General features: G+C 61.0%; 109 protein-coding genes and 5 pseudogenes (2 of these 114 running past the window's edge). 64 read left to right on the top strand and 50 right to left on the bottom strand.

Features of this window, described 5'->3' with window-relative positions:
* Positions 1 to 232 carry the 3' portion of a 3-carboxy-cis,cis-muconate cycloisomerase gene (locus AC1Z24_RS19300; RefSeq protein WP_483742231.1) on the top strand. The gene continues 1,139 nt to the left of window position 1, outside the view, so only the last 232 of its 1,371 coding nucleotides appear in the window; its start codon lies beyond the left edge, outside the window; the stop codon is at positions 230 to 232.
* A complete protein-coding gene (pcaC, locus tag AC1Z24_RS19295) occupies positions 229 to 624 on the top strand; it encodes a 4-carboxymuconolactone decarboxylase (RefSeq protein ID WP_259108775.1) in 396 nt (131 codons plus the stop codon). Before AC1Z24_RS19300 ends, pcaC begins: the two co-directional genes overlap by 4 nt.
* 137 nt (positions 625 to 761) lie before the next feature.
* Here pcaC and AC1Z24_RS19290 read toward each other — a convergent pair whose 3' ends face one another.
* From AC1Z24_RS19290 to AC1Z24_RS19275, 4 genes are all read right to left on the bottom strand, one after another.
* Positions 762 to 1,466, bottom strand: coding sequence for a hypothetical protein (locus AC1Z24_RS19290; protein WP_483742230.1), 705 nt, complete (start codon positions 1,464 to 1,466; stop codon positions 762 to 764).
* A 142-nt stretch (positions 1,467 to 1,608) separates the two neighbouring features.
* Complete coding sequence (locus AC1Z24_RS19285; RefSeq protein ID WP_483742229.1) at positions 1,609 to 2,502, bottom strand: XAC2610-related protein; 894 nt, start codon at positions 2,500 to 2,502, stop codon at positions 1,609 to 1,611.
* Positions 2,499 to 3,233 carry a PA3715 family protein gene (locus AC1Z24_RS19280; RefSeq protein WP_483742228.1) on the bottom strand — a complete coding sequence of 245 codons (735 nt, stop codon included), beginning with the start codon at positions 3,231 to 3,233 and terminating at the stop codon, positions 2,499 to 2,501. The genes AC1Z24_RS19285 and AC1Z24_RS19280 overlap by 4 nt, the downstream gene beginning before the upstream one ends.
* A 175-nt stretch (positions 3,234 to 3,408) precedes the next feature.
* Entirely contained in the window at positions 3,409 to 4,296 is an 888-nt protein-coding gene (locus AC1Z24_RS19275) for a substrate binding domain-containing protein (RefSeq protein WP_483742227.1), read from the bottom strand.
* 158 nt (positions 4,297 to 4,454) lie between these two features.
* Between AC1Z24_RS19275 and AC1Z24_RS19270 the strand changes: the two genes are divergently transcribed.
* The gene (locus AC1Z24_RS19270) at positions 4,455 to 5,096 is read left to right on the top strand and encodes a hydrolase (protein WP_259108766.1); all 642 of its coding nucleotides are present in this window, start codon (positions 4,455 to 4,457) and stop codon (positions 5,094 to 5,096) included.
* Between the two features lie 74 nt (positions 5,097 to 5,170).
* On the opposite strand, the gene AC1Z24_RS19265 is transcribed toward AC1Z24_RS19270, so the two are convergent.
* Entirely contained in the window at positions 5,171 to 5,392 is a 222-nt protein-coding gene (locus tag AC1Z24_RS19265; RefSeq protein ID WP_259108764.1) for a hypothetical protein, read from the bottom strand.
* Between the two features lie 186 nt (positions 5,393 to 5,578).
* On the opposite strand from AC1Z24_RS19265, the pseudogene AC1Z24_RS19260 reads away from it, so the two are divergent.
* Together AC1Z24_RS19260 and AC1Z24_RS19255 are read left to right on the top strand one after the other, a co-directional pair.
* A pseudogene (locus AC1Z24_RS19260) lies at positions 5,579 to 6,307 on the top strand (PAS domain-containing protein); the annotation flags it as partial.
* Positions 6,308 to 6,436: 129 nt separating this feature from the next.
* Positions 6,437 to 6,892 (top strand): methyl-accepting chemotaxis protein, encoded by a 456-nt coding sequence (locus AC1Z24_RS19255; RefSeq protein WP_409034000.1) that lies wholly within the window; start codon positions 6,437 to 6,439, stop codon positions 6,890 to 6,892.
* Between the two features lie 103 nt (positions 6,893 to 6,995).
* On the opposite strand, the gene AC1Z24_RS19250 is transcribed toward AC1Z24_RS19255, so the two are convergent.
* From AC1Z24_RS19250 to AC1Z24_RS19240, 3 genes and pseudogenes are all read right to left on the bottom strand, one after another.
* Entirely contained in the window at positions 6,996 to 7,478 is a 483-nt protein-coding gene (locus AC1Z24_RS19250; protein ID WP_483742226.1) for a DUF3828 domain-containing protein, read from the bottom strand.
* Between the two features lie 68 nt (positions 7,479 to 7,546).
* Positions 7,547 to 8,143: a hypothetical protein gene (locus AC1Z24_RS19245; RefSeq protein ID WP_483742225.1), complete on the bottom strand. Its 597-nt coding sequence runs from the start codon at positions 8,141 to 8,143 to the stop codon at positions 7,547 to 7,549.
* Positions 8,140 to 8,616: pseudogene (locus AC1Z24_RS19240) on the bottom strand (methyl-accepting chemotaxis protein); the annotation flags it as partial. The gene AC1Z24_RS19245 and the pseudogene AC1Z24_RS19240, both read right to left, overlap by 4 nt.
* A 1,029-nt stretch (positions 8,617 to 9,645) precedes the next feature.
* Here AC1Z24_RS19240 and AC1Z24_RS19235 point away from each other — a divergent pair.
* Positions 9,646 to 10,233, top strand: coding sequence for a LysE family translocator (locus AC1Z24_RS19235; protein ID WP_483742224.1), 588 nt, complete (start codon positions 9,646 to 9,648; stop codon positions 10,231 to 10,233).
* 15 nt (positions 10,234 to 10,248) lie between these two features.
* Here AC1Z24_RS19235 and AC1Z24_RS19230 read toward each other — a convergent pair whose 3' ends face one another.
* The 3 genes from AC1Z24_RS19230 to AC1Z24_RS19220 are packed head-to-tail and all read right to left on the bottom strand — an operon-like array spanning position 10,249 to position 13,487.
* Positions 10,249 to 11,082 (bottom strand): helix-turn-helix transcriptional regulator, encoded by an 834-nt coding sequence (locus AC1Z24_RS19230; RefSeq protein WP_483742223.1) that lies wholly within the window; start codon positions 11,080 to 11,082, stop codon positions 10,249 to 10,251.
* Between the two features lie 39 nt (positions 11,083 to 11,121).
* Entirely contained in the window at positions 11,122 to 12,555 is a 1,434-nt protein-coding gene (pdxR, locus tag AC1Z24_RS19225; RefSeq protein ID WP_483742222.1) for a MocR-like pyridoxine biosynthesis transcription factor PdxR, read from the bottom strand.
* Positions 12,556 to 12,581: 26 nt separating this feature from the next.
* A complete protein-coding gene (locus AC1Z24_RS19220; protein ID WP_483742221.1) occupies positions 12,582 to 13,487 on the bottom strand; it encodes a LysR family transcriptional regulator in 906 nt (301 codons plus the stop codon).
* Positions 13,488 to 13,601: 114 nt separating this feature from the next.
* Between AC1Z24_RS19220 and AC1Z24_RS19215 the strand changes: the two genes are divergently transcribed.
* Positions 13,602 to 14,360, top strand: coding sequence for an SDR family NAD(P)-dependent oxidoreductase (locus AC1Z24_RS19215; RefSeq protein WP_483742220.1), 759 nt, complete (start codon positions 13,602 to 13,604; stop codon positions 14,358 to 14,360).
* A gap of 113 nt (positions 14,361 to 14,473) precedes the next feature.
* Here AC1Z24_RS19215 and AC1Z24_RS19210 read toward each other — a convergent pair whose 3' ends face one another.
* Positions 14,474 to 14,785, bottom strand: coding sequence for an RcnB family protein (locus AC1Z24_RS19210; protein WP_483742219.1), 312 nt, complete (start codon positions 14,783 to 14,785; stop codon positions 14,474 to 14,476).
* A gap of 201 nt (positions 14,786 to 14,986) precedes the next feature.
* Positions 14,987 to 15,889, bottom strand: a complete 903-nt coding sequence (locus tag AC1Z24_RS19205; protein WP_483742218.1) for a LysR substrate-binding domain-containing protein — start codon at positions 15,887 to 15,889, stop codon at positions 14,987 to 14,989.
* Between the two features lie 219 nt (positions 15,890 to 16,108).
* On the opposite strand from AC1Z24_RS19205, the gene AC1Z24_RS19200 reads away from it, so the two are divergent.
* Genes AC1Z24_RS19200 through AC1Z24_RS19180 form a run of 5 tightly spaced genes read left to right on the top strand, consistent with a single transcriptional unit; the run spans position 16,109 to position 20,565 of the window.
* Positions 16,109 to 16,954 (top strand): transporter substrate-binding domain-containing protein, encoded by an 846-nt coding sequence (locus tag AC1Z24_RS19200; RefSeq protein ID WP_483742217.1) that lies wholly within the window; start codon positions 16,109 to 16,111, stop codon positions 16,952 to 16,954.
* 13 nt (positions 16,955 to 16,967) lie between these two features.
* On the top strand, positions 16,968 to 17,630 hold the full coding sequence (locus tag AC1Z24_RS19195) for an amino acid ABC transporter permease (protein WP_483742216.1): 663 nt from the start codon (positions 16,968 to 16,970) through the stop codon (positions 17,628 to 17,630).
* A 7-nt stretch (positions 17,631 to 17,637) separates the two neighbouring features.
* Positions 17,638 to 18,315: an amino acid ABC transporter permease gene (locus AC1Z24_RS19190; protein WP_483742215.1), complete on the top strand. Its 678-nt coding sequence runs from the start codon at positions 17,638 to 17,640 to the stop codon at positions 18,313 to 18,315.
* A gap of 10 nt (positions 18,316 to 18,325) precedes the next feature.
* The gene (gene argH, locus AC1Z24_RS19185; RefSeq protein WP_483742214.1) at positions 18,326 to 19,828 is read left to right on the top strand and encodes an argininosuccinate lyase; all 1,503 of its coding nucleotides are present in this window, start codon (positions 18,326 to 18,328) and stop codon (positions 19,826 to 19,828) included.
* Positions 19,825 to 20,565, top strand: a complete 741-nt coding sequence (locus tag AC1Z24_RS19180; RefSeq protein ID WP_483742213.1) for an amino acid ABC transporter ATP-binding protein — start codon at positions 19,825 to 19,827, stop codon at positions 20,563 to 20,565. Before argH ends, AC1Z24_RS19180 begins: the two co-directional genes overlap by 4 nt.
* Positions 20,566 to 20,728: 163 nt before the next feature.
* Here the strand turns inward: AC1Z24_RS19180 and AC1Z24_RS19175 are convergent, their stop codons facing one another.
* Positions 20,729 to 21,586: an SDR family oxidoreductase gene (locus AC1Z24_RS19175; RefSeq protein WP_483742212.1), complete on the bottom strand. Its 858-nt coding sequence runs from the start codon at positions 21,584 to 21,586 to the stop codon at positions 20,729 to 20,731.
* 89 nt (positions 21,587 to 21,675) lie between these two features.
* Between AC1Z24_RS19175 and AC1Z24_RS19170 the strand changes: the two genes are divergently transcribed.
* Positions 21,676 to 22,113 (top strand): winged helix-turn-helix transcriptional regulator, encoded by a 438-nt coding sequence (locus AC1Z24_RS19170; protein ID WP_483742211.1) that lies wholly within the window; start codon positions 21,676 to 21,678, stop codon positions 22,111 to 22,113.
* Between the two features lie 3 nt (positions 22,114 to 22,116).
* On the opposite strand, the gene AC1Z24_RS19165 is transcribed toward AC1Z24_RS19170, so the two are convergent.
* The 7 genes from AC1Z24_RS19165 to AC1Z24_RS19135 all read right to left on the bottom strand — a co-directional run bounded on the left by AC1Z24_RS19165 (position 22,117) and on the right by AC1Z24_RS19135 (position 30,296).
* Complete coding sequence (locus AC1Z24_RS19165) at positions 22,117 to 23,262, bottom strand: FAD binding domain-containing protein (RefSeq protein ID WP_483742210.1); 1,146 nt, start codon at positions 23,260 to 23,262, stop codon at positions 22,117 to 22,119.
* 10 nt (positions 23,263 to 23,272) lie between these two features.
* Positions 23,273 to 24,385, bottom strand: coding sequence for an alkene reductase (locus tag AC1Z24_RS19160; RefSeq protein WP_483742209.1), 1,113 nt, complete (start codon positions 24,383 to 24,385; stop codon positions 23,273 to 23,275).
* Positions 24,386 to 24,509: 124 nt separating this feature from the next.
* A complete protein-coding gene (locus tag AC1Z24_RS19155) occupies positions 24,510 to 25,139 on the bottom strand; it encodes a DsbA family oxidoreductase (protein WP_483742208.1) in 630 nt (209 codons plus the stop codon).
* 108 nt (positions 25,140 to 25,247) lie between these two features.
* Positions 25,248 to 26,156: a LysR family transcriptional regulator gene (locus AC1Z24_RS19150; RefSeq protein WP_483742207.1), complete on the bottom strand. Its 909-nt coding sequence runs from the start codon at positions 26,154 to 26,156 to the stop codon at positions 25,248 to 25,250.
* Between the two features lie 397 nt (positions 26,157 to 26,553).
* Positions 26,554 to 27,780 carry a c-type cytochrome gene (locus AC1Z24_RS19145; protein ID WP_483742206.1) on the bottom strand — a complete coding sequence of 409 codons (1,227 nt, stop codon included), beginning with the start codon at positions 27,778 to 27,780 and terminating at the stop codon, positions 26,554 to 26,556.
* Positions 27,777 to 29,540: a GMC family oxidoreductase gene (locus AC1Z24_RS19140; protein WP_483742205.1), complete on the bottom strand. Its 1,764-nt coding sequence runs from the start codon at positions 29,538 to 29,540 to the stop codon at positions 27,777 to 27,779. The genes AC1Z24_RS19145 and AC1Z24_RS19140 overlap by 4 nt, the downstream gene beginning before the upstream one ends.
* A gap of 6 nt (positions 29,541 to 29,546) precedes the next feature.
* The gene (locus tag AC1Z24_RS19135; protein ID WP_483742204.1) at positions 29,547 to 30,296 is read right to left on the bottom strand and encodes a gluconate 2-dehydrogenase subunit 3 family protein; all 750 of its coding nucleotides are present in this window, start codon (positions 30,294 to 30,296) and stop codon (positions 29,547 to 29,549) included.
* A gap of 437 nt (positions 30,297 to 30,733) precedes the next feature.
* Between AC1Z24_RS19135 and mrdA the strand changes: the two genes are divergently transcribed.
* Complete coding sequence (gene mrdA / locus AC1Z24_RS19130) at positions 30,734 to 32,626, top strand: penicillin-binding protein 2 (RefSeq protein ID WP_483742203.1); 1,893 nt, start codon at positions 30,734 to 30,736, stop codon at positions 32,624 to 32,626.
* A 178-nt stretch (positions 32,627 to 32,804) separates the two neighbouring features.
* Here mrdA and AC1Z24_RS19125 read toward each other — a convergent pair whose 3' ends face one another.
* The 3 genes and pseudogenes from AC1Z24_RS19125 to AC1Z24_RS19115 all read right to left on the bottom strand — a co-directional run.
* Positions 32,805 to 33,575, bottom strand: coding sequence for an N-acetylmuramoyl-L-alanine amidase (locus AC1Z24_RS19125; protein WP_483742202.1), 771 nt, complete (start codon positions 33,573 to 33,575; stop codon positions 32,805 to 32,807).
* Between the two features lie 157 nt (positions 33,576 to 33,732).
* Positions 33,733 to 34,281: pseudogene (locus AC1Z24_RS19120) on the bottom strand (methyl-accepting chemotaxis protein); the annotation flags it as partial.
* Between the two features lie 360 nt (positions 34,282 to 34,641).
* A pseudogene (locus tag AC1Z24_RS19115) lies at positions 34,642 to 35,724 on the bottom strand (cache domain-containing protein); the annotation flags it as partial.
* A gap of 217 nt (positions 35,725 to 35,941) precedes the next feature.
* Between AC1Z24_RS19115 and poxB the strand changes: the two are divergent.
* The 10 genes from poxB (at position 35,942) to AC1Z24_RS19065 (ending at position 49,345) form a co-directional block, all read left to right on the top strand.
* Positions 35,942 to 37,660 carry a ubiquinone-dependent pyruvate dehydrogenase gene (gene poxB / locus AC1Z24_RS19110; RefSeq protein WP_483742201.1) on the top strand — a complete coding sequence of 573 codons (1,719 nt, stop codon included), beginning with the start codon at positions 35,942 to 35,944 and terminating at the stop codon, positions 37,658 to 37,660.
* A gap of 299 nt (positions 37,661 to 37,959) precedes the next feature.
* The gene (locus AC1Z24_RS19105; RefSeq protein WP_483742200.1) at positions 37,960 to 38,820 is read left to right on the top strand and encodes a MurR/RpiR family transcriptional regulator; all 861 of its coding nucleotides are present in this window, start codon (positions 37,960 to 37,962) and stop codon (positions 38,818 to 38,820) included.
* A gap of 66 nt (positions 38,821 to 38,886) precedes the next feature.
* Positions 38,887 to 39,447, top strand: coding sequence for a D-alanyl-D-alanine dipeptidase (ddpX, locus tag AC1Z24_RS19100; protein WP_483742199.1), 561 nt, complete (start codon positions 38,887 to 38,889; stop codon positions 39,445 to 39,447).
* Positions 39,448 to 39,621: 174 nt separating this feature from the next.
* Entirely contained in the window at positions 39,622 to 41,166 is a 1,545-nt protein-coding gene (locus tag AC1Z24_RS19095; protein ID WP_483742198.1) for an ABC transporter substrate-binding protein, read from the top strand.
* Positions 41,167 to 41,247: 81 nt separating this feature from the next.
* Entirely contained in the window at positions 41,248 to 42,264 is a 1,017-nt protein-coding gene (locus tag AC1Z24_RS19090) for an ABC transporter permease (protein ID WP_483742197.1), read from the top strand.
* 1 nt (position 42,265) lies between these two features.
* Positions 42,266 to 43,156 (top strand): D,D-dipeptide ABC transporter permease, encoded by an 891-nt coding sequence (ddpC, locus tag AC1Z24_RS19085; protein WP_483742196.1) that lies wholly within the window; start codon positions 42,266 to 42,268, stop codon positions 43,154 to 43,156.
* Between the two features lie 2 nt (positions 43,157 to 43,158).
* The gene (locus AC1Z24_RS19080; protein ID WP_483742195.1) at positions 43,159 to 44,145 is read left to right on the top strand and encodes an ABC transporter ATP-binding protein; all 987 of its coding nucleotides are present in this window, start codon (positions 43,159 to 43,161) and stop codon (positions 44,143 to 44,145) included.
* Positions 44,142 to 45,110, top strand: coding sequence for an oligopeptide/dipeptide ABC transporter ATP-binding protein (locus AC1Z24_RS19075; protein WP_483742194.1), 969 nt, complete (start codon positions 44,142 to 44,144; stop codon positions 45,108 to 45,110). Before AC1Z24_RS19080 ends, AC1Z24_RS19075 begins: the two co-directional genes overlap by 4 nt.
* 352 nt (positions 45,111 to 45,462) lie before the next feature.
* Entirely contained in the window at positions 45,463 to 47,043 is a 1,581-nt protein-coding gene (locus AC1Z24_RS19070) for a sensor domain-containing diguanylate cyclase (protein ID WP_483742193.1), read from the top strand.
* Positions 47,044 to 47,452: 409 nt separating this feature from the next.
* Positions 47,453 to 49,345, top strand: coding sequence for a methyl-accepting chemotaxis protein (locus tag AC1Z24_RS19065; RefSeq protein WP_483742192.1), 1,893 nt, complete (start codon positions 47,453 to 47,455; stop codon positions 49,343 to 49,345).
* Here AC1Z24_RS19065 and AC1Z24_RS19060 read toward each other — a convergent pair.
* The gene (locus AC1Z24_RS19060; RefSeq protein WP_483742191.1) at positions 49,342 to 50,196 is read right to left on the bottom strand and encodes an alpha/beta hydrolase; all 855 of its coding nucleotides are present in this window, start codon (positions 50,194 to 50,196) and stop codon (positions 49,342 to 49,344) included. The two genes, AC1Z24_RS19065 and AC1Z24_RS19060, sit on opposite strands and share 4 nt — an antisense overlap.
* A gap of 349 nt (positions 50,197 to 50,545) precedes the next feature.
* On the opposite strand from AC1Z24_RS19060, the gene phnC reads away from it, so the two are divergent.
* The 16 genes and pseudogenes from phnC to AC1Z24_RS18980 all read left to right on the top strand — a co-directional run bounded on the left by phnC (position 50,546) and on the right by AC1Z24_RS18980 (position 62,784).
* Positions 50,546 to 51,379: a phosphonate ABC transporter ATP-binding protein gene (gene phnC, locus AC1Z24_RS19055; protein WP_259108689.1), complete on the top strand. Its 834-nt coding sequence runs from the start codon at positions 50,546 to 50,548 to the stop codon at positions 51,377 to 51,379.
* A 44-nt stretch (positions 51,380 to 51,423) separates the two neighbouring features.
* Complete coding sequence (gene phnD, locus AC1Z24_RS19050) at positions 51,424 to 52,428, top strand: phosphonate ABC transporter substrate-binding protein (protein WP_483742190.1); 1,005 nt, start codon at positions 51,424 to 51,426, stop codon at positions 52,426 to 52,428.
* 125 nt (positions 52,429 to 52,553) lie between these two features.
* Positions 52,554 to 53,342, top strand: coding sequence for a phosphonate ABC transporter, permease protein PhnE (gene phnE / locus AC1Z24_RS19045; protein ID WP_259108685.1), 789 nt, complete (start codon positions 52,554 to 52,556; stop codon positions 53,340 to 53,342).
* Between the two features lie 56 nt (positions 53,343 to 53,398).
* The gene (phnF, locus tag AC1Z24_RS19040) at positions 53,399 to 54,103 is read left to right on the top strand and encodes a phosphonate metabolism transcriptional regulator PhnF (protein ID WP_483742189.1); all 705 of its coding nucleotides are present in this window, start codon (positions 53,399 to 53,401) and stop codon (positions 54,101 to 54,103) included.
* A 14-nt stretch (positions 54,104 to 54,117) separates the two neighbouring features.
* Entirely contained in the window at positions 54,118 to 54,573 is a 456-nt protein-coding gene (phnG, locus tag AC1Z24_RS19035; protein ID WP_483742188.1) for a phosphonate C-P lyase system protein PhnG, read from the top strand.
* Positions 54,573 to 55,169, top strand: coding sequence for a phosphonate C-P lyase system protein PhnH (phnH, locus tag AC1Z24_RS19030; RefSeq protein WP_483742187.1), 597 nt, complete (start codon positions 54,573 to 54,575; stop codon positions 55,167 to 55,169). Before phnG ends, phnH begins: the two co-directional genes overlap by 1 nt.
* Entirely contained in the window at positions 55,169 to 56,254 is a 1,086-nt protein-coding gene (locus tag AC1Z24_RS19025) for a carbon-phosphorus lyase complex subunit (protein WP_483742186.1), read from the top strand. The genes phnH and AC1Z24_RS19025 overlap by 1 nt, the downstream gene beginning before the upstream one ends.
* Positions 56,251 to 57,126 carry an alpha-D-ribose 1-methylphosphonate 5-phosphate C-P-lyase PhnJ gene (locus tag AC1Z24_RS19020; RefSeq protein WP_259108668.1) on the top strand — a complete coding sequence of 292 codons (876 nt, stop codon included), beginning with the start codon at positions 56,251 to 56,253 and terminating at the stop codon, positions 57,124 to 57,126. The genes AC1Z24_RS19025 and AC1Z24_RS19020 overlap by 4 nt, the downstream gene beginning before the upstream one ends.
* Positions 57,123 to 57,923, top strand: a complete 801-nt coding sequence (gene phnK / locus AC1Z24_RS19015; RefSeq protein ID WP_483742185.1) for a phosphonate C-P lyase system protein PhnK — start codon at positions 57,123 to 57,125, stop codon at positions 57,921 to 57,923. Before AC1Z24_RS19020 ends, phnK begins: the two co-directional genes overlap by 4 nt.
* A gap of 22 nt (positions 57,924 to 57,945) precedes the next feature.
* Positions 57,946 to 58,653 carry a phosphonate C-P lyase system protein PhnL gene (gene phnL, locus AC1Z24_RS19010; protein ID WP_483742184.1) on the top strand — a complete coding sequence of 236 codons (708 nt, stop codon included), beginning with the start codon at positions 57,946 to 57,948 and terminating at the stop codon, positions 58,651 to 58,653.
* Positions 58,647 to 59,792 carry an alpha-D-ribose 1-methylphosphonate 5-triphosphate diphosphatase gene (locus tag AC1Z24_RS19005; protein WP_483742183.1) on the top strand — a complete coding sequence of 382 codons (1,146 nt, stop codon included), beginning with the start codon at positions 58,647 to 58,649 and terminating at the stop codon, positions 59,790 to 59,792. Before phnL ends, AC1Z24_RS19005 begins: the two co-directional genes overlap by 7 nt.
* The gene (gene phnN / locus AC1Z24_RS19000; protein WP_483742182.1) at positions 59,792 to 60,358 is read left to right on the top strand and encodes a phosphonate metabolism protein/1,5-bisphosphokinase (PRPP-forming) PhnN; all 567 of its coding nucleotides are present in this window, start codon (positions 59,792 to 59,794) and stop codon (positions 60,356 to 60,358) included. Before AC1Z24_RS19005 ends, phnN begins: the two co-directional genes overlap by 1 nt.
* The gene (gene phnP, locus AC1Z24_RS18995) at positions 60,349 to 61,098 is read left to right on the top strand and encodes a phosphonate metabolism protein PhnP (protein ID WP_483742181.1); all 750 of its coding nucleotides are present in this window, start codon (positions 60,349 to 60,351) and stop codon (positions 61,096 to 61,098) included. Before phnN ends, phnP begins: the two co-directional genes overlap by 10 nt.
* Positions 61,099 to 61,295: 197 nt before the next feature.
* Positions 61,296 to 61,520, top strand: coding sequence for a hypothetical protein (locus AC1Z24_RS18990; RefSeq protein ID WP_483742180.1), 225 nt, complete (start codon positions 61,296 to 61,298; stop codon positions 61,518 to 61,520).
* 129 nt (positions 61,521 to 61,649) lie between these two features.
* Positions 61,650 to 61,779: pseudogene (locus AC1Z24_RS18985) on the top strand (OprD family outer membrane porin); the annotation flags it as partial.
* A gap of 729 nt (positions 61,780 to 62,508) precedes the next feature.
* Entirely contained in the window at positions 62,509 to 62,784 is a 276-nt protein-coding gene (locus tag AC1Z24_RS18980) for a hypothetical protein (RefSeq protein WP_483742179.1), read from the top strand.
* 126 nt (positions 62,785 to 62,910) lie between these two features.
* Here AC1Z24_RS18980 and AC1Z24_RS18975 read toward each other — a convergent pair whose 3' ends face one another.
* Genes AC1Z24_RS18975 through AC1Z24_RS18945 form a run of 7 tightly spaced genes read right to left on the bottom strand, consistent with a single transcriptional unit; the run spans position 62,911 to position 69,531 of the window.
* On the bottom strand, positions 62,911 to 63,963 hold the full coding sequence (locus AC1Z24_RS18975; protein WP_259108654.1) for an ABC transporter substrate-binding protein: 1,053 nt from the start codon (positions 63,961 to 63,963) through the stop codon (positions 62,911 to 62,913).
* On the bottom strand, positions 63,960 to 65,144 hold the full coding sequence (locus AC1Z24_RS18970; RefSeq protein ID WP_483742178.1) for an NAD(P)/FAD-dependent oxidoreductase: 1,185 nt from the start codon (positions 65,142 to 65,144) through the stop codon (positions 63,960 to 63,962). Before AC1Z24_RS18970 ends, AC1Z24_RS18975 begins: the two co-directional genes overlap by 4 nt.
* Positions 65,141 to 66,502, bottom strand: coding sequence for an FAD/NAD(P)-dependent oxidoreductase (locus tag AC1Z24_RS18965; RefSeq protein WP_483742177.1), 1,362 nt, complete (start codon positions 66,500 to 66,502; stop codon positions 65,141 to 65,143). Before AC1Z24_RS18965 ends, AC1Z24_RS18970 begins: the two co-directional genes overlap by 4 nt.
* Before the next feature lie 34 nt (positions 66,503 to 66,536).
* A complete protein-coding gene (locus tag AC1Z24_RS18960; RefSeq protein WP_483742176.1) occupies positions 66,537 to 66,827 on the bottom strand; it encodes a (2Fe-2S)-binding protein in 291 nt (96 codons plus the stop codon).
* Positions 66,828 to 66,836: 9 nt separating this feature from the next.
* A complete protein-coding gene (locus AC1Z24_RS18955) occupies positions 66,837 to 67,631 on the bottom strand; it encodes an ABC transporter permease (protein WP_483742175.1) in 795 nt (264 codons plus the stop codon).
* 2 nt (positions 67,632 to 67,633) lie between these two features.
* Positions 67,634 to 68,506, bottom strand: coding sequence for an ABC transporter permease (locus AC1Z24_RS18950; protein ID WP_483742174.1), 873 nt, complete (start codon positions 68,504 to 68,506; stop codon positions 67,634 to 67,636).
* A complete protein-coding gene (locus tag AC1Z24_RS18945) occupies positions 68,503 to 69,531 on the bottom strand; it encodes an ABC transporter ATP-binding protein (protein WP_483742173.1) in 1,029 nt (342 codons plus the stop codon). Before AC1Z24_RS18945 ends, AC1Z24_RS18950 begins: the two co-directional genes overlap by 4 nt.
* 241 nt (positions 69,532 to 69,772) lie before the next feature.
* Between AC1Z24_RS18945 and AC1Z24_RS18940 the strand changes: the two genes are divergently transcribed.
* Positions 69,773 to 70,612, top strand: a complete 840-nt coding sequence (locus tag AC1Z24_RS18940) for an IclR family transcriptional regulator (protein ID WP_483742172.1) — start codon at positions 69,773 to 69,775, stop codon at positions 70,610 to 70,612.
* Positions 70,613 to 70,839: 227 nt separating this feature from the next.
* Positions 70,840 to 71,211, top strand: a complete 372-nt coding sequence (locus AC1Z24_RS18935; protein WP_259108640.1) for a c-type cytochrome — start codon at positions 70,840 to 70,842, stop codon at positions 71,209 to 71,211.
* A 3-nt stretch (positions 71,212 to 71,214) separates the two neighbouring features.
* On the opposite strand, the gene AC1Z24_RS18930 is transcribed toward AC1Z24_RS18935, so the two are convergent.
* From AC1Z24_RS18930 to ehuB, 7 genes are all read right to left on the bottom strand, one after another.
* On the bottom strand, positions 71,215 to 73,647 hold the full coding sequence (locus AC1Z24_RS18930) for a TonB-dependent receptor plug domain-containing protein (RefSeq protein ID WP_483742171.1): 2,433 nt from the start codon (positions 73,645 to 73,647) through the stop codon (positions 71,215 to 71,217).
* Positions 73,648 to 73,755: 108 nt separating this feature from the next.
* On the bottom strand, positions 73,756 to 75,090 hold the full coding sequence (locus AC1Z24_RS18925) for an LLM class flavin-dependent oxidoreductase (protein WP_483742170.1): 1,335 nt from the start codon (positions 75,088 to 75,090) through the stop codon (positions 73,756 to 73,758).
* A gap of 140 nt (positions 75,091 to 75,230) precedes the next feature.
* Complete coding sequence (locus AC1Z24_RS18920; protein WP_483742169.1) at positions 75,231 to 76,331, bottom strand: alkene reductase; 1,101 nt, start codon at positions 76,329 to 76,331, stop codon at positions 75,231 to 75,233.
* Positions 76,332 to 76,527: 196 nt separating this feature from the next.
* Positions 76,528 to 77,319, bottom strand: a complete 792-nt coding sequence (locus AC1Z24_RS18915; RefSeq protein ID WP_483742168.1) for an amino acid ABC transporter ATP-binding protein — start codon at positions 77,317 to 77,319, stop codon at positions 76,528 to 76,530.
* Positions 77,312 to 77,962 carry an ectoine/hydroxyectoine ABC transporter permease subunit EhuD gene (gene ehuD, locus AC1Z24_RS18910; RefSeq protein WP_483742167.1) on the bottom strand — a complete coding sequence of 217 codons (651 nt, stop codon included), beginning with the start codon at positions 77,960 to 77,962 and terminating at the stop codon, positions 77,312 to 77,314. The genes AC1Z24_RS18915 and ehuD overlap by 8 nt, the downstream gene beginning before the upstream one ends.
* The gene (gene ehuC / locus AC1Z24_RS18905) at positions 77,959 to 78,642 is read right to left on the bottom strand and encodes an ectoine/hydroxyectoine ABC transporter permease subunit EhuC (RefSeq protein WP_259108624.1); all 684 of its coding nucleotides are present in this window, start codon (positions 78,640 to 78,642) and stop codon (positions 77,959 to 77,961) included. The genes ehuD and ehuC overlap by 4 nt, the downstream gene beginning before the upstream one ends.
* Positions 78,643 to 78,865: 223 nt before the next feature.
* A complete protein-coding gene (gene ehuB, locus AC1Z24_RS18900; protein WP_483742166.1) occupies positions 78,866 to 79,738 on the bottom strand; it encodes an ectoine/hydroxyectoine ABC transporter substrate-binding protein EhuB in 873 nt (290 codons plus the stop codon).
* Positions 79,739 to 79,960: 222 nt separating this feature from the next.
* Here ehuB and AC1Z24_RS18895 point away from each other — a divergent pair, with 222 nt between their 5' ends.
* The 3 genes from AC1Z24_RS18895 to AC1Z24_RS18885 are packed head-to-tail and all read left to right on the top strand — an operon-like array spanning position 79,961 to position 81,580.
* Positions 79,961 to 80,236, top strand: coding sequence for a metal/formaldehyde-sensitive transcriptional repressor (locus AC1Z24_RS18895; RefSeq protein WP_259108621.1), 276 nt, complete (start codon positions 79,961 to 79,963; stop codon positions 80,234 to 80,236).
* 9 nt (positions 80,237 to 80,245) lie between these two features.
* Positions 80,246 to 81,169 (top strand): CDF family Co(II)/Ni(II) efflux transporter DmeF, encoded by a 924-nt coding sequence (gene dmeF, locus AC1Z24_RS18890; protein ID WP_483742165.1) that lies wholly within the window; start codon positions 80,246 to 80,248, stop codon positions 81,167 to 81,169.
* 24 nt (positions 81,170 to 81,193) lie between these two features.
* A complete protein-coding gene (locus tag AC1Z24_RS18885; protein WP_259108609.1) occupies positions 81,194 to 81,580 on the top strand; it encodes a hypothetical protein in 387 nt (128 codons plus the stop codon).
* A 69-nt stretch (positions 81,581 to 81,649) separates the two neighbouring features.
* Here AC1Z24_RS18885 and ampC read toward each other — a convergent pair whose 3' ends face one another.
* The 3 genes from ampC to AC1Z24_RS18870 form a co-directional block, all read right to left on the bottom strand.
* Positions 81,650 to 82,807, bottom strand: coding sequence for a class C beta-lactamase (gene ampC / locus AC1Z24_RS18880; RefSeq protein ID WP_483742164.1), 1,158 nt, complete (start codon positions 82,805 to 82,807; stop codon positions 81,650 to 81,652).
* Positions 82,808 to 83,032: 225 nt separating this feature from the next.
* Complete coding sequence (locus tag AC1Z24_RS18875) at positions 83,033 to 83,158, bottom strand: hypothetical protein (RefSeq protein ID WP_483742163.1); 126 nt, start codon at positions 83,156 to 83,158, stop codon at positions 83,033 to 83,035.
* Between the two features lie 161 nt (positions 83,159 to 83,319).
* Positions 83,320 to 83,760 (bottom strand): CBS domain-containing protein, encoded by a 441-nt coding sequence (locus AC1Z24_RS18870; RefSeq protein ID WP_483742162.1) that lies wholly within the window; start codon positions 83,758 to 83,760, stop codon positions 83,320 to 83,322.
* A 411-nt stretch (positions 83,761 to 84,171) separates the two neighbouring features.
* Here AC1Z24_RS18870 and AC1Z24_RS18865 point away from each other — a divergent pair, with 411 nt between their 5' ends.
* The 3 genes from AC1Z24_RS18865 (at position 84,172) to AC1Z24_RS18855 (ending at position 86,318) form a co-directional block, all read left to right on the top strand.
* Positions 84,172 to 84,435, top strand: a complete 264-nt coding sequence (locus AC1Z24_RS18865) for a hypothetical protein (RefSeq protein WP_483742161.1) — start codon at positions 84,172 to 84,174, stop codon at positions 84,433 to 84,435.
* 242 nt (positions 84,436 to 84,677) lie between these two features.
* A complete protein-coding gene (locus AC1Z24_RS18860) occupies positions 84,678 to 85,400 on the top strand; it encodes an autoinducer binding domain-containing protein (protein ID WP_483742160.1) in 723 nt (240 codons plus the stop codon).
* 141 nt (positions 85,401 to 85,541) lie between these two features.
* Positions 85,542 to 86,318 carry an alpha/beta hydrolase gene (locus AC1Z24_RS18855; RefSeq protein ID WP_483742159.1) on the top strand — a complete coding sequence of 259 codons (777 nt, stop codon included), beginning with the start codon at positions 85,542 to 85,544 and terminating at the stop codon, positions 86,316 to 86,318.
* 39 nt (positions 86,319 to 86,357) lie between these two features.
* Here the strand turns inward: AC1Z24_RS18855 and AC1Z24_RS18850 are convergent, their stop codons facing one another.
* Positions 86,358 to 86,501: a zinc-binding dehydrogenase gene (locus tag AC1Z24_RS18850; RefSeq protein WP_483742158.1), complete on the bottom strand. Its 144-nt coding sequence runs from the start codon at positions 86,499 to 86,501 to the stop codon at positions 86,358 to 86,360.
* Positions 86,502 to 86,647: 146 nt separating this feature from the next.
* On the opposite strand from AC1Z24_RS18850, the gene AC1Z24_RS18845 reads away from it, so the two are divergent.
* The gene (locus AC1Z24_RS18845; RefSeq protein WP_483742157.1) at positions 86,648 to 87,547 is read left to right on the top strand and encodes a LysR substrate-binding domain-containing protein; all 900 of its coding nucleotides are present in this window, start codon (positions 86,648 to 86,650) and stop codon (positions 87,545 to 87,547) included.
* Here the strand turns inward: AC1Z24_RS18845 and AC1Z24_RS18840 are convergent.
* On the bottom strand, positions 87,544 to 88,974 hold the full coding sequence (locus AC1Z24_RS18840; protein WP_483742156.1) for a mechanosensitive ion channel domain-containing protein: 1,431 nt from the start codon (positions 88,972 to 88,974) through the stop codon (positions 87,544 to 87,546). The two genes, AC1Z24_RS18845 and AC1Z24_RS18840, sit on opposite strands and share 4 nt — an antisense overlap.
* A 70-nt stretch (positions 88,975 to 89,044) precedes the next feature.
* Positions 89,045 to 90,067: an alpha/beta hydrolase gene (locus AC1Z24_RS18835; protein WP_483742155.1), complete on the bottom strand. Its 1,023-nt coding sequence runs from the start codon at positions 90,065 to 90,067 to the stop codon at positions 89,045 to 89,047.
* Positions 90,068 to 90,202: 135 nt separating this feature from the next.
* On the opposite strand from AC1Z24_RS18835, the gene AC1Z24_RS18830 reads away from it, so the two are divergent.
* The 5 genes from AC1Z24_RS18830 (at position 90,203) to AC1Z24_RS18810 (ending at position 96,558) form a co-directional block, all read left to right on the top strand.
* Positions 90,203 to 91,090 carry a LysR family transcriptional regulator gene (locus AC1Z24_RS18830; protein ID WP_483742154.1) on the top strand — a complete coding sequence of 296 codons (888 nt, stop codon included), beginning with the start codon at positions 90,203 to 90,205 and terminating at the stop codon, positions 91,088 to 91,090.
* 241 nt (positions 91,091 to 91,331) lie between these two features.
* Positions 91,332 to 92,324: an MBL fold metallo-hydrolase gene (locus AC1Z24_RS18825; protein WP_483742153.1), complete on the top strand. Its 993-nt coding sequence runs from the start codon at positions 91,332 to 91,334 to the stop codon at positions 92,322 to 92,324.
* A 240-nt stretch (positions 92,325 to 92,564) separates the two neighbouring features.
* Complete coding sequence (locus AC1Z24_RS18820; protein WP_483742152.1) at positions 92,565 to 93,842, top strand: c-type cytochrome; 1,278 nt, start codon at positions 92,565 to 92,567, stop codon at positions 93,840 to 93,842.
* Complete coding sequence (locus AC1Z24_RS18815; protein ID WP_483742151.1) at positions 93,839 to 94,303, top strand: (2Fe-2S)-binding protein; 465 nt, start codon at positions 93,839 to 93,841, stop codon at positions 94,301 to 94,303. Before AC1Z24_RS18820 ends, AC1Z24_RS18815 begins: the two co-directional genes overlap by 4 nt.
* Positions 94,300 to 96,558, top strand: coding sequence for a xanthine dehydrogenase family protein molybdopterin-binding subunit (locus AC1Z24_RS18810; protein WP_483742150.1), 2,259 nt, complete (start codon positions 94,300 to 94,302; stop codon positions 96,556 to 96,558). The genes AC1Z24_RS18815 and AC1Z24_RS18810 overlap by 4 nt, the downstream gene beginning before the upstream one ends.
* 220 nt (positions 96,559 to 96,778) lie before the next feature.
* On the opposite strand, the gene AC1Z24_RS18805 is transcribed toward AC1Z24_RS18810, so the two are convergent.
* Positions 96,779 to 97,987, bottom strand: a complete 1,209-nt coding sequence (locus AC1Z24_RS18805; RefSeq protein ID WP_483742149.1) for an MFS transporter — start codon at positions 97,985 to 97,987, stop codon at positions 96,779 to 96,781.
* Between the two features lie 344 nt (positions 97,988 to 98,331).
* On the opposite strand from AC1Z24_RS18805, the gene AC1Z24_RS18800 reads away from it, so the two are divergent.
* The 9 genes from AC1Z24_RS18800 (at position 98,332) to ycaC (ending at position 106,375) form a co-directional block, all read left to right on the top strand.
* Entirely contained in the window at positions 98,332 to 99,846 is a 1,515-nt protein-coding gene (locus AC1Z24_RS18800; protein WP_483742148.1) for an ATP-binding protein, read from the top strand.
* Positions 99,847 to 99,869: 23 nt separating this feature from the next.
* Positions 99,870 to 100,484, top strand: a complete 615-nt coding sequence (locus AC1Z24_RS18795) for a response regulator transcription factor (protein ID WP_483742147.1) — start codon at positions 99,870 to 99,872, stop codon at positions 100,482 to 100,484.
* A 138-nt stretch (positions 100,485 to 100,622) separates the two neighbouring features.
* Positions 100,623 to 100,985 carry a response regulator transcription factor gene (locus AC1Z24_RS18790; protein WP_483742146.1) on the top strand — a complete coding sequence of 121 codons (363 nt, stop codon included), beginning with the start codon at positions 100,623 to 100,625 and terminating at the stop codon, positions 100,983 to 100,985.
* A 138-nt stretch (positions 100,986 to 101,123) separates the two neighbouring features.
* Positions 101,124 to 101,537: a helix-turn-helix domain-containing protein gene (locus AC1Z24_RS18785; RefSeq protein WP_483742145.1), complete on the top strand. Its 414-nt coding sequence runs from the start codon at positions 101,124 to 101,126 to the stop codon at positions 101,535 to 101,537.
* 188 nt (positions 101,538 to 101,725) lie between these two features.
* Entirely contained in the window at positions 101,726 to 102,646 is a 921-nt protein-coding gene (locus AC1Z24_RS18780; RefSeq protein WP_483742144.1) for a LysR family transcriptional regulator, read from the top strand.
* A gap of 167 nt (positions 102,647 to 102,813) precedes the next feature.
* Positions 102,814 to 103,230 (top strand): DoxX family protein, encoded by a 417-nt coding sequence (locus AC1Z24_RS18775; protein WP_483742143.1) that lies wholly within the window; start codon positions 102,814 to 102,816, stop codon positions 103,228 to 103,230.
* Entirely contained in the window at positions 103,223 to 103,801 is a 579-nt protein-coding gene (locus tag AC1Z24_RS18770) for an antibiotic biosynthesis monooxygenase (RefSeq protein WP_483742142.1), read from the top strand. Before AC1Z24_RS18775 ends, AC1Z24_RS18770 begins: the two co-directional genes overlap by 8 nt.
* 39 nt (positions 103,802 to 103,840) lie before the next feature.
* Entirely contained in the window at positions 103,841 to 105,679 is a 1,839-nt protein-coding gene (locus tag AC1Z24_RS18765; RefSeq protein ID WP_483742141.1) for an amidohydrolase, read from the top strand.
* A gap of 72 nt (positions 105,680 to 105,751) precedes the next feature.
* On the top strand, positions 105,752 to 106,375 hold the full coding sequence (gene ycaC, locus AC1Z24_RS18760; RefSeq protein WP_259108543.1) for an isochorismate family cysteine hydrolase YcaC: 624 nt from the start codon (positions 105,752 to 105,754) through the stop codon (positions 106,373 to 106,375).
* A 103-nt stretch (positions 106,376 to 106,478) separates the two neighbouring features.
* On the opposite strand, the gene AC1Z24_RS18755 is transcribed toward ycaC, so the two are convergent.
* Positions 106,479 to 107,696 (bottom strand): YbfB/YjiJ family MFS transporter, encoded by a 1,218-nt coding sequence (locus AC1Z24_RS18755; protein WP_483742140.1) that lies wholly within the window; start codon positions 107,694 to 107,696, stop codon positions 106,479 to 106,481.
* Between the two features lie 123 nt (positions 107,697 to 107,819).
* Between AC1Z24_RS18755 and AC1Z24_RS18750 the strand changes: the two genes are divergently transcribed.
* Positions 107,820 to 108,692, top strand: coding sequence for a LysR family transcriptional regulator (locus tag AC1Z24_RS18750; protein ID WP_483746666.1), 873 nt, complete (start codon positions 107,820 to 107,822; stop codon positions 108,690 to 108,692).
* 41 nt (positions 108,693 to 108,733) lie between these two features.
* Here AC1Z24_RS18750 and AC1Z24_RS18745 read toward each other — a convergent pair whose 3' ends face one another.
* The 3 genes from AC1Z24_RS18745 to AC1Z24_RS18735 form a co-directional block, all read right to left on the bottom strand.
* Positions 108,734 to 108,994, bottom strand: coding sequence for a DUF2790 domain-containing protein (locus tag AC1Z24_RS18745; RefSeq protein WP_483742139.1), 261 nt, complete (start codon positions 108,992 to 108,994; stop codon positions 108,734 to 108,736).
* 430 nt (positions 108,995 to 109,424) lie between these two features.
* Complete coding sequence (locus AC1Z24_RS18740) at positions 109,425 to 110,162, bottom strand: ABC transporter substrate-binding protein (protein WP_483742138.1); 738 nt, start codon at positions 110,160 to 110,162, stop codon at positions 109,425 to 109,427.
* A gap of 82 nt (positions 110,163 to 110,244) precedes the next feature.
* Positions 110,245 to 110,900, bottom strand: the 3' portion of a protein-coding gene (locus AC1Z24_RS18735) for an acetylornithine transaminase (RefSeq protein ID WP_483742137.1). It continues 529 nt past the right edge of the window; only the last 656 of its 1,185 coding nucleotides appear in the window; its start codon lies off the right edge, out of view; it ends in the stop codon at positions 110,245 to 110,247.

The following is a 110,900-nucleotide window of genomic DNA, read 5'->3' as shown; positions in this document are numbered from 1 at the left end:
TTTGATCGGCCGGGATGCCGCCCATCATCTGGTCGAACAATGCTGCCGTCGGGCGGTGGAGCAGGGCACGCACCTTCGCGAGATTCTGGGGCAGGACGCTGACGTCAGCGCACAACTCCCGCCAGAGCAACTGGATCGCTTGCTCGATCCGGCCCATTACCTCGGCCAGGCCCGTCAGTGGGTCGAGCGCGCCGTGGCTGAACATGAATATTTCAAGGGGAATGCCGCATGAACGAAGACCAACGCTACGCCGCCGGCATGCAGGTACGCCGGGCAGTGCTGGGTGATACCCATGTCGATAATAGCCTGAAGAAACTCACGCCATTCAACGAAGAGTTCCAGGAAATGATCACCCGTCACGCCTGGGGCGATATCTGGACCCGCCCCGGCCTGCCACGCCATACCCGCAGCCTGATCACCATCGCCATGCTGATCGGCATGAACCGCGAAGGCGAACTGCGCCTGCACTTGAAGGCGGCGAAAAACAACGGCGTCACCCGGGACGAGATCAAGGAAGTGCTGATGCAGAGCGCAATCTACTGCGGGATTCCGGCGGCCAATGCGTCGTTTCATCTGGCCGAGGAGATTTGGGATGAGGTTGGGGTGGAGTCTTTGGAGGGGTAACAGCGGTAGCAGGGCGAGCGGCTGTCACAGAACTTGTGGGAGCCGGCTTGCTGGCGATGGGGCCAGATCAGTCACCGACGCCTTTGCGAGCGCTTCGCACTCGATCGCCACCAAGGCGGCTCCCACACTAGTCCTCTTTACTGCTGAATCGCGCCGTACCCTTCAAACGCGGTCTGCTGCTGAATCGCCGCGATGATGTTTTTCAGGGTCGCCGGGTGTTCGGCGCCGGTGTTGTCGGTGAAGGTCGGGGTTTCCAGTTCGGCCTGGTCGTCTTCGCCGATGAAGTTGAAACCGAGGAACTCGAACACGCTGCGGTCCGCCAGTGGCTTGGCGCGCGCCGACTTGAGGGTCACGCTGATGACTTCCTCGCCCTTGGTCAGGGTGAAGACTTCGTTTTCCTTCTTCGGCCGTGACGCCTTGCTCTTGCCGCCCGCCGGCTCCTTGATCGCCTGATGGGTGTGGTTCAGCACCTTCAGGGCCAGGCCGTAGATCAGTTCCTGGAACGCCGGGTCGTCCTTGAAGCTGGCCAGAATCGACTGGATCGGGTAGCGCTGGCTCAGGTCTTCAAGGGCGGCGCTGTTGGCGGCCTCAATATCCTTGAGTTGCTTGAGCTGGCCCATCAGTTCGTAGGCCTGGTCATCATCATGCTCGTCGTTGGCGGCACGGATGGCGGCGCGCAGATCGCGGATCTGGTCGCTTTCCCGGGAGGTATGGAAGGCGTCCAGGACCATTTCGGCAATGGTCTTGGCCGCAGCGACATGCTGGGACAGGTGCATGGCGTTTTCGTATTCGGTTTTCGACGAAGCAGGATTAACGGTGGTTTCGGTCGGGGCGTTTTGCATTATTAATCCACTAAAACTTTGACTGAATTGGTTGAACTGAATGAGTTGGGCAACGCGGCAGAGGCCATATTCAGGAGGGGCGCAAATCTAGGGAAATGCGCCCGCCTTGTCAAATCAGCAGGTTACTGGCCAATGGCCGCAATCATTGCTCGCTGCTCGCCTCTTCGGGGCTCAGCTCAGCCACCGAAATCCAGCCTTCGATCACGCCTTTCTTCGCGTTGCGGTACAGCACCTTGAGCCACTGTTGGTCGTCGCTGATGCCGCTGAGTTCCACCCGGTCGTTTTTGATCAGATAGCGTTTCGACGGTGTGGTGTCGGGCGTGTCATGCAGTGCCAGCCGGTCGATCGGCACCTTCAGCGTGGCCTTGCCGCCGCCATAGGCGGTGAGGTGTTTTTCGATGCGCTTGCCGTCGGCGTCGAAGCTGCTGATCTCCCAGGCCGGGGCGCCGTCCGGGTCTTCGGTGACGATCTGCATCGGCAAGGTTTCCTGGCGCTGATACAGGTAGATCTGGCCGGAGGGGGCAAAGCGGTAGGCGTCGGTGAACCAGATCGGCCCGCTGCGGCAGGCGCTGCTCAGGGTCTTCTGCCTGGCGTCCACGGTGACCGCCGACATGGCGTCGCAGTTGCCCTGGGGCTTGCTGTCGTCGCTGGGCAGTTGCAGCGGTTTGAACTGCTTGCTGGCGGCGTCATAGAGGAAAATCTGCGTGGTTTCATTGACCATGCCCACCGGCATGACCCAGGCCAGATCCTTGTGACCATCGAAGTTGAAGTCTTCGATTTGCAGACGCGGCTGCGAGCCGACATCGTCGAACGGCACGCTCAGGGTCTGGGGAGCGGCCTTGTCGATGCTGACGATCAAAGTGTTCAGATCGGTCTGCCTGACGCTGGCCTTGATGCCCGGTGCGACGTTGAAGCCCATGCTTTTGATGAGCTTGGCGGTTGGATCGGCCTCGCCATCATCGTCGGCGAAGGCGGTAAAACTGGCGCAGGCCAGTACCAGGGTGAGCAGGGCGACGTGGGGTTTTCCGGCCATCATTGGAAGTTCAACTCTTCGGGTACGTCGTATTGTTGGCCGTTATAGCTGAGTTCGGTCTTCTTCAGTACGGGCGGGTCTTCCTTCTGATCGCAGTCGTCACCCTTGGCCACGCCGTGCGAGTCGACGGTTTTGCTGTCCAGCACCAGTGTCGCGAAGCCTTTGTTGGCGGTCTTGCCGATGGACAAGGTGCGGTGGCTGGCCGAGAAATCACCTGCGCAATTGCCGTCCCATTCGCCGTTGCTTTCGTCGATCTTCAGATTGTTGAGGACCTTGCGGATTTTCTGACCTTCCTCGACGTACAGGTTAAGCGCAGTGGCCTCGTACGGGTTGACCCGGGACGAACCGGTGTAGTCCATGCGCACGCCAAAGGCGCGAACGCCTGGTGCCAGCTGGTAGCGGGCGGTGTCCAGACTCAGGCTGCGAAACTGGATGGCATCGGAGTTGATCGCGCCGCTTTGATAGACATGACTCTTGATGGCGCCGCTTGCGGTGTCGGCGCTGAGTACTTCCAGACCGTAGGTGGCGTCGCCGTCGGCATCGCCTTCTTCGACGAAGGTCAACGCTGCCAGGGTGCGGCTGGCGTCGGCCGGAGACACCTTGCACATGGAATGCCCGGCATCAAAGGTCAGGGTCGGGTGCAGGGTCTTGGCCCATTTGGGCATCTGCGCTTCGCAATCGGCGAAGGCGAGGGCGGGCAGGCAGAACAGGGCCAGTACTACAACGCGGCGCATAGGGATTCCTTTACCAGGGCAGATGATGAGGCGGGGTGGATGGGTACCGACATGCTGTGGGCTTTTTTGTGGGACCGGCTTTAGCCGGGAAGAGGTACGCAGGGTCGATACAGTTCTATCGTCTGCGATATTGCCTTCCCGGCTAAAGCCGGTCCCACGCCTACGTCCTGATCCCCTACGACGTAGACAGCGACTGAACCAGAAATTCAATGAAAGCCCGGGTTTTTTGTGGCACCCGGCGCGCCGAAGGATAAACCGCATTGATGGTGATCGGCGGCGCCTGCCATTCGCACAGCACCGGCACCAGGCGCCCCGCTGCCAGGGCGTCTTCGACAATGAAATCCGGCAGCAGGGCAATGCCCATGCCGCCCTCTGCCGCCTGGGCCAGCAGGTCGCCGTTATTGGCGTGCAGCGGGCCGTTGACGTGGACGCGCTGGGTTTCCTTGCCATTGCTGAGTTGCAGGCTGACGCCGCTTTGCAGGTAGCCGTAGTTCAGGCATTGGTGCAGGGCAAGATCGCTGGGTGATTGCGGTACACCGGCGCGCTCCAGATACGCCGGGGACGCCACCATGATCCGCGGCGCCGGGGCCAGTAGGCGCGCGATCAGGGACGAGTCGGGCATGCTGGCAATACGGATGGTCACGTCGAAACCGCCGCGCACCGGATCGACCTGCTGGTCGCTGAGCACCAGTTGCAACTCGATATTCGGATGCTGCTGATGAAACAGCGGAATCAGCCGCCCCAGGCGCCGCAGGCCAAAAGACATCGGCGCATTGACTCGCAGCACCCCGCGCAACTCTCCGACGCCATTGCGCGCACGCTGTTCGGCTTCGTCCACCGAGGCAATGACTTCCCGTGCCGCTTCGTAGTATTCCGCCCCGGCTTCAGTCAGATGCAGGCTGCGAGTGGTGCGTTGCAGCAGTTGCACGCCGATGGCTTCTTCCAGGGCCTGGATCTGCTTGCTCACTTTCGAGCGCGGCAGGCCCATGGCCCGGGCTGCGGCGGCAAAGCCATTGGCCCCTACAGTGGCGACGAAGGCGCGCATGCACTCAATGCGATCCATGACTGTCCCTTTTTTAGAATCAATGATTCCTGATTCTATGGAATTGTTTCGAATATGGCGAGGCCCTAAAGTTGTTTCCAAGCCGGCAAGCACAGCAAGCGCTGAAGCGAGCCAACCCCATGATTCAACTCAAGACCGACTGTCAAAAGGAACTCCACATGTCTATCCGCGAACTGCTGAACCCGACCAACTCCGCCCTGATCCTGATCGATCACCAGCCACAGATGTCCTTCGGTGTGCAGTCCATCGACCGCCAGACCCTGAAGAACAACACCGTGGCCCTGGCCAAGTCGGCGAAGATCTTTAACGTGCCGACCATCCTGACGTCGGTGGAGACCGAGAGCTTCAGCGGCTATATCTGGCCAGAACTGCTCAGCGTGTTCCCGGACCATCAGCCCATCGAACGCACTTCCATGAACTCCTGGGAAGACAAGAAGCTGGTCGAGGCAGTCAAGGCTACCGGGCGCAAGAAACTGATCATGGCGGCGCTGTGGACCGAGGTTTGCCTGAACTTCCCGGCCCTTGAAGCGCTCGCCGAAGGTTACGAGGTGTACATCGTCACCGACGCTTCGGGCGGCACCACTCAGGAGGCGCATGACATGTCCGTACAGCGCATGATTCAGGCCGGCGCAGTGCCGGTGACCTGGCAGCAGGTCCTGCTCGAATTCCAGCGCGACTGGGCGCACAAGGAAACCTACAACGATGTCATGGCGCTGGTGCGCGAGCACAGCGGTGCTTACGGCATGGGCGTGGACTACGCCTACACCATGGTGCACAAGGCGCCGCAGCGTAAGGTGTAACGCAGGACTTAATAGTCTTTGATAAACAACAACGCCGCGATTATTCGCGGCATTGTTCGTTCAGAACGATTTACTCAAGACTCGGAAGGCACGTAATAACCGCCGCCCGCCGGTGGCTGGCTCAGGCGCGCGGGGCGGCCGACCTGTTTTTCGTCGATGGAGATCATGCCGATGACCTCGCCACTTTCCAGCAGGGCCCAGGCCGCTACCGGGTGGATGGACAGCTTGCCGGAATCACAGTCTTTGTGAACGTAATTCCAGCCGGTGCAGGGGCTGATTTGTTTGATGCTTGCCATGGCGGAGGGCCTCTATGGAAAACGCTGCTATCGAGCCTAGTCGTCTTTTACGACAGCAACCCTGCGAAATTTCTTACGTGACCTAACCTGTTCATTAGGATAGCGGTAACTGACCAAAGGTATTCATATTGCGGACAGTTGCGCCGATAGCCGAGAACAGGGAATCCAAAAACATAGGGTGTAGTCATGTTCAATAGCCGTTTGAAAAAGGAATTACAGACTCAAGGCTCAGAACTTTTCATGCTTCGGCAATTGCATTCAGGGATGGAGGGCGAAATGCTTTCCATGACCATCGATCCCGAATACCGCGTGACCTCTTTCAACGACCAGTTCCTCAAGGTGCTGGGCTATTCCTCCGCGCAACTGCAAGGCAAACCCCTTGACGATCTGGTGCCGGAGTATGTGAAACAGATGTCCTGTTATAACAACCTGCGCAATGCGGTGAGCCGCGGTGAGCACGTCAGTGACCGCTACCGCTTTATCCGTGCCGATGGTGGCCTGGCCTGGCTGCGAGCCATGTGGCAGCCGATCATGGATGAGCAGGGGAACCTGCTGTATGTGCAGTGTTTTGCCAATGACATCACCGCAGCCGTCGAACTGGCCACGGAGAACGAGAGTTTCATCAAGGCGCTGCTGCGCTCCACTGCCGTGATCGAATTCGATCTGTCTGGCACTATTATCACGGCCAACGACCAGTTTCTGCGCGCCGTGGGCTATAACCTGGCGCAGATCAAGGGCAAGCACCACAGCATCTTCTGTGACCCGCATTATGTTGCATCGTCGGCCTACAAAGACTTCTGGGCCACGCTCAATCGCGGGGATTTCGTCTCTGATCGCTTCAAACGCGTCGACAGCAACGGCCGGACGATTTGGCTGGAGGCGACTTACAACCCGGTCTACGACACCAAAGGGCAGCTCTATAAAGTGGTCAAGTTCGCCACGGTAGTAACTGATCAGGTCAGCCGTGAAGAGGAAGTCAACGAAGCGGCCAGCATCGCTTTCGGTATCTCCCAGCAGACCGACGTCAGCGCCCAGCGCGGGGCCATGGTGGTGCAGGACACGGTGCAGACCATGCAGCGGATTTCCGAGGAAATGCGCTCGGCCTCCGATGGCATCAGCGCTTTAGGCAAGCAATCGCTATTGATCAGCTCTATCGTCCAGACCATTGGCGGCATCGCCCAGCAGACCAATCTGTTGGCGCTCAATGCCGCCATCGAAGCGGCCAGGGCCGGGGAGCAGGGCCGCGGCTTTGCCGTGGTGGCCGATGAGGTCCGGCAGCTGGCGGGACGCACCAGTGCGGCTACCGAGGAGATTGTCACGGTGGTGCAGCAGAACCAGAAACTGGCTGACGAGGCAGTACGCGGCATGGCCAGCAGCCGCGAGCAGGCCGAGCAGGGCCTGGCCCTGGCGAGCCAGGCGGGGGATGTGATCGTGGAAATTCAGGATGGGGCCAAGCAGGTAGTGGGGGCTGTGGGGCGGTTTGCCAATCAGCTTAAGTAAGAGCATGTGGCGGTCATATGTGGGACCGGCTTTAGCCGGGAATACGCCTTCCCGGCTAAAGTCGGTCCCACAGGCAACTCAGCATTAACTCTCAATAGGGCCATCAATCCCCATCATACGGATAATCCTTCAACGTACTGGCCAGGGACACCCCGTCCGGCCCGGTCAGGTTATCCAGTACCCAGCACTGGCTGCTGTTCTTGGTCAGCAGCAGTCGCGTGGTCTTGTTTTCGGGAGGTTGCGCCGAGCCTTCCATCACGAAGCTGTATTTCATCTCCACGACGGCTTGCTTGTCGGAGCTTGAGACCACATCGAACTTCGGTTTCGCCGCCGTGCCATCCTGAGCGTTGAGCCACGGGTCGGCGTCGATGGCGCAGACATCGCCTTCGCCCTGGCATTTCCAGTCGCTCTTTAGCAGGGTCAGCAGATTGCTGGACAGGTAATCGGCGCTGCCCTTGCCGCTGGCGTAAAAAAAGTAGTGATTGCTGAAGATCCAGCTCGCAGTCTTGACTGGATCCGGCGCCGGGCAGGCCATGGCGGCAGTGGAGAGCATGCCGATAAAGGCAATCGCAAAACGTTTAGGCATAGTTTCTGACTCGTGACATGTGACAGCGATGCCATTATTTGCCTACTGTCTGAAAAAAATTGCAACAGCTATGTGAGATCAGCACGAATGCTGTCCAGGCGCTCGTCAATCAATGACGTCAGCAGGCCATAGCATTCCTTGGCGCTGATGCGGATCGGTGCGGCTTTGAGCAGATCGCGTTGCAGGCGCTGCAAGGCATCAGCAAGGGGGCGCGGGGCGTTCTGGGCCAGACGTTCATTCAGGTATTGCAGCTGGATCAGCATGTCCAGTGGGCAGTGTTCATGGGCGGCGGCGCGTACCGACAGGCCGCGCAACAGACCCAGGTCTTCCAGGGCCCAGCAGCGTTCTGCCAGCTGCGATGGCTGCAGGGTCAAGGCGCATCGACGCAGTTCCAGTTCCTGCAGGGTACCGAGCAAGGCTTGCAGCAGGCGGCAGTGGCCGTCGAAGTTGTCCGGCTTCGCTCGGAGCGCCTGCCAGTCTTGGCGTTGTCCGGTTTGCGGCCATTGCTGCCAGAGCCGGTCGACATGATTGCCCAGCGTCTGGCAGCGCTGGCGTGCTTCGCCGGTGGTCTGACCGCCGAGGCCACGATGTTGCTGTACCCCTTGCAGCAGATCGAGGCCCAGCATCAGGGCTTCACGCAAGTCGCGATCAGTGGCGGGCATCATGGGCGGCTCCGGGTCAGTTGGTTGAGGTAGCCGGTCAGGTCGTGCAAGGCGCGGGTCTGGCTGCTCTGCTCCTGAATCGCCGTGTTGACCTGCTGCAACTGCTCGCTGAGGGCGTGATTGGCCTGGCGGTGCTCGCCGAAGGCCTGTTGCATGGCGCTCATCTGTTGCAGGTTGAGCTGACTGCTCTGGGCCAGTTGATCGAGATCGGCGGCCAGGGTCTCGCTTTGCTGGCTGCCGACTTGCAGCAGGCTGCGGTGTTCCTCGACATCCTGATCCAGTTGCCGCACGGCCTGGGCAATGGCGCCAGCAGTGGCGGTGATGTCCTGAGTGGCTTGGTCCGTGGCCTGGGCCAGGTTGCGCACTTCATCAGCGACCACGGCGAAACCACGGCCATGTTCACCCGCGCGGGCGGCTTCGATGGAGGCATTGAGGGCCAGCAACTGGGTCTGCCGGGCCAGTGTGCGGATGCTCTCGACGGTCTTTTCCACGTCGGCGGTGCGTTGCAGCAAGGCTTCCACGGCCTGGGCGGTACTGCCCAGACTGTGCTGGATGCCGACCATACTGGCGCCCACGTCACGGGCTTGCTGGCAGCCGACATCGCTTTGTCGATTGGCTTCGGCAAAGGCGGCGAGGGCGTCCTGGGCCAGGGCATCAATGCTGTGCAGGGTCTGGTCGATCTGCTCACTGGCGGTGGCGATCATGGCCAGGCGCTGGCTCTGTTCCTCGCCTTGATCCCGGGCCTGCAAGGTCATCTGCTCGAAGGCCCGGCAAGCAAACTGCACTTCACTGCGCAGGCGCTCGCCCTGGCGCAGTTGCAGGCTTGCTGCCACCAACAGCGTGGCGTTGTCGGCTGCCGTTGCGTTGTTGAGTTGCCGGGCCATTTCCGTGCACCAGAACACCTGCAGGTTGCGCTGATAACGTTCGCGCTGCCGCCAGGCCGCAGCGGCATAAACCAGCACCGCCAGGGCCGTCGCCATACCCGGCAGATAACCGCTTGTGCCCAGGCCACCGGCCAGCAAAGCGATGAGCAAAGGCAGCCAGGCACCGCCGTTGAGCCTGTCGAACAGATAGACCCCCGGATGCAATGCACGGCTGACCCATGAGCGGCACGCCGGATGAGCCGAGCGGCGTGAGGGGCGTTCTACGGAAACAGAGGCGGCACCTGCGAGGCGTTGTTGAGCTGACATACGGACTCCATTTTTCGGGCACAAACAAAAACGGCGTACGCTCCTGACGCCTCAATGCGCGGGGCACTGAGGAGTGGAAGCGGACGCCGTTGTCCGTGTAGCCATGAAATTGATAGGTCTGCTGATGCAATAACGCTGCCAGCGCCGGTTTCGTCCTGATTGTGTGAGTCGCTAAGATTAAATGGCGTTATGCCATGCCCTGCAATGGTGCCGATGCCTGATGTCGGCACAGCATTGGGTGATTTCCTTCAATACGGTGGTGAGCGTGGCTTTTATCTTGAACCGGTCATTTCCGATCAAGGTTTAAGGTGATTCATGAGCGTATTTATCTCGATGGCGGCCTTTGCGCTGGCCGCATCCATCACACCGGGGCCGGTGAATATCGTCGGCCTGAGTTCCGGCGCCCGTTATGGTTTCTGGCCGAGCATGCGCCATGTTATGGGAGCGACTCTGGGGTTTATTCTGCTGCTGGTACTGGCCGGTTTCGGCGTGCATGAGGTGCTGCTGCGCCTGCCGTACATGGTCCAGGTGATTCAGTGGGGTGGTGCTGCGTTTCTGCTTTACATGGCCTGGAAACTGGCCAGGGACGATGGTCAGTTGACGATCAGTGAAGCCAGTCAACGCCCATCGATGTTGCAGGGCGCGATTATCCAATGGCTCAACCCCAAGGCTTGGCTGGCGGCGGTGGCAGGCATGGCGCTGTTTGTCGCCGATGGTGATGCTCGGCTGATCTGGCAATTTGCGGCGATCTACTTCGTCGTCTGCTATCTGTCGCTGGCGTGCTGGGCTTATGTCGGCACGTTCCTGCGCCAATACCTGGATAACCCGAAAGGCATGCGCCTGTTCAACCGGGTCATGGCGTTGCTGCTGGTGGGATGTTCGGCGTCGTTGTTTGCGCTGTAAGCCTGTTGCACAAGGCTAAGGGCGATATTGCCCCGGCGTCGCCGCCAGGTGTTTTTTGAACACCCGCTGGAAATGCGCCTGGTCGGCAAAGCCGGTTTCCAGGGCGATATCGGCGATCAGGCGGCCCTGGCGCAGTTGTTCGCGGGCGTGCTGAATGCGGCGGTTGATCAGGTAGGCGTGGGGCGTCATGTGGTAGCGCGCCTCGAAGCTGCGGATCAGGTAGGAGGGTGACAGGCTGGCGGCGGCGCAGATGTCCTCGAGCTTGATCGGCGCGCGGAAGTTATCGTCGATATATTCGGCGGCGCGTTCGATCCGTGACGGCAGTTTGCCTGGCCGCTGCCGGGTTGAACCGAGGCTGTCTTGCATGGCCGTGAAAAAGCTCAGGGCCGTGGTGTGTTTGTGCAGGGTATCGGCCTGCGGGTCGGCGAGGGTGACAAGCAGTTGGTTCAGGCCGAGAAACAGGCTCGGGTCCTGACTATGGGTGGCGGCCAGGGGCGTGAAGCCGTTGTTGCGGTCCAGGCCGACGTCATGTTGCAGGGCGGTCAGCCAGTGGGTGTCGACGTAGAACATCACGTAGGACCAGGGTTGATCGTCGATGGGGTTACAGGCGTGCACGTCGCCGGGATTCATCAGCACCACGGTGCCGGTGTCAATCCGCTGCCGGCTTTTTTCGTGCAGGTAGGTGCTGTGGCCATGGGTGATGGCGCCGATGGAGAAGAACTCGTGGGAGTGGCGGCTGTAGCAGACCTTGCGACCGTCCTCGATGGAGCGCGCCTCGATAAACGGCAGGGCATTATCGCGCCAGAAGTACGGGGTGTCTGAGGGTTGCTGCGTGGCCACACTGTTCATGCCGGGCTGATCCATGGGAGGGGCGAGCAAGGGCCGAGATTAGCCCATCGCTTCAAGTATTTCACGCAGGCGATCCAGGGCCGGGTCGATATCCAGGGTTTCGATGGCGCCGAAGCCCATGATCAGGCCGGGGCGGACTTCGGCGTCCTGATAAAAACCCGCCAGTGAATACAATCCCAGCTCGACCGCGCGGGCACGGGCGACCAGTTGCTCGATATCCATGCAGGTCTTGCTCAACAGCGCGACATGAAAACCCGCCGTGGACGGGACGGCGTGGAACCAGGGCGCCAGGTCGCCGTTGACCCGGGCCAGAATCCGTTCCCGGCGCCCGGCATAAACGCCATGGCAGCGGCGGATATGTTTGTTCAGCGAGCCTTCGCTGATGAACTTGGCCATGGCCCATTGCGGCAGGATGCTGGTGTGCCAGTCGGTCAGCTGTTTGGCGTGGACCACGGCGCGGAAAATCGCTTCCGGCAGGATGGCGTAGCCAAGGCGCAGCTCCGGCAACAGGGTCTTGGAGAAGGTGCCGACGTACGCGACCACGCCATGCTGATCCAGACTTTGCAGCGAGTCGGTGGGGCGGCCTTCGTAGCGGAATTCGCTGTCGTAGTCGTCCTCGATGATGATCGCGCCGATCTGCCGGGCCTTGTCCAACAGGGCCTGGCGCCGCGCCAGGCTCATAGGCACACCCAGGGGCATCTGGTGCGAGGGAGTGACGTAGATGAAGCGTACGTCATCGGCGATGTGCTCGATCTGAATGCCTTCTTCGTCCACCGGCACGTTGCAGATGTTTGCGCCGAGCGCATCGAACAGCAGGCGCGCCGGGCTGTAACCGGGGTCCTCGACGGCCACGGTGCAACCGGGCTCGATCAGCACTCGGGCGATCAGGTCCAGGGCCTGTTGCGCGCCGTTGCACACCAATACGTCGTCGGCCGCGCATTTGACGCCCCGGGCGAACGCCGCATGCCCGGCAATCGCCGTGCGCAGTTCGGCCACGCCCTCGGGCTGGCTGTAGAAGCCCCGGGTCTGGGTCATCTGGCGCAGGGCATAGTGGGTGCAGCGGCGCCAGTCATCATGGGGGAACTGGCTGCGGGTGGTGGCACCGCCGATAAAGTCCCAGCGCAGCACGTCCCGGCGCAGCGGATGACGCAGGGGCATGGACAGGCTCTGCCATTTTTCCAGGACCGCCGAGCTGTTCAGGTCTCCGGTGGCCTGGCGCTTGGCCGTGGGCTTGTTCAGGCTGTTGACGAAGGTGCCGCTGCCGATCTTGCCAAGCAGTAGGCCTTCGTAGGTCAGGCGGCTATAAGTGTCGGAGACGGTTTTGCGCGACAGGCTCAGTTGCGTCGCCAACAGACGACTGGGCGGCAGTTGCGTGCCGGCGGCCAGGCGTCCGGAATGAATGGCGTCGCGCAGTTGCTCATATAGTTGATTCGCCAAGTCCTTGCGGCCGGTGATGACGATATGCAGTTCCATGGATTCTTCCGTTTCTGGCGTCGGATTTATAACGGTTGATTGTGCGCTTCGAGCAGGGCCTGGAGCCAGTCCATGAACACACGGCAACGTTCGGGCAGATAGCGACGATGGGGGTAGAGCAGGGACACGCGCATCGGCGCCGGGCGAAACTGCGGCAGGACCTCGATCAGCGTGCCGTCGGCGAGGAATTTGCGCATGCCCAGTAGCGGCGCCTGAACAATGCCCAGATGGCCGAGGCAGGCCGCCTGGTAGGCTTCGACGTTATTTACCGTGACGCTGCACGGCATGGCAACGGTCTGCATGCGGCCATCAAGGTCATATTCGAACACCGGCCCGCTGGAACCGAAGGCCAACACATAGTGAATCAGCCGATGCTGCTGCAAATCTTCCAGGGTCTTGGGCACGCCCCATTGTGCGGCATACCCGGCGCTGACGCAGTTGGCCATGGGCAGTTCGCCCAGGTTACGCGCTACCAGAGAGGTATCCGGCAACTCGCCGACCCGCAGCACGCAATCAAAGCCTTCGCGTATCAAGTCGACACGGCGGTCGGTGCTGCTGATTTCCAGGTCGATCTGCGGATGCCGGGCAAGAAACTCACCCAGGCTGGGCATGACGATATTACGCGCCATGGCGGTGGGCATGTCCACCCGCAGGCGGCCGCTGAGCACCGCGTCGTCTTGGCGAAACAGGCCTTCGAGCTCATCCATCTGCGCCAGCATGTCCTTGCTGCGTTCGTACAGGACCAGGCCGTCGGGCGTGGCCTGGACCTTGCGCGTGGTGCGTTGCAGCAGGCGCGAGCCAAGCAGGCTTTCCAGGCTCTGGATATGCCCCGACACCGTTGAGCGCGGCAGGCCCAGGGCTTCACTGGCCAGGCTGAAGCTGGACAGCTCGGTGACGCGAACGAAGGAGCGCAGCAGCTCGAGTTTATTCATGGTGGCTATTGTTCGGCTGGGTCGACCATTGATGTCAGATTGTGCGGGTTTATCCCGCCGTCGCCGGACAATAGACTTTTCCTCAACACCTGCCTACCCCAAGAGGAAAGACTCATGACTCGCAAGATCGCATTGATTACCGGCGCCAGTCGTGGCCTGGGCAAAAGCATCGCACTGCACCTGGCTGCCCAGGGCGTGGATATCGTCGGCACCTACCAGAGCAAACAGTCCGACGCCGAGAGCGTCAAGGCTGAGATCGAAGCCCTCGGTGCCAAGGCGCAGATGCTGCAACTGGACGTCGGCGACAGCCAGGCGTTCGCCGGTTTTACCGAGCGCGTCGGCGAGGCGCTGATTGCGTTGTCGGGCGCTGCCCGCTTTGATTTCCTGATCAACAACGCCGGGATCGGTCTGTACGGCAGCGTCACCGAGACCACTGAAGAACAGTTCGACCTGCTGATGAACATTCACTTCAAAGGCCCGTATTTCCTCACGCAAAAGCTGCTGCCGCTGCTCAGGGACGGTGGCAGCATCGTCAATATCTCTACCGGTCTGGCACGTTTCAGCCTGCCGGGCTATTCGGCCTATGCTTCGATGAAGGGCGCCGTGGAAGTCTGGACCCGCTACCTGGCCAAGGAATTGGGCCCGCGCCAGATCAATGTCAACAGCCTGGCCCCTGGCGCCATCGAGACCGATTTCGGCGGCGGCCGCACCCGTGACGACGCCAATATCAATCAGCATATTGCCGGGATTACTGCATTGGGTCGTGCTGGGCTGCCGGATGATATCGGCGCGGCAGTGAGCATGCTGCTGGGCGAGGGCGGACGCTGGATTACCGGGCAGCGGATCGAGGCGTCGGGGGGGATGTTTCTCTAACAAGCACAACCGGTCTGTGGGAGCGAGGCTTGCCCGCGAATGAGACACCGCGTGGTATCAGGCACATTGCGGTGAGTCTTTCGCGGGCAAGCCTCGCTCCAACTATTCTCCGGTTATTTTTTGACCGGGACGATTTCCAGAATCTGCCCATTGGTGATCTGCAACAGCACGTAATGGGCGTCCAGGCGCACCCACTGGCTTTCCTTCTCCGGCTGTTTCAGGCCCTTGGCTTTCCAGTTCTTGATGGCTTCGCCGGGGCGCTGGTATTTCTGTGGCGCGCGGTCGCCGACTTTCAGTTCATGGGTGGTGCTGCTGGAAGCCTCTGGCACGGTGGGTTCTGCCGGAGTCTGGGCGAGGACGGTTACGCTGACGGCGCTCATGCAGCCGGCCAGAGCCAGGGCTGCGATCAGGGATTTTTTGTTCATTGGAACTCCTTGTTGAGAAAACGCGCTCGGTGCGTGTTAACCATCCGACCTTGCTCGCAACAAATCATTCCTTCGGCAATCAGGGGCGATGTGGGACCGGCTTTAGCCGGGAAAGCACTGTCCGGATCAATGTCAGGTGGTGAATGTGCCGGCCTCTTCCCGGCTGAAGCCGGTCCCACGGGTTTCATTTCAGCCTGTGGATCACTGCCAATCTTTGGCGGCCACCGTCAGCATCTCCTCAATCAACAGCCCAAAACGCTGGCTCAACAGACTTTGCGGGCGATCCGCTGGCAGCAGCAGGTAGGTCGAGAAACGGATCTGCGGGCGAAACGGGCGGATCTCGATGCCGGTATGCAGGTGCTCCTGGGCCACCATGGGGCTGACGATACTGACGCCCAACCCCAAGGCGACCAGTGAGCAGACTGTCGCCGCGTGAGGTGTTTCCAGGTTGAGCTTGCGATAGGCCTTGTCGTTGGGAAAGGTCCGGTCGACCCGCGCCCGCGAACCGTCGTTCTGCGACAGGGAAATGAACTCCTCGCCCTTGAGATCTTCCGGGCTGACTTCGGTCAGCGCACTCAGGCGATGACCCCGGGGAAATACGCAGACCCCCGGCACATCGCACATCATCCGGCTGATCACCCCCGGCATGCCCTCCGCCACATAGGACGCCAGGCCCAGATCGCAAAACTGCGAGGCGGCCCAGTGCGCCACGGTCGGCGAGTCGTTGGTATGGATCGAGATGGCCACGTCCGGATTCTGCTGGCGAAAGCGCTGGATCACCCGTGGCAGAACGGTATGGGTCAGCGAGGGCACGGCGGCGATGCGCAAACGCCCGGTGCCACCGCGGCGGATGTTTTGCGCTGATTGCTCGAGGCTGTGCAGGCCGATGAAGGCCCGCTCGACATCAGCAAACAGCGCCGCGCCTTCGTCTGTGGGGAGCAAACGCCCGCCAACCCGCTCGAACAGCTTGAAACCGCTGTTGCGTTCCAGCTGCGCAATCAGGCGGCTGATATTGGGCTGTGAGGTGTGCAGGGAGTCGGCTGCAGCCGTCATCGAGCCGCTCAACATCACGGCGCGGAAGGCTTCGACTTGTTTGAAGTTCATGACGGCCCATATCAATTTGGTATGGCCTACTACTGTATTGTCATTTGTTGGCATGGGCCAGAGGCTTTATAACTGTTTTCGACATCGACGTAACCGCGCAGACGGCACGCGATGCTCCCGTAACGCTGCTATCCCTCTTCTACAGATCTGCCCTTGAAATTCATTGCGTTGTGTGATGCCTTCGGGCCACGCGTCGCTGGTAGTTAACCAGGAGGCATCATGTCGTTTTCTTTCAAGATTCTTGGCAATGCATTGGCGTTTTCGTGCCTGTCCCTGGCCGCTGTGGTGCAGTTGCACGCCGCCGAGCTTCCCGCTGTTCCCGCTGAAATAAAACAAGCCGGGCAATTGCGTGCCGGTGTGCGCTGCGACCAGCCGCCCTATGGTTTTCAGGACAACAACGGTGAGTTCGCCGGGGTCGAAGTGGAGATGTCGAAACAGATCGCCCTGTGGGCCCTGGGCTCGAAAGACAAGGTGACCTTCACCTGTGTCACCGCCGAGAACCGTGTGCCACAGCTGATCGGGCGCAAGGTCGACTTCCTGATCGCCACGTTGGGCGTGACGCCGGAGCGCCAGCGGGTCATCGACTTCACCACACCGTATCGCTGGGGTGCCAGTGATGTGGTGGTGAAGAAAGACAGCCCGATCAAGAAAATCGCTGATCTCAAGGGCAAGACCCTGGCCACGCTCAAGGGCTCGGTACAGGCCAAATGGTTCGAGGACCATATGCCCGATGTCACCACTCTGCGCATGAACAGTGCCGCCGATGCCTTGCAGACCTTCCGCCAGGGCCGCGCCGATGCCTACACCCACGACGCTGCCACTCTGGTAGTGGTCGCCGATAACGACAAGGACGCGCGCCTGCTCAACGAGCCGTTCCTGATTTCCGATGCCGCCATCGGCGTGCGCAAGAATGACGAGCAATGGCGCGACTACCTGAGTGCCGCCGTCGCGCGCATGCATGAAGAAAAGCTCTTTCGCGGTTGGGTGCAGCAGTACGTGCCGGCGAATATCCAGAGCTACTACCTGAGTGTCTTCGAGCAGGCCAAACCTGCTGAAGCGCTCTGACCGGTCGCCGTTCATGGACTTCGATTTCAACTACCTGTGGGCGCAATGGCCCGCGCTGCTCGACGGTGTGCTGATGACGTTGCGGGTGTCGCTGCTGGCGATCACCTTCTCGTTGCTGATCGGCGTGCTGGGCGGTGCGGCCCGGGTGATGAACGTGCCGGTGGTCAAGCAATTGGTGGTGCTGTACGTCGAGCTCATCCGCAACACACCGATCCTGGTGCAGTTGTTCTTCATCTTCTACGGCCTGCCCGCCATTGGTCTTGAGCTGTCGTTGTTCTGGTCCGGGGTGCTGTGCCTGTCGCTGTGGGCCGGGGCCTACCAGATTGAAAACATGCGTGGCGGACTGGCAATAGTCGAGCATGGCATGCGCGAGGCGAGCATGGCCCTGAGCCTGAAACCGAGCCACTACTTCTGTCTGGTGGCCTTGCCCATTGCCTTTCGCACCAGTTTGCCGGCGGTGCTGAATACGGCGATTTCCCTGCTGAAGAACTCGTCCTATCTGCAGGCTATCGGGCTTGCCGAGCTGACCTTTGTCGCGGTGGATCGTATTGCCACGGATTTTCGCGCCATCGAGATGTTCAGCGCGATCTGCGTCATGTACCTGACCCTGGTGGCGATTCTGGCGTTGTTGACCGGGCGTCTTTCGGCTCATCTGCAACGGCCGTTCCGGCAATGAGGCTGGCATGAATTTCCTCATCGAAAACTGGGGTTTCGTCTCCAAGGGCCTGTGGATGACCCTGCGCCTGGCGCTGGTGGTGCTGTTGTTCACCACGCTGATCTCCACGGTGTTCGGCGTGCTGGCGACCGTGAAGAACCGCGTGCTGTTCTGGACCATCCATGGCTACGTCGAGCTGTTCCGCTCGATCCCGCTGATCGTCAACGTGTTCTTTATTTTCTTCGGTGCACCGATGCTCGGCCTGGACCTGAGCCCGTTCGCCGCAGTGACCACCGGCCTGACCCTGTGGGGCAGCGCCAACGGCATCGAGATCGTCCGTGGCGGCCTTGAGTCAGTGGCCCGTCATCAATGGAAAAGCGCCTGGGCTCTGGGGCTGCGGCCCTGGCAGATCTACCTGAACGTCATCGCGCCGCAGTCGATGCGCGCAATCCTGCCGGCCTACACGGGGCTGCTGACCATGCTGGTGCAGGCCACGTCCCTGGGGGCGCTGGTGGGTGTCGGCGAATTCCTGAAGGTCGGCCAGATCATCATCGAGCGCGCCACGGTCATGACCGGCGTCAGCCCGGCATTCAGCGTCTACGGCGTGGTGCTGCTGGTCTACTTCGTCATCTGTTCATTGCTGAGCTGGCTCAGCCGTTATCTCGAACGCCGCCTGGGTCGCCCGGCGAAGCGCGCCACTATTTAAGGGGTTGAACATGCAAGAATCCAAAGTCAGTCGCCGTCTGAAGGAAACCACCGCCCCTGAGGTCAACGAATACATCTACCGACCGCGCCTGGAAGGCTTCGCTGCGGGCTTCGATAATCTGGGCAACGTCAACAAGGCACATATCGTCATGCTCTCCGAGCAGGGCCTGATCCGCGGCGAGCACGCGGCGGTATTGGCCAAGGGCGTGCTGGACATGGAGGCGGCGGGGCCCGACGTGGTCACCCTCGATCCTTCCCGTGAAGACGCTTACTTCAACTACGAAGCGCACCTGATCGAGCTGATCGGCACTGACATCGGCGGCCGTCTGCACACCGGGCGCAGCCGCAACGACATTCTCGCCACCCTCGACCGCCTGCGGTGCCGGGAAGTGTTGATGGATCTGATCGATGCGCTGATTCAGGTGCGCCAGAGCGCCCTCGACAACGCCGGTAAATACGCCGAAGTGGTGATGCCCGGCTACACCCACCTGCAACCGGCTCAGCCGATTACCTACGGCTATTACCTGGCGGCGGTGGAGCAGGCCCTTGAACGTGATTGCCAGCGCCTGACCCAGACCCTGGCCAGCATGAACCAGAGCCCGTTGGGCGCCGCAGCCTTTGCCGGTACGCCGTTTGCCATCGACCGCGCACGTACCGCCGAGCTGCTGGGTTTTGATGGTTATCTGGATAACGCCCTGGACGCCGTGGGTTCGCGGGATTTCATTCTGGAAAGCCTGTCGCACCTGAGCCTGCTGTCGGTGTTCTGGAGCCGCGTAGCCCAGGACTATTTCGTCTGGAGCACCAACGAATTCAGCCTGATCGACTTCCCGGACAGTGTCGCGGCGACGTCGAGCATCATGCCGCAGAAGAAAAACCCCACGGTGCTGGAGTACCTCAAGGGCCGCTGCGGGCATATCGTCGGGCTGTTGATGGGGGCGAGCATCACCATCAAGGGCAGCAACTTCTCTCATACCGGCGACGCCAACCGCGAAGGCACCCGGGGCTTCTGGGAAGCGGCGGAAGAAAGCCTGCGTTGCCTGAAACTGCTGGATCTGGTGCTGCGCACGGCCACGCCCAATGTCGAACTGGCGGTAAAACGAGCCGGTGAAGACTTCTCCACGGCCACCGGCCTGGCCGACCTGATCGTGCGCGAAGCCGACCTGTCGTTCCGCGAGGCCCATCATGTGGTCGGCGGCGTGGTGCGTATGGCCATGGATGCGGGCCTGCCGGCGCATCAGATCGATTCGGCCATGGTCGATGTCTGCGCCCTGGAGCAACTGGGCCATGCCTTGAACCTGTCGGCGCACAAGGTGCGTGATTGCCTCGATCCGACGGCCAACGTGCAAGCGCGCAACTCCGCCGGTGGCCCGGCATTGACCTCGCTGCAACCCAGCCTGTTGCGTGCTGCCGCCCGCATTGCCACCGAGCGTCAGGCCAACCAGGCCCGTCGCGAGCGTATGGCTGCGGCCCATGACCGTCTGCAAGCCGCGACCCGGGCGCAGGCCGGGCTATGAGCGTCATGTTGAAGGTGCGTGGGCTGCACAAACACTTCGGTGAACACCATGTGGTCAAGGGCGTGGACATGGACGTCAACGAGGGCGAAGTGGTGGTAATCATCGGCCCCAGTGGTTCCGGCAAATCGACCTTTATCCGTTGCCTGAACAGCCTCGAAGAGCCGACCGGCGGCAGTGTGGTGATCGGTGGTGGCGAGTCGATAAAGGCCGGGGATCGAAAGGCCCTGGCGAAACTGCGCGAAGAGGTGGGCATGGTGTTCCAGGATTACACCCTGTTCCCCCATATGACCGTCATGGCCAATATGATTCTGGCGCCGGTCAAGCTCAAGCGCGCGAGCAAGGTCGAAGCCCAGGCCACCGCACTGGCGCTGCTGGAGCGGGTCGGCCTGAGTCACAAGGCCGAGGGCTATCCTTCGGAGTTGTCAGGCGGTCAGCAACAGCGGGTGGCAATCGTGCGGGCGCTGGCGATGAAGCCCAAGTTGCTGCTGTTCGATGAACCGACGTCGGCCCTCGATCCGGAAACCGTGGGCGATGTGCTCAATGTCATGAAGGGCCTGGCGGCGCAAGGCATGACCATGATCGTGGTGACCCACGAAATGGGCTTTGCCCGGGAAGTGGCGGATCGCGTAGTGTTTTTCGATGGCGGCAAGATAGTCGAAATGGGCCCGCCGTCGCAGATCTTCAGCGCGCCTACTGAGGCGCGGACGCGGCAGTTTTTGCAGAGTGTTCTGCATTAACGCGAACATCAGATACGACATTGAAGCGGTTTTTGTGGGACCGGCTTTAGCCGGGAAGACAGCATTTGCGGGCGACAGAACTGTATCGACTCTACCTGCGCTTTCCCGGCTAAAGCCGGTCCCACAGTGGATCTGCGCTTTAGCGCGTTGAAGCAGGTTTACCTTACTTCGGCAACGCCGCCGCAACACTCGCCGACAACGGCGCCGTCCCGCGACCAATCAGCGTGCTCAGTTGACGGCTGTCATCGAACAGTGCGCCCTTGGCCGCCGCTGCATCGGAGTTGGCCAGCAGTTCAGCAAACTCTTCCGGCAGACCGGCACCCAGCAGGGCGCCCTTGAATTCGGCTTCCGGCAGGTCGGTGTAGACCACGGGCTGGCCGGATTGCTTGGCGATCAGTGCGGCGAAGTCACTCAGGGTGTAAGCGTCGTCGCCGGCCAGTTCATAGATCTTGCCCGCCTGGCTGTCGCTGGACGTGAGCACGGCTGCGGCGGCTGCAGCGTAGTCGGCACGGGCGGCCGAGCTGATACGGCCCGTACCGGCGCTGCCGAAATGCGCGCCATGGGCCAAAGCCGATGGCACCGAAGCGGCGTAGTTTTCGTGATACCAACCATTGCGCAACAGGGCGAAGGGCACGCCGGATTTACGCAGGTAGTCTTCGGTCTGGCGATGTTCTTCGGCCAGGGCCAGAAGTGAGGTGTCGGCATGCAGCACGCTGGTGTAGGCCAGAAGTTTGACCCCGGCAGCCTTGGCTGCATCGATGACCGCGCTGTGCTGGGCGAAGCGCTGGCCGAGTTCGCTGGAAGAAATCAACAGGACTTTGTCCACGCCCTCCAGAGCGCTTGCCAGTGTGGCTGGATCCGAGTAATCGGCCTTGCGCACGACCACACCCAGGGCGGCCAGGTCGCTGGCTTTTTCCGGGCTGCGCACGGCGGCAACGATTTGTGTGGCAGGAACGTTCATCAGCAGTTGTTGGATAACGAGACGGCCCAGTTGGCCGGTAGCACCAGTAACGAGGATCATGAATGTTGTCCTTATGTGTCGTTCGGAAAGAGACGCCAGCATAGATAAGGTGCTAACCTTTCGTAAGTACGTACAAAAAGGTTAGTGTCATGAGCGATAACGAAACAACAACGCGGCCCTACATCACCACTCTGCTGGATGTCGAGTCGGCCAAGGCAGGGTTTCTCCTGGCCAGCGAATGTCCGTCACGGCTGATTCTCAGCCATGTCTGCAGCCGCTGGGGTGTGCTGGTGCTGGTGGTGCTGCGCAGTGGCATGCACCGTTTCAGCGAATTGCGCCGCAAGATCGGCGGGGTCAGCGAGAAGATGCTGTCCCAGACTTTGCAGAATCTGGAGCAGGACGGCTTTGTCGATCGCCGCTCGCTGCCGGTGGTGCCGCCCCATGTCGAATACCGCCTGACGCCCATGGGCGAGGAAGTGGCCTTGCAGGTCGACAGCCTGGCCTGCTGGATCGAGAACAACCTGCCGCGCATCATGCAGGTCCGCGAGGCTCGCGAGGATAGCGAGCCCCTCGACGCGGCGTCCTGATCGTCAGGCGGATTGGGCGATGCCCATGATCCGATTGCCCATCTCCACGCCCCAGTCGCTCATGCGCGCGCCTTCGAGCAACTGACGCTGCTGCCAGACGAGCAGGGCAGCATCGAGGTCGCCGCCGTTCTTCAAGGCCTGGACCAGGGCCAGGGCATTGGCGGCTGCCTTCGCCGTGCTGCCCGCTGTGTGGGGACGGGGTACGAAGGCGGCGTCGCCGGTGAGCAGTACCCGGTTGAACACCATCTTCGGCACCTGAAAATCCTGAATGGCCTGCACGAAAATATCGTCGGTCAACTCCACTAGGCTGCGGAACGCCGGGTTCAGGTTTTGTTTCGCCATGTCCCGCAGCCAGGCATCGCGTTCCGGCGCCAGGCTGCCCGGCGGCACCGAGTGGTTTCGGCGTACGCCGTCACGGTCGGTCAGCACGGCATCCAGTTGCGCGCCCTTGGCCGCCTTGAGATACCACAGCCAGTTATAACGCCGCTGCTGGTCGGCCACTGATCCATCGAGGCCCGGGACCATGTACTCGAGCATCAGTGATTGCGGGTCCTGCTGAAACACAAAGTTTTCCCGCAGCAAATACGCGGCGCTCTCCGGCAACTGGGGTTCTTCGATCAGTCCGCGCCAGACCACATAGCCTGAATACGAAGGCTGCATGCCCGGTAGAACCAGATGCCGCACAGTTGAACCGGCACCATCGGCACCGATCAGCAGGTCTCCCTCAGCCTCGCGACCGTCGGCGAAGCGGGCACTGACTCGCTGTTGATGTTGGGTCAGCTCGACCAGTTCGGCGCCCCGGTGATAACGGGCTTCGGGAAAACTGGCTATCAGGGTGTTGTACAAGGTGTTCCATGAGGTCTGCATCTGCGGCATCAATTGCTGATGGGCAATGCTGCCGTCCCGGCGCAGGTACAGGCGCTCGCGGGACATCACGCCCAGGGCATGGCTTGGCCTGATCCCGGCGTAGCGCAGGGCTTGCAGCACATCGGGTTGCAGTACGATGCCACCGCCGCGGCTGTCCAGCTCGGCGGCGGAACGCTCGTAGACGTCCACCTCCCAGCCACTGGCGCGCAACAGCGTCGCCATGAACAGGCCGCCCAGGGACCCGCCGATGATCAGGGCTTTTCCAGATGCAGAAGTGCTCATGGGCGGATCCTCAGGAGGCCAAAGCCGGGTAGTCGATATAACCCTTGGCATCGCCGCCGAAGAAACGGCTGGCGTCGGCGTCGTTAAGGGCGTGGTTGCCGTGCAGGCGTGCAGGCAGGTCCGGGTTGGCAATGAACGGACGGCCAAAGGCAATCAGATCGGCACGGCCGTCGAGCAGGGCTTTTTCGGCGCTGGCCTGGTCATAGCCACCGGCAAGCATCAGCACGCCGCGATAGTCATGGCGCAGTTGCTTGATAATGGCATCCCAGTTCGGGTCATAGTTTTCATCGAGCACGGTGCCGACCATGGCCGGTTCGACCAAGTGCAGATAGGCCAGGTTGAGGCGGCTTAATTGGCGGGCGATATAGCCGAACGTGGCTTGTGGCGTGTCGTCGCCCATGCCCATGAAGCGGCCCATGGGCGTCAGGCGCACGGCGACGCGCTGGCTGCCGACTTCCTCGACCACGGCATTGACCACTTCCAGCAGAAGCCGGGCACGGTTCTCGAAGCTGCCGCCGTAGCAGTCCTGGCGATGATTGCTGTTGCCGTTGATGAACTGGTCGAGCAGATAGCCGTTACCGGCGTGGATCTCGACGCCGTCCATCCCGGCGAGCATGGCGTTGCGCGCGGCGTGGCGGTAGTCATCAATGATTGCCGCGATGCCGTCCAGGCTCAGTTCCTGAGGCACCGGTACATCACCCCACACGCCATTGCCCTGTTCATCGAGGATAAAGGTCTTGCCGGGAACAGGCAGGGCGCTGGGCGCCACCGGCAGGCCGCCACCGGGCTGGAACTGCGGATGAGAGACGCGGCCGACATGCCAGAGTTGCAGGAACATATGGCCGCCGGCGCTGTGAACCGCCTCGCTGACGGCTTTCCAGCCGGCCACTTGTTCTGTGCTGTGGATGCCCGGCGTCCAGGCATAGCCCTGACCCTGCTGGGATATTTGCGTGGCTTCGCTGACGATCAGTGCAGCCGACGCACGCTGGCGGTAGTACTCGACATTCATCGCATTGGGTACGTTGCCTGCGCCTGCCCGGGAGCGGGTCAGGGGCGCCATGGCGACGCGGTGATCGAGGGACAGCTGGCCGATGGTGATGGGGGTGAACAGAAGACGGGTCATATCAGATATTCCGCAGAGTAGAGAACACTGTGGGACCGGCTTTAGCCGGGAAATCGCATTCCCGGCTAAAGCCGGTCCCACGGATGCATTGCAATTTGGTTGGGCTGTGTTTTGTCAAAGCAGCTCAGGCCACGCGCCCAAGCTTCAGCACCTGGGCAAACACGCTGACCGGCTGGGCGCCGCTAAGAATTTGCTGGTTGATGCGCATGCTCGGCACCGACTGCACACCGTCCTGGCGCGCCTGGCTCTGTTCGTTGAGCAGTTCGGCCACGCCCTCGCCGGAGGCAAGGAAGCGCAGGGTCTCTTCGCGGTCGTGGTTGAAGGGGGCGGCGACATCGGCCAGTACGCTCGGCTCGCCGATATCCAGACCGAGGGCGAAGTAGGCGCGGAAAATCGCCCGCACCAGTGGCCGGGCATCGCCACCGTCCTGCTGCTCGCGCCAGACCAGACGATGGGCGGCGAAGGTGTTCGGGGTCTTTTCGATCAACTCGTAATTGAAGGGCAAACCCGCCGCCGCACCGGCCTGAGTGACTTGCGCATCCATGGCCTGGCTGCGCGCCCAGCTGCCGAATTTGGCGCTGCGGTATTCGCGACGGTTCATGCCTTGTTCCGGCATATCGGGATTGAGCTGATAGGGCACGAAATGCACGCGCACCTGGCTTTCCAGGCCGGTCTGCTCCAGGGCGCGGTCGAGATTGCTCTCGCCGATCCAGCACCAGGGGCAGATAAAATCAGAGATGATTTGCAGGTTCATGGCGTTCTCGAAGTCAGTGATTGCAGGCCTCCACGTTAGAGTGACTGACTGATTTCGAGAATCCGGCGGCGGCGCAACGCAGCGTTGCGCAAATGACAAGAAGGCTGATCAGACCGGGCGCAGCTGCATCACTTCCTCGAGGAATTCGATAAAGGCGTTGACCCGTTTCGAGCCGCGATGGTTGGGCAGGTACAGGGCGGAAATTGCCGGAATGGCGTTGTTGGGGGTGATCGACCAGGGTTCAAACAGCCGGGTCAACTGGCCGCTGACGATATCGCCGCCGACCATCCAGTCCGGCAGCAAGGCCAGGCCGACGCCAGCCAGCGCCGCTTCGCGCAGCACTTCGGTGTTATTGCTCTTGACCCTGCCACTGACCGGTACTCGCAGTTCTTCGCCATCGCGGACGAAGTTCCAGATCTGCTGCGCCGAGCTGTAGTTGAAGCGCAGGCAGCTCAGGCCCGTGAGGTCCTGGGGTGATTCGGGCAGGCCGGTTGCAGCCAGGTAGGCGGGGCTGGCGACCACAAAACGCTGGAAATTACCCAGATGACGGCTGACCACGCCGTCCATGGGCGCCGCCGAGCCAAGACGGATCGACAGGTCGATGCGTTCGCTGACCAGGTCGACGATGCTGTCGGTCAGGGTGATGTCCAGCTCCAGTTGCGGGTGCTTCTGCATCAGCCTGCCCAGGTAGGGCACGATGCAGCGCCGACCGAACTCAACCGGCAGTGATACCCGCAGCTGACCAGCCGCCAGCTCGCCGCGATCGTTGATCTGCGCATCGGCTTCGGCCATGTCTTCGAGAATCTGCCGCGCCCGCAGGTAGTAGGTGGCACCGGCTTCGGACACTGTGACCTGACGAGTCGAACGATTGAGCAGCACTGCGCCCAGCTCGGCTTCCAGGCTGTCGATCATCCGCGTTACCGAAGAGGTGGCAATGTTCAACTGCCGCGCGGCAGCGGAAAAGCCCTTGGCGTCGACACTGGCGACGAACATCTTCAGGGCGAGCAGTTTATCCATGTAAGCCTCGGGCCGGTGGTGGTGGGGCAGTGATAGCAGAAAGTGCTGCGGCTGTCCGGGGGGATTGTGCTGTTTTGTTATGGCACGGCCTGAGAAACACAACGCACTTGCTGAATTGGAATGACTGGTGGGAGCAAGCTTGCTCCCACAGGTTTTGCGTTCGCCACAGATCCCTGTGGGAGCCGGGCTTGCCCGCGAAGAGGCCGGTACAATCGACCCAAACTCTGCGGCTTATACATTGCCCCCAAACATAGCGCCTCCCACAGGGCGTTTGCTGCGCGACAGCGCGGTGTCAGGGACGGCGTGACAGTTTTCAAAGAAATGAAATCAGGCAACAAAAAATGCCCGACCTGAAACCAGGCCGGGCATTTCTTTTTTACCTCAGTGCGCCCCGCTGTTACTTGGGCTGCAGCTGCTCGCGCAGGGTCTTCACGTCGCTGGCCGATACCGCCGGGGCGGCGTTGCCCCAGCTGTTGCGTACGTAGGTCAGCACGTCGGCGACGTTGTCATCCGACAGGTTCCAGCCAAACGCCGGCATGGCCGGAGCGGTCGGCGCAGCGTCTGTGGCACCGGCGCGGCTGCCGCTGAGGACCACGCGAATCAGCGAGGCCGGGTCGTCGCCATTGACCAATGGTGCCATGGCCAGTTTCGGGAACAGATGGGCTGCGCCTTCGCCGCTGGAGATATGGCAGGCCGAGCAGCGATCGGCGTAGATCGCCTTGCCCGCGACCATGGCCGGGGTGTTGGCAGCCAGTGGTTTCGGTGCTTCGCTCGGCTTGGCGCCGTCCTTCAGGTACACCGCCACGGCCATCAGGTCTTCATCCTGCCAGTGCTGTGACGAGTGCTCGACTTCTTCAGCCATGGGGCCTGAGGCGATGTCGAAGCGGTTGGCGCCGGTCTTCAGGTACTGGACGATATCGGCCTCGCTCCAGCTGCCGATGCCGCTGTGGGCATTGGCGGTGATGTTGGGCGCGACCCAGCCTTGCAGATTGGCGCCGCCGAGGAACTGATCGGCCTTGTCGCCACCGGTCAGGCCCTTGGGCGTGTGGCAGGTGCCGCAGTGACCCAGGCCTTCGACCAGATAGGCACCCCGGTTCCATTGCGCGGATTTCTGCGGATCGGGCTTGAATTCACCCTGCTTGAAGTTCAGCAGGTTCCAGCCGATCAGGCTGCTGCGCACGCTGAACGGGAAGGGCAACTGATTGGTCTCGACCTTGTTGTCCACCGCATCGACGGTTTTCAGATAGGCCCAGATCGCCTGGTTATCCTCGCGGCTGACCTTGGTATAGGCGGTGTACGGCATGGCACCGTAGAGCAGCTTGCCGTCCAGGCCATGACCATTGGACATGACATTCTGGAAGTCTTCGAAGCTCCAGCGGCCGACGCCGGTGGCCTGATCAGGCGTGATATTGGCCCCCACCAGTTTGCCGAACGGCGTATCGATGGCCACGCCACCGGAAAACATCGGTTTACCCGGCAAGGTGTGGCATGCGGCGCAGTCGCCCAGGGTGGTCAGGTAGCGGCCCTTTTCCACGATGTTGTAGGAGTCGGCGCCAGTCGCGGCATGGGCGATATTCAGGCTCAGGCCGAGTACGCCGATGCAGGTCGCAAGTAGAGTTTTCATAGGGTGATCATCTCCCCAGGGCGTTTCAGGTAGCGGGTGCGAATGGCGTCTGCAGCCTTGAAGGCCAGCGCCGCAACGGTGCCGGTGGGGTTGTAGCCGGGGTTCTGCGGAAAGGCCGAGGAGCCGACCACGAACAGGTTCGGCACGTCCCAGACTTGCAGGTATTTGTTCACCGAACTGGTCTTTGGATCGGCGCCCATGATGAAGCCGCCGACGATGTGGGAAGACTGGTAAGGCGAGCTGTTCCAGTGGCCGGTCTGGGAACTGTCCACCATCTGCCGCGGGTTCATCGACTTGGCGATCTCATGCACCTTGCCGGTGACATAGGCGGCCATCTTGCGATCGTTCTCCGGGAAGTCGAAGGTAATGCGCAGCAGCGGGCGGCCCAGGGGATCCTTGTAGGTCGGGTCCAGGGACAGGTAGTTGGTGCGCGTGGCGTAGCTGCTCGCTTCGCAACCGATGGACATGGTGCTGGCGTAGTTCTGCACCGTGGCCTTTTTCCATTCCTTGCCCCAGGTCGGGGTGCCCGGTGGCAGTGGACGCGAATCGATGGGCGCGGCGCCGATCGGGGTGACCCGGGTGCTGCCGCCGCCGACAAAACCGAGGCCGGAGTGGTCGAAGTTGTCGTTGTTCAGCTCGTCGATGCCCATGCCGATGGCGCCGCCACCGATAAACGGGTTGAAGTTCTTGTCATCGAAGAACAGCCGCACGTTGTTGGCGGTCTGGTAGGCGTAGTTGCGGCCCGTGGTGCCGGTATTGGTGATCGGGTCGTAGGGCTTGCCGACGCCGGACAACAGCATCAGGCGCACGTTTTCAAAGATGAACGCACTGATGACTACCAGTTCGGCCGGTTGCTCGAACTGGTCGCCGTTGGCGTCGACGAAGACGATCCCGGTAGCGCGCTTGCCGGTACTGTCCATGGTCACGCGCAGCACTTCACAGTTGGTCTGGGCAGTGAAGTTGGGCTTGCGGATCAGCGCGGGCAGGACGGTGGTAATGGCGCTGGCCTTTGAGTAGTTGGCGCAACCATAGTTGGTGCAGAAACCGCAGAAGGTGCAGGCGCCCATGGTCACCCCCAGGGGGTTGGTGTAGCTGCGCGACACCAGTGCCGAGGGCACCGGGAACGGCTTGTAGCCGAGGTTCTTGGCGGCTTCGGCGAACAGGGTGGGGGCGTAGGTCTGGGCGGTCGGCGGGTTCGGGTATTCCTCCGAGCGCGCGCCTTCGAAGGTGTTGCCGCCTTCCTGAATCACGCCCTTGATATTGCCGGCCTTGCCCGAGATCCCGGCCAGGCGGTCGAACTTGGCGTAGAACGGCTCCATCTCTTGCCAGTCGGTGCCCCAGTCCTGCAGGGTCAGCTCGGGGGACAGTTCCTTGCCGTAGCGCTCGGTGAGGTGGCTGTGCAGGCGGAACTCATTGGGCTGGAAGCGAAAGGTGATGCCGGCCCAGTGGTTGCCCGCGCCGCCGGTGCCGTTGCCGGGGTGGAACGAACCCCAGGAACGCATTGGCAGAGCGGTTTCGGTGACATTGTTGCGGATGGTGGTGGTGTTCTGCCGGGTGCGCAGCATCAGTTCCTGGCGACGGCTGTAGCGCAACTCGTCTGCAGCGGAGGCCACGTTGAAGTCGGTTGCGGTATCGCGCCACGGGCCGCGTTCGAAACCGATGACGCTCAGGCCTTCATCGGCCAGTTCGTTGGCGATGATGGATCCGGCCCAGCCGAGTCCGACAACCACGACATCGGTGGAAGGTAGTTTCTTGACCATGGTGGATTAACCCTTTTTGTTCCAGGCAGAGCTGCCGATGATGGAGAGCGGCACGAGGTTCAGCTTCTGGTTATGCAGCGCGATGTAGTCGCGGTAGTCATAACGGGCGCCCGGGAAACCGATCATTTTCCACGACACCATGTCGCGGTTGCCGCCGTAGATCGGGTCGGCGAAGAAGCCTTCCATGGTGTTGCCCAGCACTTGCTGGAAAAAGAACTTGGCGTCGATGCCGTCGAGGACGATGTCGCCATGTTCCAGGCCGGTCAGGACCTTGTCGCGCTCTTCCGGCGCCAGGGCGCTGAAGGCTTTCTGGTACTGCTTCTGGCAGTAGCCGGTCAGGGCGGCGATGCCCAGACGGTAGCGCTGCTGCGGCACCAACGGTGACTGGTCGCCTTGCATCGGCGTGCCTTTTGCGAACGGGCCTTGCATGTAGAGACGGGCGAAGGTGCCGTATTCGCCGGCCAGTTGCCGGTCGATGAACACCGCGCAACCGGCGTCCTTGCCGCTGACACTCAGGTCATCGGCGGGAATCAGGCGCTCGACAATGGCTTCGACTTCCCGGCCTTCTTCGGCGGTGAAAAACTGCCAGCCCGGGGTGTCGTAGTGCATCGGTCCGTTATGGTCGAAAGGGACCCACTGCGGCAACCCGTTGAGGGTCGCGGCCTTGGCCGTGGCAGCCGCGCCGGCGGCAAGGGTTGTGGCGGACGACACCAGCAGTTGCCGGCGCGTCAGGCCTTTGGGGGGTTTCTCTGTCATTCAAGGCTCCTGCGAACACCTCTCTGGCAGGCACAGCAAGGCTGGCCCGTTCAAGGCTTCCAGTGTTCGCGACTAATTACGGTTTCATGCCTGGCGCCTGGCGGTACCGGGCGATGAGCACTCACGCTTGCCTGTGACATTCGGTCCTCTGGCTGGCCAGTGTGCTTATGGCGCACGCTAGGCGGGGGAGTGCCAGAGTCCTCTCTTCATCTTTTTCAAGCGTGAGAGGATGATAGATGTGTTACTAAAAGTTGCACCGCACTCATTTTGTAAATCAGTTTTGTGTGTACTGCAACAATCAATCGGATTTCGTGCTGACGCCAGAGTAAATCGCCCAACAGTTCCATGCTGACCGGCAGTTCTTGGTATCGTGCGCAGCGCAAACTGCGGAAACATTTTTTTACCTGTTTTTTGTCCTTCACCGAGATGCTGTAGTAATGCCTGATCCAATTCCTTTAAAGGACCACGAGAAAGAGACCGGTCTGGTCAACCGGCGGCTGATCGCTTGCGCCCTGGTCGTGATGATCCTCAGCGCCTGCCTGGTGGCGCGCATGTATTTTCTCCAGGTCATCGAGTTCGACTATCACTCGACCATTTCCGAAAACAACCGTGTGCATGTGCTGCCGATCCCTCCGGAGCGCGGCATGATCTACGATCGCAACGGTGTGCTGCTGGCCGATAACCGGCCCAGCTTCAACCTGACCATGACCCGCGAGCGCGCAGGGGACTCCAACGAGGTGCTCAATGAACTGATGAGCATCCTCAACCTGCCGGCCGAAGACCGCATCCTGTTCGACAAGGATCTCAAGCAGGCGCGTCACCCCTTTGAACCGGTGACCCTGCTCTACGAGTTGACCGAAGAGCAGATCGCTCTGCTGGCGGTCAACCAGTTCCGCCTGCCGGGGCTGGACGTGGAGCCGCAGTTCGTACGCCATTACCCCCTGGGCGCGCATTTCGCCCATTCCATCGGTTATGTCGGGCGGATCAACGAGAAAGAAACCAAGCAACTGGACTCGGTGGACTACCGCGGCACGCAGTCGGTGGGCAAGACCGGTATCGAGAAATTCTACGAATCCGAGCTGCACGGCCATGTCGGCTACGAGGAAGTCGAGACCAACGCCCAGGGCCGGGTCCTGCGTGTGCTCAAACACACCGACCCGACCCCCGGCAAGAACATTACCCTGAGCCTGGATATTCATCTTCAGGAGGCTGCCGAAGAAGCCTTGGGCGACCGCCGTGGCTCGGTGGTGGCGATCGAACCGGAGACTGGTGAAGTTCTGGCCATGGTCAGCAAGCCGAGTTTCGACCCGAACCTGTTCGTCACCGGCATCAGCTTCAAGGAATACGCCGCGCTGCGTGATTCGGTGGACCGGCCGCTGTTCAACCGGGTGCTGCGCGGGCTTTATGCGCCGGGCTCGACGATCAAGCCGGAAGTGGCGATTGCCGGTCTCGACTCGGGCGTGGTCACGGCCCAGACCAAGGTTTTCGACCCCGGCTACTTCCAGTTGCCGGACTTCGATCACAAGTACCGCAACTGGGCGCACAACGGCGACGGCTGGGTCGACATGGACGCGGCCATCATGCGTTCCAATGACACTTACTTCTACACCCTGGCGCACAAGCTGGGCATCGACCGTCTGCACGACTACCTGGCTGAGTTCGGCCTGGGGCAGAAGGTTTCCCTGGACATGTTCGAGGAAGCTTCCGGGCTGATGCCGTCGCGGGAATGGAAGCGCGCCACCCGGCGTCAGGCGTGGTTCCCGGGGGAAACCGTGATTCTCGGCATCGGCCAGGGCTATATGCAGGTCACGCCGCTGCAACTGGCCCAGGCCACTTCGCTGATCGCCAACAAGGGCGTGTGGATTCGTCCGCACCTGGCCAAGGAAGTTGGCGATGTCGCGCCGGTTGACCCAAGCCCGATGCCCAATATCGTGCTGCGTGACCCGGGCGAATGGAATCAGGTCAATGAAGGCATGCAGATGGTGATGCACGACCCGCGCGGCATCGCTCGCGCCGCCGCCGTCGGTGCGCAATACCGCATCGCCGGCAAGAGCGGTACGGCACAGGTGGTGGCGATCAAACAGGGCGAGCGCTACGACCGCTTGAAAACCCTTGAGCGTAACCGTGACAACGCCTTGTTCGTCGGTTTTGCCCCGGCGGCGCATCCGAAGATAGTCGTGGCGGTGATGATCGAAAACGGCGAGGCCGGTGGCCGGGTCGCCGGCCCTGTGGTGCGGCAGATTCTCGATGCCTGGCTGCTGGACAAAGACGGCAAGCTCAAGCCGGAATATGCGGCGCCGGTCAAGGCGCCGGGTGATCCAAAAGTCTAGGGCTGTTGGACCCGGCACAGTCCGCCGGGTCAATGTGGATCTTGTGAGCCCGAGGTTGAAGGACTTGGGCGCGCAAATCTGTGTCGCAGACTTGCTCAACCTCAAGTCCCTGCGCCCGGCCTTGGCCAGTGTAGATGCAGAAAGGGCATCGACCACACGGGTCGATGCCCTTTTTCAACTATATTGCCGGAAAGTATTTGTCTACCAGCGCGTATAAAATGGCTGCAGTTTCACTGTCCAGGATACCATCGTATTTTTGCGGTCTGAAGTGTAATTGCAATGCCCGCAAAAGTGCCAGGTAGCCGCTTTCGGTAGTTGCGTTGGACGTGCCGTAACCATAGCGGCGCAACTTGCCGATAACGTCATCCCTGGCGGGCAGGGCCTGATCGAATTGTTGCTGGTAACGAAGTTTGGTCGCCTCTTCATACCAGGCACCAATACCTGCATCGTAAAGCGCCTTCCATGGAAATGCCGCGCCCGGATCGCTTTTTCTGCCTGGCGAGATATCCGAATGCCCGATGACATTGACGGGTGTGATATCTGGATAGCGCAGCAGTATGTTGGCAGCCAGTTCCTTGACAGCTTCTATTTGTATCGGGTTATACGGCGGGAAGATGAAATTCCCACCCTGGACCGTTGCCTCATTTACGATCTCGATGCCGATGGATGTGTCATTCAAGCCAATACGGCCGGCCCATTCACTGACCCCGGCATGCCATGAGCGCTCATGTTCATCGACCAGGTTAAAGATCCTCATATCTTTGAAACCTGCATTTATATAAGTTTGATCGGTGGGCTCCGGCACCAGGTAGTGAGCACTGACTAATGAGCCAGTCAGTGCGTTGATGGAACCTTGAAAGTTCAATGCCGTATAGTGCATTACGAGAAAGCGAACGCGTTGGTTGTAACTTTTTACTGCGCGGTAGCTGTTGTAATCAATATTGTACATGGGCAATCCCTGCTCTATGAAGTTAGTAGAGGGGTGACCCTATCAGAAAGGATTTCGTGAGTGGGCTATGTAAATATCGGGTAATAGGATTGTTGGAATTGGTGCCAAGGCTCAGGGCACCGACCGTTACGGCCGATGCCCTTGCTCTCGCAGTGCGTTACCGCAGCTTGAAGCGTCGCACCACGGCATTGAGCTTCTCGTTGGAAGCGGCCAGGGTCGCGGTGCTTTGTTCGTTGACCGTACCCCCGGCTACCAGCTCTTCGACGATGTGGCGCACGGCGACCATGTTGCGGTTGATCTCGTCACTGACCGCACTTTGCTCTTCGGCGGCCGTAGCGATCTGGGTACTCAGGTCATTGATACGCACGACCGAGTCGGTCATGCCATCCAGGCCTTCGTTGACCTTGGAGGTCTTGTCCGCCGTGGCCTGGCAGCTCTGCTTGGTTTTCTCCATGGCCACCACCGCCGCACTCACGCCTTGTTGCAGACGAGCGAGCATTTCGTTGATTTCCGAGGTGCTGGCCTGGGTGCGGCCGGCCAGGGCGCGGACTTCATCGGCAACCACGGCAAAGCCGCGACCCTGTTCGCCGGCGCGGGCGGCTTCGATGGCGGCGTTGAGGGCCAGCAGGTTGGTTTGCCCGGCGATCTCGCCGATCACCCCCAGTACCGAATTGATGCGTTCAGCATCCTGCTCCATGGCGCGCACTGTGGTAGTCGCCATTTCCACTTCGCTGATCAGCTCACGTACGCTGTTGGAGGCATCTTCAACCACCAGCTTGGAATGGCGGGCGTTCTCGTTGGCGACCTGGGTCATGCTCGCGGTCTGCGCGGCGCTGCGGGCCACGCCTTCAGCGGTGGAGCTCATCTCGGTGACGGCGGTAACTGCCTGATCGGTCTCACTGGCATGGCGGGTGAGAATCTTGCTGGTGCCCCGTGCCTGGCCGCGCAGTTGTTCAATGCCTTCGGCAATCAGTACCGAAGAATCGGACACCTCGGTGACCATTTTCTGCAGGTAGACCAGGAAGCGGTTGACCGAGTGGCCGACCGCGCCCAATTCGTCTTCGGCGCGGATGACGATGCGTTTGGTCAGGTCGGCATCACCGGCCGACAGCGTATCGATGTTGGCCTTGAGTACGGCCAGGCGATTCATCAACTGGCGCAGGGCAACAATGATGATCAGCAGCAACACAATGACCATGGGGATTTGCAGCGCGGCCAGGGTGCTCAGGACTTTGCTGCTCTGGGCGGTCAGCAGAGCGGTGGGTTGTGCCACCGCCATCAGCCACGGCGTGCCTTCGATGGGTTGCAGGAAGAGGCTGTAATCGTCGCCGTCATTGCCTTTGTAGGTACTGCGCACGATGCCGCTGCCACTGGCGTTTTTCAGGCTGGTTTGCAAGGCTGCCGCAAACGCCGATTGGCCGGACAGGTCGGACAGATTTTTAAGCACATTATTGCCAGAAATCTCTGGCTGATTACTGAGAACCTTGCCGTCTTTCTCGACGATCATCAGCAGCGCATGGATTTCCCGCTCTTTCTGCGCCACCAGCTCATTGAAGAAGCCCAGCGTCACGTCGATGGTCGAGACGCCGTAGGCCGCGCCATCCTTGCTGATGGCCATGGCGCAGTTGGTACGCGGCTCGGGGCTGGCGTCATCGCGGTAGGCATTGGCCCAGTTGCATTGCCCGGCCGGGGCCTTGAGGCCGCCGAGATACCAGGACTGCTCGAAATAATTCTGCGACTCAGGCGAGTTCCAGTGGGTATTGACGATCAGCTTGCCGCTGGCATCGCGGTGATAAAACGTACTGTGCTTGGCCCGACCCTGGGTGCGCTTGTCCGGCAGCGGCCAGACCCCGCCACCGAAGACTTTCAGCTCGCCGTACTGGTTGACCAGAAAGGGCAGCAGGCGATCGATGCTGTCGCTGTCCAGCTGCGGCACGGTTTCGGTGATGACCCGTTGCTGGGCCTGAACCTTGGCCAGCTCGGTCTTGATCACACCACCGATCTGCGCCGCTTCGTTGAGCAGATGACGCTCGTCAGTGGCGGTCAGGCTCGGGGTGATCAGCAGGTTGATGCCAACGCCGGTGAGGATGGCGATCAACAGCACGAAGCCGACGAATGTAGCAGTGTAACGAGCGAATATTGTTTTCATTGTTGAGCTGCCGTCCGCTATGAAAAGAGGGTCTCCAGGTCCATCGGCTGCAAACGGGCGCGCATGAGGGTGGTAGGAAAATTCTTACAGGGTTTGGCGGTTTTGGCCTGATTGACTCAAGGGTTGCGCTGAACTGTCCGTCTCACCACTGGTCGATCTAGAGCGCGCGGCACACTCGCGGTCGCGTTTTCCATTGACCCCGACAAGGAAAAAACGCATGTCCAGAACGATTGCCGATCATCTCGCCCAAACCCTCGCCGATGCCGGTGTCAGCCGCATTTGGGGGGTGACCGGGGACAGTCTCAACGGCCTGACCGACAGCCTGGAAAAGCTGGGGGCCATTCGTTGGATGCATACCCGGCACGAAGAGGTCGCGGCCTTTGCTGCCGGGGCCGAGGCGGCGGTGACCGGTACGCTGGCCGTATGTGCCGGCAGTTGCGGGCCGGGCAATCTGCATTTGATCAATGGCCTGTATGACTGCCATCGCAATCAGGTGCCAGTACTGGCCATTGCCGCGCATATCCCGTCCACGGAGATCGGCCTGGGCTATTTCCAGGAAACCCACCCTCAGGAGCTGTTCAAGGAATGCAGCCACTTCGTCGAGCTGGTCAGCAGCGCCGAGCAATTCCCTCGGGTGCTGGAGCGGGCCATGCGCGCGGCCATCAGTCAGCGTGGTGTAGCGGTGATTGTATTGCCGGGGGACGTGGCACTGAGTACAGCGCCGGAGACCAAGGCGAAATGGGTCGAGGTGCTGCCACCGCAAGTGCTGCCGGGCGAAGCGCAACTGGATCAGGTCGCGCAATTGCTCAATGACTCTGGCGCCGTGACCCTGCTCTGCGGCGCCGGTTGCGCCGGTGCCCATGACGAGCTGCTGGCCCTGGCCGATACCCTTGGCGCGCCAGTCGTGCATGCCTTGCGCGGCAAGCAGCATGTAGAGTACGACAACCCCTTTGATGTCGGCATGACCGGCCTGATCGGCTTCAGCTCGGGTTATCACGCCATGCTGTCCTGCGACACCCTGGTGATTCTGGGCAGCAACTTTCCTTACCGGAATTTCTATCCGGAGAATGCCAAAATCGTGCAGATCGATATCGACCCTACGGCTCTGGGGCGTCGCACACCCTTGACCCATGGCCTGGTTGGCGGCGTGAAGGAAACCGTTGCGGCCTTGCTGCCCCGGCTCAAGCGTCAGGAAAACCGCCGCTTCCTCGACAAGGCGCTAAAACATTACGCCAAGGCCCGGGAAGGTCTGGACGATCTGGCCACGCCATCGGCCGCCGGCGAGCCGATCCATCCGCAATATCTGGCGAAGGTGATCAGCGATCAGGCCGATGACGATGCGATCTTCACCGTCGATGTCGGCACGCCGACGCTGTGGGCGGCGCGCTACCTGAAGATGAATGGCAAGCGCACGCTGCTGGGCTCGTTCAACCACGGCTCCATGGCCAACGCGATGCCCCAGGCCTTGGGCGCCAAGGCGGTAGACCCGCAGCGCCAGGTCGTTGCCCTGTGCGGCGATGGCGGCCTGTCCATGCTGCTGGGGGATCTGCTTAGCGTTCGCCAGCTGGATCTGCCGATCAAACTGGTGGTGTTCAATAACAGCTCCTTGGGCTTCGTCGATATGGAGATGAAAGCAGGCGGCTACGTTCCCCATGGCACCGATCTGTACGAGACCAACTTTGCCGGTATCGCCCTCGGCGCCGGGATCCTCGGCATCCGCGTCGAGAGCGCCGAAGAGCTGCCCGGCGCCTTGCGCAAGGCCTTCGACCATCCGGGGCCGGTACTGGTGGATGTGGTCACCGCCAAACAGGAACTGGGCATCCCGCCGAAAATCAAACTGGCCCAGGCCAAGGGCTTCAGCCTGTACATGCTGCGCACCGTATTGAGCGGGCGCGGGGATGAGGTGATGGAGTTGATCAAGACCAATTTGCGTTAACCCCTATCACGCTTGACCCTGATCCGTTGGAGCGAGGCTTGCCCGCGAAAGCATTTTTGGCCGTGAGTAATGAGTCGGACATAAAAGCCTATTCGCGGGCAAGCCTCGCTCCAACAGGTGCAATTTTTGCCCTCTGAAAGCGCATTTCCCAATCCTCTCGCACCACCTTGAATCACTCAAAAACTTTCTGAAAATAAGCGTTGTGCCATCATAAAATCGAATGTTATGTTGATAACATCATTGCGATTAAATGAATCGTATCTAACATTTTTTGCGCCTGCTGCAGGATGCTCTACGCCATGACACCTACGGACAAAAGCAGCTTCATCGATGCCCTGGAGCAGCGCTTCAGCGAGCTGACGCCGACGGGCAAGCGCATTGCCGGTTATCTGTTGGCCAATCCGCAGAAGCTGCCGTTCGAGACCGCCGACAGCATTGCCCAGCAGACCGGCACGACCGGGATTTCCGTGGGGCGATTCTTTCGCTCTCTGGGTTATCGCAATATCGATGACGTCAAACAGAGCCTGCGCGGTGACACCGGCAATACCTGGGTGCTCACCGACCGCCTCGGTGCGTTTCGTGAGGAGAGCACCCACGGCGATGCCCTGGAGCGCTCGCTCAATCGTGAGCTGGAGGCCATTCAACATGTCTACGCCCTGGCGCGCAGTGAGGTGTTCGGCCATATCGTCGAGCGCATTCATGCCGCCGATGCGGTGTTTATCGTCGGCATCCAGACCACCCGCGGCATTCTCACGACCTTCCTGAGCCACCTGGAATACATCCGGCCCAAGGTCTACTACGTCGATGGCCTGTCCGGCACTTACGCCGAGTCCCTGAACTCCGAGTTCGCCAACCCGTACGCGATCATTGCCGACTTCCGCACCTATTCGAGCATCACCCGCACATTCTGCGAGGTGGCCAGCCAGCAGGGCCTGCCCCTGGCTTTTGTTACCGATTTTCATTGTCCATGGGCGCGGGATTACCCCATGGACCTGTTGCAACTCAAGTCGGACGTCGGCCAGTTCTGGGATTCCCCGGCGCCCCTGGCCTGCCTGTTCAACCTGATGGTTTCTGCCGTGGCCGAGAAATATGGCCAGCACCTGGACGAGCGCCTGGCGAAGAACCGTCGCCTGCAAGAGCTGTTCGGCCAGTTTGAATAACCGCTGGTGCCGCAGTGTGGGACCGGCTTCAGCCGGGAAAGCGGTATCACATATTGGAGATATAGCGTGACCAGTAACCCCCTTGTCGAAATCGACGCCCAAGCCCTGCAGGTCGAAGTCGATCTGATCTATGCCGGTGCCGATAATCTGGCCGGCAAGCCGATCTATCAGGACCCGCGCTGCCTGCTGCATGTCGACGCCGAACGTTGCCTGCGCCTGGCCAGTCGTCTGGCGCGCCAGGCGGGTTACAGCCTGCGGATTTTCGACGCCTATCGGCCGCCCTATGCGCAGTTGCTGTTGTGGCAAGCCTTGCCCAATCCGGAATACGTGCGTGATCCGGGCCTCGGTTCTCATCACACCCGTGGCGTGGCGGTGGACCTGACCCTGATCGATGCCGACGGCCAGCCTCTGGATATGGGCACCGGCTTCGATGACATGCGTGAGCTGTCCCACCAGTTTTTCCCGGACCTGCCCGTCGCCGTGCAGCGCAATCGCCTGTTGTTGCTGGGGATCATGCTCAGCGCCGGTTTCCGCCATATCGACAGCGAGTGGTGGCACTACGAATTACCCGATGCCGAGGACTACCCGCTGATCGACGACGGTTCGATCCAGCCCGCGAGTCACTGAGCGTCACCCTGAACATGACCGGGACACTCACGAATCCCGGCGTAAATCCGGCCTGACCCTGTCACCAGTGTTGGCCGTTCTCGGAACGCCACGGCGCCCGAGCTTGTACTGCCCGGTATAGCTTCAATAAAAAACCTGACGAACTTCCATTTATCGAATGATCAAGGAACCGGCATGAACCCTATCTTCACCCCGCGCAAACTGGCCATGGCATTGCTCTGCACGGCCATGGGACTCGGTGCCTGGCAGACCGCCAGCGCCGCCGTACCGCAGGACACCCTGATGATCGGCAAACCGTCCGATCCCCAGACCCTGGACCCGGCCGTGACCATCGATAACAACGACTGGGCCGTGACCTATCCGGCCTACCAGCGCCTGGTCACCTACAAAGTCGAAAATGGCGAAGGCAGCACCGAAGTCAAAGGCGAACTGGCCGCCAGTTGGACCACCTCCGCCGACAGCCTGGTCTGGGAGTTCAAGCTCAAGCCCGGCAACAAGTTCGATGACGGCAGCGAAGTCGATGCCAACGCGGTGAAGTTCTCCTTCGACCGGGTGATGAAGCTCAAGCAAGGCCCGTCCGGCGCCTTCCCGGATGATATGGAGATCTCTGTCGTCGATCCGATGACCGTGCGCTTCACCCTCAAGTCGCCGTACGCACCGTTCCTCTCGACGCTGGCCCACAACGGTGCGGCCATCGTCAACCCGGCCGTGGCCAAAGAGGCCGGTGGCGCCGAAGCCTACCTGTCGACTCATACCGCCGGTTCCGGTGCATTCAAGCTGACCGGCTGGCAAAAGGGTCAGACCCTGACCATGGAGCAGAACAGCTACTTCACCGGGACCAAACCGGCCCTGAAAAAAGTCGTGATCAAGATCATCGGCGAAGCCTCGGTACGTCGCCTGCAACTGGAACACGGTGACCTGGACATCATCGAAGACATGCCCCAGGACCAGCTCGAAGCCCTGGCCAAGAAGTCCGATATCGTCGTCGGTGACTACCCGTCGCTGCGCGTGACCCTGATCTACATGAACACCAAAAAGGCGCCGATGAATAACCCGGACGCGCGCCGGGCGATTGTCGATTCCCTGGATTACGACGGCATCCTCAAGGGCAAGGCCAAGGCCATGAACGGGCCGATCCCGCGCGGCATGTGGGCCTACGACAACAAGGCGCCGGCCTTCAAGCAGAACGTCGAGCAGGCCAAGGCGGATCTGGCCAAGGTGCCGGAGAAAATCACCGGGCTGAACTTCATGTACTCGGACAAGGATCCGAACTGGGAGCCTATCGGCCTGACCCTGCAAGCCGGCCTGCAACCTCTGGGCATCAACCTGAAGATGGAAAAGCTGGCCAACGCCACCATGCGTGAGCGCCTCAATACCGGTGACTTCGACCTGGCCATCGGTTCCTGGAGCCCGGACTTCGCCGACCCCTACATGTTCATGAACTTCTGGTTCGACTCCAAGCTGCCAGGTCTGGCCGGTAACCGTTCGTTCTACAGCAACCCGGAAGTCGATAAGCTGATCCGCGAATCGGCCGCGACCAACGACCAGGGCAAGCGCACCGAGCTGTACCACCAGGCGCAAAAGATCGTGCTCAACGACAGCGTCTACGCCTACCTGTACCAGAAGGCCTACACCTTGCCGATGCGTGAATCGGTCAAGGGCTATGTGTTCAACCCGATGCTGGAACAAGTGTTCAACATCGACACGATCACCAAGTAGTACCGCGTCATTGCAGCCACGCCCCTTTACCGTGGGGGTGTGGCCGCGCTGTAGCCAATCGATGCAAGACCGAGGTGCCTGATGGCCTTCCTGAATATCCTGCGTAAACGCCTGGCCGGCCTGTTATTGGTGGTCGTTGGCGTTTCGTTGATCACCTTTGCCATATCCCACCTGATCCCCGGCGACCCGGCGCGGCTGATTGCCGGTGACCGCGCCAGCGATGCCATCGTCGCCAATATCCGCCACAACCTGGGCCTGGATCTGCCGCTGTATCAGCAATACGGGCGCTACATGCTCGACCTGCTGCACGGCGACCTGGGCACGTCGATCCGCACCAGTCGCCCGGTGCTGGAAGACTTGCAGGCGTTTTTTCCGGCGACCCTGGAGCTGGCCCTGACCGCCTTGCTGCTGTCGATTCTGATTGGCGTGCCCCTGGGCGTGCTGTCGGCGGTCTATCAGAACCGCGCTATCGACCAGTTCGCCCGCACCCTGGCCGTCACCGGCATTTCCACGCCGACCTTCTGGCTCGGCCTGGGCTTGATCGTGCTGTTCTACGGCCATCTGAACTGGCTGCCGGGCAGTGGCCGGATCGATGAAGGCATGGATGCGCCGACTCGCATCACCGGTTTTTACCTGATCGACTCGCTGCTGGCAGGCAATCGCGAGCAGTTCGTCAGCAGCCTGCAACACCTGATTCTGCCCGCTGTGACCCTGGCCTTCGTCAACCTGGGGGTGGTCGCCCGGCAGATTCGTTCGGCGATGCTCGACCAATTGGGCGAGGACTATATCCGCACGGCCCGGGCCTATGGCCTGTCGCGCTGGGCGGTGATCCTGCGCCATGCCTTGCCCAATGCCCTGATACCGTCGGTGACGGTGCTGGGCCTGATTCTCGGCGACCTGCTGTACGGCGCGGTACTGACCGAGGCGGTGTTTGCCTGGCCGGGCATGGGCGCTTATGTCATCAAGTCGGTGCAGTCCCTGGATTTTCCGGCGGTCATGGGCTTCGCCATTGTCGTGTCCTTCATTTATGTACTGCTCAATATGGTGATCGATCTGCTGTACCGCCTGATCGATCCGCGTATCGGCGAGGTTGACTGATATGAGCGTTTCTCCCGTTCCAACCACCGTTGCCTTGCCCTCGCGCTGGCCGGAAAAACTCGCTTACCTGAGTTATCAGATCAGACGCAGCCCCATGACCATGGCCGGGCTCACCATCACCTTGCTGGTGTTGCTGTGCATGGTCTTTGCGCCATGGCTGGCGTCCCATGACCCTAACGCCCTGAACCTGTCCCAGCGCCTGGCCGAGCCGTCGGCGGCGCATTGGTTCGGCACCGATGAAGTCGGTCGCGACCTGTTCAGCCGCGTGCTGTACGGCAGCCGCCAGTCGGTGGGTGTCGGCCTGTTTGTGGCGTTCGCGTCCTGCCTGATCGGCGGCCTGCTGGGTTGCATGTCCGGGGTGATCGGCGGTCGTTTCGACAGCCTGGTCATGCGCCTGATGGACATCATGCTGTCGGTGCCGTCCCTGGTGCTGATCATGGCCCTGGCTGCGGCACTGGGTGCCAGCCTGTTCAATGCCATGCTGGCCATCACCCTGGTGCGGATTCCGTACTACGTGAGGCTGGCTCGCGGTCAGGCCCTGAGCATCCGCCAGATGGGCTACGTCAAGGCGGCTCAGACCTTCGGTGCCGGACGCTGGCATATCGTGCTCTGGCACGTGGCGCGCAATGCCACGCCGCCGTTGCTGGTGCAACTGAGCCTGGATATCGGCGCGGCCATCCTCATGGCGTCGGCCCTGGGCTTTATCGGCCTGGGCGCGCAACAGCCGACGGCGGAATGGGGCGCCATGGTCGCGACCGGGCGTAATTACATTCTCGATCAGTGGTGGTACTCGACCTTTCCGGGGCTGGCGATTCTGGTCACCGCCACCGGTTTCAATCTGTTGGGCGATGGCGTACGCGATCTGCTTGACCCACGGCAGCAGGGGAAATGAGCATGAACAATCCTGTGCTGAGTATCGACAATCTGAGTATCGAATTCCCGGCTTATCGCAGTACGGTCAAGGCGCTTAATGGCGTGTCGCTGGAGGTCAGGCCCGGCGAAATCGTCGGGGTGATAGGCGAATCCGGTTCCGGCAAATCCGTGACCGCCATGCTCAGTCTGCGTCTGCTGCCGGAGCGCAGTTACCGGGTCAGCAGCGGCAGCCTGCATATCCTCGGCCGCGACATGCTCGCCGCTCAGGAAAAAGACCTGCTCAAGGTCCGTGGTCGCGATGCGGCGATGATCTTCCAGGAGCCCATGACCGCGCTCAACCCGACCCGGCGCATCGGTCGGCAGATGACCGACGTGATCATTCATCACCAGCAACTGAGCAAGGCCGAGGCCCGGGCCAAGGCCATCGCCCTGTTGCGTGACATGCATATCGCTGACCCGGAACAGGTGATGGACAGCTATCCGTTCGAGCTGTCCGGCGGCATGCGTCAGCGGGTGATGATCGCTTTGGCGTTCTCTTGCGATCCGCAATTGCTGATTGCCGACGAGCCGACCACGGCACTGGATGTCACAGTGCAGCGGCAGGTGTTGTTGCTGCTGCGGGAAAAGGCCCGGCAGCGGGGCACGGCGATCCTGCTGATAACCCATGACATGGCCCTGGTCTCGCAGTTTTGCGACCGCGTTTATGTGATGTACACGGGCGCCGTGGTGGAACAGGGCATCACTGCCGAGGTCATGGCGGCACCGCAACACCCGTACACCCGCGGGCTGCTCAGCGGTCTGCCGGAGCAGGTCGAGCCCGGTCAGGAACTGATGACCATTCCCGGTCAGGTGCCGAACCTGTCGGCCTTGCCCGACGGCTGCACCTTTCGTGACCGTTGCGCGTTTGCCATGGCCAAGTGCAGCGAACGTCCCCCTTTGCTGGCCCTCGATGCCAGCGGCCAGCGCAAGAGCGCCTGCTGGTTGAACATGGAGAAACAGGCATCATGATCAGTGCCCCGCAACAACAAGCTGGCGAGCTGCCGGTGATTCTCGGCCTGGACGATGTGCGCGTGCATTACCCGGTGGGCAATGACTGGCTGGGTCGGCCCAAGGGCGTGGCCCACGCCCTCAACGGCATCGATCTGCAGGTACGTGCCGGGGAGACCCTCGGTGTGGTCGGCGAGTCCGGTTGCGGCAAGAGCACCCTGGCACAACTGTTGATGGGCCTGATCAAGCCTACCAGCGGCCAGTTGCAATGGGTCTATAACAATGCAAGCGAACGGCGCAGCAACGTGCAGATCGTTTTCCAGGACCCGCAGTCCTCCCTCGACCCACGTCTGCCGGTGTGGAAGGTCATCACCGAGCCGCTGTTCGTCCAGCGCGGTGCGCCGCGTCAGGAAATGCGCGAGATCGCCGCCCGGGTTGCCAGCCAGGTGGGTATTCGCAGCGAGTACATGGACCGCTTCCCGCACCAGTTCAGCGGCGGCCAGCGCCAGCGCATCGCCATTGCCCGGGCATTGTCATCGGACCCGGATATCATCGTCCTCGACGAACCGACCTCGGCTCTGGATATCTCGGTGCAGGCGCAGATCCTCAACCTGCTGGGCGAACTGCAACGCAGCCGCGACCTGACCTATATCCTCATCTCCCACAACGTCTCGGTGGTGCGGCATATGGCCGACCGGGTGGCGGTGATGTATCTGGGGCAGATCGTCGAACTGGGCAGCGCCGCCGAAGTGCTGGAACGGCCACGCCATCCGTACACGCGCCTGCTGCTCGACGCCGTACCGCGTCTGGGCGTGGCTCTGGATGAAAGTCAGGCCTCGGCGCCGACCGAACTGCCGGGTAACCGCAAGCTTCCTGCTGGCTGCTTCTTCCGCGACCGCTGCCCCAAGGCCACGGCGGGCTGTGAAAAGCCGCAGGTGCTCAAGGCGGTGGGGGAGACGGCGGTGCGTTGTCATTTGATGGCCTGACCGACAAGCCAGACAGCAATTATCAGCATGCAATCAGCCGAGCGAGATTGCTCGGCTAAATCCTACTGTAATAGTGGGAGGTTATAAGTTGTCTGAAGTAATTACTGCGCAATGTAGTGAGCTCTTCATCAGTCTGTGAGCGACTAAAGTAGTAGGTATTAGATGTTTTAATATAGGTTGGATCCAGGTTGCGTTTTTTGAACTGGCGTAATGCGATTTATTTACAGGCTTTCTTTGTGTGTTGGATCCATAGTTGTTCTTCAATGCACTGATCATCTTCAGAATCGCGTTTATTTTGCATTGGGTTAAATGCATAATGGCAATGTGCTCTGGTTAAAGTGATGGTGTTTAAATGTTGTCCAAAGTCGCTTCCCGGCTCGACCTGCGTCGTCTGATTTTATTATTGTCCGTGGTCGTAGCTGCTGCCACGCTGTCCAACACGCTTTATTCAACCTATCGCGTTCAGAAGGAACAGTTGATCGAGAGCACCGTCGAGGCGAACCGCGTATACGCCAGCAAACTATCCGATACGATCGATCAGTTTCTTGATTCTGCACAGCAACAGGTTTCTTTCAGCGCCAGCTTGCTCGGAAAGAGTCATTACAATCATGAAGTTGCGATATCCGAAGCCAAGCGTCTGAAGCTTCAGACCGACAGTTTCAATGCCGTCGTCATGGTCGATGCCGAGGGCAATGTCATTACCGTTTCTCCCGATACCGTTCAGGTACGCGGTGGCAAGTTGCAAACACCTGGTGCAGTTGAAGCACTGACCCAGAGGAAGCCGCTGATCAGCGAACCTTATGTGTCTGCGGCTGGCAATCTGGTGATCATCGTTTCAAGCCCTGTATTCGATGATGGGGGCACTTACCTCGGTTATGTCGGGGGCGCCATTTACTTAAAACAAAGAAGTATTCTGCACAATTTGATTGGATCCCATTTTTATCGCGACGACGCTTATGTCTATGTCGTGGACGCCACTAAAACCATTCTTTATCACCCCGACCCAGAGCGGGTCGGCAAGACGGTGGGTGAAAATGAAGTGGTCGATAAGGTTCTCGGTGGCGAGAATGGTGGCGCGCTGGTGGTCAACTTTCTAGGCCGGGAAATGCTCGCCGGTTATTCGCCGGTCAAGTCTGTGGGCTGGGGCGTGGTGTCGCTGCAATCGGTGGAGAGGGCATTGCTGCCCATGGACAGCCTGATCTACCGCAGCATCATCGGCATTCTGCCCATGGCCGTGATCGGTATCCTTGGCGTGTTCTGGTTGAGCGGTTTTATTAGTCGGCCATTGTCGCAACTGGCTGAATGCGCGAAGAACATGCAGGCCCCTGAAACTTCGCAAAAGATCATCAGTGTGCGGTCCTGGTACTTTGAGTCTGCCCTGATTCGCAAGGCGTTGTTGCAGGGCGTCGCATTGACGCAGGCCAGAATCGTCAAGCTCAACAAAGAGGTGCAGACCGATCCGCTGACCGGGCTGCTGAACCGTCGGGCGCTGTCCGCTGTGCTCGATGTTCTGCGGAGTGAATATCGGCCATTTTCGTTGGTGACCCTGGACATCGATCACTTCAAGCAAGTGAATGATCGGTACGGGCACGATGTTGGCGACGCCGTGCTAAAGATACTGGCCGGGCTGATGCAGGCTTGTTCGAGAGACAGTGATTATGCCTGCCGGGTCGGTGGTGAAGAATTCCTGATCCTGTTGCCTGAGGTGTCGCTTGAAGCGGCTTCGGAGTTTGCCGAGCGGCTGCGGGTGGCGGTGCAGCAAGAAACGATTGATATTGTCGGTTCTATCACCGTCTCTCTAGGGGTTGCTCATTGGCCGGGCAGCGCCGATGACATTACGGATGTTCTCAAGGCCGCTGATGAGGAGATGTACCTGGCCAAACAGCAGGGGCGTAACAGGGTATCGGTCAGGCGCGATAGGACAGATGTCTGAGTCCATCCTGAAACTCGCCTGAGGCGTTCAGTTTTGCATGCATCAAACCCTTTTATACAGTATGGGTATGGGGTAGATATCCGACGACTCCGACCGGTTGGTCAGATTAGCGTCATGTATCTTATATAGAGTAACCATTGCCCGAATCGAACATGCCTTTTGTCGAATGTTTTATTAATGACTCGACGCCATTCTGGTTTATGTGCAGTCGCTGCAGTGAGTGGTAATGTGGATCCAATTTCCTGGCTGAGTCGTTTCTGCATCCCTCCGTCAGGCGAGTTCCGGAAAATATTTAACTCCCAGCCTATCCTTTTGTCACAAGAGTCCGTAAAACGCCGCCTGGCATTTGTCTTGCACGCTTGTGCGCAGTACTACCTCCGAAGTCGATTCTTGTAATGGAAGTATCCCTATGAATAAAAGTTTGGGTTTCAGCAGGAAAATCCTGCTCGCCGCGGCTCTGGTCGTGGTCGTCGCATTTACTTGTTTTATTGTCGTGAATGACTATCGACAACGCCAAACTTTAAAAGAGAACGTTCATTCGGAACTGCAACAACTGGGCAGCCTGACCACCCTTAACATCCAGACCTGGATGGACGGGCGTATCCAGTTGCTGCAATCGATGGCCCAACAGATCGCCGTGGACGGTACCGATGTCGCCAAGCTGCCCCGCGCTGTTGGCCTCAAGGCTTATGCAGACAACTTCAGCCTGAGCTATTTCGGCAGCAACGCCGGGGTGATGTTTTCGGTACCGACCGGCAATCGCCCGGCGGACTACGATCCACGGGCTCGTGGCTGGTATAAAGCGGCCCAGGCGGCGGCGGGAACCATTGTTACTGAACCCTACATCGCCGCCTCCTCGGGCAAGCTGGTGGTGACACTCGCTACCCCGGTCAACATCCAGAATGCTCTGGCCGGTGTCGCTGGCGCGGACATGTCCCTGGACACCATCAGCAATACCATCAACTCGCTGAACTTCGGCGGCCATGGTTATGCGTTCATTGTCAGCGCCGACGGCAAGATTCTGGTGCACCCGGACAGTAAGCTGGTGTTGAAAAACATCAGCGAGGCCTATCCGGCCAATACCCCGAAAATTGCTGCAGGTGTGAGTGAGATTGAAGCTGCCGGCAAGGCGGAAATCATTTCCTTCACCCATATCGAAGGCCTGCCATCGGCCAACTGGTATGTCGCTCTGGTGCTGGACCAGAACGCCGCCTACTCGATGCTCAGCGAGTTCCGTACCTCGGCCATCACGGCCATGGTCATCTCGGTGGTGATCATCATTCTGCTGCTGGGTCTGCTGATCCGCGTACTGATGCAGCCGCTGCACCAGATGGGTCGGGCCATGCGTGATATCGCCGACGGCGACGGCGACCTGACCAAGCGCCTGACGATCACATCCCAGGACGAATTCGGCGCCCTGGCGCAGTCGTTCAACCACTTCGTCGAGCGTATCCACGGTTCGATCCGCGAAGTGGCGTCCACCGCCGGGCAACTGGGTGATGTGGCGATGCGCGTGGTCAAGGCGTCCAACTCGTCCATGACTAACTCCGGCGAGCAGGCCAGTCGTACCGAAAGCGTGGCCGCAGCGATCAACGAACTGGGTGCCGCCGCTCAGGAAATCGCCCAGAACGCCGCGCGTACTTCGCAGCAGTCGGCCGATGCCAGCGGCCTGGCCACTGACGGCCAGAGCGTGGTGCAGCAGACCATCAAGGCGATGAACGAGCTGTCGGAGAAGATCAGCGAGTCGTGCGTTAATATCGAGAGCCTCAACGACAAGACGGTCAATATCGGCCAGATCCTTGAAGTGATCACCAGTATTTCCCAGCAGACCAATCTGCTGGCGCTCAACGCTGCCATCGAAGCCGCGCGGGCCGGTGAAGCAGGGCGCGGTTTTGCCGTGGTCGCCGATGAGGTGCGCAACCTGGCGCATCGCACCCAAGACTCGGCGCAACAAGTACAGAAGATGATCGAAGAGTTGCAGATCGGCGCTCGTAGCGCGGTGGTCACCATGACCGAGAGCCAGCGTCAGAGTGAGTCCAGCGTGACCATCGCCAACACGGCGGGCGAGCGCCTGGGCAGCGTCACCCGGCGCATCGACGAGATCAACGGCATGAACCAGTCAGTGGCCACCGCCACCGAAGAGCAGACCGCTGTGGTCGAGTCGATCAATATGGACATCACCCAGATCAACGACCTCAACCAGCGCGGCGTGGAAAACCTCAAGCTGACGCTGGATGCCTGTTCCTACCTGGAAGAGCAGGCCGCGCGTCTGCAACACCTGGTGGGTACCTTCCGCATCTAAAAACCGGCCTTCAGCCCTGCCGCCAGCCTCAGCGCTGGATGCAGGGCAGCGCTGAATACCTCACTGTGATTCAAACCGTCGAAGTTCTCATAACGGGCCTGGATACCCGGCACTTCACTGAGGTGTCGGGCAACCTCGCGATTGGCCTCCATCGGCACTGCCTCCATGGCCTTGCGCCGCTCCATCGAACCGCCGTCGAAGCGCTTGATCGGCAACTTGCCTTCCTTCGAACCGCGCATGATCAACACTTGACGCACGGGCTCGCCCTTGATACCAGCGAAGGCCATAGCCTTGTCATAGGTCGGCGGCTGATACCACAGCGAAGCACTGGCTGCGAACCAATTGTTGAAGGCCAGTGGCTGCTCGAGCATCGCGTACAGTACAAACAAACCACCAAATGAATGGCCCCACAGGCTTTGCCGTGCCTGATCGACTGGCAAGCGTGATTGCACCAGCGGCTTGATGCGGGTCTGGATCAGATCGAGGAAGGCGGCGGAACTGGCCCCGGTGTAGTCGCGGGTGCGCTGTTCCATGTCGTAGAGGCCGTCCATTTCGTAGCCGATCATCACCAGTAGCGGTGGGTTGCCGCCGTCCAGCTCCTTGAGCCAGTCTTCCTTCAGTTCCGCCAGGGCATTGTTGCCGTCCAGCAGGTACATCACCGGATAACCCGCCTGCGGCGGCGCCTTGCGCGGGATGGCCAGGTCCAGGCGGTAATGCAGGCTGCCGTCCGCAGAGTCCAGTTGCAGGCGTTCGAAGCGGTAGACCAACGACTCCGGAGCGGCCCGGGCCAGCAGGGGCAGGCAACTGAGGAAGAGCAGGGGCAGGTGTTTGAGAAGGGGGAGCCAGTGCATGGAACGCGCCTTTGATTCGGGGATGGCTGATGGTGGCGGCTGCTGTGTGTTCAGGCAAGCGTACAAAATGTGGGACCGGCTTTAGCCGGGAAGGCGTAGGTGTGATCGATACACCGTTATCGTCTGTCGAATTGCCTTCCTGGCTAAAGCCGGTCCCACAGAGGGCTACCAGCCGCATGGATCAACGGTGGTTCCTCGGCGATTGTGAAACATCCTGACTCAACCTTTCACAAAACGGTTATTCCCGCGTCACTGACACATCACAGCGCTGCAACATCCTCGGTCTAGTTTCGATGACACAACAAGGCGGCCGTCCAGGCTGTTTTCCAGAACCTGACCGAGAAGCCCCATGAACGCAGCTATCCATGTCGAGCATCTGAACAAGACGTTCTCCCGAAAATCCGCTTTGGTTGATCTGGCGTTGTCTATACAACAGGGCGAAATGGTGGCGTTGATCGGTGCGTCCGGTTCCGGCAAATCCACCCTGTTGCGCCACCTGGCCGGTCTGGCCTGCTGCGACCGCAACAATGGCGGTCGGGTTGAGGTGCTGGGCCGGGAGGTGCAGGCTGCCGGCCGCTTGAATGGCAAGGTGCGCCGCCTGCGTGCCGACATCGGCTATATCTTCCAGCAGTTCAACCTGGTCAATCGCCTCAGCGTGCTGGACAACGTCCTGCTCGGCGGTCTGGGGCGCATGCCGCGCTGGCGTGGCAGCCTGGGCCTGTTCAATGCGCAAGAGAAACAGCGCGCCATGGCCAATCTGGACCGCGTCGGCCTCGCCGATCTGGCCGCCCAGCGCGCCTCGACCCTGTCCGGCGGTCAGCAGCAACGCGTCGCCATTGCCCGCGCCCTGACCCAGCAGGCCGAAGTCATTCTTGCTGACGAACCCATTGCCTCCCTGGACCCCGAGTCCGCGCGCAAGGTCATGGAAATCCTCGCCGATATCAATCGCCGCGATGGCAAGACCGTGGTGGTGACCCTGCATCAGGTCGATTACGCCATTCGCTATTGCCCACGCGCCGTAGCCCTCAAGGGCGGGCGCATTCATTTCGACGGTCGCGGTGAAGAACTCTGCGGCCAGTTTCTCAACGAGCTCTACGGCGCCGACGTCGACACCAGCCTGATGGTCGCAGGTGCCGCCTCGCGTCACGAAACCCCGGCGCCGCGCCTTGTGGCAGCGCGCTGAATCAACCCTCTGTAATCCATGAACGTATCTACAGGAGTCCTTCCATGTTGAATCGTATCGGTCGCGTATTCGCGTCTGCCGTCCTGCTGACCGGCGCACTGCTGGGCAATGCGCAGGCAGAAGAGAAAGTCATCAATTTCGGCATTATGTCCACCGAATCATCGCAGAACCTCAAGAGCATCTGGCAGCCGTTCCTCGATGACATGGGCAAGAAAACCGGGCTCAAGATCAACGCGACCTTTGCCTCTGACTATGCCGGGCTGATCCAGGGCATGCGCTTCAACAAGGTCGATGTGGCCTGGCTGGGCAACAAGGCGGCAATGGAAGCGGTGGATCGTTCCAACGGCGAAATCTTCGCCCAGACCTCGGCCGCCAACGGCGCCCCCGGCTACTGGAGCGTGCTGATCGTGCGCAAGGACAGCCCGATCAATTCCGTGGATGACATGCTCAAGAACGCCAAGAGCCTGACCTTTGGCAACGGCGATCCCAACTCCACCTCCGGCTACCTGGTGCCTGGCTATTACGTGTTCGCCAAGAACCACGTCGATGCCGCAACGGCGTTCAAGCGCACCCTCAACTCCAGCCACGAAGTCAACGCGCTGAGCGTCGCCAAGGGCCAGCTGGATGTGGCCACCTTCAATACCGAAAGTTGGGACCGCCTGGCTGTAACCCAACCGGACAAGGCCGCCATGCTCAAGGTGATCTGGAAGTCGCCAATCATCCCGGCCGACCCGATGGTCTGGAGCAAGTCTTTGTCTGACGACGAGAAAAACAAGATCCGCACCTTCTTCGCTGACTACGGCAATACCGATGCGGAAAAGGAAGTGCTGAAGAACATGCAGATGGGCAAGTTTCTCAAGTCCTCGGATGACCAGTTGCTGACCATTCGCCAGCTCGAACTGTTCAAGCAGCGCACTGAAGTCACCGCCAGCACCGGCCTCAGCGCCGAAGAGAAGACCCAGAAGCTCAAGGATATCGATGCCGGCCTGACCAAGTTGCAGGACCGCATCAGCGAGCTGGACAAGAAGAACACCGCCAGCGCGGGGTAAAGGCCTGAATCAACGATTTGGGGAACTCCTGTGGGACCGGCTTTAGCCGGGAAGGCGCACTTCAATCAAGAGCTTCCCGGCTAAAGCCGGTCCCACATCAATCCCGTCACATTCGAGATCTGACTATGACCACTCACGCAGCTTCCCTACAGGCCGTCGGCAAGCGCACCTGGCCGCAATACCTGGGCTGGGGCCTGTTTCTGGCGATGATGGCCTGGGCCTGGCATGGCGCCGAAATGAACCCCCTGGCGCTGTACCGCGACTCGGGCAACATGGCCACTTTCGCCGCCGATTTCTTCCCGCCGGACTTCCACGAATGGCGCGCCTACCTCAAGGAAATGATTGTCACCGTGCATATCGCCCTGTGGGGCACCTTGCTGGCGATTGTCTGTTCCGTGCCGCTGGGCGTGCTCTGCGCCGACAACATCACGCCGTGGTGGATTCACCAGCCACTGCGCCGGGTCATGGATTCCTTTCGCTCCATCAATGAAATGGTCTTCGCCATGCTGTTCGTGGTGGCCGTCGGTCTCGGCCCGTTTGCCGGGGTCCTGGCACTGTGGATCAGCACCACCGGGGTCCTGGCCAAGCTGTTCGCCGAAGCCGTGGAAGCCATTGATCCAGGCCCGGTCGAAGGCGTGCGAGCCACCGGCGCCAGTGCCTTGCAGGAAGTGATCTTCGGGGTGATTCCGCAAGTCATGCCGCTGTGGATTTCCTACGCGCTGTACCGCTTCGAATCCAACGTGCGCTCGGCGACGGTGGTGGGCATGGTCGGCGCCGGCGGTATCGGCGTGATTCTCTGGGAGAACATCCGCGCCTTCCAGTTCGTCCAGACCTGCGCCGTGTTGCTGGTGATCATCTGCGTGGTCAGTGTGATCGACATCCTGTCACAACGCTTGCGCAAGCTTTTTATCTGAGCACTTTTTAGATCACTGCCGATGGGAGAGGGTGCCGGACGGCACTTTTTTAAAGCATGGAATTGTCTAGACAAGCAGAACCGATTTACCGCGAGCTGGCCGACACCCTGCGCCGTGAGTTGCCTGGTTATCTGCCCGGCGACTACCTGCCCGCCGAGGTGCAACTGGCCGCACGCTTCGACGTCAACCGCCACACCATACGTCGCGCCATCGACGAGCTGGTGCGCGAAGGCAGCGTGCTGCGCCGCCAGGGCCGTGGCACCCAGGTGCTGGAGCGGCCGCTGATCTACCCCATGGCTGTGGACAGCGCCTACAGCCAGTCGCTGTCGGCCCAGGGCATCGGCGTCGAAGCCATTCTGATCCAGCGTCAGAACTGCCTGGCCACGGTCGAAGATGCCGGGCATCTGAAGCTCGAACCCGGCGCGCCGCTGATCGAACTGCGCACCCTGCGCAAGCTCGACGGCCAGCCGGTCAGCCTGATTCGCCACCGTTTCTGTGGCAGCCGCAGTGAACTGCTCAGCGCCTATAAAGGTGGTTCGTTGCGCCAGTATCTGGCTGCCCGAGAACTGCCGTTAAGCCGCACATTCAGCCTGATCGGCGCACGCCTGCCGACCCGTGAAGAAGCCGACCTGCTGATGATGCCGCGGCATCTGCCCGCAGTCACCGTGCTCACCGTATCCCACGACCGCAGCGGTCAGCCGGTGGAATTGAGCCATTCCACCAGCCGCTCCGACCGCTTCCAGTATCAGGTCATCACATGATGGAGATGCCGACTATGCCACCTGAACTGCCTCACACCATCGCCGACCGGCAACGCTGGATCGGCGTGCTGGCCAAGGCCGAGGGCGCCGAACTGCGCCTCCATGAATCGGCCCTGCGTGACGCCGAATACCAACTGATCCGCGCCCCGGAAATCGGCATGACCCTGGTCCGTGGCCGCATGGGCGGCAGCGGCGCGCCGTTCAACCTGGGTGAAATGAGCGTGACCCGTTGCGTGGTGCGTCTGGCCGACGGTCGCACCGGCTACAGCTACCTGGCCGGGCGCGACAAGGCCCGCGCCGAGCTGGCCGCCCTGGCCGACGCCCATCTGCAAGGCCCGCAGAAACAGCACTGGCTTACCGAACTGATCGAACCCCTGGCGTCGGCACAGGCTGCGCGCCGGGCTCGCCAGGACGCTGAAACCGCTGCGACCAAAGTGGAATTCTTTACCCTGGTCAGAGGAGAGAACTGATGAGTGCAACCCTGCTGCAACCGGCATTTGCCGACCCGGTGCTGGACGCCCAGCGCAGTTTTCGCGTGGCCCTCAAGGCCCTGGCCGGCCCCGGCGTGACTCACTGCCTGCAACCGGCTCATCAGCCACCGGCCTTGCCGGGCCTGGCCGCCGCCACCCACGCCCTGTGTCTGGCCCTGTTGGATCTGGACACCCCGCTGTGGCTGGCCCCGGCCTTCGACTCCCCGGCGATTCGCGCCAACCTGTCGTTCCACTGCGGCTGCCCGATCGTCAGCGACCGGCAGAACGCACGCTTTGCCTTGCTCGACGAAAACCAGTTGAGCAACCTCAGCGGCTTCGATCTGGGCAATGACCGTTATCCCGATCAGTCCTGCACCTTGCTGATCCAGTTGCCGAGCCTCAATGGTGGCCGCACCTTGAGCTGGCGCGGGCCGGGCATCCAGTATGAAAACCGCGTGGCATTGCCGCTGCAGGACAGCTTCTGGCAGCAACGCGGGCTACACAACGACTTTCCCCGTGGCCTGGATGTGTTCTTCCTGGCAGGCAGCGAACTGCTCGGCCTGCCGCGCAGCACCCGTGTAAAGGAGGGCGCCTGATGTATGTCGCCGTCAAGGGTGGCGAACAAGCCATCGATAACGCCCACCGCCTGCTGGCCAAGCAACGCCGGGGCGATCTTTGCGTTGCCGAACTGGATGTCGAACAGATCCGTCAGCAACTGCCCCTGGCCGTGGCCCGGGTCATGACCGAGGGTTCGCTGTACGACGAACAATTGGCCGCACTGGCAATCAAGCAGGCCGCAGGCGACCTGATCGAAGCCATCTTCCTGCTGCGTGCCTACCGCACCACCTTGCCGCGCTTCAATGCCAGCCTGCCGCTGGACACCGGCGCCATGCAGCTCAAGCGGCGTCTGTCCGCGACCTTCAAAGACCTGCCGGGCGGGCAACTGCTCGGCCCGACCTTTGACTACACCCACCGCCTGCTGGATTTCAGCCTGCTGGCCGAAGGTGAGTTTCCGGGGCCGCAGGTGAAGGAGGGCGCCGACCTGGAAAGCTGCCCGCGCGTGCTGGGCCTGCTGGCCAAGGAAGGCCTGATCAAGGAAGAACACGACCATGGTGCCGCCGTGGCCGATATCACCCGCGAGCCCATTGAATACCCGGCCGACCGCGCCCAGCGCCTGCAGGCCCTGGCCCGTGGCGACGAAGGCTTCCTGCTGGCCCTGAGTTATTCGACCCAGCGCGGCTACGGGCGCAATCACCCTTTTGCCGGGGAGATTCGCATCGGTGAAGTGGACGTGTGGATCGAGCCGGACGAGCTGGGCTTCCCCATCGCCATCGGCAGCCTGGAAGTGACTGAGTGCGAGATGGTCAACCAGTTCGTCGGCAGCGGCGACGAGCCCGCGCAGTTCACCCGCGGCTACGGCCTGGCCTTCGGGCATGCCGAGCGCAAGGCCATGGCCATGGCGCTGGTTGACCGCTCTTTGCGCGCCGAGGAATACAACGAAGAAATCCAGTCCCCGGCGCAGCAGCAGGAATTTGTCCTGGCTCATTGCGACAACGTCGAGGCGGCCGGTTTTGTCTCTCATCTCAAGCTGCCGCACTACGTTGATTTCCAGGCGGAACTGGAGCTGATCCGCAAGTTGCGCAACCCCGTCGGTCCTGCTGACAAGGAGCCCAAGCCATGAATGCCTACAATCCGCCGCGTCAGGAGCGCGACGAAGCCTATAACTTCGCCTACCTGGACGAGCAGACCAAACGCATGATCCGCCGCGCCTTGCTCAAGGCCGTGGCCATTCCCGGTTACCAGGTGCCGTTCGGTGGCCGCGAGATGCCGCTGCCCTATGGCTGGGGCACCGGCGGCATGCAATTGACCGCCGCGATTCTCGGTGCTGAAGACGTGCTCAAGGTCATCGACCAGGGCGCCGACGACACCACCAATGCGGTGTCGATCCGCCGCTTCTTCGCCCGTACCGCCGGCGTCGCCACCACCGAGCGCACCCCCGATGCGACGGTGATCCAGACCCGCCACCGCATTCCGGAAACACCCCTGCATGCCGACCAGATCATGGTCTATCAGGTGCCGATTCCCGAGCCGCTGCGCTTTATCGAGCCCTCGGAAAACGAAACCCGCACCCTGCATGCGCTGAATGATTACGGGGTGATGCACGTCAAGCTGTACGAGGACATCGCCACATTCGGCCATATCGCCACCGCTTATGCCTACCCGGTGATGGTGGACGGGCGCTACGTGATGGACCCGTCGCCGATTCCAAAATTCGACAACCCCAAGCTCGATATGAGCCCGGCCCTGATGCTGTTCGGGGCGGGCCGGGAAAAACGTCTGTATGCCGTACCGCCCTACACCCAGGTAGCGAGCCTGGACTTCGAGGATCACCCCTTCGAAGTGCAGCGTTGGGAACAGAGCTGCGCCATCTGCGGCAGCCATGATTCCTTCCTCGACGAATTGATCCTCGACGATGCCGGGACCCAGAGCTTCGTCTGTTCCGATACCGATTACTGCGCCCAGCGCGTCGAGACCCTCAAGGAGCGCCCATGAACAGCATGATCAAGCCAAGGTTTAAGGCCGAGCCATTGCTGCGAGTGCGTGACCTGACCCGGTTGTACGGCCCGGAAAAAGGCTGCGACGGCGTCGGTTTCGAGCTGTACCCAGGCGAAGTGCTGGGCATCGTTGGCGAGTCCGGTTCGGGCAAGTCCACCTTGCTGTCGCTGCTTAGCGGCCGCTGCCCGCCAGATCGCGGCGGCATCGATTACCGGCGCAGCGACGGTCGCTGGCTCGACTTGTACAGCGCCAGCGAAGCCGAGCGGCGCACGTTGTTGCGCACCGAGTGGGGCTTCGTTGAGCAAAGCCCCCGCGACGGCCTGCGCATGGGCGTGTCGGCCGGGGCCAATATCGGCGAGCGGCTGATGGCCCAGGGCGTGCGCAATTATCAACAACTGCGCAACGCCGGGATCGACTGGCTGAGCCAGGTGGAAATTGACCCGCTGCGCATCGACGACCTGCCACGGACGTTCTCCGGCGGTATGCAGCAACGCCTGCAGATCGCCCGCAACCTGGTTTCCAACCCGCGCCTGGTGTTCATGGATGAGCCTACCGGCGGCCTCGATGTGTCGGTGCAGGCGCGCCTGCTCGACCTGCTGCGCGGGCTTGTGCGTGAGCTGGATCTGGCGGTGGTGATCGTCACCCACGACCTGGCCGTGGCCCGGCTGCTGGCGGACCGGTTGATGGTCATGCGCCGCTCCCGCGTGGTGGAGAGCGGCCTGACCGACCAGATCCTCGACGACCCGCAGCATCCGTATTCGCAACTGCTGGTTTCTTCGGTACTGCAACCGTGAACCGGCCCAGGGGAGATGCCTGATGAGCAACTTGATCGAGGTCCGCGACCTCTCGAAGACCTTCACCCTGCATCAGCAGAACGGTGTGGTGCTGAATGTCCTCGAACACTTGAATTTCGTCGTGCGCGGCGCAGAATGCCTGGTCCTGCACGGCGACTCCGGTGCCGGTAAAAGCACCTTGCTGCGCACGCTGTACGGCAACTATTTGCCAGCGGGCGGCAGCATCCGTGTGCAACATGACGGCGACTGGCTGGAGCTGGTCGGCGCCGAGCCCCGTGACGTACTGGCCGTGCGCCGACAGACGTTGGGCTATGTCAGCCAGTTCCTGCGGGTGATTCCAAGGGTGTCCAGCCTGGATGTGGTCATGGAACCGGCCCTGGCCCGTGGCTGGTCGAAGGCCGAAGCGCGTGAGCGTGCCGAATCCCTGCTGAGTCGCCTGAACATTCCCCGGCGCCTGTGGCAGCTGGCGCCGGGGACCTTCTCCGGCGGCGAGCAGCAGCGCATCAATATCGCCCGGGGCTTCATGGTGCCTTGGCCGATTTTGCTGCTGGACGAACCCACTGCCTCTCTGGACGACAATAATCGCCAGGTGGTGCTGGAACTGATGCATGAAGCCCGTCAGGCCGGTGCCGCCCTGATCGGTATTTTCCACGACCAGAACGTGCGCCAGGCCATTGCCGACCGCCACCTGGACATGACCGCGCTTGCCAAGGAGCCCCTGCCATGCTGAACGAACAGATCCTGACCAATGCCCAGGTGGTCACCGCTGACCGTGTGTTCCTCGGCACCGTGGTCCTGCGCGACGGCCTGATCAGCGCGGTGGAAGAGGGCCGCAGCCAGTTACCCCAGGCTGTGGACCTGCAGGGCGATTACCTGCTGCCGGGGTTGGTCGAGCTGCATACCGACAACCTGGAAAAACATCTGTCACCGCGCCCCGGTGTCGACTGGCCGTCGGCCTCGGCCGTGCTCAGCCATGACGCGCAGATCGTTGCGGCGGGTATCACTACGGTGTTCGACGCCCTGTCCATTGGCGATGTGAATCCCAAGGGCAAGCGCATGCAGCAGCTGCCATCCATGCTCGAGGCCATCGCCAAGGCCCAGGCCGCCGGGCAGACCCGCGCCGAGCACCTGTTGCACCTGCGTTGTGAAGTCAGCCACCCGGACACCCTGAGCGTGTTCCGCGACCTGGTGGAGCAGCCGCTGGTGCAACTGGTCTCGGTGATGGATCACGCACCGGGTCAGCGTCAATTTGCCCTGGAGTCCAAGTACCGCGAGTACTACATGGGTAAATACCATCTGTCTGCAGCGGAAATGGACGGTTTTATCGTCGAACAGGTAGGCAATTCCAGGGAGTACAGCGACCGTTATCGCCGCGCTATCGTCGAGATCTGCCTTGAGCGCGGCCTGTCGGTGGCCAGTCACGACGATGCAACGCTGGCCCATGTCGAGGAGTCGGCCGGTTATGGCATGTCCATCGCCGAGTTCCCTACCACACTGGAAGCGGCTGAAGCCTGCCGTCGCCTGGGCATGAATGTGCTGATGGGGGCGCCCAATGTGGTACGGGGCGGTTCGCACTCGGGCAACGTCGCGGCGGCGGGTCTGGCGCAACAAGGGCTATTGGATATTATGTCCAGCGACTATTATCCCGCCAGCCTGCTGCAGGCTGCGCTTGTCCTGGCAGCAGAGGACGGTCATTGTGACTTGCCCCAGGCGATGAACATGGTCAGCCGCGCTCCCGCCCGCTCCGCCGGGCTTGAGGATCGCGGGGAAATTCGCGTCGGGTTGCGTGCCGACCTGTTGCAGGCTCGGACCCAGGGTTCGCTGCCAGTGATCCAGCAGGTCTGGCGGCAGGCCAAGAGGGTGTTTTGATGACAGGCAGGTTGATCTATCTCATCGGGCCGTCCGGTTCAGGCAAGGACAGCCTGCTGGACGCTGCACGGGACGATCTTGCGGCCAACGGCTGTCGGATCGTGCGCCGGGTGATTACCCGCTCGGCCGAGGCTGTAGGGGAAGCCGCGCAGGCGGTCACCGTAGAGCAATTCAACGCCATGCAGGCCCGTGGCGAGTTCGCCATGAGCTGGCAGGCCAACGGCTTGCACTACGGTATCCCCAAGGAGATCGACGACTGGCTGGCCCAGGGCCTGGATGTACTGGTCAATGGTTCGCGGGGCTATCTGCCCCAGGCCTTGCAGCGCTATCCGCACCTGTTGGCAGTGTTGCTCAAGGTCGATGATGCCGTGCTGCGTCAGCGTCTGCTGGCCCGTGGCCGCGAGACTCAGGACGAGATCGAGGCGCGCCTGGCCCGCAACGGGCGCTTTACCGTGGAGCTGCTGGCCGAGCATCCGGGGCTGCTGGTGCTGGATAACTCCGGCGACCTGCAACAAACCGTCGCCCGGCTACTGCACCACGTCACCCACGCCCGCCTATGCGCCTGACCCTGCTCGGCACCGGCGATGCCCGCCAGGTGCCGGTCTATGGCTGCCAGTGTCCGGCTTGTCAGGCGGCCACTGCCGACCCGGGCCTGCGCCGCCGACCCTGCAGCGCCCTGGTCGAGTGCGCCGGACAACGCTGGCTGATCGACAGCGGCCTGCCCGACCTCTGCGAGCGTTTCCCGCCCCATAGCCTGAGCGGCATCCTGCAAACCCACTATCATGCCGATCACGCCCAAGGCCTGCTGCACCTGCGTTGGGGTCAGGGGCTGATCATCCCGGTACATGGCCCGGCCGACCAGGAAGGGCTGGCCGACCTCTACAAACATCCGGGGATTCTCGATTTCAGTCAGCCATTCAGTGCCTTTGAACAGCGCGACCTGGGCGCGATGAAGGTCACGGCTTTGCCGTTGACCCATTCCAAACCCACCTTTGGCTACCTGATCGAAGGCGATGACCGCCTGATCGCTTACCTCACCGACACCGTGGGCCTGCCGGACGACACCCTTGAGCGGCTGCAGCGGCGGTCACTGGACCTGTTGGTATTGGACTGCTCCATACCGCCACAACCCCAGGCGCCGCGCAACCACAATGACCTGACCCTGGCCCTGGACAGCATTGCCCGTCTGCAACCCCGGCAGGCGGTGCTGACCCATATCGGTCATACCCTGGATGCCTGGCTGATGGAACAGCCGCGCAGTTTGCCGGGGAATGTGGTTATCGGGCGTGATGGCGTGGTTTTCTGAGGTCCTGTGGGAGCCAGCAAGCTGGCTCCTGCATGAAATCATCAATGCGTTTAAAACCGTGCTTTGCAGGCCAATTCATTCGCTCCCATTTAAATAATATAAATATCCCTAACTTTCTCTTCACTTGGTTCATGTGTCGATGATTCCTATATTGAACTCGTCCACACAGAACTTGCACACGCAAGAAGGTTATTATCATGTCACGCTCCATTCGTATTGCTGGCGCATTGGTATTATCGTCCTTTCTTTTTTCACCCCTGGCCATGGCTGAAGAGTCGCCGGTCTTTGCCTCCCGGGCAATGGCTCAGGAACAGAAGGTTGAGCAACAGCAGCTGGCCTATGAGAACAGCAAGAAAGATGACCTGAAGACCCAGCAAGCTTCGGCTGCACCGACGGATACAGTCAAGGGCAGTCATGCCTGATTCCTTGCTCTTGTCGAAACGTTACCAGGCCGCTGTTTTAGCGGCCTTTTTATAAGTATGTAAAGACCGGCCTGCATAAACGTCCGGCTGCTCAACCCCGGCCTCCATTACTGTCATACCCAGTACAGCGGCCCGGCGAAAAACCTCGGCGTGCGTTTGCGCTGGGCGACCAATAGAGGCGGCGAGCGGTAAAAAAACCGTGGACCATAGTATTGATGAATATCGGGTGATTTTTGATTATCCAGTCAACGTATTCTGATCGGATTTAATTAGCTCCCTGAGTCGCCGCCACCCCCTGTGGGAGCGAGGCTTGCCCGCGAAGAGGCCGGTGCATCCAGTTCATCATCCGGATCCGAACTATCGTCACTACGGGCAAGTCGCTCTTCAATAAATTTCGCTGCTGATGAGTTGTTTTTTGGGGGGGCTATATAAGTGTGATTTTCAAAATAAAGTATTGCGTAATTATGGGCTCTTATCATGTCTATCGAATATTCGAGTGGGGGTGTGACAAGATTTAATATCTTCTCGGATTCACGGCAATGCCTCATAGTTAAATATGTCTATGAGTACTGAGTCCGGAGAAAAAAGGAAAAGTCCTACAAAATTTATGCGGCGGCCAATCTCAGATAGGAGCCAACTTGTTGGCGAGCTTTTCTTGCGCGCAGAGTCAGGCACATCGGCTCGCGAAAAAGTTCGCTACTACCGAGTAGGTTTTCTGCTTGCAGGCTTGCGTCGTCCAACCTGCATCCCTATAGTTCGCGCCGTCGCTGCAAAATCAGCGACCGGGTTTGGTCACCTGTCAGAACACGCGTATGCGTCTCCTTGAAAGGCAGGCATCTTCGATGTCGGCACGCTTCATGGCGGCTGTGTATGGGACGCCTTCGGGCGTGCCGGCTGCGTGTTCTCCGGTTGACCAACCTGTGCACAGTCCGCCACCCATCGTTTGGTCACGATGGTGGCGGTTCTTGAACTCATGAGAACCGCAATTATGCATACGAATCGCTATATCCCACTCACTGCCCTCACCAGTGCCACACCCCCTCTGTATATCGACACCCACGCCGATTCACAGGACCTCCACGACTACGCCACCCAACGCATCCAAGTCGCCACGGATCTGCTCGAAAGCGTGACTTGTCTGAGCCTCAGCAATACCTGCGACCGCGATCTGCCACGTTTCGCCAATGCGGCGTATCTGCTGCTGCGTGATGGGGTGGATGTGTTGGAGGTGATTCGAGCTGGCAGGAGGCTTGAGAAGCTGTAAGCGGTGCGTTGGAGCGAGGCTTGCCCGCGAATACGTCGGTACATTCGACGCATCTAGGGAGGCTGAACCTGCGCGTTCGCGGGCAAGCCTCGCTCCAACGGTGAACGGTGATCTTCCTACAATCGTCTACCGCTCAATCGTCTTGTTCCACCGCGCATTCCACTCCGGACGCAGTTGATTCACCTGATCCCAATCAATAGTCACCGCCGTTTCCAGATACTTGTTCATCGCTTCGACCTGGCCGCGAGTACGGTCGCTGGTCGGGGTTTTCGGGTTGGAGGGGATCTGGTCGCCGAGTTCAAGCGCCGGGGCCTGGGCTTCGGGGGTGAGGAGGAAGGCGGCGAGTTTTTGTGCCAGTTCCGGCTGGTCGTTCTTGGCGATCACGCATTCGGCGACGTTGAGGACCACGGCGCCTTCTTTCGGTGGCGCGTATTCCACCGGGATGCCCTTGAGCTTGAGGGCGGTGACGCCGGTCGGGGTCAGGGGGAAGATTGCGGCTTCGCCGGTCTGGACCATCTCGGAGATCTTCGCGGAGCTGGCGATATATTCCAGCACGTTAGGGCCAATGGTTTTCGGCCAGGCCTTGAAGCCCGGTTCGACGTTGGTTTCGCTGCCGCCCTGAATGCGGTTGAACATCAGGAAGCCGTGCAGGCCGAAGGTCGAGGACGACATCGACTGGAACACCAGCTTTTCCTTGTAGCGCTTGTCGGCCATGTCCATCCAGGAGGTCGGCGCGCTCCAGCCGTTTTCCTTGAACATCTTGGTGTTGTACGCCAGGCCCGTCACGCCCAGGTTTACCGCCACTGCCTGATCCTTGATCTTGCCCTTGGCCGGGATGTCGGCCAGCGGCGCGCTGTCTTGCAGCTTGTCGCACAGGCCCATGGAGATGGCCCGATACATGATGCCGTCATCGAGGAAGATAACGTGCATCTGCGGGTTGTCCTTGTTGGCCTGGACCTTGGCCAGGATGTCCGAGGAAGTGCCGGGCACGATCACGACCTTGACGTTGTTGGCTTTCTCGAACGCCGGGAGGATCTGGTCGGCGTACAGGCGCTCCATGGTGCCGCCGTTCATGCCCAGGTACAGCGTCGGTTCGGCCACTGCGGGGGCGGACGCGAGCAGGGCGGCCAGGGGCAGGCATGACAGGCCTGTGAGTGCGATGCGTTGCATGTTTTTCATGTTGACGACCTTCCTCTGTGCAATGGGATGACGTTATGGGGTAAGACGAATGGCGATTCAGCTACAGGCGCAGGTTGAAAGCGCCCGATGGAAAAGGCATCGAGGTTAATGGCTGATTGACCGGCGCAGACCCACTCGGCCAGGGCTTCGCCTGCGGCCGGGCCGATCTGGAAGCCGGAGCCGGCAAAGCCGAAACCGTGGAGCAGGCCGGGTTGCTTGAGGCTCGGGCCGAGTACCGGTTCGCGGTCGGGCAGGTAGCCTTCGGTGCCGCTCCAGGTGCGGATGGCCTGGGCGCCAGCCAGGGGCGGATAGAGTTCGACGGCGTTACGCAGGATCTCCAGCACCGCCGCCTGACCGGGGCGGGCCCGTGCCGGGTCGAGGGCAAAGCCCTGGCCGCCCCCGAGCACGCAGTTGCCCCGGGCCACTTGCCGCGCATAAATACCGCCGCCTTCGACGCCGGTGCTGACGTCCATGAACATCGGCAGTGGCTCGGTGACCAACATGGCCGGGTGGCCGGAGTGCATCGGCACCGGCTCGCCAAATTGCCCGGCCAGTTTCGCCGCCCATGCCCCGGCGCAGTTCAGCAGCCAGGGTGCACGCAGATGCAGGCCCGAGGCGGTACGAATCAGGAAGGCCTGGCCATCGTGTTCAACTTCGACCACTTCAGCCTGTTCGAAGACATGGGCACCCGCACGTTTAGCCGCCTGGGCAAAAGCCGGAGACACCAGACGCGGGTTGGCGTGGCCGTCATCGGCACATAAGGATGCACCGACCGCTACATCTCCGGCCCAGGGAAAGCGCGCCCGCAGTTGCTCGCGATCAAGCAGTTGCAGGTCCAGGCCAAAGCCTTGGCTGGCTTCGGCGTAGGCACGCAGGGCGTCCATGTCCTGTTCGCTGCGGGCCAGTTTCAGGTGACCGGAGCGCAGGTATTCGCCGTCGATGCCGATCAGCTCGCGCAACCCGCCCCAGATGGCGTGGGCCCGTTGCGACAGCGGCAGTTGCGACAACGGACGGCCCTGGCGACGCACGCCGCCATAGTTGACGCCGCTGGAATGGGAACCGCAGAAATCCCGCTCCAGCAGAACCACGCGCTGGCCCTTCAGCGCCAGGGCCAGGGCGGCAGAGCTGCCGACGATCCCGCCGCCCATGACCACGGCATCGACATTGATCACACCGCTCATTGCTCTGTCTCCAGACCGAAGGGCAGGGGCTTGATGGGTGCCTGGGCGCGCAGGCGGCCGACACCTTCCACCGGCAGGGCGCAACGCTGGGCGACGATTTCCGCCGCCGCCGACCCGCACATGCGTCCCTGACACCGGCCCATGCCGACTCGGCACATGGCCTTGACCCGGTTGATTTCCCAATGGCCGTTGTCGACCACGGCGCGAATCTGTCCGGCGCTGATTTCTTCGCAGCGGCAGATCAGGGTGTCGTCCGGAGTGTTAGTTGCCCAGTCCTCGGGGAAGGGGAAGGCGGTTTCCAGGCCCTGGCGGAAACGGTTGATGCGCGCCAGTTCCTGTTGCAGATCCTCGCTGCGAGTGCGGTCGATGGCCTGGCCTTCATCAGCCAACAGACTCAGGGCCGCCAGTTCACCGGCCATTTGCGCGGCATCGGCGCCCATGATCCCGGCGCCGTCACCGGCCAGGTAGACATTGCTGACACTGCTGCGGCCCTCGGCGTCGCGCGCTGGCAGCCAGGCGCGATTGAGCGGGTTCCAGTTGAAGTCGCAGCCGAGCAGGTCGGCCAGCTGGGTTTCGCTGCGCAGGGCATGGGCGAAGGCCACGGCGTCGCAATCCAGGTGTTTTTCCTGGCCATTCTGGCGCCAGTAAACCCGGCTGACTCGCCGTTCGCCGTCGATACGAAAAAGGTCGGCGCCCTGATGCACCGGGATGCCACGGGCGGTCAGCCAGCTGCGGTAATAAATGCCCTTGGCCAGGGTCGCTGGTTGCCCGAGCAGGGCGGGCAGGGCGCGGCACTGGGCGCTGAAGGGCGCGCTGTCGAGCACGGCGCGAACCTTCGCCCCGGCCTTGGCGTATTGATAGGCGACCAGATAGAGCAACGGCCCGCTGCCGGCGAACACCACGTCCTGGCCGATGGCGCAGCCCTGATACTTGAGGGCGATCTGCGCGGCACCGAGGCTGTAGACGCCGGGCAGGGTCCAGCCTGGCACCGGCAGAATGCGGTCAGTGGCGCCGCTGGCGACGATCAGCCGGGAGAATTCGACCTGCCCGGCGCGCTTGTCACGCACGGTGTCCAGGCGATTGTCCTCGGCGTTCCACACCAGGGTCTGGGGGCGGTAGTCGATCTGTTCGGCCAGTTGGTCGAGGGTGTTGTGCAGGGCCACGGCCTTGGCAGCTTCGAAGCCGTACAGATCCTTGGGCGCGCGCTTGAAGTTCTGCGGCTGGCGCCGGTAGATCTGCCCGCCACCGCGCAGGCCTTCGTCGATCAGACAGGGGCGGATGCCATGGTCGAACAGGGTCCGGGCGGCGGTGATGCCGGCAGGGCCTGCGCCAACTATTACGACCTGAGGATTAGTCATTACGGGCACCATCAATATCCGGGTTCAAGTAGGTTCACAGGCATCTCCCCGGCTCCCGACTCACTTCATGCCCTGCTTCCAGCAGCGTCGAGCAGGCCCGGACCCGCGAGCCATCGGCCAGGCGTACCCAGCAGTCCTGGCAGGCGCCCATCAGGCAGAAACCGGCGCGCGGTTGAGCGCTGAAATCGCTGCCGCGCAGGTGCGCTTCGCTGGTCAGCACGGCGGTCAGCAGGGTGTCGCCAAGCAGGCCGCTGGCGGGCTGGCCGTCGAGGGTGAAGGCCAGGGCCGGGCGGTCGCGTTCGACCAGGCGTTTGAACAGGGCCATGAGCCTTCCTTAATGTTTGCCGACCAGCACGCGGTCGAGCCCGTAGATACGGTCGAGCAGGATCATCGCGGCGGCGGTCAGGGCGATGACCAGTGCCGAGACGGCGGCCATCATCGGGTCGATGGATTCGGTGGCGTAGACATACATGCGCACCGGCAGGGTTTGGGTCGCCGGGGAGGTGACGAAGATCGACAGGGTCACCTCATCGAAGCTGTTGATGAACGCCAGCAACCAGCCCCCGGCCACACCGGGCAGGATCATCGGCAGGGTGATCAGGCGAAACAGGGTGAAGCGACTGGCGCCCAGGGATTCGGCGGCCTGTTCAGCGCTGCGGTCGATGCCGATGGCGGCAGCAATCACCAGACGCAGCACGTAGGGCACGATGATCACCACGTGGGCCAGCATCAGCCAGGCAAAGCTGCCGTTGACGCCCATCAGGGCAAACAGGCGCAGCAGGGCCACACCCAGTACCAGGTGCGGGATGATGATCGGCGACAGGAACAGGCCGTTGAGAAAATCGCGACCGGGGAAGTTGTGTCGGGTAATGGCCAGTGCCGCAGGCACGGCGATCAGGGTCGCCAGGCTCGCCGAAACAAAGGCCAGGGTCAGGCTGTTATAGAACGCGGTGATGAAGTCGGCGCGTTCGAACACGGCCTTGAACCAGCGCAGGGAGAAGCCCGCCGTCGGCAGGCTCAGGGTGTTTTCCGGGGTGAAGGCCACCAGGCAGACCACCACCAGCGGCGCCAGCATGAACACCACCACCAGGGCGTGAAAGGACAGGGCCAGAGGGCCGTTTCTCGACATGCTCATTCCCCCAGGGTCTTTTTGTAGCGGCCTTCGACCATGCGGTTCCACGACAGCATGACCAGCAGGTTGATCAGCAGCAGGGCCACAGCAATCGCCGCGCCCATGGGCCAGTTCAGTTCGGAGAGGTACTGGTCGTAGACCACGGTGGCGACCATCTTCAGCCGTCGTCCGCCGAGCAGGCCGGGAATGGCGAAGGAGCTGGCCGACAGGCCGAACACGATCAGGGTGCCGGACAGCACACCGGGCATGACCTGGGGCAGCACCACGCTGTGCATCACCCGAGACTGGCTGGCGCCGAGGGACAGCGCCGCCTGTTCGGCGGCAGGGTCGAGCTTCTGCAGCGAGGTCCACACCGGAATGATCATGAACGGCAGCATCACATGGACCAGCGCCAGCACCACGGCGAACGGCGTGTACAGCAGTTTCACCGGATTGCCGCCCAGGGCCTGGATCGCCTGATTGATCAGGCCGTCGGCACCGAGTAACAGGCTCCAGCCAAAGGCCCGCACCACCACCGAAATCAGCAGCGGGGTAAGGATCAGGATCAGGAAAATCGAACGCCAGGGCGTGCCCATGCGGCTGAGGATGTAGGCCTCGGGTACACCGATCACCACGCAGAGCAGGGTGACCAGAGCGCTGATCCAGAAGGTGCGGAAGAAAATCTCGTAGAAGTAGGAGTCGCTGACCACGGCCAGGTAGTTGGCCAGGGTATAGGCGCCGTCCTTGACCCCTTTGTCGTAGTCGAACACGTTGAACGACAGGACCACGGTCAGCAACAGCGGCAGCACCAACAGGCTGACGAACAGAATCAGCGCCGGAGCCGACAACAGATAACCGCGCCCACCCCGGCGCATGGCAGTGAGCATGCTCATGGCCGGGCCTCATCGGCGGCCAGTACGCGCAGCAACTCTGCTGGCCAGTCCAGGCCGACGGCGATGCCTTCGGCCAGCGGGGCATCGCCATTGTTGCGGCGCACCACGGTGACTTCGCCGATCAGGGTGTCGATGCGATACAGCCATTGGCTGCCGAGGAAATAACGGGTCAGCACTTTGCCCTGCAAACGGCCTTCGCCCGCAGGCACCAGGTCGATTTTCTCCGGGCGCAGGCTCAGGGTCAGGGCGCCGTTGCCGCTGCTCTGGCGGACTTGCGCACGGCCGTTACTGTCGTGGTCGCCCTGCAACAGGTTGGCCTTGCCGACGAAACCGGAGATGAACTCGGTGCGCGGGTGTTCGTAGAGGTCGTAGGGCGCGTCGATCTGGGTGATGCGCCCGGCCTGCATGACCACCACCCGGTCGCTGATGGACAGGGCTTCAGCCTGATCGTGGGTGACCATCAAGGTGGTGATGCCGACTTCGCGCTGGATGCGGCGGATCTCGAACTGCATTTCTTCGCGCAGGTTGGCGTCGAGGTTGGACAACGGCTCGTCGAGCAGCAACACCGGCGGCTCGATCACCAGGGCCCGTGCCAGGGCCACGCGCTGACGCTGACCGCCGGACAGTTCGCGGGGGTAGCGGGTGGCGTGCATGTCCAGACGCACCAGTTTCAGCACCCGGGCCACGCGCTGCTGGATATCGGCCGGGCTGACTTTGCGCATGCGCAGGCCGAAGGCGACGTTGTCGGCCACGGTCATATGGGGGAACAGGGCATAGCTCTGGAACACCACGCCCAGGCCGCGGCTGGCGGGTTTGGCGTGGGTGATGTCGCGGCCATCGAGGAGGATGCGACCGCTGCTGACTTCGACGAAGCCGGCGATCATTTGCAGGGTGGTGGTCTTGCCGCAGCCGGAGGGGCCAAGCAGGGAAACGAATTCGCCTTTGTCCACGGCCAGGTCAGTGGCGACCACGGCGTCGATTGCGCCATAGCGCTTGCCCAGACGTTCGAGTTGCAGAAAAGCCATAGCTGCGTTCCACCTTTTTGCGTGCACGGCAACGCGTGCGTTTGTTATGGGCAGATGCGAAATGACTTACCGCTTTGGACGTTGGTGCTAGCTCTGTGGCTGCTACCGATGATTGTTCAAATCGCCCCTGTGGACGCAGAGTAGGACGAAGGCTAGGATGCGCGAAAGAGGGGATTTCACTGAATCAACAAGTATTTTCAGTTTCATTCGATGAGTGAATTAAAAGGTTAAAAAGACAAATATGAATTCCACTGATCGGAATGAAGAGGCAAAAGGAGTCGGCGTTGGTGCGGTCTCTCGTCTGTTTGCAGTGCTGCGTAGCCTGGGTAATGGCAGCGGTGACGGCGAACGGGTCACGCAACTGGCCCAGCAGGTCGGCCTGTCCCAGCCCACCACCCATCGCTTGCTGCGCAGCCTGATGGAAGAGGGCATTGTCGAGCAGGATCAGCGCAGCAAGCGTTATCGTCTGAGCCTGGAGTTCTTCGCTCTGGCGGCCAATGCGGGCAAGGCCGGTAATCTGCGCGAACTGGCGCGACCGAGCCTGCTGCGTTTGTCGGCATCGCTTGGGGATTCGCTGTTTCTGCTGGCGCGCAGTGGCTTTGACGCGATCTGCCTGGATCGCAGCGAGGGGCCGTACCCGATCCGCACCTTTACCGGCGATATCGGCGGACGCGTGGCGTTGGGCGTCGGCCAGGGCAGCCTGGCAATCCTCGCCTTCCTGCCTGAAGACGAGCGCGAAACAGTGATCCACTACAACCTGCCGCGCCTGCGGGATTTCCATCTGTACGACGAAGTGTTCCTGCGCTCGGAAGTCGATAATGTGCGCCGCCTGGGCTATGCCGCGCGCAATACCGGGGTGCTGCCGGGCATGGCCGGCCTGGCGGTGCCGATCCTCGACCGCGAAGGCCGCGCCGTGGCCGCCCTGAGCGTGGCCACCATCAGCGACCGCCTCAACCCCGAGCGCATGCCCACGGTGGTGGAGATGCTCAAGCGCGAGGCATTGACCATCAGCGCCCGGATCAACCCGTTCGATCCGCTGTTGCGGCGGCCTTCACAGGTATTCGGGCAGCAGGAGGTCTGAATTGGGACGAGATCCCGCAGCGCCTCTGACACAGCGTTGTGGCTTAGAAAGCACTGACCCGTTGGAGCGAGGCTTGCCCGCGAAGATCTGGCTGCGGTGAGCCTGGATTATCACGTCGCCCAATTCGCGGGCAAGCCTCGCTCCCACAATATTAGATTAGCGTGCATCAATGAAATCCTGCGCCACTGCTGGCATCATTGCCAGTTTGCACGTCCGGAATCTGCCCAATGAAAACCAAGGCCCTGTTCGCCCTGGCCCTGGCCGCCTTGACCGTTACCTCCCATGCCGCCGATTTCGAGGCGGGCAAAGCGACCTACATGCGCATCTGCAATCGCTGCCACAAGGTCGGTCCCGAAGCCCGCGCCGCATTCGGGCCGGAGTTGAACGGTCTGTTCGGGCGCAAGGCCGGGAGCACCGCCGACTACAACTACACCCCGCAACTGAAAGCCTCGGGCATCGTCTGGGGCGCCGACACCCTGCCGGCCTTTATCAAGGACCCAACCGCCGTGGTGCCCGGTACGCGCATGAGTTACTGGGGCATCAGCGATGATGACAAGATTGCCGACTTGCTGGAGTTTTTGAAGGCGGATCACCCGTAGCGGTTAAAAGTCGTAGGCAATCTTCGTATACCAGTAGCCACCCCCAGGATAGAACGGTGGGTTGCCATACGGCGCCAGGCCCAGGTTGCTGTACACCGCGTGTTTGTCCGGGCGTACATCGAAGATATTGGTGCCGCCGAGGCTGACGGTCAGGTGGTCGATGAAGGTGTAGCTGACGTCCAGGTCGGTGATCCATTTGGCGCCGAAGCTGCGGTCGCCCGTGGGGTTGACCGCCAGGGTCTTGACCGCGCCATAGCGGCTGGTCTGCAGGTTGACCGCCAGGTCGTCGAGCTTCCAGTTGGCGCCGAGAATCCATTTGGTCTTGGGCGACGCTTCAGTGAGGTCGCCTTCACGGTCACGACCGACCAGTACCACACCGGAATTGCTCAGGGATGACGGGGTATCGCGCACGCCTTCAATGGTGGTCTTGTTCCAGTTGAAACCCAGGCTCCAGCGCACATCGCCCCAGGCATCCAGTGGCGTGCTGTGGTCGGCGACGATGTCGAGGCCGCGGGTGCGGGTGTCGAAGGCGTTGGTGTAGTAGTTGACCCAGGTGCCGGTGGGCACGCCCTGGGCCCGCAGGATGCCGTTGATCACACCATTGCCCTGGTCGTAGATATTGCTGGTCAGGGCGATGCGGTCATCGATATCGATCAGGTAGGCATCGGCGGTGATACTGGTGCGTGGCGCCGGTTGCCAGGTCAGGCCCAGGCCGGCGTTGCGCGATTTCTCCGGCTTGAGGTCATCGCCGCCCAGCGCCTTGGCCAGGTTGCTGCCCGACGGCGTCAGGCGGGTAACAGCCGGGACCACGTTGCCGTTGACGTCGGTGGCGACCCGGTTGTCCGCCACTGTGTAACCGATCTGGGTCAGTGAAGGCGCACGAAAGCCGGTGCCGACGGTGCCGCGCACGGCGACGCTGTCGGTCAGTTCATAGCGCGAGTTCACTTTCAGGCCGAAGGTATTGCCGGAATCATCGTCGTAATGCTCGATCCGTCCGGCCACATCGAGGAACCAGCGCTCAGTGAGGTCGAAACCCAGGTCCAGATAACCCGCGTAGTTATTGCGGATCAGGCTGACTTCATCTTCCGGGCGAATGGTCACTGCCGCCTGGGCGCCGGACGCCGCCGGGTAACTGCCGGTGATATAGGCATCCGGTTCCCCGGCAAAGGTACTGAAGTGCTCCCAGCGATGCTCGACCCCGGCCGATACCTGCACCGGTGAAGTCAGGTTGAACAGGCTGTCATAGCGGCGGGTGAAGTCGAGGTTGTTGACCCACTGCTCGAAGCGAAAGGTTGCCAGGTTATCGAATTTGGTCGGTGACGCGGTACCCAGGGACGGGTTGATATTCAGGTCGCTGGAGTGATGGACATTGTTGCGCCCGTAAGTGGTGCTCAGGTCCCAGTTCCAGTCGGCCACTTCACCTTTGCCGCCAAACAGGAACTGGTAGTCGCGGTCCTTGATATTGTTCAGCGGGTAGTAACCATCGGGGAACACCTCGGGAACCGCTGCGGTGCCGGTGGGCAGGCGGAAATAGTTGGCAGCCTCGGCATCGCGTTCGCCGTAGGTGGAGAAGGAGTACAGGGTCAGGTTATCCAGCGGTAATTCGGCGTTGTAGGCCAGGTTGAAGGCCTTGAGATCGGGGTCGCCATTCTTGATCGCTACCCGGTCCCAGGCCGCTTCCTTGACCGGATCCTTGAAGGCCTTGACGCTGCTGTCAGCCTTGCCGTTCCACGAGGCATCACCGCGCTTGCGGGCATCGGCGGCGAAGTGAAAGTAGCCGCTTTCGCCCAGCTTGAAACCTTCGTCACCGGCCACCTTGATGCTCTCGCCCTGGCCGGAAAACAGCTTGCCGTAGGTGCTTTCCAGATGGCCGCCGGAGTTGCCGGACTTGAGGATGATATTGATCACCCCGGCTACGGCGTCCGAGCCGTACTGGGCGGCGGCGCTGTCCTTGAGTACTTCGATATGGTCGACCGCGCTGACCGGAATCAGATCGATATCCACGGCATTGGCGCCGCTGTTATCGATAGAGCCACGCTGGCCGGTGGCGCCATTGTGTCGCCGCTTGCCGTTGACCAATACCAATGTGTAGGCCGGACCGAGGCTGCGGTTGCTCAGAGGGCGGGTCACCGAGTTGTAGCCGGCGATATTGGTGCCGAAGTTGAACGAGGGCAGCAGCTTGGAAATCGCCTCGGACAACTCGGCGCGGCCGGTCTTGAGCAACTGGTCGCTGTTGATCACATCGATGGGTGCCGGGCTGTCGGCCACGGTGCGTTGCTGGCCGCGCACGCCGGTGGAAATTACCGTAACGGTATCCAGGTGGGTGTCATCGCTGGCAGCTTCGGCGAAGGGTGAGGCGGCGGCCAGCAGCAGGCAGGCGGTCAGGGCAGAAAAGGGCAAAGGCTTGTTTACAGCAGGCGTAAAAGTGTCGGGCATGTCGGCAATAGTCCATTAAAACTGGCACTGGCCCTTGGTGCGGGTACAGCTGGCAAAGTCAGGTGAAAGTCAGGGAGACGCTGCCCCGCTCAGGGGCAGCAGAGGGTGTCAGGCGCTGGCGGCCAGGAGCGTCTGCACGCTGTGGCGGTTCTGTGGGACGTCGATGCCCAGATGGCCGCGCAGGGTGCTGGTCTCGTATTCAGTGCGGAACAGGCCGCGCTCACGCAGGATCGGCAGGACTTCGTCGGTGAAGCGGGCAAACTCGCTGGGCGCGCCGATGCGGATATTGAAGCCGTCCACTGCGCCCTCGGTAAACCAGCGCTCGATCTCGTTGGCCACGGTCAGGGGCGAGCCGGCAAAGCCGGTAAACGGGCGGGCAAAGCGCAGGGCGGTTTCGCGCAGGGTCAGGCCTTTCTCTTTGGCAACACGCTTGATGCGTTCGGCATGGCCGCGGTAACCGTTACTGCCCAGATCGCCGAGTTCCGGGAAGGGGGCGTCCAGTTCGTATTGCTTGAAGTCGTGGTAGTTGAATGGGCGGCCCAGTTGCACCAAGGCTTTGCCTAGATCGATTTCGCCGTCGCGCTCACGCTGAATCGCCAGGGCCTCTTCATCGGTATCGGCGATGATCGGGCTGATGCCGGGGAACAGCAGTACCTGCGCTGGATCTCGGCCGGCCTGGGCGGTGCGCTTCTTGATATCGGCGTAGTACTCCTTTGCGTCCTCGAAGTTATCGACCCCGGCGAAAATTCCCTCGGCGATATTGGCTGCCAGGCTACGCCCGGATTCAGATACCCCGGCCTGGAAAATCACCGGCTGGCCCTGGGCCGAGCGGGAGATATTCAGCGGCCCGGTGACCGAGAAGAACTCGCCGCGATGATTCAGGCGATGCTGCTTGCTCGGGTCGATAAAGCGCTTATGGGCCTTGTCGCGAGGAAAAGCGTCGTCCTCGTAGCTGTCCCACAGGCCCTGAACCACCTGCACATGCTCCAGAGCCCGGCGATAGCGCTCGCCGTGGTCGATATGCTGCTCGCGGCCGAAGTTGCCTGCCGCGCCTTCCAGCCCGGTGGTCACCACATTCCAGCCCGCGCGACCGTGGCTGATCTGGTCCAGGGAGGCGAACTGGCGGGCGACGTTGAAAGGTTCGGTGTAGGAGGTGGTCAGGGTCGCCACCAGACCGATCTTGTCCGTGGCCCCGGCCAGGGCCGAAAGCAGGGTCAGAGGCTCCAGGCGATTGAGGAAGTGCGGCGCCGAGTCCGGCGTGATGTAGGGGCTGTCGACGATAAACACGAAGTCAAAATGCGCGGCCTCGGCGGCCCGGGCCTGTTGCTTGTACCAGTCGATATTGATGCTGGCATCACCGGGGATTTCCGGGTGCAGCCATTCCTGTTGATCGGTGCCGACGCCGGTGAGGATGGCGCCGAAATGCAGCTGACGTTTGCTCATGTTCATGTCCTTCGTGAGTGGAGGTGTTGAGGCCTGTTGGAAGTCAGCGGACCCGTTGGAGCGAGGCTTGCCCGCGAAAAATTTCCACGGTGCATGGACCTGTTCGCGGGCAAGCCTCGCTCCAACAAAATTAAGTCGGGTCAGGCTGTCAGAGGCTGTTTGCTGCGCAGGTCTTGCAGAAACGGATAGTCGATATAGCCCTGGTCACCGCCGACGTAGAAACTGGCTTCGTCGGCGCTATTGAGTGCTGCCCGTTGACGAAAACGCGCGACCAGATCCGGATTGGCGATAAACAACCGGCCGAAGGCAACAAAGTCGGCACGACCCTGTTCGATAGCCCGTTGTGCGCTGTCCTGGTCAAACTCTCCGGCGAGAATCAGCGCACCCTTGAACAGCTCGCGCAGCCTTGGCGCCAGGCGTTTTTCCGGGGGGATGGCGTCCGGTTCGATCAGGTGCAGGTAGGCAATCGCGCGTGCCTGCAATTCCCGGGCGACATGGCTGTAGAGCGCGACGGGGTCGCTGTCGCTGATGCCGTCCACGGCGAAATGCGGCGAGATCCGCACGCCGACCCGGGCGGCGCTCAGTTCGGCAATCGCGCCGTCGACAATCTCCAGCAGAAAGCGTGCGCGATTCTCCACCGAGCCGCCGTAGTCATCGTCACGCTGATTGCTGCCGTCGCGCAGGAACTGATCGATCAGGTAGCCGTTGGCGCCGTGGATTTCCACGCCATCAAAGCCGGCACGGCCTGAGTTGCGCGCGGCCAGGCGGAAGTCGTCGACCCGTCGGGCGATTTCGTCCCGGCCCAGGGCGCGCGGCACGGGAAAGGGTTGCAAGCCCTCGGCAGTTGGCACTTCACCTATTGCGGCAATGGCCGAAGGCGCGACAGGCAGGGCGTTGTCGGGCAGGCGCGAGGAGTGCGCCTTGCGTCCGAGGTGAAACAGCTGCTGGAAGATCCGCCCGCCTGCGTCATGCACCGCTTTCGTGACGGGTTTCCAGGCTTCTACCTGAGCGTCATCGTGAATCGCCGAGCCACCCGGACGGCTGACGCTTTCGGCGGATACGTGAGTGGCTTCGGAGATGATTAGCCCGGCGCTGGCGCGCTGCTCGTAGTAAGTGCGGACGCGGGGCAGGGGCTGACGATTATCGTGGTCGGAGCGGGCGCGGCCGAGCGGCGCCATGATGATGCGGTTAGGCAGGCTAAGGGCGCCGAGGGTGGCACTCTGGTGCAGAAGTGAGCTCATGAGAGACTATTCCTGGGGGGGCTTGGGTTACGGCCTCCGCCAGGCATGGGGTCGGTCTCTATGGAGTGAACATATCTCTATAAAAAACTGGAGTGAAAGTCTTTTTTGGAATAAGTTAATTATTAATTAAACGTATTTTATGGTTTTAATAAATTCATATATTTTTATAATTATTTGAGTTGGTGTGATTTTTCGCTCAACGCTGCTCTACACGATTGAGAAACCGCCGGGTACGTTCGTTGTCCGGATTGAGCAGGATTTGTTCGGCAGAACCGTCGGCAACGATGCGTCCGCCTTCCATGAACAGCACCCGGTCGGCGATATCCTGGGCGAATTTCATTTCGTGGGTGACCAGCAACATGGTCATCTGCTGCTCATGGGCGATGGCCCGGATCACCGCCAGCACTTCGCCGACCAGTTCCGGATCGAGGGCCGAGGTCACTTCATCGAACAGCATGACTTGCGGACGCATGGCCAGGGCGCGGGCGATGGCCACACGCTGCTGTTGGCCGCCGGATAGCTGGCTGGGGTAGGCATCGGCCTTGTGCGCCAGCCCGACCAGGCCCAGGTAATGGGCGGCACGATCCAGGGCTTCCTCACGGCTGACTTGCAGTACCTGAAGCGGCGCCTCGGTGATGTTTTCCCGCACGCTCAGGTGTGGGAACAGGTTGAATTGCTGAAAGACCATGCCGACTCGATGAACCACGGCAGGCTTAGGCGTGCCCGGCCAGCGCCAGCGGCTTTTGCGCGCAGGGACCGGATCGCCGGCCACTTCGATGCTGCCGTGCTGATAGCTTTCCAGGCCCTTGATCAGGCGCAGGACTGTGGATTTGCCCGAGCCGCTGGGGCCGATCAGGGCGACTTTCTGGCCCTGGGGGATGCTCAGGTCGAGATGGTCGATGACCCTGGTCGCACCGAAATCCTTGACCACTTGATTCAGCTGGATCTGCGCGGGTGCCATGCGCGGGACGGGTTCGAAATCAGACATGGCGGCGGCGCTCCAGATAGTTGAAGAACAGGGAAGTCGGCACGCTGATCAGCAGAAACATCAGCGCCATCAGGGTGTAGGGCTCGTTGTAGCGATAGGTCATGCCTGCCACCTGCTTGGCGGCCTGGAACAGCTCGGGAATGGTGATCACCGCCAGCAGGGGCGTCTCCTTGAACATGCCGATCAGGTAGTTGCCGAGGATCGGCAGCATGGGTTTGACGGTTTGCGGCAGGATGATCCGGCGCCAAGTGGTGGCAGGGTCGAAGTCCAGGGCTCGGGCGGCTTGCCATTGCCCGGTGGGAACACCCTCGATGGCGCCGCGAAAGGCTTCGGCAATGTAGGCGCCGTAATACAGGCCCAGGCCAATGACGCCGGTGCTGAAGGCGGGCAGGGTGAGACCGGCAAGCGGCAGGGCGAAGAACAGCACGTAGAGTTGCACCATCAAAGGTGTATTGCGAAAGAAGCTCAGGTAGGCGCGGCACAGTCTTGGCAGCAGCTTGCCGGGGGCGCGTTGTGCCAGCGCCAGCAGCAGGCCGACCAGTATCGCCAGGAGAAAGCCGAGCAGCACCACCTGCACCGTCACCAGCAGGCCTTGCAGCAGTTCCGGGACGATCGACCAGGCAAAGGCGAAATCGAAATTCATGCGCTGCTCCCGGCACGCCGCCAGGCGCTGATGTGTTGCTCATAGCGGCGTACCGCCCAGCTCAGCGGCCAGGCCATGACGAAGTAGCAGACCAGCACGATGCTCCAGATCAGGCTCTGCTGACCCAGGGTCGTGACCAGTTGCGCGCCGGAGAAGGTCAGGTCGGTGAGGGTAATCAGCGAGACCAGCGAGGTGGTCTTCATCAGCTCCACCAGTTGGTTACCCAGGGGTGGCAGCATGAACGGCAGAGCCTGAGGCAGGATGATCCGGCGCAGAGCTGTCAGCGGGCTGAAGTCCAGGGCACGCACGGCATCACGCTGGCCATGGCTCACATTGACCAGGGCCGAGCGGACGATCTCCGACCCATAGGCCGAGAAGGTCAGGCCCAGGCCGAGTATCCCGGTGGTCATGGGCGACAGGCTGATACCGAACAGCGGCAGGATAAAGAACAGGTAGAACAGCAGGACCAGGGCCGAAATCCCGCGCAGGACCTCGACATACAGCGTCGCCACCCAACGCACGACCCGCCACGGCGACAGGCGCATCAAGGCGATGACGAAGGACAGCAGCAATACAATCAGCTCGGCGAAGAAAGTGATCTTCAGCGTGACCCAAGCACCGCTCGCCAGTTGACTGGCGATAAAGCGGGCCGTATCCATGGCCGGAGAATCGAAGAACATGGCCTGTACTCGTGTGGGTTAAGGCATGTGGGAGATGCAGGGTGTGGGACCGGCTTTAGCCGGGAGGACGCCCTCGCGGCTGAAGCCACTCCTGCGGGAAAAGCATTTCATTCAGCCAGGCGCTGCCGAAGGCTGCGAATGGGGCGAACCTATACCTCGCTTTCGCAGCCCTCGGCAGCTCCTGCCCAATGTCATTGCAAATCATATTGGCGCCAGGGTTGCCTCAACGCGCGCAACGCTGCTCGGCAGTGATATCTGCCGCAGGCAACTCATTTTCGGTATAGCCGTACTTTTGCAGGATCTTCAGCAGCTCTCCGGACGCGCGCAGTTTGGCCAGTTGTTCGTTGAAGGCCGCAATGAACGCCGGGTCGTTTTTCGGCAGGCCATAGGCGTGGTAATTCCAGGTCGGTTTGCCTTCGGCATCGGGGATCTGCTCGAAGGGCAGGGCGCGTTCGATGGTCGGGCTATTGGTTTTCTTCACCAGGCTGATGATTTCGGCATCGGGAAAATACACCACGTCGACGCGACCGGCATCCAGAGCGGCGACGGCTTCGGTGTCCTTGTCGAACAGCACCACGTTGGCGGCGGTAATGCCGCTGTCCTTGGCCTCCTGCACCTGGTTGCTGCCCGGTTGGGTGGCCAGGCGCGCCTTGCCGTTGCTGGCCACGTCCTTGAGGCTGTGCAGCTTCAGCGGGTTACCGGCCTTGACGATAAAGGCGCCGCCGGAGCGGGTCACCGGGTTGGAGTAGCCGATCACTTTGCAGCGGGCACTGTTGATGAACAGGCCTGCGCCGATCAGATCGAAACGTCCGGCGGCAAGGCCGGGGACCAGAGAGCCGAAATCGGTAATCGGCGTATCGATCTTGCTGATGCCCAGCGGCGTAAGGATCGCCTGCAGTACTTCGATATTGGCGCCGGTGACTTTGCCATCGGTACCGATGTAGGCGTAGGGCTGCTCATTGGCAATCCCGGCGGTCAGGCCGCTGCTGCGCCCCTTCTCCAGTAACCCGGCCGAAGCCGACAATGAGAACACCGCGTTCAGCAGAACGGCGGAACCGAGAACAGCGGAAAACGACAGCGCTTTAATGCCTTTCATCACAGGTGCCTGGAGGGTCGGGGAAATAAGAAGAGGAGTGGACCTGATCGTTGCTGATAGCAGGACGCAAACCATTGCGCGGAACTGGATGTCGACTTTAAGGCTATAAGAATTTTTATTTAAATATCTTTAGGTAATAAGCATATGCCTGCAATCGGTGCCGATTGCGTCACGGCACCGATTCTGCAAAGATGCGCGCCATATAGGTAGGGGGGGTATGGTATGTCGCATATTACAGACGGCAAGGATGAATTGCTCAAGCGGGTCAGACGCATCGCCGGGCAGATTCAGGCCGTCGAACGGGCCATCGAGGGCGAGCACGACTGTGCCAAGACGCTGCATCTGGTTGCCGCGACTCGCGGCGCCATCAATGGCCTGATGGATGAAATCGTCGAAGCCCACGCCCGCGAGCATGTCGCCGCAGCCGGTTTGAGCGACGCCGAGCGCGCCCAGGGCGTTGAAGAGTTGATCACCGCCATTCGCCGTTACACGAAATAGGAAACCAACATGACTGATGCAACTGGCACCCACAGCCACGTCTTCCTCGGCGAGGCCCACGACGCCAATGCCCGGCGTACGCTGTGGGTCGTGGCCCTGACCGTGGTGATGATGGTCGGCGAGATTGCCGCCGGTTATCTCACCGGCTCCATGGCGCTGTTGGCCGATGGTTTTCACATGGCAACCCATGCCGGTGCCCTGGCGATTGCCGCAGCGGCCTACGCCTACGCCCGTCGTCATGCGGCGAGCAGCGCTTTCAGCTTCGGCACCGGCAAGGTGGGTGATCTGGGCGGCTTCGCTTCGGCGCTGATCCTGGGGCTGATTTCCATCGGCATCGGCATCGAGTCGCTGCTGCGCCTGTTCGAGCCGACCCGGGTCGAGTTCGCCACCGCGACCCTGATCGCGGTGGTCGGGCTGCTGGTCAATATCGTCAGTGCGCTGCTGCTGTCCGGCGGCCATCACCACCATCATCACGAGCATGATCATGACCATGAGCACAGTCATGGCCATGACAATAACCTGCGCTCGGCCTACGTCCATGTACTGGCCGATGCCGTGACCTCGATCCTGGCCATCGCCGCTTTGCTGGCCGGGCGCTATCTGGGCTGGGTGTGGCTGGATCCGGCGATGGGCATTGTCGGCGCCCTGGTGATTGCGCGCTGGGCCATGACCTTGATGCGTGATACCGCAGGGGTGCTGCTGGATCGTACCGATGCCCACGTGGCCGAGGAAATTCGCGAGCTGGTGGAGGCGGGTGGGGAGGCGCGGATTACCGACCTGCACGTCTGGCGGGTCGGCCCCGGTGTCTGCGCGGCCATTGTCAGCGTGCTGGGCAATGCCGCCAGCGATGCCGACAGCATTCGTCGACGCCTGGCGCCCGTGCATGAGGTTTCCCACCTGACTGTCGAGTATCGGCGCCTGCAGGCAATCTGATCGACTTGGGCTATGATCGGCAGAATGACCCAGCCCATTCGTCAACCTTGTCCGCCCGGCGCCTGCGACTGCGGAAGGGAACAGCTGTCAGGCGCCGAACTGCGCATCCTCTGCCTCACCCGGCAGGAGGAAAAGCGCCTGCTCGAGCGCCTGGAAAACATCAGCAGCCTGCCGGATCTGGAACACATGCAGCGCAAGCTCTATGAGCAACTGGGCATTCGCCTGGAAATCGCCCCCGGTTTCAACGAAGTGCGCAGCATGCGTGGTATCCAGATCCAGATTCATGAACTGCCGGGCCTGTGTCGCAAGACCCGGGCCTCCATCCCCGCTGCGATTCGCCGGGGCATGGAGAAGCGGCCGGAAATCGCCTACACCCTGCTCAATGCCCATGACTTGCTCAGGGATGCTTGAAAGCAGTTGCAAGCGGCAAGCTATGAGCTGCGAGTTAGAAGCAGACCGCATTTAGCTTGAGGCTTGAAGCTAGCGGCTTGCAGCTCCAAGGAGCTCGTAAGCAATCTTCACGCGATCGGCATTGGGGTAATTCTTATTCGCCAGTATCACCACGCCCAATCCCTTGCCCGGCACGAAGGCCACATAGTTGCCGAAGCCGTTGGTTGAGCCGGTCTTGTTGAACAGCACGTCACCTTCCGGCGCCTGTGGCGGGTTGAGCCATTGCACCGCATGGGGCTGGCTGACCATTTCCGGGGCATTGCCGGTTTGCAGGGTGTCCAGGCTCACAGGCCAGGCATAGGATTCCCAGCCCAGACCCTGGCTCATCTCGCCTACACGGTAATACCCGGCATGGGTGGTGGCGATGGCCTGTTGCAGGGGCGCGGGCAGCTCTTTGGGTTGCATGTTGAGCTGAAGGAAGCGGGCCATGTCTTCCAGGTTGGTCTTGACGCCGTAAGCCTCGGCATCCAGCGCGCCACCCTTCAGGCGAGTCGGCTGGTCGGTCTTGGTGTAGCCCTGGGCATAGAAGCTCATTTCTTCCTTGGGCACATCGATATAGCTGCTCTTCAAACCCAGTTCGGGAAACAGGCTGCCTTCCATCAACTCGTTGAATGGCTTGCCCAGGCTTTGTGCCGCCAGGTAGCCGAACAGGCCGATGCTGGGGTTGGAATACTGGCGGCGGGCGCCCACGGCTTCGGTGGGTTTCCAGGTCGTGAAGTAGTCGAGCATCTTGTCGTGACTGTCGTAGGCGTCCGGGAACTGCAACGGCAGGCCGCCAGCGGTGTAGGTGGCCAGGTTGAGCAGGCGGATACCGGCGAAGGCCGTGTTCTTGAGTGCAGGAAGGTGCTGGCTCGCCACGTCGGTCAATTGCAGCTTGCCTTGGGCCTGGGCCCAGCCGGCGAGGGTGGCGGTGTAGGTTTTGCTGATCGAGCCCAGTTCGAACAGGGTATGACGGTTCAAGGGCTCCATGGTGTCCCGGGAACTCAGGCCGAAATAGAAATAACGGGGTTTGCCATCCTTGATCACTGCGACGGCCATGCCGGCGATATTCTGGGCTTTCATGGTGGGCTGGACGGCGTGGCTGACCAGGGTTTGCAGGGTGTCCGGGGTCTGGGCGCTGGCGTCGAGTGACAGCAGCAAGGCGGTAGCAGCGAAGATCCCTGTGGTGATTTTTAGACGGGTTTGCATGAATGAAAAGGTCCATTGATTCATTTGCACGAGCGCCACTTCCGCGCTCGCTCCAATTGGACAATATACGCTTGTTGGGGAAGGGCTTGCCCTGGAGTCGGGTGACGCGGTGAGTCAGGTGCACCGCGTCATCGTTCTTCGCGGGCAAGCCTCGCTCCCACGCAATCATCCGCATTCGTTGGAGCGAGGCTTGCCCGCGAATCGGCAAATGAGTGACGCCTTCATCTACCAAAAAGCGATTTCATAGGTCAGGTAGATGCGGTAGTTATCCCGGTCATCCGAGTAGGTCGAGCGCGAAATGGCATGGCTGAACTGGGTGCCCAGACCTTTGAAATAACCGTCCTGGGTCACTCCTTGCGGTCATCACCACCGTCGCGATAGCCGTCGTTGAAGTAATAGTTATGTAGCTCCAGAGCAGGCTGCGCAACGGCGAGTGGCGCGCAACAGCCTGCATCTGGGGCCGCAAAGCCCGTCGCGATTGCTGGTGCGGGTGCTGCGGCGCCAGGGCTAGGTCATTCGCCGCGAATGTACTGCTCCATCTGCTCGATCAGGCTGGCCTGTTCATCGATGGCTTCCTTGACCAGGTCACCGATGGACAGCAGCCCGAGCAATTGGTCGTTGTCCACCACTGGCAAGTGGCGTAGATGTTTGTCGGTCATCAGCGCCATGCAGGCCTCGACGCCCTGTGACGAGTCAACGGTGATCACCGGCGAACTCATGATGGCGCTGACCGGCGTACCCACGGAGGAGCGGCCCTTGAGAATCATCTTGCGCGCGTAGTCACGCTCACTGACTACCCCGACGACCTTGCCTCCTTGTACCACCGGCAGGGCACCGATGTTTTTCTCGGCCATCAACTGCAATGCTTCGAGAACCATCTGGTCGGGGCCGATGGTGTGGACCTGCTGGTGGTCCAGGGCTTTGAGCTTGAGGAGCTGGGCAACGGTCTTCATGGGCGTTCTCCGGTGTGGCTTTGTATAGGGGCGGCGTGCCCTTGTTATTGATTGCCTGGGGGCTCACGGTTTGTAGGAGCTGCCGAAGGCTGCGAAATCATTGTGTCAGACGACCTCATTCGCAGCCTTCGGCAGCTCCTACAGAATCATAGACACAAGCCCGCAGAGCAAGCGTGAATGCGGCATCGGGCAGTGGGAAAACGTCATGGTGCGGGTTTCCAATTGGACTTAAGTGGATGGCGAGTCAGCCCTTGGCCCCGCAATCATCGGGCTAGAGCCTTTTGCGGGGCTGGATCAGCGCTATCGATAGTTGGTATGCGTACGGGTGGTTTTTCATCGAGGGCGGGTGGCCGTAGATTTGGCCCATCACTTAGCGACTCACCACTTCATCAAGCCTCTTGGAGAAACATCATGAAACGCGCCATTGCCTTTGGTTTTGCCCTTTCTGTCCTGACCGCTACTGCAGCCATGGCCAGCCCACAAACCGTCACCAGCCAGCCTTCGATGGCCAGCGCCGCGAGCAGCCTGCGTCTGGTTGATCGTGTCCACGCTGACGGCAAGCAAGTTCGTGTTGCCCAGGCCGGTGACAAAGCGTTCAGCCAGTCCCTGGAACAGGGCAAGGTCATGGTTGCCGAGAACCGTCGCGAGTTCGGTTCGCAGTACCAGCGCTACTGATTACGACCGCCCATGCGGTTGGAAAAAAGCCCGGGTTGCCGGGCTTTTTGCTGTCTGGCGTTTGCGAACCAGGCTGCGGGAAAACAAGATGGCTCGCGCATTTGTTATCGCAAATTCATACATTAAGGTAGGAAAAATCTTACTTCGTTGGTCATCTCGGCCTTACATTTCAACTTGGAGAACACGTTATCATCGCCGCCTGCACGGGTGACCTTCGTGTGTCATTCCCCATAGGCATGAAAATGAACAAAGAGATGTTGGACGACTTCTCTGTGCTTGCCCGGACGGCATATAAGCGTGACTGGGAAAGTCAATTGCGCGCAGTGTTACAGCGAATCGGATATGAGCATTATCTGATGAATCCCGGATTTTCGACGATTAATGATCCCTTCCATCATACCGTGACCAATTATCCTGTTGAATGGATCCGTAGTTATAAAGATGAAAACCTTATTGTCGTAGACCCGATACTCAGGCATTGCCGCCGCCATTTTGTGCCATTGTTCTGGGAGCCGGCGCGCAGGCGTGCACGCGGCGGATCCGTGGGGTTCTGGCGTACCTACGAACGACATGGCCTTATACACGGGGTGAGCATTCCATTGCGTTACAACGATATGAGTGGATCACTCAGTGTTGCTCAACGCAAAAAGCAGGAATATGAGTTTGATGAAGATCTCAATGGCCCGCTCGGCAAACTGCTCATGCTTATTCCCTTTATGCTGGAAGGCGCGCGCAAACATCTGAATCATCCGGATGAATTACACAGCGACCTGACCCTGCGCGAGTTTGAAGTGTTGAAATGGTCCGGTGCGGGTAAAACCACCTGGGAAATAAGCTGCATCCTCGGATGTTCGGAGCGCACCATCAATTTTCATATCGCCAATGCCACTCGCAAACTCGGTGCCACCAATCGTCGCCAGGCCGTCTGTGTGGCAATGGCCCGAGGCTTGATTGCAGTCGAGTGAATAAAAGCGGCGGCTCATGATGTTTTGCGGGGCGCAAAAAAATAATTTCATCGGCATGGAATAAGTCTTTTCGGCGTTCGTCCGACTGATAACTGGCCAACATCGGCTTGCCTTAACGATCACTCTGTCGAGACGAATTCCATGAAAATGCTCAGCGCCCGCACCTTGTTCGCCGCTGCATCCCTGACCCTGCTCGCCGCTGGTATGGCCCAGGCCGCGCCTGCCGCACCGATCCACAACATCGTACTGGTACACGGTGCCTTCGTGACCGGCGCAGGCTGGAAACCGGTGTATGACATTCTGGAAAAAGACGGTTATCACGTCTCCATTGCCCAGCATCCCCTGACCGGCTTTGCCGAGGACGTGACTGCGGTCAAACGCATTCTGGCGATGCAGGATGGCCCGACCATTCTGGTAGGGCACAGCTATGGCGGTGCGGTGATTTCCGATGCCGGGACTGACGATCACGTTGCGGGCCTGGTATACATTGCCGCTCACGCTCTGGATGTCGGTGAAACCGAAGCCGAAAACGGCAAGAAATTCCCCAACGCCACCAAGGCAGTGAAGAAGACCGCCGATGGTTTCCTCTATCTGGATCCGGCGTTCTACCCGGCTGACTTTGCCGCCGACCTGCCCAAGGCCCAGGCTGAGTTCGAAGCCAACGCTCAGGCGCTGACCTCGGCTTCGGTCTTCACTACCGCCGCGACCAATGCCGCCTGGAAAACCAAGCCAAGCTGGTACGCCGTGGCCAAGTCCGATCGCATCATCAACCCGGACCTGGAGCGCATGTACGCCAAGCGCGCCAATGCCCACACCATCGAGATCGATGGCGCCAGCCATGCAGTGTACGAGTCCCATCCGAAAGAAGTGGCGGCACTGATTGAACAGGCTGCGCAGCACGCGCTTGACGGGAAATAAGACTGGCACTTGTGGGAGCGAGGTTGGTGGTGGCAGGGATCAGGGCGTCAGAATGATCTTGCCGATACTCTCGTTCGACTCCATCCGCCGATGCGCATCGACGGCTCTGGCCAGGGGGAATACGCTGTCGATGATCGGCTTCAGGCCGCGGACTGCAAGGTCTTCCTGCTTATAATCAATCACCTCATCAGCGCGAGATCGCGCACTTGCTGCATTCAGGTCGCAGCTGTGCGCTGTTTGCATAAGTTACGGGTTGCGAACACCATAGACGCTTTGGGTCCTGTCGATAATCGACTGTAGTCGCCAAACAGCTTTGCGTGGAGCGCACGATGAGAATCGAAGGATTTGCCGATTTTCTCGGCATCTTCACTGAAGTAGCCCGTGAGGGCAGTTTTTCCGGCGCCGCGCGTCGTCGTGGTGTGGCGCCGTCATCCGTGGCGCGGCAGATCACAGCCCTGGAAACCCAGCTCGATACCACGTTGTTCCAGCGTTCGACCCGGGCGCTGAGCCTGACCGACAGTGGTCGCGCCTTATTGATCAGGGCGCGGCGCATCCTCGACGAACTGGACGACGCCCAGCAGGAAATCGCGTCAATGAAGGGGGAACTGGGCGGCCTGTTGCGGGTGGCGTGTTTCCCTACCTTCGGCAAGCGTTACGTGATTCCACTGATCTGCCGACTGAGTGACCGGCACCCCTCCCTGCGCGTGGAGCTGGACCTGACTGAGCGGGTCGAGGATCCGGTGGTCGATCGTCTCGACGCGGTCGTACGCATTGGCGAGCTGGCTGACAGCTCACTGATCGCTACCCGTATCGCCACGCAACGGCGATTGTTGTGTGCCAGTCCGGCTTATCTGCGGGTTATGGGTACGCCGCAATCCACCGCCCAACTGAGCGAACATCGCTTGCTCGACAAGCTGCATGGCGCTGATCTGCTCGGTTGGCGCGATGTGCTGGGGCAGCCGGTGGAGCAGGCGGCCTTGCGTTGCGACGATTTCGAAGCCATGCGCCTGGCGGCCGTTGGCGGGCGCGGGATTGCCTACCTGCCGGACTGGGTGGTCGGCGACGATGTGCTCGACGGCAGCCTGGTGCATCTGTTGCCCGAACTGGCCCAGCGGCCCTGCGCGCAAACCGGTATCCATATCCTGCGCGCCTTGGCCCAGCCAGCCCCTGACCTGCGACTGTTCATCGACGAGCTGAAGGTGATGATGGCGCAGCGTCCAGTCTTCTAGCGTGTCTGCAACCAGCCAAGGAACCCGGCCTTACGCACGGCTGTGGGCTTTTGCAGCAGCACGCTTTCGCTGCCGTGTTGGCGCACGGCCTGGAGTTTTTTCAACGCACGGGTGATTTCCGCCTGGCGTTCCATGGCGCTGCGCACCACGGATTTTTCCAGGCGATAGACCACGCAGGAGGTGAGGGCGGTAAAGCGCGCGTCGGACGGCGTGTCGGCGAGAATGCTTTGTTCGCCCATCACCTCGGTCGGCCCCATGCGACCGGCTTCCACCGAGCGGTTGCCATCGGAGACCGTCGCCGACACCACACCCGTGGCGATTACCAGCAGACTGTCACTGACTTCACCCGACTCAAGGATCACCTGCCCGGCGACGTAGTCATGGGGCACCAGATTCTGTGCCAGATGATTTTTCTCTTCGGCGTTGACCGACTTGAAGATCTTCACATCTTCCAGCAAGGCCCGGGCCCGGGACATGCTGTTATCGGTGCTGATATCCGACTGCCAGGCAATGCCGGCGGCTTCCAGATGACGATACGCCAGGTCGAACAGCAGATTACGTACGTCGACTTTATTGTCCAAAGAGCGGATCGAGCCGGTGATGCTGTATTCGATGGTGGTCGGGCTGGCTTCCTTGACCATGGCTCGCGGCTTGGGCGAAGGCAACAGTGCACTGCTGCCTTGCAGGGCGCGCTCCAGGGCATCAAGCACCCGGCGCGGACGGATATTCGGCGAGACCATGATGGTCACGGAAATGCCGAAGCAATCGCTGGGTCGGCTGAGGTTGACGATCTTGGCCTTGGCCGCCACCGAGTTGGGCACCACGGCAGTACTGCCGGTGCCAGTGAGCAAATGGGTGGCGCGCCAGTCGATATCGACGACCTTGCCTTCGACGCCATCGATGCTGACCACGTCGTCCACCTGATAGGGTTTGGTGGTATTGAGGACGATGCCGGAAAACACGTCGCTCAAAGTGCTCTGCAACGCCAGGCCGACAATGATCGCCATGGCCCCCGACGTAGCCAGCAGGCCTTGCACCGGCAGTTGCAGGACGTAGCCCGCTGCCGCGACGGCAGCAATGAGGAAAATCACTGCGCCCATGACTTCCTGCAACAGGCGGCCGCTATGGCCGATGCGCCGGGTCAGGAGAATGCCGAGCACGCCGGTCAGGGTCCGTGCGGCCAGCAGCCACCAGAGAATGCTCAAGGCAATGGCGGCGAGGTGACGCGGGCCGTCTTCCGGCCAGGGTGCCGCATCCAGTGGACTCATGCCCGCGCTGACGATCACGGCGCTGTAGGCCAGAAACAACACTAGGCGTGCCGCGACTTTATAAATCCGGTATTTGAACGGCAGCAGTTGCCAGCTCAACAGGTCGATCAACAGGACAATGACGCTGGCAACAAACGGGTAGCTTTGAATGAACGACATGGTTGATCTTCCTGAAAGGCTGATACAGAACAGCCCACGTACTGGTGGGCTGTCTTGAACATTAGTGCGTTTAGTTGAGGTGGGCTTTGAGCTCGCCGGCCGCCTGACGCATCGCCGCCTTGACCTCGGGGACCTGGCTCAGCGGGTTGAGCAGGCCGTAGTCGTGGATCATACCGTTGTAGCGCACCGCAGTGACATCGACTCCAGCGGCATCCAGTTTACGGGCGTAGGCCTCGCCTTCGTCACGCAGCACGTCGGCACCGGCGGTCTGTACCAATGCAGGTGGCAGGCCTTTCAACTGCTCCAGAGTCGCCTGCAACGGCGAGGCATGGATCTGTGCACGTTGCCCGGCGTCGGTGGTGTAGTTGTCCCAGAACCATTTCATCATGTTCTTGGTGAGGAAGTGGCCGTCGGCAAACTCGTTGTACGAGGCGGTATCGAATTTGGCATCGGTCACCGGCCACAGCAGCAGTTGGAAGCGCAGGTTCGGGGTGTGTTGTTCCTTGGCCATCAGGGCGACCACGGCGGCCATATTGCCGCCGACGCTGTTGCCAGCTACGGCCAGGCGAGTGCCGTCGACACCGATTTCCTTGCCATGCTCGGCGACCCAGCGGGTGGCGGCGTAGGCCTGGTTGATCGCTGTCGGGTAGTGCGCTTCGGGCGACGGTGTGTAGCCGACATAGACCGCAACCGCACCAGAGCCCACCACCAGGTCATGGATCAGGCGTTCGTGAGTCGGGTAGTCGCCGAGCACCCAGCCGCCACCGTGGAAGAACATGAATACCGGCAGGTTGCCTTTGACGTGGGCCGGACGAACGATTTTCAGGGCAACCGACTGACCGTCGACCTGAATGGTACGGTCGCTGACCTCGGTGCCGGACACGTCGACTTTCACCGATTTCTGCGCACCGGTGAGTACGGCGCGGGCATCGGCAGGGCTGAGTTCTTCAAGAGGGCGACCGCCACCTGCGTTCAGGGCATTGAGGAATGTCTGGGTCTGGTGTTCGACCTGGGTGGTCGGCGTCGAGGCGAAGGCCGAGTTGATGGCCAGTGCCAGTACGGTTACGGTGGCGGCTTTCTTGAAGATGTTCATGGGCAATTCCTTGTGAGCAAATAATCTGTTCGGGTTGTTGCGCTGGCAGTTGCAGCGCGATGGACACAGATTAATAGGATGCCATGACGTGATAAATCCGCTGAAAGGCGTTTGACTGTCCACCTGAGCGTGACAATGAATCAGTTTGAAGATATGCGTATTTTTGCCCAGGTGATGGAGTCGGGCAGTTTCACGGCAGCGGCCGATCAGTTGGGCCTGTCCAAGCAATTCATCAGCCGCCGCCTGATGCAACTGGAAGAGCGCCTCGGCGTACGCCTGCTCAATCGCTCCACCCGCCGCCTCGATGTCACGCCATTGGGCCAGGCTTATTACGAATCGGCCTTGCGCCTGGTCGCCGAAGTCGAGCAGGCCGAGCAGAGCATCGCCGGGCAGAACGCCCAGCCACGAGGCACCATTCGCCTGAGCGCACCGCTGTCCTTTGCCATGGCCCATCTCGGCTGCCTGCTGCCGTTGTTTCTGCAACGTTATCCCGAGGTTTCGGTGGAGCTGGACCTGAGCGACCGTTCGGTGGACTTGCTGGGGGAGGGCTATGACCTGGCCCTGCGTATCGGCCTGCTGGAGGACTCGACGCTTATTGCCCGGCGCCTCGCCCTGATCGACCGGGTCTACTGCTGCAGTCCGGATTACCTGGCCTCACGCAGCGCGCCCCAGATACCTGAGGAACTCAAGGATCACGATTGCCTGCCCTATGGCCACAGCCGCCAGGTGCAATGGCGCTTCGAACGCAACGGCAAGCCGCTGACCATCAACCTGTGCGGACGCATGCGCGCCAATAACGGTGACCTGCTGCGCGATGCCGCGGTGGCTGGTTTGGGCATTACCTACCTGCCGCTGTTTATCGTCGGTGAGCAACTGAAGGAGGGTCGCCTGGTGCGGGTGTTGGACGAATACCGCACCGAGCCGCTGGTGCTGTCGGCGGTGTACCCGCAACACCGCCAGAGTTCGCGACCGGTGCAGGCGTTGATCGAGTTTCTCAAGGAGCACCTTATCGAGTTGGGCTAGAGCCGCCGCGCCCGTCTGATGTGGGACCGGCTTTAGCCGGGAATGCAATGGTACAGGCCAATAGATGCATCGCTTTTGCCGACGTCTTCCCGGCTAAAGCCGGTCCCACCGGTTAGCGCACTGTTCTGTTCGGCAAAACCAGCACAGCCATTCAATCCCCCTTCGTCCTCACGCAGCCATGATTCCCGCCAATGCACACGCCACCCTGGCGTGTGGTGATGAATCCAAGTGCGAGGACGCCATGCCGTTATCCTTATCTCCCCTCATTCGCGGGCTGGGCCTGTCGCTGCTACTGGCTTCCAGCGCCGCCATGGCCCAGGCACCGGCGCAGCAGAAGACCCAGGTGCCCGGTTACTACCGACTGGCCGTGGGCGACTACGAAGTTACGGCGTTATTTGACGGCTACAACGACCTGTCGCCCAAGCTGCTCCAGGGCATGACCCAGAGCAAGATTCGTGCACTGCTTGCCCGTCGCGACATCGATTCGACGGGTGTGCAGACCGCGTTCAACGCTTTCCTGATCAATACCGGCGAGCATCTGATTCTGGTCGATACCGGCGCCGGGCAATGCATGGGTGAAACGGCCGGCTGGCTGTCGGCGAATATCCGCGCGGCGGGTTATCAGCCGGAGCAGGTCGATACCATCCTGCTGACCCACCTTCATCTGGATCACGTCTGCGGACTGGTTGATGCCCAGAAGAAACCGGTGTTCGCCAATGCCATGGTCTATGCCGCCAAGCCGGAAGCCGATTACTGGCTGGACCCCACTGCCTTGAGCAAGGTGCCGGAAGCGGCCCGGGTCTTTTTCAAGATCGCCCAGGAATCCACCGCGCCTTATATCGCGGCGGCGCACTTCAAGACCTTCGCGCCGGGCGAGTCGCCTGTGCCGGAAGTGAAGACCACCCTGGAGGCCGGACACACGCCGGGCAGTACCACCTATCAATTTACCTCCAAGGACCAGACCATCCTGTTCATGGGCGACCTGATTCATAACCTGGCGGTGCAGTTCGAGCATCCGGAAGTGTCCATCGGCTTCGATACCAGTGGCAAAGAGGCCATTGCCAGTCGCGAGCAGGTGTTCAGTGCTGCGGCGAAGAGCAAAATCTGGGTTGCGGCGGCGCACCTGCCATTTCCGGGCATGGGTCACATCGGCCAACAGGACACGCATTTCCAGTGGATACCGGTTGAGTACGGCCCTTACCAACGGGCGGCCAAAGTACCGCTTCTCGAATAACCGAGTCCTTCTTTGCAGCGGCGTTGAGTGTTGTTGAGCGCCGCATTGACCTCTTTTGAGCACGCCCATCCAAGCCTGATACACGTACGGACTCTAAGGTTAAGGCATGGCCTTGGACGGGCGTTGTGCAAAGCGCAAATCAGTGTTGCGGCGCAGGTACATTCTCTCGATCCAGGGCTCCCCCTAACGTGAAGTGTTTGCACGGTTCCAACCGGGACGTGCGCAGTTCGAGGAGCGTACATGAGGCGTAAAACCCTTGTTCAGGGCGGGCTTGCGTTAGCCGTCGCAGGTCTGGTGATTGCCTTTGCGCTGATGTGGCGCCCGGCGATTGCGCCATTGCCCAAAGCCGTTGCCAGTCAAGACCCTGAAAGTATCCGGCGTGGCGCCAGGGTCGTGGAGCAGGGCGACTGTGCGGTCTGCCATACCCGTCCGGGTGGCGCCTATATGGCCGGCGGTCTGCCGTTGGTGACGCCATTCGGCACCCTGTACACCACCAATATCACCCCGGACCCTGCCAGCGGCATCGGCCTGTGGCCGGAAGAGGCGTTTATCCGGGCGATGCGCAAAGGCATCGCCCGCGACGGGCATCTGCTCTATCCGGCTTTTCCCTACGTGCATTACAGCCGGATGTCGGACCGGGATATCCGCGATGCCTACGCCTTCTTGATGAGCGTGGACCCGGTCGAAGCCCATGCGCCGCCCAACCAGATGATGTTCCCGATGAATTTCCGTCCGCTGGTAGCGTTCTGGAACCTGCTGTTTCTGCACGGCGCACCCTTGCAGGACGTAGCCGGACAATCGACGCAATGGAATCGCGGGCGCTATCTGGTGGAGGGCGCAGGGCATTGTTCGTCGTGCCATTCACCGTTGAATTTCATCGGCGGCGAAAAGGGTGGTGAGTTGTTCAATGGCGGTGTCGTCGATGGCTGGGATGCGCCGTCGTTGCGCGGCCTGGGCGAGGGCGCTCACCCCTGGAATGCCGAGCAGTTGCAAGCCTATCTGCGTGGTCAGGTCGCCGAGGGGCATGGCGCGGCGGCCGGGCCGATGCTGCCGGTAAGCCTTAGCCTGGCGCAATTGCCGAGCGCCGATGTGCAGGCGATTGCCGATTACATCCTCAGTTTGCAACCCGCTGCTTCAGCATCCAAGGCGCCACCCTGCGCGCAGGCTCAACCTGCGGTAGCGGCGGCAACTGAAGGGGCCACGCTATTTACCGGTGCTTGCGCCGGTTGCCATGGCCCGGCAGCGCCGATGCGTATGGTCGATGGTCGGCCTGGTCTTGAGCAGTCCTCCGCTTTGCGCGCCGACAGCCCGCGCAACCTGATCAAGACCGTGCTCGATGGCATCCCGTTGTCACGGGGTGACGCCAGTCATTACATGCCGGCCTTCGCCAATAGCCTGAACGACAGCCAGATAGCCGCCATTGCCGGCTATCTGCGCGAGCAAACCTGTTCCGCCCGTCCCTGGGCCGATCTGGATAAAACCATTAGCAGCCTGCGCCAAGAGGGACACGCGAAATGATCAACCTGAACGTCAATGGTCGTGACCACGCTTTGGATATCGACCCGGATATGCCGCTGCTGTACGCCTTGCGCAACCACCTTGAACTCAATGGCGCCAAGTACGGCTGCGGCCTGGGCCAGTGTGGCGCCTGTACCGTGATGGTCGCCGACAAACCGGTGTTCTCCTGCCTGCTGCCGTGCTCGGCAGCGGCCGGGCGCAGCATTCGCACCGTCGAAGGCCTGGGCAACCAGCAGGCGCCGGGGCCTTTGCAACAGGCCTTTATCGACAAACAGGCGGCCCAGTGCGGTTACTGCATTGCCGGGATGATCATGCGCGCTCAATCGTTATTGCAAGACAACCCTCAGCCGGATGAACAGCAGATTCGCGAGCATATGGCGCCCAACCTGTGCCGCTGCGGCACCCATATGCGCATTATCGAAGCGATCCAGTCCGTGGTCGCCAGCGGGGTGCGGGTATGACGCGCCGAGAGGATTTGCCCATCGATCCGGGACGTCGCTCATTCCTCATCGGCGGCGCGCTGGTGGTGGGCTTTGCCATGGTGCCGGGCGCGCGTCAGGCCTTTGCCGATACCGAGGTGGATACCCTGGGCACCGTGGTGCTGGACCCGAATCTTCCCGGCAGCCTGCGCGCCACACCCTTTCTCGATGCCTGGGTGCGAATCGACAAGGAACACGGCATTACTGTCTATACGGGCAAGGTTGAATTGGGCACCGGCGTGCGTACGGCGTTGTTGCAGATCGCCGCCGAGCGTCTTGAGGTGAATCCTGGCCTGATCAACTTCATCACTGCTGACACCGCCCTGACCCCCAATGAAGGCTATACCGCCGGCAGCCATACCATTCTTGACAGCGGTACGGCCTTGTTCAATGCGGCGGCGCAAGTGCGCCAGTTGCTGGTCGAATCTGCGGCTCGTCAATGGCAACTGGAGCCTTCCAGCCTGAGCACCCGGGACGCAGTGATAGTTGCCGCGGATGGCCGCAGCATGCCTTACACCGAAGCCGTTGCCGGGGTCGATCTGCACCGTTACGCCAGTGCCCGGTCACCGGTTGCCGAGCCCGCACAGTTCAAGCTGATCGGTCATTCGCTGCCGCGCCTGGACATCCCGGCCAAGGTCAGCGGCGGGGCCAGTTACGTGCAGGACATGCGCCTGCCCGGCATGCTGCATGTACGGGTGATTCGCCCGCCCCGGCGCGGCAGTACCTTGATCGACATCGATCAGCCGGCCCTGGAAAAGCTGCCAGGGGTGGTCAAGCTGGTACGCAATGGCAGTTATCTGGCCGTGGTGGCGAAAGATGAATGGCAGGCAGTCAAGGCCATGCGCGAAGGTTATGCCTCGGCGCGCTGGACTGAAGGCAATGCCTTGCCGGATGAAAAACATATTCATGAGCTGCTGACTCGCCTGCCGAAAAAGCACTACCCGGTGGGCAGTAAAGGCAGCCTTGAAACGCCTTCGGCCAAGGCCTATCGCGCCAGGGTCACCAAGCAATATCTGATGCACGGCTCCATTGGGCCGTCCTGCTCGGTGGCCTGGTACAAGGACGATCTGCTGACGGTCTGGACCCACACCCAAGGGGTCTATCCGTTGCGTGCCGGGATTGCCGAGATGCTCGGGCTGCCGGTGGCGAAAGTGCGCTGCATTCATGTCGAGGGATCTGGCTGTTACGGGCATAACGGTGCCGACGATGCGGCGGCCGATGCCGCTCTGGTAGCCATGGCGCTGCCGGGCCAGCCGGTGCGGGTGCAATGGATGCGCGAACAGGAAAACCTCTGGGAGCCTTACAGCTCGGCAATGCTCACCGAGGTGGAGGCGGACCTGGATGGCTCCGGCAAGGTACGCAATTGGAAGTATGAGCTGTGGAGCACACCCCATAACGAACGTATCGTCAATGCCGGGCGCCTCATGCCTGCATGGTTGCTGGCCCGGCCCTTTACCCCTGCGCCTTCGGTGCCGATTGCCCAGCCTGAAGGCGATGGTGATCGCAATGCCGTGCCGCTGTATGACATTGCCAACACGCAGATCGATATGAACTTCGTCACGACCATGCCATTTCGCACCTCGGCGCAACGCTCGCTGGGGGCTCATGTCAATGTGTTCTCTATCGAAAGCGCCCTGGATGAACTGGCTGCCCGTGCAGGTGTAGATCCGGTGCAGTTCCGCCTGCAACACCTGAGCGATCCCCGGGCCATTGCCGTGGTCAAGAGCGCCGCCAGTGCCTTTGCCTGGCCGCACAAGGCGACGGGGCCAGGCAGCGGCATCGGCTTTGCGTTTGCCCGCTACAAGAACGTCATGGGTTACTGCGCCATTGCCGTACAGCTGCATGTGCAGCGCCAGACCGGTGAAGTGATCATCGACCGGGTGGTGACGGCGGTGGATTGCGGGCAGATCGTAAGCCCCGATGGCTTGCGCAATCAGGTGGAGGGCGGAATCGTCCAGTCGGCCAGTTGGACGCTGTACGAAAAGGTCCTGTACGACCCGGCCGGAGTGCGCAGCTTTGACTGGAGCGGTTACCCGATCATCCGCTTTCCGGCGGTGCCGGGCAGTGTCGAAGTGCATCTGCTCGATCAGCCGGGGCAGCCTTTCCTGGGCGCGGCGGAAATTGTCCAGGGGCCGATGGCGGCGGCTCTGGGTAATGCCATGGCCGATGCCACGGGCAAGCGACTGCTGGATCTGCCGTTGGCCAGGAGTGGCTGGCAGAAGGGGTTGGAGGGGTAGATCGGTCTTTAGAAAACGGTCTTATTTAGCTGTAGATGCTGCTTCATCAACTGAATTGATGTGTTTTTTGTGGGACCGGCTTTAGCCGGGAAGGCTCGGGCAGGATCAATACATTTTTATCGCCTGCAATACCGTCTTCCCGGCTAGAGCCGGTCCCACCTTGGCGCCAACAAAAAAGCCCCCGACCGCAAGGTCGGGGGCTTTGTTTTTGCGGCGGGAATCAGGCGCGTACGCTCAGGCCCCGTTCAACGATCAGGAATACCACCAGGGCGATCGCGGGCAGGCCTGCGCCGAGCATGATCACGCCGTGCCAGCCAGCCTGTTCGTAAATGCTGCTGGCCAGGGCCGAGCCGATGGAGCCACCGATGAAGATGCTGGTCATGTACAGCGCGTTCAAGCGGCCACGGCTGGCCGGGTCGAGGGCGTAGACCGCACGCTGGCCCAGAACCATGTTCAGTTGCACGGCGAAGTCCAGCAGGATGCCGGTGACGGCCAGGCCGATCACGCTATAGCCAGGCGACGTCAGCCCGATCAGGAACGCCACTGGGGCGAGGATCATTGCTACCAGTGAGGCGCGCTGGGTGTGTCCGGCGTCGGCCAGGCGACCGGCGAAGGGCGCGGCGATGGCGCCGATGGCACCGACCAGGGCGAAGATCGCGATCTGGCTTTGCGACAGGCCATGCTGTCGCGCCAGTTCAATCGGCGCCGAGGTCCAGAACAGGCTGAAGGCCGCGAACAGCAGGCCTTGATACAGCGCGCGCTGACGCAGCAGCGGGTGTTTGCGCAGCAGGGTAAACAGCGAGCCGAGCAGTTGCCCGTAGCTGGCTTTATGGTCCGGAGTACGGCCGGGAATGGTCAAAGCCATGACCGGGGTAATCGCCAGCATGATCACTGCAGCGCCCATGAACACCACGCGCCAGCCGAAATGGTCGGCCACTACACTGGACAGCGGCCGGGCCAGGAGAATGCCGAGCAGCAGGCCGCCCATGATATTGCCGACCACTTGCCCGCGGGTCTGCTCAGGTGCGAGGTGCGCGGCCAGGGGGATCAGCATCTGTACCGAGACCGAACTCAGGCCGATCAGCAGAGAGATGGCGAGAAACAGGTTGGCATGCTCGGCCAGGCCTGCGCAGAGCAGGGCGATGGTAGCCACCACAGCGGTGGCCAGCATCAATTTGCGGTTCTCGACCAGATCGGCCAATGGCACCAGGAACAGCAGGCCCAAGGCATAGCCGATCTGGGTCAGGGATACGATCAGGCTGGCGCTATGGGCCGACAGACCTATGTCCGGTGCGATCAACTCGACGATGGGCTGGGCGTAATAAATATTGGCGACGATGGCGCCACAGCAAAAGGCGAACAGCAGTACCAGGCCGCGGGTCAGGGTATGAGGTGGTGTTTCGACGGATGCAGTGCTTGTCCGGGTCATGTGCAAGTGCTCGAGTCAGGGGCGAGGCAGTGGGGTTGCTCGCCAATGGACGCCACCTTAGAGGAGCGCGCCGCTCAAGGGTATCCCGCCACGCTGCAAAGTAGCCTTGCGCAAAAGGCAAAGGCCCCGGTTTAGAGGGCTGCGCGAGGCCTGTGCCTGCGTGGACTAAACCAAAGCGTTAGTTTTTACCTGTGTGTATTAGTCGGACTATCCCTATAGATAATATCGGATAAGGGCTTTAGCTGATTTGATGCGTCAATACCGCCATTGTTGAAACCCATTGCCAGGCTTTGCCGGCGCCGTTCGGCAGTCGCCTGTCACTACTTAGGGAAAGAGTGAATTCAATGATCAGCCTCGGCCAAGTCCATGTCTCCCTTGAGCTAAGAGACCTTTTCAAGAGCGGTCTGCCGTTGCGTATCGGCACCCGCGCATTCGATATCCTTGAATTGTTGATCAACTGTCCCGGCCGTCTGGTGAGCAAGGATGAAATCCTGCAACGGGTCTGGCCGGATACCGTGGTCGAGGAAAACAACCTGCAAGTGCACATCTCGGCCTTGCGCAAGGCTTTGGGCGCCGACCGTGACTTGATCCGTACCATTCCCGGGCGCGGCTACATGCTGATGCTGGCCGAGGAGGGCGCCGAGGCCGAAGAAGCCGAACAGTTGCCCCTGGCGTGCCAGGCGCGCCTGCCCTATGCCACGCCGCTGGTGGGGCGTGAAAGCCTGCTCGACGAGGTATGTCAGGCGCTGCAGGACACGACGTTGTTGACGCTGGTCGGTGCCGGAGGCATTGGCAAGACCACCCTGGCCGTGGCGGTTGCCCATCGCTATTGCCGCGATGATGCTCAGGCGGTCAGCTTCGTCTGCCTGGCGCAACTGACCTGCCCCGAGCGTGTGCTCGACGCCCTGGCCTGCAGCCTGGGCATCGGCTGCACAGCGCAGTCCTCGTTGCTGGAAGCGACTATCGACGAACTCAACCGCAAGCCCCGACTGATAGTGCTCGATAACTGTGAGCATGTTATCGAAGCGGTGGCTGACCTCGGCGAGTGCTTGATCCAGGCATGTCCCGCTTCGACCTTCCTCGCTACCAGTCGCGAATCGCTGCGTATCAATGGCGAACGCAGCATGGTAGTGCCGCCTTTGGCGCTGGCCCCAGAGGGCGCGGATCGCCAGACGGTGTTGCGCAGCACTTCGGCGCAGCTATTCCTCAAGCGCTTGCGGGCGCTGGACTGGTTCTTCCCGCAGAACGACGGCGCAGCCCTTGATGATCAAAGCGTCGCCCTGGTCGGAGAGGTCTGCCGTCGCCTCGATGGTATTCCCCTGGCTCTGGAAATGGCTGCGGCACGGGCCTCGACCCTGGGGCTGTTCGAGCTGGCGAGCAACCTGCAGGAGCATCTGCATCTGCTGGGTGCCGGCCTGCGCACCGCTCCGGATCGCCATCAGAGCCTGGAAGCATCGTTGCAATGGAGTTACCGCATGCTCAGCAGCGATGAAAAGGCGGTGTTGCGGCGGATTGCCGAGCTGCAAGGGCGCTTCACGCTGTATCAGGCCTGTGAGGTGGCCATATTGCCGGGCATATCCCGCACGCAGGTGATGGACTGCATTGTTGGCCTGGCCCTGAAGTCGCTGCTGGTGGTCACTGCCGAAGGTCCGTTCAAGTTCTACCGCTTGCTCGAAGCGACCCGCCTGTGCATTCTGCAACGCGCGGGCAAGGTCCCGCTGTTGCGCAGCCCTGAGGCACCCGCATCGCGCCCGCTCGGCACTTCACTTAGCGAATTGCGGGCAACAGGCAGCCTTGAGGCGGCGCTACCCGATATCTATCATCTGCATCATCAACGAATTCTGGCCAGCAGCCAGTAGCCGGGTTTACGGATAACCGATTTATGAGCGCAACACCCGTGGTTTATGTGGTCGATGACGAGCCGACGATGTGTACGTCGTTGACCCGCCTGCTCAATTCGGCCGACCTGGCCAGCAAGAGCTTCGCCTCAGCCCAGGACTTCTTGCAGGAAAACTTCATCGAGCGGCCGACCTGTCTGTTGCTGGACGTCAACCTCGCGGCGGACAGCGGCTTCGATGTACAGAGCGAACTGCTGCGCCGGGGCCTGCATTTCCCGATCATTTTCATGACCGGCTACGGCACCATTCCCATGTCGGTGCGGGCCATCAAGGCCGGTGCTCATGAATTCCTGACCAAACCCTTTGAGCCTGATTATTTGCTGGACTTGATCGGTCAGGCTCTGGAACAGGATCGTGGCAATCTGATCCGGCGTCTGGAGACCGAAAGCTGTCGTCGCCGCTTCGATACCCTGACGCCCCGCGAACGGGAAGTCATGGCCCTGGCGATCACCGGGAAGATGATCAAGCAGATTGCCCATGAACTGGGCACCAGCGAAATTACCGCCAAAGTTCACAAACGCCATTTAATGGCCAAGATGCAGGCGCGAACCCTGATTGATCTGGTGAAAATGGCTGATCGGTTGAATACCGTCGAATAACTCCAAGGGTTGGGTTTTTCGTACAAAAGTTCTACAAATAACGGCGAGCGGCACAACTATACATAGAGTCAATCCCCGTTCCACGTTGTTGCGCGTACGCTGTTTTTCTAACTACCCAAAGGCCAAGAAGTTCAGCTTATGGTTCTGATCTGCGTTGTCGACGACGACGTGTCTATGCGCAGCAGTCTTGGCAACCTGCTCAAATCCCTGGGCTGTCACAGCGTTGGTTTCGCTTCGGGGGAGGCGTTCCTGGCCTCCAGCGAAGCCGTTGAGGCCGCCTGTGTCCTGCTTGATCTGCGCATGCAGGGCATGCAGGGGCTCGACGTTCTACGCCATCTGCGCGCCAGCGGCTCGCATCCGGCTGTGGTGTGTATGTCAGCCCATGGTGATGAGCAGACTATCTCCAGAGTCATGCATGCCGGGGCCCTGGCCTTTCTCGCCAAGCCATTCTGTGAAGAGCAATTAATCGATGCGCTGGAATTGGCTGGCATTGTGATATGAGTGCCGCTGCAAAAATGATGTAACGACGGTGCTGAATTTAGTCTCGGTTAAGAACGATTAATACCGGGCAAAGGACTTTAAGGAAGCGCTCGATCCAGACTTGCAGTGTGTCATCCCCTCTGAACAGGAGAGTCAGGAATGAATACTGTCAGTTCGTCTTCGTTGCATCGCGTTACGTTGCCAGCCCTTGTCATGGTCGAGCCGCAAGCCTTCGAACGGGTCGCCCTGTCACCCTGGCAGGAACGCCGGGCCAAGGAAATCATGGCCAGCCATATGGGCCGTGGCCTGTCGATCGCCCGTATTGCCAGTGAGTGCTCGCTGTCGCGCAGTCATTTTTCCCGGGCATTCAAGAAGAACACCGGTGTTTCGCCGAGGGACTGGTTCTTGCGTATTCGCCTGGAAAAGGCCAAGCGTCTTTTAACCGAGTCTGACCTGAGCATTTCCCGTATCAGCCTGGATTGCGGCTTTGCTGACCAGTCCCATTTCACCCGGGTATTTACCCGTATCATCGGTTCGACGCCTTTCAGTTGGCGCCGTGCTTTACTGGCGTGAAAAGAGTCCCTCATCACAGGATAAATGTGGGACCGGCTTTAGCCGGGAAGGGGGCGTTGTGATCGACACATTTTTATCGTCTGTCTTGGCGTCTTCCCGGCTAAAGCCGGTCCCACAAGAATCACCGCCATTCAACAAGATATGTTGTGTGATAGTTAGCCGATAACATTTCAGACCTGGACCTCTCCATGAATCGCAATGATCTGCGCCGTGTCGACCTCAACCTGCTGGTGATCTTTGAAGCGCTGATGTTCGAGCGCAATCTGACCCGTGTCGCCGAGAAGCTGTTCATGGGGCAGCCAGCGGTCAGTGCCGCGCTGGCCCGTCTGCGTGATCTGTTCGACGATCCTTTGTTGCTGCGCAATGGCCGCGGCATGGAGCCGACGGCGCGGGCGCTGGATATCCTCAAGGAAATCCAGCCCGCCCTGGATACCATTTCCGGCGCGGTGAGCCGGGCCAAGGATTTCGATCCGTCGACCAGTTGCGAGGTCTTCCGCATCGGTCTGTCCGATGACGCCGAATTCGGCCTGTTACCGCCGCTGCTGACACAGCTGCGTGAAGAGGCGCCCAATATCATTATCGTCGTGCGCCGGGCCAACTACCTGCTGATGCCGTCCATGCTGGCCTCCGGGGAAATTTCCGTGGGTGTCAGCTACACCACCGATCTGCCCGCCAATGCCAAGCGCAAGAAGCTGCGCGATATCACCTGCAAGGTGCTGCGCGGTGACTCCCGGCCCGGCGCCCTGACCCTGGATGAATACTGCGAACGCCCCCACGCCATGGTCTCGTTCTCTGGTGATCTGAGCGGCAATATCGATCTGGACCTGGCCAAGGTCGGCCGCTCGCGCAAGGTGGTGCTGGGTGTGCCACAGTTCAACGGTCTGCGCGCCTTGCTGGCGGGCACCGAACTGATCGCTACCGTACCGGATTATGCCGCCTGTGCTCTGGTTGAAGGCTGCGCCCTGCGTGCCGACGAACCGCCGTTTCCGATTGTCGCCGCCGAGTTGTCCATGGTCTGGAGCGGGGTACATGACAACGACCCGGCCGAACGCTGGCTGCGTGCGCGGATCAGCCAGTTCATGTCCGGAGCGTTGGCTGACCAGTCCTGATTCCAATTGTGTTCTGAGCCCTAATGTGGGTGCTATCAGGATGCTCGCTCGCCAGGTCTCTGAAAAAGCACAACCATTCAATCTCCCCATGCCCACCCCTTGCACAATCGAGTCTGAAAATAAGTCCGCTCTGAAAGGAGCGGGCCTCAAGGACAGACGGGTGTGCAATGAAAGACTCCTCATCAACAGCCATGGCTCATGACCTGGGCCTGCTGTTTCTTCGGCTCAGTGGCGCGCTGTTTCTGCTCAAGGTCCATGGCCTGCCCAAGCTGCTGGATTACAGCAACCAGTTGCTGAGCATCGAAGACCCTTTCCATATGGGGGCCAGGCTCACCCTGATCCTGGCGATTTTCGCCGAAGTCGTCTGTCCGCTGTTTATCGCCGTCGGCCTGCTGGCGCGATTGTCCTGCCTGCCTATTCTGTTTCTTCTCGGGGTTGCGTTGTGGGTGGTGCATCCGGAGTGGAGCCTGGAACAGGGCCAGTTCGGCTGGTTGCTGCTGATGGTCTTTACCACCTTGTTGATTGCCGGGCCGGGCCGGTTCGCCCTCAACGCACGTTTTTCCGGAGTGCTTCGCAATGTCTGACACCACGCCATTCAACCAGGAAACGGTCACGCTATTGATCAAGCACCGGATCAAGGCCGGAGCCGAAGATCAATATGAAGCCTGGCTGCGCAGGGTTGTGGGCATCGCCGCGGGTTACCACGGCCATCTGGGCGTCGACGTGGTACGGGGCAAGGCCGGTGGCCTGCACCTGTTCACCAGTGTGCTGCGCTTCAGTACCACTGAGGCCATGCAACGCTGGCTCGACTCCGACGAACGTCGTGAGTTGATAAAAGAGGTGGCGCCTTTGCTTGCCGATGGCGATGTCACTGAGGTCAACACCGACAGCCAGTTCTGGTTCAACCCAAGTGAAGACGCGCCACAGCCGCCGCGCTGGAAGCAGGCGGTGGTGAGTTTTCTGGTGATCCTGCCCCTTAGCATGTTGATCCCGCTGCTCTGGGGGCCGGTGTTTGCCTTGCACGCCGTCCTGTCCAGCTACCTGGTCAGCAACATCCTTATCACCGCGACCATTGTCCTGCTGGTGGTCTACCTGTGCATGCCTCTGGCCACGCGTCTGTTTGCGCCCTGGCTGACGGCGCGCCAGGACCAATGATGCTGTTTCTGTCTTTTCACTCCAGTCGAAGGAACTGTCATGAATGCTGAGCTGATTCTATTTAACGGTAATTTTCATACGGTCGATCGCGAAAAACCCAAGGCTGACGCGGTTGCCATCAGCGACGGCCGTTTCATTGCCGTCGGCACCGAAGCCGAAGTCATGGCCCTGCGTGGCAGTGCGACCCAGGTCATCGACCTCAAGGGGCGTCGAGTGATTCCGGGTCTCAACGACTCGCACCTGCACCTGATTCGTGGCGGTCTGAACTACAACCTGGAACTGCGCTGGGAAGGCGTGCCGTCCCTGGCCGATGCCCTGCGCATGCTCAAGGCCCAGGCCGACCGTACCCCGACGCCGCAGTGGGTGCGTGTGGTGGGTGGCTGGAACGAATTCCAGTTCGCCGAAAAGCGCATGCCGACCCTTGAAGAACTGAACCAGGCCGCGCCCGATACCCCGGTTTTCGTCCTGCACCTGTACGACCGTGCGCTGCTCAACCGCGCCGCCTTGCGCGTGGCCGGTTATACCCGCGATACGCCGAACCCGCCGGGCGGCGAGATCCAGCGTGATGCCAATGGCGATCCGACCGGCATGCTGGTGGCCAAGCCCAACGCGATGATTCTGTACTCGACCCTGGCCAAGGGGCCTAAGTTGCCGCTGGAATATCAGGTCAACTCGACTCGCCAGTTCATGCGTGAACTCAATCGTCTGGGCGTGACCAGCGCCATCGACGCCGGCGGCGGTTTCCAGAACTACCCCGATGACTACGCAGTGATCGAGCAGTTGGCCAAGGAAAAGCAACTGACCGTACGCATCGCCTACAACCTGTTTACCCAAAAGCCGAAAGAAGAACTCACCGATTTCAAGAACTGGACCAGCTCGGTCACCCTGCATCAGGGCGACGATTTCCTGCGCCACAACGGCGCGGGCGAGATGCTGACGTTCTCTGCCGCCGATTTCGAAGACTTCCTCGAGCCGCGCCCGGACCTGCCTGCCGGTATGGAGAAGGATCTGGAGCCTGTTGTGCGTCATCTGGTCGAGCATCGCTGGCCGTTCCGCCTGCACGCCACTTATGACGAATCCATCTCGCGCATGCTCGACGTGTTCGAGAAGGTCAACCTGGACATTCCGTTTGCCGGTCTGCCGTGGTTCTTCGACCATTGTGAAACCATCACGCCGAAGAACATCGAGCGCGTGAAGGCATTGGGTGGCGGCATCGCCATTCAGGACCGTATGGCGTTCCAGGGTGAGTACTTCGTCGATCGCTACGGCAAGAAAGCCGCTGAGCACACGCCACCGATCAAACGCATGCTCGCCGAAGGCGTACCGGTGGGCGCCGGTACTGATGCCACGCGAGTGTCGAGCTACAACCCCTGGACTTCGCTGTACTGGATGGTCAGCGGCCGCACCGTCGGGGGCCTGACCCTGTATCCGGAAGGCCTGTCCCGCGCCACCGCGCTGGAGCTGTACACCCACGGCAGCGCCTGGTTCTCGTCGGAGCAAGGCAAGAAAGGCCAGATCAAGGTCGGTCAACTGGCCGATGTGGTGGCGCTGTCGGCGGACTATTTCACCGTGGCCGAAGAAGAGATCAAGGGCATCGAGTCGGTGCTCACCGTGGTCAACGGCCGCGTGGTCTACGGCGACGGCGATTTCGAGAACCTGGCGCCGACTGCATTGCCGGTGCTGCCGGACTGGTCGCCGGTGGTCAAGGTGCCGGGTCATTGGCGCGCTTCTTCGCCTATGCAGGCCCAGGTTCACCAGTGCAGCGGCCCGTGCGGCGTGCACTCCCACAGCCATGACAAGGCGCGCATGTCGAGTGTGCCGGTCAGCGACTTCCAGGGTTTCTGGGGCGCGTTTGGCTGTTCCTGTTTCGCATTCTGATTGTTACCCACCTGACGCTGTCGCCTTGCGTGTGGCGGCGTCATTTGCAAGACCCATCGAAAGGAGAAAACCATGAGCCTCACCCCTTGGAAGCGTATCAACAAAGATGACGCCGTCGTTCTGTTGGTCGATCACCAGACCGGCCTGATCTCCCTGGTGCAAGACTTCTCGCCCAACGAATTCAAGAACAACGTGCTGGCCCTGGCGGATCTTGCCAAGTTCTTCAAGCTGCCGACCATCCTCACCACCAGCTTCGAAACCGGCCCCAACGGCCCGCTGGTTCCAGAGCTCAAAGAGCTGTTCCCGGATGCGCCGTACATTCCACGTCCGGGCCAGATCAACGCCTGGGACAACGAAGACTTCGTCAAGGCGGTCAAGGCCACCGGTCGCAAGCAACTGATCATCGCCGGCGTTGTAACTGACGTCTGCGTGGCGTTCCCAACCCTGTCGGCCCTGGCTGAAGGCTTCGAAGTGTTTGTCGTGACTGACGCTTCCGGCACCTTCAACGAGACCGTACAGCGCGCTTCCTGGGCTCGCATGAGCGCTGCCGGTGCGCAACTGGTCAACTGGTTCTCGGTTGCCTGCGAGCTGCAGGTTGACTGGCGCAACGACATGGAAGGCCTGGCCAACCTGCTGTCGCCACGCATCCCGAACTACCGCAACCTGATGAACAGCTACTCGGCGTTCAATAAGTAACAACAGTCCGGATGCTTCGCGGGCAAGCCTCGCTCCAACGGATCTGAGTTATACCGTTGGAGCGAGGCTTGCCCGCGAACGTCTTGACGCGGTATGCCGGTCTTTACGCGGTCTGCGTCTGCCGAGCCCGCAGCGGCATGATCAGATCCGCCACCAGGGCGATGACAATCGCCACACTCGCCATCACGAACAACAGCACATGCTGACCTCCCGTCGCGTTGAAGATCGCCGAACTGGCATACCCGGCCAGCGCCTGAAAGGTGGCGAACGATACAGTGGCACGGCTCCAGGCCAGTTGCTGCTGGTGATGATGCGGCACCAGTTCATGCACTCGCGCCAGGGCCAATGGCACGATGCCGGGCGGGAACGAACCGATGATCACGGCCAGCAAGGCCAATACCCCATAAGACGAACTCACGCAGAGCAGGCTCACGGCTATCGCCTGCACCAGCAACACCATGCGAATCGAAGGCCGAGCGCCGAAGCGGTCGGCGAGCCAGCCGTACACCACCGGGCCAAGGATCGAGCCGACGCCGTACATGATCCAGATCAGCGCCCCGACATGGGCACTGGCGCCCAGGCCCCGGGTGATGTAATCCACCAGAAAGACCATGGCCGGCACCAGGCCCACCGCCATCAAGGCATACTGACCGAACAACAGGTACATGGCCGCGCCCAACGGTTGTGCCTTTTCAGTTTTTTCCGGGGCCGGTGTGGCAACGGCTGCGGCCGCTTCACGGGAGGGCCAGCCGAACCAGCTCAGGGCGGTCAGCAACAGGGCGACAACGCCAAGGCCGATCCAGGCATCGTGCAGGCCCAGGGACAACAGCAGGGGCACGATGGTCCCGGAACCGGCAATGCCGACGCCGACACCGAGGAAGATCGCGCCACTGGCCAGGCCTTTACGGGCCGCAGGCACATGGGGAATCACGGTCGCGGCCACCAGTACCATGATCGCGCCACCGGCGATGCCGGACACCAGACGCCAGCCGAAGAACCAACTGATAGACAGGGGAAAGGCACAGGCAAAGAACGACGCCGTGACCAGCAACATCATCAGGCGCAGTGTGTGGCTGTTGGACAGCCGTTTGGCGATGGGGCGGCCGGTGAGGGCGCCGATCAGATAGCCGATCAGGTTGGCGGCACCGAGGTAGATCACGTCGGCGGCGGAAAACCAGTGGGCCTCGATCAGCGAAGGAATCAACGGCGTATAGGCAAAGCGCGCCAGGCCGATGCTCACCAGACTGGCACACAGGCCAGCGAATATATGCAGCCACATCGCATTGCGCGAGGCGGCCAGAGGAGCGGTTTTCGGAGTCATGGTTCGATGTCCAAAGAGTGGTCGTTGAAAACGACGGATTGGCATCAGGTTAACCATGATCGATGATGCAGGCTCGCTGTTAATTCACGCTTCATGGATGCAGAAATGCATCGCAGGGAATTTATGAACTGGGACGATACCCGAATCTTTCTGGCGGTCTGCCGCCAGGCGACACTGCGCGGCGCCGGGCGCTTGCTGGGGGTGGATCAGGCCACCGTCGGGCGCCGCATCAATACCCTGGAAAAGGACCTGGGCACCACCCTGTTCCTGCGCACCTCCGAAGGCTATGTGCTGACCGCGCCGGGGGAAGCGGCCTACGCCTCGGCGCAGTTGATGGAAGGCGCAGCGCTGGAATTACAGCGGCAGATCCAGGGCCTGGACAACCGCCTCAGCGGCGAGGTGCGGATCACTACCACCGACTCCCTGGCCGTGGACTTCGTGATTCCGGCCATTGCCAGTGTCCATCGAGAACACCCGGATGTGCGGGTACGTCTGGATGCTTCATCACAGATTTTAAGCCTTTCGCGACGTGAAGCAGATATCGCCATCCGCAATCAGAAGCCGGAGAACCCCGACCTGGTGGCACGCTGTATCGCCAAATGGCCGTTGGCGCTGTATGCCGCGCCGGGTTATGTCGAACAATATGGCGAACCGGTACAGGGAGAGGCTTTTGCCGGGCACGATATGGTGATTTATCAGCCCTATCTGGACAGCGGCAAGCCGGTGACGCTGGCGGCCGAGCCGATTACCCGTGGGCGCATTGCGGCAACCGTCAGCTCCGGCCTGATGATGCGTCGGGCCATCGCTGCGGGTGTCGGTGTCGGTGAACTGCCGGTGCGTCTGGGGGAACTGGATGGTTTGCTGCGACTGTGGCCGGAACGCAGCCGGGGGACGACCTACGATGTCTGGCTGGTGACCCATCAGGACCTGCGCCATACCGCTCGGGTGCGGGTGGTGATCGACAAGATCGTTGAAGCCTTCGGTGCGTTGATCTGACCGGGGCGTGACTGTGGCGCAGGCACGCCATCCAGGTGTTATCAGCTATTGCAGCCGTTGCCGTTATCCACCACGTCATAACGAATGGCATGTTCCGCGCCCTGGGAGTCGACGTAGACCATGCGCTGAGTTCCCACTTCGCAGTCGTTATGGCTGCGACTGACGGAAATCACCTTGGCGATATCCAGATGGGTGCCGTAGTGGTAGGGCTCGGTAACAGGCGTGCTGTTATTGGTTGATTCAGCAGCCATGGCATGGCCGGCGGCAAAGAACATTGCAGTGGCGAACAGGAACTTTTTCATGGTGACACCTCATTCTGCGCGGGAAGTTGATAATTAACAGCGCGTAGAAACAGGCTAGGACCGAGCGCTGGAAGTGTCTATCGGATTAAGTTTTATAAACTGATAAACATTATTTTATAAATGATTTTTCTTTGTAAAGCAGTGAGCTAGGCGAGTTAAACTTTAGTTCATGAAACAAGTTTAATTGAATGCACAAATTGCGCACTTGGGTAGCAGCCAACTTGTTGGCGAATGGCTTTGTGCGGTATGCCAGATGCGCTGCACACAGGGCACTATTGCCAACTACAGTCTGACCATGAATGTTGAGGTTTTCTGTGGGACCGGCTTTAGCCGGGAAGGCGGCAGACGAAGGATATGTATTGAACCTGCCTACGCTTTCCCGGCTAAAGCCGGTCCCACCTGTTGTGTTTGCATCGCGCAATCTGCGTCTTCAGGGCGCAGGCACCTGCACATCCCTCTGGCCGCTGAACTCCAGGCCTTTGGCCACAAAGCCATTGCGAATCTGTTCCTCGACAAAGCTGTCGACATAAGCCGCAGCCAGCTCACGTTCCCTGGGCACGGCCATGGCCTGACGGATCTCGGTAAAACTGTCCGCCAGCACCCTGACTTGCGGGTGGGCCTTGGCGATCTGTTCCAGCGGCTGGCGTACGCCGGCAGCGGCATCCAGGGCGCGTTCGAGGAACAGGTCCACGGCGGCGGCGGAGGTCGGGCCGCGAATCAGGTCGGCGTGGGCCAGGGTGCGTGACAGAAAGAGATCATAGGCAGCGCCGTGGCCGACGGCGATGCGTCGCCCCGGCTGATCGAGGTCACGAGTATGTTGGTCGGGGCTTTCGCGGCGCACCAGGTAGGTGCCTTCGATGGTCACATAGGGCCTGGAGAACGCCAGTTGCTCGGCGCGCTCGGGCTCGATCGCGAGAAAGGCCAGGTCCCATTGGTCCTGGCTGAGCGCGGCGAAGACCTTGCCTGCTGCGTCAAAGGTGATCAGACGCAGAGGCAGGCCCAATTGCTTGGCCAGGGCCCGGGCCAGCTCCACCGAGACGCCAAGCGGGTCGCCGCCAACCGGGCCGGGCTGGGCCAGCACCGGGTTGCCGAGGTTGATCGCTACCCGCAAAGTCCCGCTGGGGGCCAGTTCATACAGCATCCGGGAAGTGGCTGGCACTTGACTCATGGTGTCCCCTCATAGAAATCGTGAAGGCAGGTTAGCGCAACCTGTAACCGCCATGAAGCAATGCCGCACACTTTGCCCGTTTTCAGACACCCCAGGCTGTTTCCAGGGTCTTGCAGACGCCGCTGATGATGCTGTCGACGTCCTGTTCATCGATAATCAGCGGCGGCAACAGGCGAATGGTGGTGCTGCGGGTGATATTGATCAGCAGCCCATGGTCGCGGGCAGCAATCAGTGCCAGATCACGATAGGGCTTGGCCAGTTCGATGCCGATCATCAAGCCCTGACCCCGAATCGCCACCACCCCAGGATGTTCAGCCAATGCCGCCTGCAGGCCACTGAGCAGCCGTTCGCCCTGAATCCGGGCATTATCAACCAGACCTTGCCGTTCGATCACCTCCAGTACGGTGCAGGCCACACGGCAGGCGAAGGGGTTGCCGCCGAAGGTGCTGCCGTGACTGCCGGGGGTAAACAATTGCGCGGCCTTGCCTCTGGCCAGGCAGGCGCCGATGGGGATGCCGTTGCCCAGGCCTTTGGCCAGGGTCATCACGTCCGGCACTATCCCTTCATGTTGAAAGGCAAACCACTGGCCGGTACGGCCCAGACCGGTCTGGATTTCATCAAGCATCAGCAGCCAGTTGCGCCGGTTGCAACGCTCGCGCAGGGCCTTGAGGTAACCGGCGGGCGGGGTCTGTACACCGCTCTCGCCCTGGATCGGTTCCAGCAGCACGGCGACGATGC

This window comes from Pseudomonas sp. JL23 (genome assembly GCF_056933585.1).
This window is presented reverse-complemented; position numbering and strand designations above follow the sequence as displayed.

Bases quoted from the DNA above. Each gene is read 5' to 3' on its own strand.
- AC1Z24_RS19245 (WP_483742225.1), bottom strand. From the start codon at position 8,143: ATGATGCCCGCCACTGATCGCGACTTGCGTGAAGCCCTGATGCTGGGC.
- phnL (WP_483742184.1), top strand. From the start codon at position 57,946: ATGAGCAACTTGATCGAGGTCCGCGACCTCTCGAAGACCTTCACCCTG.
- AC1Z24_RS19155 (WP_483742208.1), bottom strand. From the start codon at position 25,139: ATGAACCTGCAAATCATCTCTGATTTTATCTGCCCCTGGTGCTGGATC.
- AC1Z24_RS18750 (WP_483746666.1), top strand. From the start codon at position 107,820: ATGAACTGGGACGATACCCGAATCTTTCTGGCGGTCTGCCGCCAGGCG.
- AC1Z24_RS19280 (WP_483742228.1), bottom strand. From the start codon at position 3,233: ATGCGCCGCGTTGTAGTACTGGCCCTGTTCTGCCTGCCCGCCCTCGCC.
- AC1Z24_RS18775 (WP_483742143.1), top strand. From the start codon at position 102,814: ATGAAAGACTCCTCATCAACAGCCATGGCTCATGACCTGGGCCTGCTG.
- AC1Z24_RS18990 (WP_483742180.1), top strand. From the start codon at position 61,296: ATGTCACGCTCCATTCGTATTGCTGGCGCATTGGTATTATCGTCCTTT.
- argH (WP_483742214.1), top strand. From the start codon at position 18,326: ATGCAAGAATCCAAAGTCAGTCGCCGTCTGAAGGAAACCACCGCCCCT.
- AC1Z24_RS18835 (WP_483742155.1), bottom strand. From the start codon at position 90,067: ATGAACATCTTCAAGAAAGCCGCCACCGTAACCGTACTGGCACTGGCC.
- AC1Z24_RS19005 (WP_483742183.1), top strand. From the start codon at position 58,647: ATGCTGAACGAACAGATCCTGACCAATGCCCAGGTGGTCACCGCTGAC.
- phnG (WP_483742188.1), top strand. From the start codon at position 54,118: ATGCCACCTGAACTGCCTCACACCATCGCCGACCGGCAACGCTGGATC.
- phnE (WP_259108685.1), top strand. From the start codon at position 52,554: ATGACCACTCACGCAGCTTCCCTACAGGCCGTCGGCAAGCGCACCTGG.
- AC1Z24_RS18930 (WP_483742171.1), bottom strand. From the start codon at position 73,647: ATGCCCGACACTTTTACGCCTGCTGTAAACAAGCCTTTGCCCTTTTCT.
- AC1Z24_RS19230 (WP_483742223.1), bottom strand. From the start codon at position 11,082: ATGAACAGTGTGGCCACGCAGCAACCCTCAGACACCCCGTACTTCTGG.
- AC1Z24_RS19140 (WP_483742205.1), bottom strand. From the start codon at position 29,540: ATGGTCAAGAAACTACCTTCCACCGATGTCGTGGTTGTCGGACTCGGC.
- AC1Z24_RS18945 (WP_483742173.1), bottom strand. From the start codon at position 69,531: ATGGCTTTTCTGCAACTCGAACGTCTGGGCAAGCGCTATGGCGCAATC.
- AC1Z24_RS19075 (WP_483742194.1), top strand. From the start codon at position 44,142: ATGATCAGTGCCCCGCAACAACAAGCTGGCGAGCTGCCGGTGATTCTC.
- AC1Z24_RS19275 (WP_483742227.1), bottom strand. From the start codon at position 4,296: ATGGATCGCATTGAGTGCATGCGCGCCTTCGTCGCCACTGTAGGGGCC.
- AC1Z24_RS18860 (WP_483742160.1), top strand. From the start codon at position 84,678: ATGAACAAAGAGATGTTGGACGACTTCTCTGTGCTTGCCCGGACGGCA.
- AC1Z24_RS18955 (WP_483742175.1), bottom strand. From the start codon at position 67,631: ATGTCGAGAAACGGCCCTCTGGCCCTGTCCTTTCACGCCCTGGTGGTG.
- phnN (WP_483742182.1), top strand. From the start codon at position 59,792: ATGACAGGCAGGTTGATCTATCTCATCGGGCCGTCCGGTTCAGGCAAG.
- mrdA (WP_483742203.1), top strand. From the start codon at position 30,734: ATGCCTGATCCAATTCCTTTAAAGGACCACGAGAAAGAGACCGGTCTG.
- AC1Z24_RS19195 (WP_483742216.1), top strand. From the start codon at position 16,968: ATGGACTTCGATTTCAACTACCTGTGGGCGCAATGGCCCGCGCTGCTC.
- AC1Z24_RS18790 (WP_483742146.1), top strand. From the start codon at position 100,623: ATGGTTCTGATCTGCGTTGTCGACGACGACGTGTCTATGCGCAGCAGT.
- AC1Z24_RS18795 (WP_483742147.1), top strand. From the start codon at position 99,870: ATGAGCGCAACACCCGTGGTTTATGTGGTCGATGACGAGCCGACGATG.
- AC1Z24_RS19235 (WP_483742224.1), top strand. From the start codon at position 9,646: ATGAGCGTATTTATCTCGATGGCGGCCTTTGCGCTGGCCGCATCCATC.
- AC1Z24_RS19175 (WP_483742212.1), bottom strand. From the start codon at position 21,586: ATGATCCTCGTTACTGGTGCTACCGGCCAACTGGGCCGTCTCGTTATC.
- AC1Z24_RS18970 (WP_483742178.1), bottom strand. From the start codon at position 65,144: ATGAGCGGTGTGATCAATGTCGATGCCGTGGTCATGGGCGGCGGGATC.
- AC1Z24_RS19180 (WP_483742213.1), top strand. From the start codon at position 19,825: ATGAGCGTCATGTTGAAGGTGCGTGGGCTGCACAAACACTTCGGTGAA.
- AC1Z24_RS19150 (WP_483742207.1), bottom strand. From the start codon at position 26,156: ATGGATAAACTGCTCGCCCTGAAGATGTTCGTCGCCAGTGTCGACGCC.
- AC1Z24_RS18915 (WP_483742168.1), bottom strand. From the start codon at position 77,319: ATGTCTGATTTCGAACCCGTCCCGCGCATGGCACCCGCGCAGATCCAG.
- AC1Z24_RS18765 (WP_483742141.1), top strand. From the start codon at position 103,841: ATGAATGCTGAGCTGATTCTATTTAACGGTAATTTTCATACGGTCGAT.
- AC1Z24_RS19165 (WP_483742210.1), bottom strand. From the start codon at position 23,262: ATGAGCACTTCTGCATCTGGAAAAGCCCTGATCATCGGCGGGTCCCTG.
- AC1Z24_RS19270 (WP_259108766.1), top strand. From the start codon at position 4,455: ATGTCTATCCGCGAACTGCTGAACCCGACCAACTCCGCCCTGATCCTG.
- AC1Z24_RS18785 (WP_483742145.1), top strand. From the start codon at position 101,124: ATGAATACTGTCAGTTCGTCTTCGTTGCATCGCGTTACGTTGCCAGCC.
- AC1Z24_RS18925 (WP_483742170.1), bottom strand. From the start codon at position 75,090: ATGAGCAAACGTCAGCTGCATTTCGGCGCCATCCTCACCGGCGTCGGC.
- phnD (WP_483742190.1), top strand. From the start codon at position 51,424: ATGTTGAATCGTATCGGTCGCGTATTCGCGTCTGCCGTCCTGCTGACC.
- AC1Z24_RS19080 (WP_483742195.1), top strand. From the start codon at position 43,159: ATGAACAATCCTGTGCTGAGTATCGACAATCTGAGTATCGAATTCCCG.
- AC1Z24_RS18935 (WP_259108640.1), top strand. From the start codon at position 70,840: ATGAAAACCAAGGCCCTGTTCGCCCTGGCCCTGGCCGCCTTGACCGTT.
- phnK (WP_483742185.1), top strand. From the start codon at position 57,123: ATGAACAGCATGATCAAGCCAAGGTTTAAGGCCGAGCCATTGCTGCGA.
- AC1Z24_RS18940 (WP_483742172.1), top strand. From the start codon at position 69,773: ATGAATTCCACTGATCGGAATGAAGAGGCAAAAGGAGTCGGCGTTGGT.
- AC1Z24_RS18960 (WP_483742176.1), bottom strand. From the start codon at position 66,827: ATGGCCCTGTTCAAACGCCTGGTCGAACGCGACCGCCCGGCCCTGGCC.
- ampC (WP_483742164.1), bottom strand. From the start codon at position 82,807: ATGCAAACCCGTCTAAAAATCACCACAGGGATCTTCGCTGCTACCGCC.
- AC1Z24_RS18855 (WP_483742159.1), top strand. From the start codon at position 85,542: ATGAAAATGCTCAGCGCCCGCACCTTGTTCGCCGCTGCATCCCTGACC.
- AC1Z24_RS18815 (WP_483742151.1), top strand. From the start codon at position 93,839: ATGATCAACCTGAACGTCAATGGTCGTGACCACGCTTTGGATATCGAC.
- AC1Z24_RS19090 (WP_483742197.1), top strand. From the start codon at position 41,248: ATGGCCTTCCTGAATATCCTGCGTAAACGCCTGGCCGGCCTGTTATTG.
- AC1Z24_RS19215 (WP_483742220.1), top strand. From the start codon at position 13,602: ATGACTCGCAAGATCGCATTGATTACCGGCGCCAGTCGTGGCCTGGGC.
- AC1Z24_RS19070 (WP_483742193.1), top strand. From the start codon at position 45,463: ATGTTGTCCAAAGTCGCTTCCCGGCTCGACCTGCGTCGTCTGATTTTA.
- ehuC (WP_259108624.1), bottom strand. From the start codon at position 78,642: ATGTTCTTCGATTCTCCGGCCATGGATACGGCCCGCTTTATCGCCAGT.
- ehuD (WP_483742167.1), bottom strand. From the start codon at position 77,962: ATGAATTTCGATTTCGCCTTTGCCTGGTCGATCGTCCCGGAACTGCTG.
- AC1Z24_RS18810 (WP_483742150.1), top strand. From the start codon at position 94,300: ATGACGCGCCGAGAGGATTTGCCCATCGATCCGGGACGTCGCTCATTC.
- AC1Z24_RS18965 (WP_483742177.1), bottom strand. From the start codon at position 66,502: ATGACTAATCCTCAGGTCGTAATAGTTGGCGCAGGCCCTGCCGGCATC.
- AC1Z24_RS19205 (WP_483742218.1), bottom strand. From the start codon at position 15,889: ATGAACTTCAAACAAGTCGAAGCCTTCCGCGCCGTGATGTTGAGCGGC.
- AC1Z24_RS19255 (WP_409034000.1), top strand. From the start codon at position 6,437: ATGGTGGTGCAGGACACGGTGCAGACCATGCAGCGGATTTCCGAGGAA.
- AC1Z24_RS19060 (WP_483742191.1), bottom strand. From the start codon at position 50,196: ATGCACTGGCTCCCCCTTCTCAAACACCTGCCCCTGCTCTTCCTCAGT.
- AC1Z24_RS19025 (WP_483742186.1), top strand. From the start codon at position 55,169: ATGTATGTCGCCGTCAAGGGTGGCGAACAAGCCATCGATAACGCCCAC.
- pcaC (WP_259108775.1), top strand. From the start codon at position 229: ATGAACGAAGACCAACGCTACGCCGCCGGCATGCAGGTACGCCGGGCA.
- AC1Z24_RS18780 (WP_483742144.1), top strand. From the start codon at position 101,726: ATGAATCGCAATGATCTGCGCCGTGTCGACCTCAACCTGCTGGTGATC.
- AC1Z24_RS19210 (WP_483742219.1), bottom strand. From the start codon at position 14,785: ATGAACAAAAAATCCCTGATCGCAGCCCTGGCTCTGGCCGGCTGCATG.
- AC1Z24_RS18770 (WP_483742142.1), top strand. From the start codon at position 103,223: ATGTCTGACACCACGCCATTCAACCAGGAAACGGTCACGCTATTGATC.
- phnF (WP_483742189.1), top strand. From the start codon at position 53,399: ATGGAATTGTCTAGACAAGCAGAACCGATTTACCGCGAGCTGGCCGAC.
- AC1Z24_RS19145 (WP_483742206.1), bottom strand. From the start codon at position 27,780: ATGAAAACTCTACTTGCGACCTGCATCGGCGTACTCGGCCTGAGCCTG.
- AC1Z24_RS18865 (WP_483742161.1), top strand. From the start codon at position 84,172: ATGAAACGCGCCATTGCCTTTGGTTTTGCCCTTTCTGTCCTGACCGCT.
- AC1Z24_RS19105 (WP_483742200.1), top strand. From the start codon at position 37,960: ATGACACCTACGGACAAAAGCAGCTTCATCGATGCCCTGGAGCAGCGC.
- AC1Z24_RS19135 (WP_483742204.1), bottom strand. From the start codon at position 30,296: ATGACAGAGAAACCCCCCAAAGGCCTGACGCGCCGGCAACTGCTGGTG.
- AC1Z24_RS18830 (WP_483742154.1), top strand. From the start codon at position 90,203: ATGAATCAGTTTGAAGATATGCGTATTTTTGCCCAGGTGATGGAGTCG.
- phnC (WP_259108689.1), top strand. From the start codon at position 50,546: ATGAACGCAGCTATCCATGTCGAGCATCTGAACAAGACGTTCTCCCGA.
- dmeF (WP_483742165.1), top strand. From the start codon at position 80,246: ATGACTGATGCAACTGGCACCCACAGCCACGTCTTCCTCGGCGAGGCC.
- ehuB (WP_483742166.1), bottom strand. From the start codon at position 79,738: ATGAAAGGCATTAAAGCGCTGTCGTTTTCCGCTGTTCTCGGTTCCGCC.
- AC1Z24_RS18895 (WP_259108621.1), top strand. From the start codon at position 79,961: ATGTCGCATATTACAGACGGCAAGGATGAATTGCTCAAGCGGGTCAGA.
- AC1Z24_RS19220 (WP_483742221.1), bottom strand. From the start codon at position 13,487: ATGAATAAACTCGAGCTGCTGCGCTCCTTCGTTCGCGTCACCGAGCTG.
- AC1Z24_RS18820 (WP_483742152.1), top strand. From the start codon at position 92,565: ATGAGGCGTAAAACCCTTGTTCAGGGCGGGCTTGCGTTAGCCGTCGCA.
- AC1Z24_RS19265 (WP_259108764.1), bottom strand. From the start codon at position 5,392: ATGGCAAGCATCAAACAAATCAGCCCCTGCACCGGCTGGAATTACGTT.
- AC1Z24_RS19285 (WP_483742229.1), bottom strand. From the start codon at position 2,502: ATGATGGCCGGAAAACCCCACGTCGCCCTGCTCACCCTGGTACTGGCC.
- AC1Z24_RS18840 (WP_483742156.1), bottom strand. From the start codon at position 88,974: ATGTCGTTCATTCAAAGCTACCCGTTTGTTGCCAGCGTCATTGTCCTG.
- AC1Z24_RS19095 (WP_483742198.1), top strand. From the start codon at position 39,622: ATGAACCCTATCTTCACCCCGCGCAAACTGGCCATGGCATTGCTCTGC.
- AC1Z24_RS18950 (WP_483742174.1), bottom strand. From the start codon at position 68,506: ATGAGCATGCTCACTGCCATGCGCCGGGGTGGGCGCGGTTATCTGTTG.
- AC1Z24_RS18755 (WP_483742140.1), bottom strand. From the start codon at position 107,696: ATGACTCCGAAAACCGCTCCTCTGGCCGCCTCGCGCAATGCGATGTGG.
- AC1Z24_RS19190 (WP_483742215.1), top strand. From the start codon at position 17,638: ATGAATTTCCTCATCGAAAACTGGGGTTTCGTCTCCAAGGGCCTGTGG.
- AC1Z24_RS18740 (WP_483742138.1), bottom strand. From the start codon at position 110,162: ATGAGTCAAGTGCCAGCCACTTCCCGGATGCTGTATGAACTGGCCCCC.
- AC1Z24_RS18800 (WP_483742148.1), top strand. From the start codon at position 98,332: ATGATCAGCCTCGGCCAAGTCCATGTCTCCCTTGAGCTAAGAGACCTT.
- AC1Z24_RS18805 (WP_483742149.1), bottom strand. From the start codon at position 97,987: ATGACCCGGACAAGCACTGCATCCGTCGAAACACCACCTCATACCCTG.
- AC1Z24_RS18920 (WP_483742169.1), bottom strand. From the start codon at position 76,331: ATGAGCTCACTTCTGCACCAGAGTGCCACCCTCGGCGCCCTTAGCCTG.
- AC1Z24_RS18885 (WP_259108609.1), top strand. From the start codon at position 81,194: ATGACCCAGCCCATTCGTCAACCTTGTCCGCCCGGCGCCTGCGACTGC.
- poxB (WP_483742201.1), top strand. From the start codon at position 35,942: ATGTCCAGAACGATTGCCGATCATCTCGCCCAAACCCTCGCCGATGCC.
- AC1Z24_RS19200 (WP_483742217.1), top strand. From the start codon at position 16,109: ATGTCGTTTTCTTTCAAGATTCTTGGCAATGCATTGGCGTTTTCGTGC.
- AC1Z24_RS19020 (WP_259108668.1), top strand. From the start codon at position 56,251: ATGAATGCCTACAATCCGCCGCGTCAGGAGCGCGACGAAGCCTATAAC.
- AC1Z24_RS18745 (WP_483742139.1), bottom strand. From the start codon at position 108,994: ATGAAAAAGTTCCTGTTCGCCACTGCAATGTTCTTTGCCGCCGGCCAT.
- AC1Z24_RS18980 (WP_483742179.1), top strand. From the start codon at position 62,509: ATGCATACGAATCGCTATATCCCACTCACTGCCCTCACCAGTGCCACA.
- AC1Z24_RS19170 (WP_483742211.1), top strand. From the start codon at position 21,676: ATGAGCGATAACGAAACAACAACGCGGCCCTACATCACCACTCTGCTG.
- AC1Z24_RS19250 (WP_483742226.1), bottom strand. From the start codon at position 7,478: ATGCCTAAACGTTTTGCGATTGCCTTTATCGGCATGCTCTCCACTGCC.
- AC1Z24_RS18870 (WP_483742162.1), bottom strand. From the start codon at position 83,760: ATGAAGACCGTTGCCCAGCTCCTCAAGCTCAAAGCCCTGGACCACCAG.
- pdxR (WP_483742222.1), bottom strand. From the start codon at position 12,555: ATGGAACTGCATATCGTCATCACCGGCCGCAAGGACTTGGCGAATCAA.
- AC1Z24_RS18975 (WP_259108654.1), bottom strand. From the start codon at position 63,963: ATGAAAAACATGCAACGCATCGCACTCACAGGCCTGTCATGCCTGCCC.
- phnH (WP_483742187.1), top strand. From the start codon at position 54,573: ATGAGTGCAACCCTGCTGCAACCGGCATTTGCCGACCCGGTGCTGGAC.
- ddpC (WP_483742196.1), top strand. From the start codon at position 42,266: ATGAGCGTTTCTCCCGTTCCAACCACCGTTGCCTTGCCCTCGCGCTGG.
- AC1Z24_RS18845 (WP_483742157.1), top strand. From the start codon at position 86,648: ATGAGAATCGAAGGATTTGCCGATTTTCTCGGCATCTTCACTGAAGTA.
- AC1Z24_RS19125 (WP_483742202.1), bottom strand. From the start codon at position 33,575: ATGTACAATATTGATTACAACAGCTACCGCGCAGTAAAAAGTTACAAC.
- AC1Z24_RS19160 (WP_483742209.1), bottom strand. From the start codon at position 24,385: ATGACCCGTCTTCTGTTCACCCCCATCACCATCGGCCAGCTGTCCCTC.
- AC1Z24_RS19290 (WP_483742230.1), bottom strand. From the start codon at position 1,466: ATGCAAAACGCCCCGACCGAAACCACCGTTAATCCTGCTTCGTCGAAA.
- phnP (WP_483742181.1), top strand. From the start codon at position 60,349: ATGCGCCTGACCCTGCTCGGCACCGGCGATGCCCGCCAGGTGCCGGTC.
- AC1Z24_RS18825 (WP_483742153.1), top strand. From the start codon at position 91,332: ATGCCGTTATCCTTATCTCCCCTCATTCGCGGGCTGGGCCTGTCGCTG.
- AC1Z24_RS19065 (WP_483742192.1), top strand. From the start codon at position 47,453: ATGAATAAAAGTTTGGGTTTCAGCAGGAAAATCCTGCTCGCCGCGGCT.
- ycaC (WP_259108543.1), top strand. From the start codon at position 105,752: ATGAGCCTCACCCCTTGGAAGCGTATCAACAAAGATGACGCCGTCGTT.